At 44.6% G+C, this 115,343-nt stretch carries 106 protein-coding genes, 3 pseudogenes and 2 riboswitches (2 of these 111 running past the window's edge); of the genes and pseudogenes, 28 read left to right on the top strand and 81 right to left on the bottom strand.

Annotated elements, in window-relative coordinates:
- Nucleotides 1–103: the 3' end of a 5-methyltetrahydropteroyltriglutamate--homocysteine S-methyltransferase gene (locus K3G25_RS11420; RefSeq protein ID WP_110124437.1), read on the top strand. It extends 1,034 nt beyond the left edge of the window; the window shows 103 of its 1,137 coding nt (coding positions 1,035–1,137); the start codon falls outside the window, past its left edge; it ends in the stop codon at nucleotides 101–103.
- 34 nt (nucleotides 104–137) lie between these two features.
- On the opposite strand, the gene K3G25_RS11415 is transcribed toward K3G25_RS11420, so the two are convergent.
- Nucleotides 138–1,019 (bottom strand): methyltransferase domain-containing protein, encoded by an 882-nt coding sequence (locus tag K3G25_RS11415; protein WP_154817781.1) that lies wholly within the window; start codon nucleotides 1,017–1,019, stop codon nucleotides 138–140.
- A 362-nt stretch (nucleotides 1,020–1,381) separates the two neighbouring features.
- A riboswitch (purine riboswitch) is annotated at nucleotides 1,382–1,482 on the top strand.
- Between the two features lie 135 nt (nucleotides 1,483–1,617).
- Between K3G25_RS11415 and K3G25_RS11410 the strand changes: the two genes are divergently transcribed.
- Complete coding sequence (locus K3G25_RS11410; RefSeq protein ID WP_014419242.1) at nucleotides 1,618–2,811, top strand: NupC/NupG family nucleoside CNT transporter; 1,194 nt, start codon at nucleotides 1,618–1,620, stop codon at nucleotides 2,809–2,811.
- A 47-nt stretch (nucleotides 2,812–2,858) separates the two neighbouring features.
- On the opposite strand, the gene K3G25_RS11405 is transcribed toward K3G25_RS11410, so the two are convergent.
- From K3G25_RS11405 to K3G25_RS11390, 4 genes are all read right to left on the bottom strand, one after another.
- Nucleotides 2,859–3,533, bottom strand: a complete 675-nt coding sequence (locus tag K3G25_RS11405) for a DUF3298 and DUF4163 domain-containing protein (protein WP_021494710.1) — start codon at nucleotides 3,531–3,533, stop codon at nucleotides 2,859–2,861.
- Between the two features lie 139 nt (nucleotides 3,534–3,672).
- A complete protein-coding gene (locus tag K3G25_RS11400; RefSeq protein WP_053573921.1) occupies nucleotides 3,673–3,966 on the bottom strand; it encodes a hypothetical protein in 294 nt (97 codons plus the stop codon).
- A gap of 43 nt (nucleotides 3,967–4,009) precedes the next feature.
- Nucleotides 4,010–6,046, bottom strand: a complete 2,037-nt coding sequence (locus K3G25_RS11395) for an AAA family ATPase (protein WP_109567311.1) — start codon at nucleotides 6,044–6,046, stop codon at nucleotides 4,010–4,012.
- Nucleotides 6,047–6,160: 114 nt separating this feature from the next.
- A complete protein-coding gene (locus tag K3G25_RS11390; RefSeq protein WP_022553982.1) occupies nucleotides 6,161–8,212 on the bottom strand; it encodes a catalase in 2,052 nt (683 codons plus the stop codon).
- Between the two features lie 200 nt (nucleotides 8,213–8,412).
- Between K3G25_RS11390 and citH the strand changes: the two genes are divergently transcribed.
- Nucleotides 8,413–9,693, top strand: a complete 1,281-nt coding sequence (citH, locus tag K3G25_RS11385; RefSeq protein WP_205161005.1) for a citrate transporter CitH — start codon at nucleotides 8,413–8,415, stop codon at nucleotides 9,691–9,693.
- Nucleotides 9,694–9,734: 41 nt separating this feature from the next.
- Here the strand turns inward: citH and bglS are convergent, their stop codons facing one another.
- The gene (bglS, locus tag K3G25_RS11380) at nucleotides 9,735–10,466 is read right to left on the bottom strand and encodes a beta-glucanase (protein WP_094296191.1); all 732 of its coding nucleotides are present in this window, start codon (nucleotides 10,464–10,466) and stop codon (nucleotides 9,735–9,737) included.
- A 218-nt stretch (nucleotides 10,467–10,684) separates the two neighbouring features.
- A pseudogene (locus K3G25_RS11375) lies at nucleotides 10,685–10,777 on the bottom strand (CAT RNA binding domain-containing protein); the annotation flags it as partial.
- 171 nt (nucleotides 10,778–10,948) lie between these two features.
- Here K3G25_RS11375 and K3G25_RS11370 point away from each other — a divergent pair.
- Nucleotides 10,949–12,199, top strand: a complete 1,251-nt coding sequence (locus tag K3G25_RS11370) for an MFS transporter (protein WP_232489309.1) — start codon at nucleotides 10,949–10,951, stop codon at nucleotides 12,197–12,199.
- Nucleotides 12,200–12,229: 30 nt separating this feature from the next.
- On the opposite strand, the gene K3G25_RS11365 is transcribed toward K3G25_RS11370, so the two are convergent.
- The 20 genes and pseudogenes from K3G25_RS11365 to K3G25_RS11270 form a co-directional block, all read right to left on the bottom strand.
- Entirely contained in the window at nucleotides 12,230–13,669 is a 1,440-nt protein-coding gene (locus tag K3G25_RS11365; protein WP_029972962.1) for a DEAD/DEAH box helicase, read from the bottom strand.
- 54 nt (nucleotides 13,670–13,723) lie between these two features.
- Nucleotides 13,724–14,098, bottom strand: coding sequence for a hypothetical protein (locus K3G25_RS11360; RefSeq protein WP_202729348.1), 375 nt, complete (start codon nucleotides 14,096–14,098; stop codon nucleotides 13,724–13,726).
- Nucleotides 14,079–14,414: a hypothetical protein gene (locus K3G25_RS11355; protein ID WP_025650044.1), complete on the bottom strand. Its 336-nt coding sequence runs from the start codon at nucleotides 14,412–14,414 to the stop codon at nucleotides 14,079–14,081. The genes K3G25_RS11360 and K3G25_RS11355 overlap by 20 nt, the downstream gene beginning before the upstream one ends.
- A complete protein-coding gene (locus tag K3G25_RS11350) occupies nucleotides 14,401–14,766 on the bottom strand; it encodes an SMI1/KNR4 family protein (protein WP_025650043.1) in 366 nt (121 codons plus the stop codon). The genes K3G25_RS11355 and K3G25_RS11350 overlap by 14 nt, the downstream gene beginning before the upstream one ends.
- A gap of 46 nt (nucleotides 14,767–14,812) precedes the next feature.
- A pseudogene (locus tag K3G25_RS11345) lies at nucleotides 14,813–15,286 on the bottom strand (DUF2716 domain-containing protein).
- Nucleotides 15,264–15,554: a DNA-binding protein gene (locus K3G25_RS11340; protein WP_232489308.1), complete on the bottom strand. Its 291-nt coding sequence runs from the start codon at nucleotides 15,552–15,554 to the stop codon at nucleotides 15,264–15,266. The pseudogene K3G25_RS11345 and the gene K3G25_RS11340 overlap by 23 nt, the downstream one beginning before the upstream one ends.
- Before the next feature lie 16 nt (nucleotides 15,555–15,570).
- On the bottom strand, nucleotides 15,571–15,936 hold the full coding sequence (locus tag K3G25_RS11335) for a YxiJ family protein (protein ID WP_072177494.1): 366 nt from the start codon (nucleotides 15,934–15,936) through the stop codon (nucleotides 15,571–15,573).
- A 257-nt stretch (nucleotides 15,937–16,193) separates the two neighbouring features.
- A complete protein-coding gene (locus tag K3G25_RS11330; RefSeq protein ID WP_072177495.1) occupies nucleotides 16,194–17,024 on the bottom strand; it encodes a hypothetical protein in 831 nt (276 codons plus the stop codon).
- Between the two features lie 42 nt (nucleotides 17,025–17,066).
- A complete protein-coding gene (locus K3G25_RS11325; protein ID WP_100262096.1) occupies nucleotides 17,067–17,546 on the bottom strand; it encodes a hypothetical protein in 480 nt (159 codons plus the stop codon).
- Nucleotides 17,547–17,613: 67 nt separating this feature from the next.
- Nucleotides 17,614–18,021, bottom strand: coding sequence for a YxiG family protein (locus tag K3G25_RS11320; RefSeq protein WP_232489307.1), 408 nt, complete (start codon nucleotides 18,019–18,021; stop codon nucleotides 17,614–17,616).
- Nucleotides 18,022–18,032: 11 nt separating this feature from the next.
- Nucleotides 18,033–18,445: pseudogene (locus K3G25_RS11315) on the bottom strand (hypothetical protein).
- A 57-nt stretch (nucleotides 18,446–18,502) separates the two neighbouring features.
- The gene (locus tag K3G25_RS11310; protein WP_017418575.1) at nucleotides 18,503–18,952 is read right to left on the bottom strand and encodes a hypothetical protein; all 450 of its coding nucleotides are present in this window, start codon (nucleotides 18,950–18,952) and stop codon (nucleotides 18,503–18,505) included.
- A 74-nt stretch (nucleotides 18,953–19,026) separates the two neighbouring features.
- Nucleotides 19,027–19,359: a hypothetical protein gene (locus tag K3G25_RS11305; protein WP_017418574.1), complete on the bottom strand. Its 333-nt coding sequence runs from the start codon at nucleotides 19,357–19,359 to the stop codon at nucleotides 19,027–19,029.
- 18 nt (nucleotides 19,360–19,377) lie between these two features.
- Nucleotides 19,378–19,779 carry a hypothetical protein gene (locus K3G25_RS11300; RefSeq protein WP_017418573.1) on the bottom strand — a complete coding sequence of 134 codons (402 nt, stop codon included), beginning with the start codon at nucleotides 19,777–19,779 and terminating at the stop codon, nucleotides 19,378–19,380.
- Between the two features lie 104 nt (nucleotides 19,780–19,883).
- Nucleotides 19,884–20,558 (bottom strand): DUF7003 family protein, encoded by a 675-nt coding sequence (locus K3G25_RS11295; RefSeq protein WP_017418572.1) that lies wholly within the window; start codon nucleotides 20,556–20,558, stop codon nucleotides 19,884–19,886.
- A gap of 103 nt (nucleotides 20,559–20,661) precedes the next feature.
- Nucleotides 20,662–21,363, bottom strand: a complete 702-nt coding sequence (locus K3G25_RS11290) for a DUF7003 family protein (protein WP_232489306.1) — start codon at nucleotides 21,361–21,363, stop codon at nucleotides 20,662–20,664.
- Nucleotides 21,360–28,397, bottom strand: a complete 7,038-nt coding sequence (locus K3G25_RS11285; RefSeq protein ID WP_232489305.1) for a DNRLRE domain-containing protein — start codon at nucleotides 28,395–28,397, stop codon at nucleotides 21,360–21,362. Before K3G25_RS11285 ends, K3G25_RS11290 begins: the two co-directional genes overlap by 4 nt.
- A 161-nt stretch (nucleotides 28,398–28,558) precedes the next feature.
- Entirely contained in the window at nucleotides 28,559–29,623 is a 1,065-nt protein-coding gene (locus K3G25_RS11280; protein WP_014419260.1) for a polysaccharide lyase family 1 protein, read from the bottom strand.
- A 141-nt stretch (nucleotides 29,624–29,764) separates the two neighbouring features.
- Nucleotides 29,765–30,676, bottom strand: coding sequence for a DMT family transporter (locus K3G25_RS11275; protein ID WP_021494691.1), 912 nt, complete (start codon nucleotides 30,674–30,676; stop codon nucleotides 29,765–29,767).
- A gap of 147 nt (nucleotides 30,677–30,823) precedes the next feature.
- The gene (locus K3G25_RS11270; protein ID WP_039253283.1) at nucleotides 30,824–31,270 is read right to left on the bottom strand and encodes a universal stress protein; all 447 of its coding nucleotides are present in this window, start codon (nucleotides 31,268–31,270) and stop codon (nucleotides 30,824–30,826) included.
- A gap of 251 nt (nucleotides 31,271–31,521) precedes the next feature.
- Between K3G25_RS11270 and K3G25_RS11265 the strand changes: the two genes are divergently transcribed.
- Nucleotides 31,522–34,653, top strand: coding sequence for a DUF3427 domain-containing protein (locus K3G25_RS11265; protein WP_173613544.1), 3,132 nt, complete (start codon nucleotides 31,522–31,524; stop codon nucleotides 34,651–34,653).
- Here the strand turns inward: K3G25_RS11265 and K3G25_RS11260 are convergent.
- Nucleotides 34,642–35,031, bottom strand: a complete 390-nt coding sequence (locus tag K3G25_RS11260) for a (deoxy)nucleoside triphosphate pyrophosphohydrolase (protein ID WP_173613525.1) — start codon at nucleotides 35,029–35,031, stop codon at nucleotides 34,642–34,644. The genes K3G25_RS11265 and K3G25_RS11260 overlap by 12 nt on opposite strands.
- A gap of 184 nt (nucleotides 35,032–35,215) precedes the next feature.
- Nucleotides 35,216–36,622 (bottom strand): arabinan endo-1,5-alpha-L-arabinosidase AbnB, encoded by a 1,407-nt coding sequence (locus K3G25_RS11255; protein ID WP_072176815.1) that lies wholly within the window; start codon nucleotides 36,620–36,622, stop codon nucleotides 35,216–35,218.
- A gap of 241 nt (nucleotides 36,623–36,863) precedes the next feature.
- Here K3G25_RS11255 and hutP point away from each other — a divergent pair, with 241 nt between their 5' ends.
- The 6 genes from hutP to K3G25_RS11225 all read left to right on the top strand — a co-directional run bounded on the left by hutP (nucleotide 36,864) and on the right by K3G25_RS11225 (nucleotide 44,314).
- A complete protein-coding gene (gene hutP, locus K3G25_RS11250; RefSeq protein ID WP_004393292.1) occupies nucleotides 36,864–37,310 on the top strand; it encodes a histidine utilization transcription antiterminator HutP in 447 nt (148 codons plus the stop codon).
- Nucleotides 37,311–37,421: 111 nt separating this feature from the next.
- On the top strand, nucleotides 37,422–38,960 hold the full coding sequence (gene hutH, locus K3G25_RS11245) for a histidine ammonia-lyase (RefSeq protein ID WP_072176814.1): 1,539 nt from the start codon (nucleotides 37,422–37,424) through the stop codon (nucleotides 38,958–38,960).
- Nucleotides 38,957–40,621 (top strand): urocanate hydratase, encoded by a 1,665-nt coding sequence (hutU, locus tag K3G25_RS11240; protein ID WP_100262102.1) that lies wholly within the window; start codon nucleotides 38,957–38,959, stop codon nucleotides 40,619–40,621. Before hutH ends, hutU begins: the two co-directional genes overlap by 4 nt.
- A gap of 1 nt (nucleotide 40,622) precedes the next feature.
- The gene (hutI, locus tag K3G25_RS11235; RefSeq protein WP_029972974.1) at nucleotides 40,623–41,888 is read left to right on the top strand and encodes an imidazolonepropionase; all 1,266 of its coding nucleotides are present in this window, start codon (nucleotides 40,623–40,625) and stop codon (nucleotides 41,886–41,888) included.
- On the top strand, nucleotides 41,881–42,831 hold the full coding sequence (gene hutG, locus K3G25_RS11230; RefSeq protein WP_029972975.1) for a formimidoylglutamase: 951 nt from the start codon (nucleotides 41,881–41,883) through the stop codon (nucleotides 42,829–42,831). The genes hutI and hutG overlap by 8 nt, the downstream gene beginning before the upstream one ends.
- A 70-nt stretch (nucleotides 42,832–42,901) precedes the next feature.
- Nucleotides 42,902–44,314, top strand: coding sequence for an amino acid permease (locus tag K3G25_RS11225; protein WP_099721988.1), 1,413 nt, complete (start codon nucleotides 42,902–42,904; stop codon nucleotides 44,312–44,314).
- Between the two features lie 94 nt (nucleotides 44,315–44,408).
- Here K3G25_RS11225 and K3G25_RS11220 read toward each other — a convergent pair whose 3' ends face one another.
- The 16 genes from K3G25_RS11220 to K3G25_RS11155 all read right to left on the bottom strand — a co-directional run bounded on the left by K3G25_RS11220 (nucleotide 44,409) and on the right by K3G25_RS11155 (nucleotide 59,029).
- The gene (locus tag K3G25_RS11220) at nucleotides 44,409–45,665 is read right to left on the bottom strand and encodes an ABC transporter permease (protein WP_099721989.1); all 1,257 of its coding nucleotides are present in this window, start codon (nucleotides 45,663–45,665) and stop codon (nucleotides 44,409–44,411) included.
- Nucleotides 45,658–46,557, bottom strand: coding sequence for an ABC transporter ATP-binding protein (locus K3G25_RS11215; protein WP_099721990.1), 900 nt, complete (start codon nucleotides 46,555–46,557; stop codon nucleotides 45,658–45,660). Before K3G25_RS11215 ends, K3G25_RS11220 begins: the two co-directional genes overlap by 8 nt.
- 14 nt (nucleotides 46,558–46,571) lie before the next feature.
- On the bottom strand, nucleotides 46,572–47,276 hold the full coding sequence (locus K3G25_RS11210; protein ID WP_099721991.1) for an SDR family oxidoreductase: 705 nt from the start codon (nucleotides 47,274–47,276) through the stop codon (nucleotides 46,572–46,574).
- A 1-nt stretch (nucleotide 47,277) separates the two neighbouring features.
- The gene (locus K3G25_RS11205; protein ID WP_099721992.1) at nucleotides 47,278–48,201 is read right to left on the bottom strand and encodes a zinc metalloprotease; all 924 of its coding nucleotides are present in this window, start codon (nucleotides 48,199–48,201) and stop codon (nucleotides 47,278–47,280) included.
- Nucleotides 48,198–49,436, bottom strand: a complete 1,239-nt coding sequence (locus K3G25_RS11200; RefSeq protein WP_099721993.1) for an aminotransferase class III-fold pyridoxal phosphate-dependent enzyme — start codon at nucleotides 49,434–49,436, stop codon at nucleotides 48,198–48,200. The genes K3G25_RS11205 and K3G25_RS11200 overlap by 4 nt, the downstream gene beginning before the upstream one ends.
- A complete protein-coding gene (locus K3G25_RS11195; protein ID WP_099721994.1) occupies nucleotides 49,429–50,169 on the bottom strand; it encodes a class I SAM-dependent methyltransferase in 741 nt (246 codons plus the stop codon). The genes K3G25_RS11200 and K3G25_RS11195 overlap by 8 nt, the downstream gene beginning before the upstream one ends.
- Nucleotides 50,162–51,388: a hypothetical protein gene (locus tag K3G25_RS11190; RefSeq protein ID WP_099721995.1), complete on the bottom strand. Its 1,227-nt coding sequence runs from the start codon at nucleotides 51,386–51,388 to the stop codon at nucleotides 50,162–50,164. Before K3G25_RS11190 ends, K3G25_RS11195 begins: the two co-directional genes overlap by 8 nt.
- 100 nt (nucleotides 51,389–51,488) lie before the next feature.
- Complete coding sequence (locus K3G25_RS20750) at nucleotides 51,489–51,620, bottom strand: hypothetical protein (protein WP_260564674.1); 132 nt, start codon at nucleotides 51,618–51,620, stop codon at nucleotides 51,489–51,491.
- Nucleotides 51,621–51,660: 40 nt separating this feature from the next.
- The gene (locus K3G25_RS20745; protein WP_260564672.1) at nucleotides 51,661–51,783 is read right to left on the bottom strand and encodes a hypothetical protein; all 123 of its coding nucleotides are present in this window, start codon (nucleotides 51,781–51,783) and stop codon (nucleotides 51,661–51,663) included.
- Nucleotides 51,784–52,840: 1,057 nt separating this feature from the next.
- Nucleotides 52,841–54,142 (bottom strand): pyrimidine-nucleoside phosphorylase, encoded by a 1,302-nt coding sequence (locus tag K3G25_RS11185; RefSeq protein WP_007407816.1) that lies wholly within the window; start codon nucleotides 54,140–54,142, stop codon nucleotides 52,841–52,843.
- Nucleotides 54,143–54,169: 27 nt separating this feature from the next.
- A complete protein-coding gene (locus K3G25_RS11180; protein ID WP_004393280.1) occupies nucleotides 54,170–55,351 on the bottom strand; it encodes a NupC/NupG family nucleoside CNT transporter in 1,182 nt (393 codons plus the stop codon).
- A 92-nt stretch (nucleotides 55,352–55,443) separates the two neighbouring features.
- Nucleotides 55,444–56,112, bottom strand: a complete 669-nt coding sequence (deoC, locus tag K3G25_RS11175; protein ID WP_004393277.1) for a deoxyribose-phosphate aldolase — start codon at nucleotides 56,110–56,112, stop codon at nucleotides 55,444–55,446.
- A gap of 90 nt (nucleotides 56,113–56,202) precedes the next feature.
- Entirely contained in the window at nucleotides 56,203–57,144 is a 942-nt protein-coding gene (locus K3G25_RS11170) for a DNA-binding transcriptional repressor DeoR (protein ID WP_014419273.1), read from the bottom strand.
- Nucleotides 57,145–57,214: 70 nt separating this feature from the next.
- The gene (yidA, locus tag K3G25_RS11165) at nucleotides 57,215–58,027 is read right to left on the bottom strand and encodes a sugar-phosphatase (RefSeq protein WP_232489304.1); all 813 of its coding nucleotides are present in this window, start codon (nucleotides 58,025–58,027) and stop codon (nucleotides 57,215–57,217) included.
- 68 nt (nucleotides 58,028–58,095) lie between these two features.
- A complete protein-coding gene (locus K3G25_RS11160; protein ID WP_232489303.1) occupies nucleotides 58,096–58,620 on the bottom strand; it encodes a hypothetical protein in 525 nt (174 codons plus the stop codon).
- Nucleotides 58,610–59,029 (bottom strand): lipocalin family protein, encoded by a 420-nt coding sequence (locus K3G25_RS11155; protein WP_007407821.1) that lies wholly within the window; start codon nucleotides 59,027–59,029, stop codon nucleotides 58,610–58,612. Before K3G25_RS11155 ends, K3G25_RS11160 begins: the two co-directional genes overlap by 11 nt.
- 110 nt (nucleotides 59,030–59,139) lie before the next feature.
- On the opposite strand from K3G25_RS11155, the gene K3G25_RS11150 reads away from it, so the two are divergent.
- Nucleotides 59,140–59,526, top strand: a complete 387-nt coding sequence (locus tag K3G25_RS11150; RefSeq protein ID WP_014419276.1) for a hypothetical protein — start codon at nucleotides 59,140–59,142, stop codon at nucleotides 59,524–59,526.
- 160 nt (nucleotides 59,527–59,686) lie between these two features.
- Nucleotides 59,687–60,049, top strand: a complete 363-nt coding sequence (locus K3G25_RS11145; RefSeq protein WP_007407823.1) for a hypothetical protein — start codon at nucleotides 59,687–59,689, stop codon at nucleotides 60,047–60,049.
- Nucleotides 60,050–60,099: 50 nt separating this feature from the next.
- On the opposite strand, the gene K3G25_RS11140 is transcribed toward K3G25_RS11145, so the two are convergent.
- Nucleotides 60,100–60,492: a hypothetical protein gene (locus K3G25_RS11140; protein WP_007407824.1), complete on the bottom strand. Its 393-nt coding sequence runs from the start codon at nucleotides 60,490–60,492 to the stop codon at nucleotides 60,100–60,102.
- Nucleotides 60,493–60,621: 129 nt separating this feature from the next.
- On the opposite strand from K3G25_RS11140, the gene K3G25_RS11135 reads away from it, so the two are divergent.
- Nucleotides 60,622–61,584, top strand: a complete 963-nt coding sequence (locus K3G25_RS11135; RefSeq protein ID WP_022554000.1) for an iron-hydroxamate ABC transporter substrate-binding protein — start codon at nucleotides 60,622–60,624, stop codon at nucleotides 61,582–61,584.
- Between the two features lie 40 nt (nucleotides 61,585–61,624).
- On the opposite strand, the gene K3G25_RS11130 is transcribed toward K3G25_RS11135, so the two are convergent.
- The 7 genes from K3G25_RS11130 to K3G25_RS11100 form a co-directional block, all read right to left on the bottom strand.
- On the bottom strand, nucleotides 61,625–61,972 hold the full coding sequence (locus K3G25_RS11130; protein WP_004393256.1) for a YxeA family protein: 348 nt from the start codon (nucleotides 61,970–61,972) through the stop codon (nucleotides 61,625–61,627).
- 13 nt (nucleotides 61,973–61,985) lie between these two features.
- Complete coding sequence (yxdM, locus tag K3G25_RS11125) at nucleotides 61,986–63,854, bottom strand: ABC transporter permease YxdM (protein ID WP_022554001.1); 1,869 nt, start codon at nucleotides 63,852–63,854, stop codon at nucleotides 61,986–61,988.
- A complete protein-coding gene (gene yxdL / locus K3G25_RS11120) occupies nucleotides 63,829–64,602 on the bottom strand; it encodes an ABC transporter ATP-binding protein YxdL (RefSeq protein ID WP_007614823.1) in 774 nt (257 codons plus the stop codon). The genes yxdM and yxdL overlap by 26 nt, the downstream gene beginning before the upstream one ends.
- A 143-nt stretch (nucleotides 64,603–64,745) precedes the next feature.
- Nucleotides 64,746–65,723: a two-component system sensor histidine kinase YxdK gene (yxdK, locus tag K3G25_RS11115; RefSeq protein WP_021494678.1), complete on the bottom strand. Its 978-nt coding sequence runs from the start codon at nucleotides 65,721–65,723 to the stop codon at nucleotides 64,746–64,748.
- Nucleotides 65,720–66,409, bottom strand: coding sequence for a two-component system response regulator YxdJ (yxdJ, locus tag K3G25_RS11110; RefSeq protein ID WP_029972978.1), 690 nt, complete (start codon nucleotides 66,407–66,409; stop codon nucleotides 65,720–65,722). The genes yxdK and yxdJ overlap by 4 nt, the downstream gene beginning before the upstream one ends.
- Nucleotides 66,410–66,558: 149 nt before the next feature.
- Nucleotides 66,559–67,998 carry a sensor histidine kinase gene (locus K3G25_RS11105; RefSeq protein WP_021494676.1) on the bottom strand — a complete coding sequence of 480 codons (1,440 nt, stop codon included), beginning with the start codon at nucleotides 67,996–67,998 and terminating at the stop codon, nucleotides 66,559–66,561.
- On the bottom strand, nucleotides 67,995–68,717 hold the full coding sequence (locus tag K3G25_RS11100; protein WP_014419282.1) for a response regulator transcription factor: 723 nt from the start codon (nucleotides 68,715–68,717) through the stop codon (nucleotides 67,995–67,997). The genes K3G25_RS11105 and K3G25_RS11100 overlap by 4 nt, the downstream gene beginning before the upstream one ends.
- 221 nt (nucleotides 68,718–68,938) lie before the next feature.
- Here K3G25_RS11100 and K3G25_RS11095 point away from each other — a divergent pair, with 221 nt between their 5' ends.
- Genes K3G25_RS11095 through K3G25_RS11085 form a run of 3 tightly spaced genes read left to right on the top strand, consistent with a single transcriptional unit; the run spans nucleotide 68,939 to nucleotide 71,356 of the window.
- Nucleotides 68,939–69,850 carry an ABC transporter ATP-binding protein gene (locus K3G25_RS11095; RefSeq protein WP_232489302.1) on the top strand — a complete coding sequence of 304 codons (912 nt, stop codon included), beginning with the start codon at nucleotides 68,939–68,941 and terminating at the stop codon, nucleotides 69,848–69,850.
- Nucleotides 69,847–70,605 (top strand): ABC transporter permease, encoded by a 759-nt coding sequence (locus K3G25_RS11090; protein ID WP_007614844.1) that lies wholly within the window; start codon nucleotides 69,847–69,849, stop codon nucleotides 70,603–70,605. Before K3G25_RS11095 ends, K3G25_RS11090 begins: the two co-directional genes overlap by 4 nt.
- A gap of 16 nt (nucleotides 70,606–70,621) precedes the next feature.
- The gene (locus tag K3G25_RS11085) at nucleotides 70,622–71,356 is read left to right on the top strand and encodes an ABC transporter permease (RefSeq protein ID WP_021494674.1); all 735 of its coding nucleotides are present in this window, start codon (nucleotides 70,622–70,624) and stop codon (nucleotides 71,354–71,356) included.
- A 262-nt stretch (nucleotides 71,357–71,618) separates the two neighbouring features.
- Here K3G25_RS11085 and fba read toward each other — a convergent pair whose 3' ends face one another.
- From fba to iolA, 10 genes are all read right to left on the bottom strand, one after another.
- Nucleotides 71,619–72,491 carry a class II fructose-1,6-bisphosphate aldolase gene (fba, locus tag K3G25_RS11080; RefSeq protein WP_029972982.1) on the bottom strand — a complete coding sequence of 291 codons (873 nt, stop codon included), beginning with the start codon at nucleotides 72,489–72,491 and terminating at the stop codon, nucleotides 71,619–71,621.
- Nucleotides 72,492–72,493: 2 nt separating this feature from the next.
- Nucleotides 72,494–73,336, bottom strand: a complete 843-nt coding sequence (iolI, locus tag K3G25_RS11075; protein WP_007407832.1) for a 2-keto-myo-inositol isomerase — start codon at nucleotides 73,334–73,336, stop codon at nucleotides 72,494–72,496.
- 87 nt (nucleotides 73,337–73,423) lie between these two features.
- The gene (locus K3G25_RS11070) at nucleotides 73,424–74,293 is read right to left on the bottom strand and encodes a sugar phosphate isomerase/epimerase family protein (RefSeq protein ID WP_007407833.1); all 870 of its coding nucleotides are present in this window, start codon (nucleotides 74,291–74,293) and stop codon (nucleotides 73,424–73,426) included.
- Nucleotides 74,294–74,312: 19 nt separating this feature from the next.
- Entirely contained in the window at nucleotides 74,313–75,347 is a 1,035-nt protein-coding gene (locus K3G25_RS11065) for a bifunctional inositol 2-dehydrogenase/D-chiro-inositol 1-dehydrogenase (RefSeq protein ID WP_029972983.1), read from the bottom strand.
- Between the two features lie 22 nt (nucleotides 75,348–75,369).
- Nucleotides 75,370–76,665: an MFS transporter gene (locus tag K3G25_RS11060; protein WP_029972984.1), complete on the bottom strand. Its 1,296-nt coding sequence runs from the start codon at nucleotides 76,663–76,665 to the stop codon at nucleotides 75,370–75,372.
- 12 nt (nucleotides 76,666–76,677) lie between these two features.
- Entirely contained in the window at nucleotides 76,678–77,574 is an 897-nt protein-coding gene (iolE, locus tag K3G25_RS11055; protein WP_022554006.1) for a myo-inosose-2 dehydratase, read from the bottom strand.
- 15 nt (nucleotides 77,575–77,589) lie between these two features.
- Entirely contained in the window at nucleotides 77,590–79,503 is a 1,914-nt protein-coding gene (iolD, locus tag K3G25_RS11050; RefSeq protein ID WP_022554007.1) for a 3D-(3,5/4)-trihydroxycyclohexane-1,2-dione acylhydrolase (decyclizing), read from the bottom strand.
- Nucleotides 79,504–79,527: 24 nt separating this feature from the next.
- Nucleotides 79,528–80,520 (bottom strand): 5-dehydro-2-deoxygluconokinase, encoded by a 993-nt coding sequence (iolC, locus tag K3G25_RS11045; RefSeq protein WP_029972986.1) that lies wholly within the window; start codon nucleotides 80,518–80,520, stop codon nucleotides 79,528–79,530.
- Nucleotides 80,521–80,543: 23 nt separating this feature from the next.
- Complete coding sequence (gene iolB / locus K3G25_RS11040; protein WP_014419294.1) at nucleotides 80,544–81,359, bottom strand: 5-deoxy-glucuronate isomerase; 816 nt, start codon at nucleotides 81,357–81,359, stop codon at nucleotides 80,544–80,546.
- Between the two features lie 73 nt (nucleotides 81,360–81,432).
- Nucleotides 81,433–82,896 carry a methylmalonate-semialdehyde dehydrogenase gene (gene iolA, locus K3G25_RS11035; RefSeq protein WP_029972987.1) on the bottom strand — a complete coding sequence of 488 codons (1,464 nt, stop codon included), beginning with the start codon at nucleotides 82,894–82,896 and terminating at the stop codon, nucleotides 81,433–81,435.
- A gap of 444 nt (nucleotides 82,897–83,340) precedes the next feature.
- On the opposite strand from iolA, the gene K3G25_RS11030 reads away from it, so the two are divergent.
- From K3G25_RS11030 to K3G25_RS11020, 3 genes are all read left to right on the top strand, one after another.
- Nucleotides 83,341–84,096, top strand: coding sequence for a DeoR/GlpR family DNA-binding transcription regulator (locus K3G25_RS11030; protein ID WP_007614879.1), 756 nt, complete (start codon nucleotides 83,341–83,343; stop codon nucleotides 84,094–84,096).
- Nucleotides 84,097–84,173: 77 nt separating this feature from the next.
- Nucleotides 84,174–85,106 (top strand): aldo/keto reductase, encoded by a 933-nt coding sequence (locus K3G25_RS11025; protein ID WP_007407843.1) that lies wholly within the window; start codon nucleotides 84,174–84,176, stop codon nucleotides 85,104–85,106.
- A gap of 120 nt (nucleotides 85,107–85,226) precedes the next feature.
- Entirely contained in the window at nucleotides 85,227–86,615 is a 1,389-nt protein-coding gene (locus tag K3G25_RS11020) for a sugar porter family MFS transporter (protein WP_232489301.1), read from the top strand.
- 42 nt (nucleotides 86,616–86,657) lie between these two features.
- On the opposite strand, the gene htpG is transcribed toward K3G25_RS11020, so the two are convergent.
- Nucleotides 86,658–88,538, bottom strand: a complete 1,881-nt coding sequence (gene htpG / locus K3G25_RS11015) for a molecular chaperone HtpG (protein WP_007614881.1) — start codon at nucleotides 88,536–88,538, stop codon at nucleotides 86,658–86,660.
- Between the two features lie 171 nt (nucleotides 88,539–88,709).
- Complete coding sequence (locus K3G25_RS11010; RefSeq protein ID WP_014306134.1) at nucleotides 88,710–88,958, bottom strand: hypothetical protein; 249 nt, start codon at nucleotides 88,956–88,958, stop codon at nucleotides 88,710–88,712.
- Nucleotides 88,959–89,084: 126 nt separating this feature from the next.
- On the opposite strand from K3G25_RS11010, the gene K3G25_RS11005 reads away from it, so the two are divergent.
- Nucleotides 89,085–89,906 (top strand): SDR family oxidoreductase, encoded by an 822-nt coding sequence (locus K3G25_RS11005; RefSeq protein ID WP_021494664.1) that lies wholly within the window; start codon nucleotides 89,085–89,087, stop codon nucleotides 89,904–89,906.
- A 56-nt stretch (nucleotides 89,907–89,962) separates the two neighbouring features.
- Here K3G25_RS11005 and K3G25_RS11000 read toward each other — a convergent pair whose 3' ends face one another.
- The 4 genes from K3G25_RS11000 to K3G25_RS10985 form a co-directional block, all read right to left on the bottom strand.
- Nucleotides 89,963–90,562 carry a response regulator transcription factor gene (locus tag K3G25_RS11000; protein ID WP_007407848.1) on the bottom strand — a complete coding sequence of 200 codons (600 nt, stop codon included), beginning with the start codon at nucleotides 90,560–90,562 and terminating at the stop codon, nucleotides 89,963–89,965.
- Nucleotides 90,559–91,695: a sensor histidine kinase gene (locus K3G25_RS10995; RefSeq protein WP_021494663.1), complete on the bottom strand. Its 1,137-nt coding sequence runs from the start codon at nucleotides 91,693–91,695 to the stop codon at nucleotides 90,559–90,561. Before K3G25_RS10995 ends, K3G25_RS11000 begins: the two co-directional genes overlap by 4 nt.
- Nucleotides 91,696–91,813: 118 nt before the next feature.
- On the bottom strand, nucleotides 91,814–92,863 hold the full coding sequence (locus tag K3G25_RS10990; RefSeq protein WP_174532735.1) for a Delta(5) desaturase DesA: 1,050 nt from the start codon (nucleotides 92,861–92,863) through the stop codon (nucleotides 91,814–91,816).
- Nucleotides 92,864–93,107: 244 nt separating this feature from the next.
- Nucleotides 93,108–94,265 carry a TetR/AcrR family transcriptional regulator gene (locus K3G25_RS10985; RefSeq protein ID WP_007614892.1) on the bottom strand — a complete coding sequence of 386 codons (1,158 nt, stop codon included), beginning with the start codon at nucleotides 94,263–94,265 and terminating at the stop codon, nucleotides 93,108–93,110.
- 141 nt (nucleotides 94,266–94,406) lie between these two features.
- Between K3G25_RS10985 and K3G25_RS10980 the strand changes: the two genes are divergently transcribed.
- The gene (locus tag K3G25_RS10980) at nucleotides 94,407–95,744 is read left to right on the top strand and encodes an aldehyde dehydrogenase family protein (RefSeq protein WP_094296176.1); all 1,338 of its coding nucleotides are present in this window, start codon (nucleotides 94,407–94,409) and stop codon (nucleotides 95,742–95,744) included.
- Nucleotides 95,745–95,781: 37 nt separating this feature from the next.
- On the opposite strand, the gene K3G25_RS10975 is transcribed toward K3G25_RS10980, so the two are convergent.
- Together K3G25_RS10975 and K3G25_RS10970 are read right to left on the bottom strand one after the other, a co-directional pair.
- Nucleotides 95,782–97,002, bottom strand: coding sequence for an outer membrane protein assembly factor BamB family protein (locus tag K3G25_RS10975; RefSeq protein WP_099722006.1), 1,221 nt, complete (start codon nucleotides 97,000–97,002; stop codon nucleotides 95,782–95,784).
- Nucleotides 97,003–97,132: 130 nt separating this feature from the next.
- Entirely contained in the window at nucleotides 97,133–97,552 is a 420-nt protein-coding gene (locus K3G25_RS10970; protein ID WP_029972995.1) for a DUF5391 family protein, read from the bottom strand.
- Between the two features lie 142 nt (nucleotides 97,553–97,694).
- Between K3G25_RS10970 and K3G25_RS10965 the strand changes: the two genes are divergently transcribed.
- The 3 genes from K3G25_RS10965 (at nucleotide 97,695) to K3G25_RS10955 (ending at nucleotide 99,775) form a co-directional block, all read left to right on the top strand.
- Nucleotides 97,695–98,006: an ArsR/SmtB family transcription factor gene (locus K3G25_RS10965; protein WP_014471266.1), complete on the top strand. Its 312-nt coding sequence runs from the start codon at nucleotides 97,695–97,697 to the stop codon at nucleotides 98,004–98,006.
- 77 nt (nucleotides 98,007–98,083) lie between these two features.
- On the top strand, nucleotides 98,084–99,250 hold the full coding sequence (locus tag K3G25_RS10960) for an MFS transporter (protein WP_029972996.1): 1,167 nt from the start codon (nucleotides 98,084–98,086) through the stop codon (nucleotides 99,248–99,250).
- Nucleotides 99,251–99,319: 69 nt separating this feature from the next.
- A complete protein-coding gene (locus K3G25_RS10955; RefSeq protein ID WP_014419310.1) occupies nucleotides 99,320–99,775 on the top strand; it encodes an RDD family protein in 456 nt (151 codons plus the stop codon).
- A gap of 36 nt (nucleotides 99,776–99,811) precedes the next feature.
- On the opposite strand, the gene K3G25_RS10950 is transcribed toward K3G25_RS10955, so the two are convergent.
- From K3G25_RS10950 to K3G25_RS10940, 3 genes are all read right to left on the bottom strand, one after another.
- Complete coding sequence (locus K3G25_RS10950) at nucleotides 99,812–100,498, bottom strand: VOC family protein (protein WP_014419311.1); 687 nt, start codon at nucleotides 100,496–100,498, stop codon at nucleotides 99,812–99,814.
- Between the two features lie 37 nt (nucleotides 100,499–100,535).
- The gene (locus tag K3G25_RS10945; protein WP_022554016.1) at nucleotides 100,536–101,426 is read right to left on the bottom strand and encodes a M48 family metalloprotease; all 891 of its coding nucleotides are present in this window, start codon (nucleotides 101,424–101,426) and stop codon (nucleotides 100,536–100,538) included.
- 148 nt (nucleotides 101,427–101,574) lie between these two features.
- Entirely contained in the window at nucleotides 101,575–102,486 is a 912-nt protein-coding gene (locus K3G25_RS10940; protein WP_022554017.1) for a restriction endonuclease, read from the bottom strand.
- A gap of 587 nt (nucleotides 102,487–103,073) precedes the next feature.
- On the opposite strand from K3G25_RS10940, the gene ahpC reads away from it, so the two are divergent.
- On the top strand, nucleotides 103,074–103,637 hold the full coding sequence (gene ahpC, locus K3G25_RS10935) for an alkyl hydroperoxide reductase subunit C (protein ID WP_004393188.1): 564 nt from the start codon (nucleotides 103,074–103,076) through the stop codon (nucleotides 103,635–103,637).
- 13 nt (nucleotides 103,638–103,650) lie between these two features.
- On the top strand, nucleotides 103,651–105,180 hold the full coding sequence (gene ahpF, locus K3G25_RS10930) for an alkyl hydroperoxide reductase subunit F (RefSeq protein WP_021494656.1): 1,530 nt from the start codon (nucleotides 103,651–103,653) through the stop codon (nucleotides 105,178–105,180).
- A gap of 42 nt (nucleotides 105,181–105,222) precedes the next feature.
- Here ahpF and K3G25_RS10925 read toward each other — a convergent pair whose 3' ends face one another.
- The gene (locus tag K3G25_RS10925; protein ID WP_014419312.1) at nucleotides 105,223–106,455 is read right to left on the bottom strand and encodes a Fic family protein; all 1,233 of its coding nucleotides are present in this window, start codon (nucleotides 106,453–106,455) and stop codon (nucleotides 105,223–105,225) included.
- Between the two features lie 140 nt (nucleotides 106,456–106,595).
- Complete coding sequence (locus K3G25_RS10920; RefSeq protein ID WP_232489300.1) at nucleotides 106,596–107,942, bottom strand: amino acid permease; 1,347 nt, start codon at nucleotides 107,940–107,942, stop codon at nucleotides 106,596–106,598.
- Nucleotides 107,943–108,087: 145 nt separating this feature from the next.
- A riboswitch (glycine riboswitch) is annotated at nucleotides 108,088–108,168 on the bottom strand.
- Between the two features lie 298 nt (nucleotides 108,169–108,466).
- On the opposite strand from K3G25_RS10920, the gene fbp reads away from it, so the two are divergent.
- A complete protein-coding gene (gene fbp, locus K3G25_RS10915) occupies nucleotides 108,467–110,392 on the top strand; it encodes a fructose-1,6-bisphosphatase (RefSeq protein ID WP_014419314.1) in 1,926 nt (641 codons plus the stop codon).
- A 53-nt stretch (nucleotides 110,393–110,445) separates the two neighbouring features.
- On the opposite strand, the gene K3G25_RS10910 is transcribed toward fbp, so the two are convergent.
- The 5 genes in view from K3G25_RS10910 to K3G25_RS10890 are tightly spaced (at most 5 nt apart) and all read right to left on the bottom strand, a layout consistent with a single transcriptional unit that may run on beyond the window.
- Nucleotides 110,446–110,910, bottom strand: coding sequence for a (2Fe-2S)-binding protein (locus tag K3G25_RS10910; RefSeq protein WP_015240928.1), 465 nt, complete (start codon nucleotides 110,908–110,910; stop codon nucleotides 110,446–110,448).
- Entirely contained in the window at nucleotides 110,903–111,745 is an 843-nt protein-coding gene (locus tag K3G25_RS10905; protein ID WP_154817794.1) for an FAD binding domain-containing protein, read from the bottom strand. The genes K3G25_RS10910 and K3G25_RS10905 overlap by 8 nt, the downstream gene beginning before the upstream one ends.
- Entirely contained in the window at nucleotides 111,732–114,062 is a 2,331-nt protein-coding gene (locus K3G25_RS10900) for a xanthine dehydrogenase family protein molybdopterin-binding subunit (RefSeq protein WP_154817795.1), read from the bottom strand. The genes K3G25_RS10905 and K3G25_RS10900 overlap by 14 nt, the downstream gene beginning before the upstream one ends.
- Before the next feature lie 5 nt (nucleotides 114,063–114,067).
- On the bottom strand, nucleotides 114,068–114,688 hold the full coding sequence (locus K3G25_RS10895) for an NTP transferase domain-containing protein (RefSeq protein ID WP_061861693.1): 621 nt from the start codon (nucleotides 114,686–114,688) through the stop codon (nucleotides 114,068–114,070).
- On the bottom strand, nucleotides 114,685–115,343 hold the 3' portion of the coding sequence (locus K3G25_RS10890; protein WP_232489299.1) for an XdhC family protein. It continues 358 nt past the right edge of the window; only the last 659 of its 1,017 coding nucleotides appear in the window; its start codon lies off the right edge, out of view — the gene reads right to left on this strand; the stop codon is at nucleotides 114,685–114,687. Before K3G25_RS10890 ends, K3G25_RS10895 begins: the two co-directional genes overlap by 4 nt.

The raw sequence follows: 115,343 nt of genomic DNA, 5'->3' as shown, positions 1-115,343 counted from the left end.
ATGCGGATTCGCCTCCACTGAGGAAGGAAACCTGATCACAGAAGAACAGCAATGGGCAAAACTGCGCCATGTCGTCAACATTGCCGGTGAAGTCTGGAAATAAAAAAAAGACACGCGATTAGCGTGTCTTTTCCGTTTTACAGCGGACCGGTTCCGATTAAAATATCGATATCTATCGTAACAGCAGCCTCTTTCCGGCTGATAAACCGCCGGATGCTGCCATCAGTGCATTTCCATGTTAAGGGCGTCATTTTCACAAGCCGCTCGAGGTCAGGCTGCGATAAGGTCTTCGTGTAACACAGCCGTTTGCGCTCAAAGGTTTGAAAGCCCGCTTGGAATCGTCCGGCCGCAGAATCGGCGGTGTCATTCCGCCGAGGACTGTCTCCGAAGAAGAATTCCCTTACTTCCTTCAAATAATCACGCCGCGGCACCGCTTTAATGACTGTGCCGCCCTTTTTTAAAAGCCTGCTGCATTCCTTGTAATTCCAAGGTGATAAAACGGACATTACGACATCAAAACAGCTGTCGGCAAACGGCGCATCCGCCACATCAGCGACGGCAAACACCATATGATTCCCGAAGGCCTTTGCGGCGTGCAGCACACCTTCTTTCGAGAGATCAATGCCGATTCCCGTCACGGAAAAAGCGGGCTGAAGCAATTTGCATACGGCGGCTAAATGAGAGCCTTCTCCGCACCCCGCATCCAATATCGCCGCCGGTTTATGCGGAGATTGCTTACGGCTGATGATGGCGGCGATCTCCTTTTGAACCGGCCAAAAAAACTCCCGGCTGTCAAAAAGCTCGCGTCTCGCTTCGAACAGCTGCCTGTCATAGCGGGTTTTGACCGATTTATTGAGGAAATTCACATATCCTTGTTTTGATATATCAAATGTATGCCCCTGTCCGCAAATCAAGCTTTTGTATTGTGAGACCGCCATGGCCGACCGGCATAGCGGACACCTGAACACGGACTGGCATGATTGCAGTAATTCCGCGCGTTTTCTTTTTATAGACGTCAAAAAAACACCTCATTCATTCGTTATTCCGATGAAATGAAAAAGGCATAGACAAATAAACCTCGCCAAATTGGAAGGTTTAACCTATTTATCTATACCTCTCATTATCTGTAACGAATGAACTGAATGATCACGAAAATGACCCCTTTTCTGCCGTCTTTTGAAGGCTGTGCCCTCAGATCCATTTTATCAGCTGCATCCCGTCTTTACAATGAATCGGAACGGTTTTCAGGGGTTTTTTATTCCTTTATTATCCAATTACTTATGCACATCCTTTATTTTCTTTATTTATAATATAAATTTATTATTTTGAAAATATCTAAAAAGGTTGATTTTCAAAAATTGAAACGATAAAATACTGCTATCTCATGTAATATCGTTATTCTTGTATATGATCAGTAATATGGTCTGATTGTTTCTACCTAGTGCCGTAAAAGACTAGACTACAAGAAAGTTTGCATAAATTTGAACGAGTGAAAAGCATATGACGCTGTCTATTCTTTTCTTTTGGCTCTTATTTATCACACTTTCTGGCTTTCAGGAATTTGTGACGAATAAGAGTTTTTTTTATTTCCATAATACCCTTATAGGAGTTGCTCACATGTACTTTTTATTGAACATTGTCGGTCTCATTGTTGTCATGGCTGTTGTTTTCTTATGCTCTCCCAACAAGAAGAAGATTAAATGGCGTCCGATTGTCATGCTCCTCGTCTTTGAGTTTCTGATTACTTGGTTTATGTTAGGGACAAAAGTCGGCGGCTTTGTCATCGGGAAGATCGGCGCGTTCTTTACATGGCTGATTTCCTGCGCCAGTCAAGGGATTGCGTTCGCTTTTCCGTCTGTCATGGCCAATCCGACGGTTGATTTTTTCTTCAGCGCATTGCTGCCGATTATCTTCGTCGTGACCTTCTTTGATATGCTGTCGTATTTCGGTATTCTGCCGTGGCTCATTGATAAAATTGGCTGGCTGATTTCTAAAATATCCCGTCTGCCGAAGCTGGAGAGCTTTTTCTCCATCCAGATGATGTTTTTAGGAAATACGGAAGCTTTAGCCGTCATCCGCCAGCAGCTTGCCGCCGTCAGCAACAATCGGCTTCTGACATTCGGGCTGATGAGCATGAGCAGCATCAGCGGCTCGATCATCGGATCATACTTGACGATGGTTCCGTCCACTTATGTGTTTACAGCCATCCCGCTGAATTGCTTAAACGCGCTTTTAATCGCCAATATGCTGAATCCCGTGGACGTTTCTAAAGAGGATGATATTATTTACGTTCCTTCAAAAGCGGAGAAAAAAGACTTCTTCTCCACAATCTCTAACAGTATGCTTGTCGGCATGAACATGGTCATTGTCATTTTAGCGATGGTGATCGGATATGTGGCGTTAACGGCCGCGTTAAACGGCGTACTCGGATTGTTCATGCACGGTTTGACCATTCAAAAGATTTTCTCATACATCTTCAGTCCGTTTGCCTTCCTTCTCGGATTAGGCGGACATGACGCGATGTATGTCGCACAGCTGATGGGCATCAAGCTCGCGACAAATGAATTTGTGGCAATGGCCGATCTGAAAGGGCAGCTGAATTCACTTCCGCCGCACACGATTGCCGTGGCTACGACATTCCTGACATCATTCGCAAACTTCAGCACCATCGGCATGATCTACGGATCTTATCAATCTCTGCTTGATGGTGAAAAATCAGCCATCATCGGAAAAAACGTCTGGAAGCTGCTTGTCAGCGGAATTGCCGTTTCCTTATTGAGCGCGGCGATTGTCGGATTGTTTGTCTGGTAATAGAAAAAAAGCGATACCGCTCCGTTTTGGAGTGATATCGCTTTTTTTTATTGATAGACGGATGCAGGTACGAAAACGTCCCGGATTCCTGCCGCGTACGGTCCGAGATCATATTGTCCGAACACAACGGCAATGCCGTTTTTCGTAAAGAAGAAAGGTCTTTCGTTATTCAGGATGATCTCCTGTTTTTTAACGTCCTGGTCAAACAGATCGTCATGTTTCTTGATGTAGCCGTAAAGATAGTCTCTCGTTTTGTTAGCTTTCGTTTTTGTATTCAGCACATTATCGAGTGTGACCCGTTTTTTTGCGGCCAGGTCGTAATTAAAGGTCTGAACGGATGTCAGCCCGTGTGCGCCGCCTGTGTAACTATAGTCTTCCGTCTGAATGCTGAGCTTGCCGTCTTGATTATACTTCACCTTGAAATCTGCCTGGTATTCCGCTTTGTAGCCTTGTTTCTCACCGTCTTTTTTGTTTTTCACATATTCTTTGTACGATTGTTCAATATAACGTTTAAAGTCCTGATTGATTTTCTTTTCAAAAGATGCGTTTCCCGTATTTGTGACCTCGGGGTATGTCAGCTGCTTTACATGCTTATACGTATGGCTTTTGACAACGGGCTTTGCGGTTTGCGCGGCTTCGGCTGAAGGCGCGAAACCTCCGAACGGCGCGGCTGTCAGCACGGTTAAGAGCACAGCCGCCATCATTTTGAATGCCTTTTTCATCACAACTCCTCCTTTTCATTACCGTTCCCTTTTTGAAAACGGATTACACTCTATAGACAGCGCAGATCAGCAAATTGTTTCTGGGCCTTCTTTCACATTTTCTCCATAAAAAAAGAGACATGGAAAATCCACGCCTCTTTTACCGTGAAGGTCTTTGCGCAATGGCTTCATAAACGGCTTCCGCCAAATCGGAGTTGCCGAACATCTCCAAAACGCCGATAACGGTTTGATCAGGAATCGGTTCTGATTCCTCCTTCGGCACGACAAGTTCTTCAGCCGTTTTTCGCAGCTCTTCGTTTAAAGGCTGTCCGGGGTAAGCCTTGCTGTAAATGGCCATCGGGTCAAGGTCATGATTGACGCACCATTGGGCAAACACCAAAATCATCATGTTTTCGTCACGCCGGTAATATTCTTCGAGTTGTTTTTGATTCATATGTTTAGCTCCGCTATTATCTTTTTTTATTACTTAATCATATTTATATTAAGACTTCATTCTTTTTAGTTTTTAAGGTGTTGGATATGCCGAAGTACCCCATAATAGACTCAACTAATGAGTTATTACTAGGCGGAGTGATCTTAATTTTCTCATTATAGAGTTTTGCAACTTTTGTTTTTATTTTTTTGTCCGCTAAAAATTGAATCAATTTTTCCTTGTTACTTCCAGATTCGTAATTTGTCGGAATGAGTAATGAAGCTGTTCCATCAATTCTTGAAAATTTAATGTCTGAATTAAAACTATATAATGCAAATAACTTTTGTATATCTTCATTTGCATTTGAATTTATAATTTCTTTAATAGTTTCATAGAAAATCTTGGGGTCTAAACAATCTTCGATAACTGTTTGTTCATAATACTGACCTTGTTTCCATGGTTCTAAAAGTCTAACTGATTCGATATTATTACTTTTTAATGTTTGTAATCTTCTCAAATCCACTTTTCCATAACTTTCAGTTGCTTTTGAAACATTGGTCTTTACTCGATCAGTATCAATCATACAAAGAATTTTACCACTCATTGCTTGTGCTGTAGTTTTATCGGATAAAGGATAACTCAATAAACCATATAATTTAATCACATTAGAACATCCACCAACAGGTAGAATTTTAAAGTTTCCCGCATCTTTTAATAATTCTTCGAGGTATAATTTATCTGTACTTCCTTCGCATATAATCCAATTAGTATTTTTCATAGATTTGGAGTAACTAATAATGCTAGTTGCTAAATCAAACATACTTTTTAATGCTATATCATCAGGAAATCTTCTTCTTTCATCTAAATAATCAAAAAAACTAAAATCTGAAATCGAAACACTTCCTTCGATTTCTTTACTCACATGAAGTAAATGACCGCTATTTGTGATGGGGAGAGATCCATACCAATGGGTCGTTATCATGACTTGTCTATTAAAGTCTTTCGAAAGTCTTTCTAACCTCTCGAACTGCGGAAAACAATTAACAACATTCATGGACACTTCTGGTTCATCAATAGCCAGAATTAATTCTCTATCCATTTCTTTCACATTTGAAAGAAATGCATATGCAATGTCTATTAATGCCTTTCTCTGCTCACCAGAACTTAGTTTTTGAACTTCTCTATTTTTGTACCTCAATGGTCTTTTTGAAAAGTAAGCTTCAATAACTTTTTCTCTTATATCTGTTACTGTTAAATTTCTCTTACTATTTGCTTCTGGGCTGTAATTATATTGATTATCAATTGCTTTTATAGAATTATTTATGTCCTCCATAAATTTATTAAGATAATCATTTATAAAGTTTAAGAAACTTTTATTTTTCCCTTCTATTTCATACCTACTTGTCAGTACCTTATCAATTTCTAGTAGGATATCTTTGTTCATTAAAGTTTGCATTTGTTTATCTTCAATTTTTAAAATTTCGTTAGCACTTTGTTCCACAGGAATATAAACATAAGCATAGTATTCTTTTATTAATTTCCTTATCCTTTCTATTTTTTTTATGTACTCTTTATTCCCTAAAATTTTTTCAAAGTAGCTCTCGAAAGGAGCAAGTGTTGGCTTCCCATTAAATTTCACACCCGAGGGAAGTATATAGTATTCTTGTTCAGAATAGTTAGTTGTTAAGTAGTCAATAAACTCGTAAAAATTTTCAATGTATTCCCTTCTAGCAGCTCCTTTTAACCAGTCTTGTATACCGCTCCAGAATTTGTCGCTTATAATATTTATATCCTCTAAAGTTCTTTTATTTCCATCTATCTCAGACCTACTGTATCGATTTGAATTAATAATAAAATTTTCAAATTTACCCCTTTCAATAAAAAATACAGGGGTTATATACCGGTCCTCTCTCCTAGATCCTCTTGTCGCATTCCAATCTCGTCCATTAAAGAAAACATCAAGAGATTCCAAGATTCCACTTTTGCCTACACCATTTGCTCCAATATAGACAGCATACTTTTGCTCATTGTTATTTGCTATAGGTGCAAAAATTGATTTTGCATATGACTTATATCCGTTAATAAAAGTTCCCACAATCATAATACTTATCCCACCTAAATTTTTATTATATTCCAGAATATCACACATAAAACAAATATTCCATTCTGATAAACTAAAAAAAAAGCACCCTTAACAGGGTACTTTTGACTATTCTTATATGTTTCTGTCCCAATGCCGATGCTCAGCCACGGCTTTCAGAAATTGTTCGCAGTTTCCGTCCGGAACAAGGCCGGGGCCGTTTTCGGTTCCGGCGGCGAGGGCGAGAAGTTCTTTTCCTTCACCGGAGGCGCCGATCGCTTTGTAATGGCTGAAGGCTTCGTTAACGAAGTCTCTGGCCGATTTTTGGGCTTTGAGGCTGTCTGTGCTTTGTTTTCCGCCCGGAATGAAAACAGCGTCGTACAGGACGGAATCCGCTGTCAGGAAAGTGGCTGACGCTTCGAGCTCCGTGCCGTTTTCTCCCTTCACGGTCCCAAGCGCGGGGCTGATGATATCGGCTCTGACTCCCGCCTGTTTGCATGCATCAAGCACTTGTTTGACTTTCTCATCAGAAAACCCGTGGTCGGTTAAAACCGCAACCTGCCTTGTCGCTGCCGTCTTCACCGTGTTTTCCTGGCTTAAGGCCGGGGAAGTGAACGTTTCATCAGATTCACGATCCTTCGGCGGCGGGTTCACGCCGATTCCTTTCGCAACACGCTCGGCAAGCCCGGCGTCGACGTGACTGAAGACATCAACCACCTGCTGCTGCACATCCTTGCTGTTCACTTTTCCGACTTCAAAACAGAACGCGGAGATGATATGTTCTTTCTCGGCGGGAGACATGCTGTTCCAGAACATCTTGGCCTGAGAAAAATAGTCATTGAAGCTCTCACTGCGCTGGCGGATTTTTCTGCCTTCTACTTTTTCCTGGTAATGAACGTATCCGCCTTCTTCTTCTGAGGCCGGCGACGGATCATTGTTCTGCAGGGAATTTTTATGATAGGCGACAGGGCCCTTATTAATCGTCATCCGGTGGTAGCCGTCGTATTGGTTGTTATGGAACGGGCAGACCGGCCGGTTGATCGGAATCTCGTGAAAATTCGGCCCGCCAAGACGGATGAGCTGTGTATCTGTATAAGAGAAAAGCCGGCCTTGAAGAAGCGGATCATTGGTGAAATCAATGCCCGGCACGACATTTCCCGGGTGAAAGGCGACCTGTTCCGTTTCCGCAAAGACATTGTCCTGATTGCGGTCAAGGGTCATTTTTCCGATCAGCTTGACGGGAACCAACTCCTCCGGCCACAGCTTCGTCGGATCAAGGATATCGAAATCAAACTTAAATTCATCTTCTTCGTCAATCATCTGAACACCGAGCTCATACTCGACTTTGCCGCCGTTTTCAATCGTTTCCCACAGGTCACGGCGGTTGAAATCGGGATCTTTCCCGGCAATTTTCTGCGCTTCATCCCATACGAGGGAATGAACGCCGAGCACGGGTTTCCAGTGGAATTTGACAAAGCGCGCTTTTCCTTTCTCGTTGACGAAACGGAACGTATGCACGCCGAAGCCCTCCATCATCCGATAACTTCGCGGGATGCCGCGGTCAGACATCGTCCACATGACCATGTGCGCGGATTCAGGATTGTTTGCGACAAAATCCCAGAACGTATCATGAGCCGTCGCAGCCTGCGGCATTTCATTGTGCGGTTCCGGTTTTATGGCGTGAACGAGATCCGGGAATTTGATCGCGTCCTGAATGAAGAACACCGGAATATTGTTTCCGACGAGGTCATAGTTCCCTTCTTCAGTATAAAACTTCGTCGCAAACCCCCTGGCGTCACGGACGGTGTCGGCTGACCCCTTGGAGCCCGCCACTGTTGAGAAACGGACGAAAACAGGCGTTTTGACGGACGGGTCCTGCAAAAATTTCGCCCGTGTATATTCCGTCATCGGTTCGTACACCTGAAAATGCCCATGAACGCCGTACCCGCGCGCATGAACGACCCGTTCCGGAATCCGCTCGTGGTCAAAGTGCGTCATTTTTTCACGAAAATGAAAATCCTCCATCAGCGTGGGGCCGCGGACGCCCGCTTTTAAAGAATGCTCATCCTCAGACACGCGAAGCCCCTGATTGGTCGTCATTTTTTTGCCGCTGTTATCAGACCGGTACTGCTCCAGCTGTTCGTCCTTTGAGTGTTCATTTACTCGTTTGTTTTGATCATCACTCATGTCAGTTCCCCCTTTTAAAACGAAACATTCTACAGCACATTTACCCGCGGCGTTCTTCATATAAACTGCTGATCCGTTCATTAGGATTTTAGGTCTGTATTTACATATGCGGTCATACACATTTTGAAATAAGCCATTTTCACAGAAATAAATTGCGAAAGCGCTTACCAATACAGCTGTTGAACAGGGGAGGTCATATCGTGCTTGCCATACTCGGTTTTGTGATGATGATTGTCTTTATGTATCTTATTATGTCTAACCGGCTTTCCGCTCTTATTGTTTTGATTGTCGTTCCTGTTGTGTTTGCCCTGATCAGCGGATTTGGCAAAGATCTCGGCGAGATGATGATTCAAGGCGTTACAGACCTCGCTCCTACCGGGATCATGCTGTTATTCGCCATCCTGTATTTCGGCATTATGATTGACTCAGGTTTGTTTGATCCCCTCATTGCCAAAATCCTATCGCTTGTCAAAGGGGACCCGTTAAAAATCGCCATCGGCACAGCGGTTCTGACGATGACCATTTCGCTGGACGGAGATGGGACAACAACGTATATGATTACGATTGCGGCTATGCTGCCCCTTTACAAACGGCTCGGCATGAACCGTTTGGTGCTGGCGGGTATTGCGATGCTCGGTTCGGGAGTCATGAATATTATTCCGTGGGGCGGGCCGACGGCGAGGGTTTTAGCTTCCTTGAAATTGGACACGTCGGAAGTCTTTACGCCGCTGATTCCCGCTATGATCGCCGGCGTTCTCTGGGTGATCGCCGTTGCTTATCTCCTCGGAAAAAAAGAACGGAAGCGGCTCGGCATCATTTCGATTGAACACGCACCGTCTTCTGATCCGGAGGCAGCGCCGCTGAAGCGTCCGGCTCTCCAATGGTTCAACCTGCTGCTGACTGTCGCCCTGATGGCCGCGCTGATCACCAGCCTGCTGCCAATCCCTGTTCTTTTTATGATCGCGTTCGCCATCGCCTTGATGGTCAACTATCCAAATGTCAAAGAGCAGCAGAAACGGATCTCAGCGCATGCGGGTAATGCGTTAAACGTTGTCTCAATGGTGTTTGCTGCGGGCATATTCACAGGCATTCTCTCCGGCACAAAAATGGTGGATGCGATGGCGCATTCTCTCGTTTCCCTCATCCCTGATGCCATGGGCCCGCATCTGCCGTTGATCACTGCGATTGCCAGCATGCCTTTCACCTTTTTCATGTCGAATGACGCCTTTTACTTCGGTGTCCTTCCCATCATTGCCGAAGCCGCTTCCGCTTACGGAATAGACGCCGCTGAAATCGGAAGAGCCTCCTTGCTGGGCCAGCCGGTGCATCTGCTCAGCCCGCTTGTGCCATCCACCTATCTATTGGTCGGAATGGCGGGCGTCAGCTTTGGCGACCATCAAAAATTCACTATTAAATGGGCCGTGGGAACAACGATTGTGATGACGATTGCGGCGCTTTTGATTGGGATTATTTCGTTTTAATTAAAAAAGGATTTCCGTTTGCGGAAATCCTTTTCTGTACATTATTTTTTTGTATAGCGCACCCAGTCATAATGAGCGTATAGCGGATTTACACCATTGTAGGAACCGAGCCAGTCATCGACACCTATCCCATTCCACAAGTTCATCATGATCTTTCCCGGTGTTGTCGGGATTTGGCTTGTCGCAGTATGTTTTAATTGCCCATCGACATACCATTTAATAGAGTTTGGCTGCCAATCGAACGCATACGTATGATAGGCATTGGCTGCATCAAACCCGAGATCAACAATCTTCTCATGGTTTCCTGCACCATTTGTATAATAGTTAAATTGAACCTTCGTTGTGTCTTTTCCTAAAAATTCGATATCAATCTCATCCCAAGGAGTTCCATCTGTTGGACCTGTGTAAGTGAAGAACGATGAAACGATCCCTGTGTTTTTAGCTGGTTTCATTCTGACTTCATAAAGTCCATAGCCATAGGTTTGAACAGAACGGTTTTCCCCGCAGTCAAACTTGTTATAAGCTGGGCTTGTTAGCGCTAAACGCATTTCACCCAATGACGTCATGGATACGTTATTAGCCCGCCACGTGCAGTTGAACATATTTCCATTCGAATAACCATCTGCTTTTTGCCAAAAACCGGAGTTATAGCCGTTAAAAGGGTCAAAAAACGATCCACCTGTTTGAGCCGAGGCAGTAGAAGTGACTGCAAACAAACTCATAAACAATCCAGTGACAAGAAGCAGCAGCACTCGTTTCATACGATAAAACATGTCGGCATTCCCCTTTCTTTGAAAGCGATTTCTTTATCAATCATACATGATTCTGTTAAAAGGGGACATCGGTCAGAATAATGATAATAATGAATCTTAAAAAAACCTAAATTACCATCAGCACAAACAGAAATGATCAGCGCTCATTGTAATTTAGGTTTTGCCTGCCTTAACCAAGTCATATGTGAATGTAAGACAAAATAAATACAAGGAAACTAAAATGGAATGCCCCGGCCCATGATGACCAATTCCTGATTGCCTTCTTTGAGCACACTGACGACATTATTATTAATGACTTTCGCAATCTTCAATTCTGTCTCCCTCCCGCCTGACCATTTACCTGCTACACCTTGATTGTACATTCTTTTTGAACTAGGTCAATATCTCCATGTCAATCAGAAAACGCCGTTCAGAAATCTTTGTCCAACGATGAGGCAGCGGCGCATATAATGCAGAGAACCGGTTTTTGGGAAGGAGCGTGTGTGATGAAACGGTTTTCGAAAGAAGAAAGCAGCTGGATGCTGTATGATTGGGCCAATTCAGCTTATTCGGTCATTATTATGACGGCGGTGTTCCCCTTGTTTTTTAAAGCCGCGGCAGCGGAAAACGGTGTCAGCGCGGCTGATTCTACCGCTTATTTTGGCTATACGATTGCCGCCGCGACTTTTATTTTGGCGATGCTCGGCCCCGTCTTAGGAACGATTGCCGACTACAAAGGATGCAAGAAACGGTTTTTTGCCTTCTTTCTTCTGATCGGTGTGGCGGGCACAGCCGCGCTGGCTTTGATTCCCGGCGAATCTTGGATGCTGTTATTAATTTGTTATACGATTTCCACGATCGGCTTTGCCGGGTCTAATGTGTTTTATGATGCGTTTCTCGTTGATGTGGCCGCAAAGGAGCGGATGAATATGGTGTCCGCCAGGGGATTTGGACTGGGCTATATCGGCAGCACGATCCCTTTTCTCCTCAGCATTGCCGTCATTCTTTCAGCACAAGCGGAGGTGATTCCGCTGTCCGCCCAGGCTGCCGGCCGCACTGCCTTTTTGATTACGGCGGCATGGTGGGGGCTGTTTTCGATCCCGCTCCTTCTCCGCGTCCGCCAGCGCTATTATATCGAGAGGGAGCCGCGGCTTGTACTCAGCAGTTTTATACGGCTGGCCGGCACGCTGAAGCAGATCAGGAAGCATCGGGCGCTGTTTTTGTTTCTGCTCGCCTATTTCTTCTACATCGACGGGGTCGGCACCATCATTACGATGTCCACGTCATACGGGACTGACCTCGGCATCAGCGCGGCAAATCTGCTGATTGTTTTATTTGTCACACAGGTCGTCGCCGCGCCTTTTTCGATTTTGTACGGACGGCTGGCCGAACGGTTTAAAGGAAAAACGATGCTTTATGCCGGAATCGGCGTGTATATGATTGTCTGCACGTATGCTTATTTTATGGATTCCGCTTTTGATTTCTGGGTCTTGGCTATGCTTGTCGCCACTTCCCAAGGAGGTATTCAGGCGCTGAGCCGCTCTTACTTTGCCAAGCTTGTCCCCAAACAGAACGCCAATGAGTTTTTCGGCTTTTATAATATCTTCGGCAAGTTCGCTTCGATTATCGGCCCGCTTTTGATTGCCGTGACCGCCCAGCTGACCGGAAATTCGTCAGCCGCCGTGTTCAGCCTGATCATTTTGTTTGTAATCGGGATTGGCATCCTTGCGTTCGTCCCCGAGGAGACGGCGTAAAAAAAGCCTGCGCGCGGCAGGCTTTCTTTTTTATTTCTTGGCTTTATGGACTTTCAGTTTTTTGCCTTTGACCGTCGTATTTTTCATGATGTCAAGAACGTGCGGGCCTTTGCCGTTCAGAATTTCGACGTACGATGCGTTGTCCAAAATCGTGATAATCCCGATATCATCGGCTGAAACGCCGTCGATTTTCGCAATCGTTCCGACAAAATCGACCGCTCTGAGTTTTTTCTTTCTCCCGCCGTTAAAGTACAGCTTCATGATGTCTTTGTTTAACTGTTCGCTTTTGTCTGTTTTGACATCGGGGCGGGCGTTCAGTTTTTCCGCAAAAGCCGCTTTCCGTTCCGCTGTTTCTTTCTCAGACGGCGCCTCCCGCTTCTGGATGCGGAAACCGATATATGTCTCAATGTCATTCAGAAACCGCGATTCAGACGGCGTCACAAACGTAACGGCCCGTCCGCGGTGTCCGGCGCGTCCCGTTCTGCCGGTGCGGTGCACATAGCTTTCTTTTTCAAGCGGAATATCATAATTGATGACGAGGCTGATGTTTTCAATATCAATTCCTCTGGCGGCAACATCGGTCGCAATGAGATAGCGGAACTCGCCGCGCTTGAATTCATTCATGACGTCAAAGCGGTCTTCCTGCACCATGCCGCCGTGAATTTTATCGCAAGGGTAGCCCAGCCTGTCCAGTTCATCGGTTAACTGGATGACTCTTTCTTTTGTCCGGCAGAATATGATGCAGCTGTCCGGGTTTTCGGTGATCAGGACATCACGCAGCAAAGATGTTTTGTCCTCTTCTTCTGTTCTGGTGACAAAATGCTCAATGTCTTTTGTCGTCAGGCCTTCCGCTTTTACTTCAATCAATTCAGGGTCTTTCATATATGTGCGGCTCAGCTTCTCGACGTCATCCGGCAGCGTCGCTGAAAACAGCATAGTGACTCTGTTTTTCGGCAGATGCTGAATGATGGCTTCCACCTGTTCAATAAATCCCATATTCAGCATTTCATCCGCTTCGTCAATCACTACATACGCCAGCCGTTCAAGCGGCAGCGTCCCTTTCTCTATATGATCAAGCACACGCCCCGGCGTTCCGGCAACGACGTGGCTTTTTTGCTTCAGTTCGGTTTTCTGTTTATCAAAAGAAGCTTTTCCGAAAACCGCTGTGGCTTTTATCCGTTTGAAACGGCCGATATTCGTGATATCTTCTTTAATCTGCGCCGCAAGCTCGCGGGTCGGCGTTAAAATCAGCGCCTGCGGTTTGTTTTCCTCCCATTCCGCAAGCTCACAGATCGGAATGCCGAAAGCCGCGGTTTTGCCGCTGCCCGTCTGCGATTTGACGACGAGGTCTTTTTTTTGCAGCGCGGCGGGGATGACGCGCCGCTGCACTTCAGTCGGCTCGGTGTATTGCAAGCCATTCAGCGCCCGTCGGATCTCGGGGCTGATCGCATATTCATTAAACTCATTCATGACTAAACTCCTTCTCTGTCCGGCTCCCCTCATTATACGCGAAATGCCGCCGCTTTACCCTGACGTTTTGCCGGGCCATTCGGGGGACTGCTTTTTCTTCATGTCAAGCACGACCCATTTGGCGCAATAAAAGCTTATTCTTCCTTCCCCGTCATCTACATAATAGCGTATCGATTCCCAGCCGCCGTCGACCGGGCTGATATCCAGATGGATGTCGGTGATGCTTTCAAGATCATCCAGCCGGGCAGCCCTCACACCCTCAAAACGCAGCACGGCATCATACTGCCCATCAGTCAGCTTCAGCTCAAACACCGGGATTTTATCATAATACTCGTTATACCCGGTAGAGAACGTAAACTCCGTCAATTCAAAACAACCCGGCGAATCCGGCCGAAGCATAACTGCTTTCTCATGTTTGTGCCACTCCATTTTGTGCCTCCTTCTCCTCTGCTGCTTCATATTGACGGCAGTAAAAGCGGAACGTTTGATCCTCCCACTCCTCTATGAGAAAGTGCCGTCCATCATCGCCGTCAGCAACAGGATCAATTGTTACAATGCCTGAACCAGCCGCATGACTCTCCATTTCTTTTATCCGAACGGAAGAAACGTCTTTGCATGTGAGCTTTACATGAATGAGCTGATGTTCATACTCGGAGGAAAACGCCAACTCAATTACAGAAATCTCCCCTTCCCGGAAGAGGCGGAATTCTAAAATCTCATGAATCAGCCACTTATTCTTTTTCATTTTCTATTAATTCCCCTATAGCAGCGGCATACAATTCAACGCCGGCAGTCTCATGATCCCACAGATAAACGGTCTCCTCCATTACGCCGTCCGCTTTCTTCAAGCACAGCTTATCCCCGGTTCCGTTGTCGGCAATTACAATCATGTCGTCGGGCATGCTTTCTTCTCTGCACACACTGTTTTGCCTGATCACATCATCCCAGGTTTTCTGTAAACGGCCTTGTTCACGGATAGGGAAAAAAATCCACTCCCCGATTTCCGCGGGGTTCTTTTTATGAAGCAGCCGTTTATATGCTTTCGGAAAAGACGCTCTCAAGCTTTTTTCCGCAGCCCTGAACTCTTCTTCTGTCATCGTTATTCCTCCCCCATAAAACATGAGATGCATTCGCAAGCGGCATTCACTTTTGAAATAAGACAGGAGCGTTTCTTTCTATCGCCCTTATTAGCGGTGAGCCAAAAACCGTAATGGTTTGCTGCCGCGGATCCCCTGACAGCCCCCACTGAAAGTCCTAATGAATAAAGAAACAATAGTCTCCGTTTGGGATAACGGGGACCAGCCATTCGCCGAATTCATCTTTATCAATTGGCGCATGAGGATTAAATAGATAACATTCATGCTGCCAGTCCAGCGCATATATAAACTCTTGCTTTAAGGTACAAGATTGAAATGCCTTTAGTATCTGCACCTCTGCATCTTCCAAAAAACTGATATTCCCTTTTTCATCATTGAATCCTTGAGATACATTAAAAACTTGAAACGGCTTCGGAGGTTTTATTGAAGCAAATCTACTGTACGGTTTCCATTTCACTGCGCGATTCACCCTGCGCCACAATTGCTCTGTCTCCTCCTCACTCAAACAATGCCAATTCATATATTTCTGCCTCCCGCGGTTTCAAATGTTTCACCTCTGCCATCCAATCTTTTAATTCTTCAATCGTATGCAGATACGAATCAGGCGAATCTTTCAGATCAAACCCGCTCAAATATACGAGCATCTCCCAAACGGTTTCGTCCTCAACCGCCGGATCATCTGCAGCCACATACTCAGACGCCCAATCCGACACTTCTCCCCTCGTCGATTGACCGTTCAGGATCAGACCAGCCTTTTTCAAACATTCTGCTATTGTTGGTTCTTTCACGTCAAAAGCCTGCCTTTCATTTCTTGTTTAAAATGCTGACTAACAGCCTCCTAACCCGTTCGTGCCGCCCGATTTCCCGGCTGAGCTCCGGATAATCCGTTAAAGCGTTTTTCAGCTGCGCATATTGCGGATAAAGCTCAAAAAAGGATTTATATAAGGCTTTACGCTGCCGCGCAGGCATTTGTTTATTCGCCAACACAAAATCAAAGCTGCCGCAGATAAGTGCGAAGTATTCATAAAAATCCCCATCGCAGGCAACCCCCTCAAAATCTTCTTCGAATCTCTCTGCATCTGAAGGCAGCGGCCCCTCTAATTCTTTTTTGTGTAATTTCAGGTTTTGGATGACGTCATCATTTAAAGAATATCTGTTGGATCTTAACATCTCAGAATCACTCGAATATCACCTGATTCATCGATGATCGTAAACGAAAGCCCGCCATTCTGATGCCGTCCGAGATACAGATGCCCGCAGTTATCAAAATGACAAAAACATCCTTTTACTGATTCTTCGACTATCTTATTCATTTTTATTTTCATGTAATTACCCCTTGAGACTTGAATGGTATTTTATTTATATCAATCGTTCACTCTGTAAAATGATATGCAGATGGCTGAAAAAAACCATCTGCATAGGATTGATCAATACTTTACCAGATATAAATCGTTATCACTAAAGATAAAAATGCGGTCCTGGACGGCTCTGTACGTTGTTTCTTCGGTTCTATCAATACCGTGTATCATGATGTCAGTCTCTGATAAGCCTTTGTGCTCTTCATGATGAAATGCAAATAGGTTATCCTCGTGACTCTGAATTAGAAGCATCCTTTTTTTCGAAACGGATAGCTGATCACAATAGGAGTATTGATCGCCGTCCAGCACATATTCTGCAACAGTACGAATTCTGTCCCGTCCAATCTGATAATGACCGATGACACAGCAATCTTCTCCCTCGAAACAAACATACAAATCGGATTTGATCGATTGTACGGCATAGCATTCATGCATCATTTCTTTAAAATCGTCTTCAAAATAAAACGTTCTGTCTTCTGCATGAAAAGCAAATATCGCTTTCCCTTGAGGGTTTCTTTCATCATACATACCCTCGTCCGTTAATCCGATCCATAACAATCCATCCTCACCCAGATGAAATACATTGGCGCTTAATAGAAAAGAACAAATCGGATTGATTTTATTACTGTTTATGCAGTATGTTGCCAATTGACACGTATGATTTTCCAGGTAAACGATCACGATGGTGTTATCATACGAATCAATCAGATAGAAATGGGCATCTTCAGAAAATCCGCGTAACTCTTTTTTGATTAAAAGAGAGCTGCCTTTCATAACCTCCAATATTACTTTGTGATCATGCACCGACACAATAAATACCTGATCATCCCGACCCGCATTGAAATAAATGATATTTTCCCTTTCATATGACCCAACACGCTCCGCGGTAAGTTCCAACATCAGCAACACTCCGTTGATTAGGAATCTGGAATTTATATTAAATTAATCAATGATATATAAATCTGCCGCATCGTATTCAAACCAAATGATTTTTTCATTATTTTCAGTAGTTACATCAACCTTTTGAGTGTTCAGGTTCATATAGGACTTATTGTTGGCAGGGTTTGCTATTATAACAACAAAATCATTGATCGATGCTAAAAAATATAATTCATCTAATAAGTAATCTGCCATCAATTCTTCTTTGGTTAGGACACATTCAATATGAATGAACTTTTTCGATACAGTATTCATATGTATCATTTTCTTTTCAACCTTCTTCTTCCATTCTTCAATAAAAGAAGGTGTTGCCATAACTTCTATCAGAACGGTCTCGAATTCTAAGTCATTCATTAATTGAGAAAAAGTATCTTTACTCACTAGATCACATGAATATATCGAGTTGTATTTCAGCGGATTAATCACATCCAGATTCCCTATAGCCTTCAATGATTCTTTTTGTATATTTAAAGGGCTGCTCATGTTTACCTCCGCGAACGATTTCGTTATGTAAGAAAAGAGAGGCTGGGAACCTCTCTTATTTGTTTATTTATGATTTCGAATGATACGCATAAAATGATTGATCATCAAAGCGAACTGTTTCAGCTTCTACAGCAATCAGCATTCTGTTCATGTCAATGAGAAAATTAGCATTTGATTGATACTCCGGAATTACAGCATTTGATAGATTTCCGATTCCTTCCGGGTGGTAACTCATCTCAAATACTTGCCAATTGTATTCTTCGGGATCTATTTTTTCTAATCTCATATCGCCAATATCTGCGCTAAAATAAACAGATGCTACATTTTGAAATAATATTTTATGTGTATATTCACTTTCTTTTTCAAAAACCTTAATATCAAGTGAAAGTTCTTTTTTAAACACATTAAAATCAAAATGAAGGACAGCGCACCCCTCATCTATATAATCAACCCAATCAATTATTGTTTTGTACATTGTTTATCTCCCTAAGGACGTTTTGGAGGATTTTTTGTGTCTTTGAGATCTGATTTTAAAGTCTTCACGAAAAATTCTAGCTTTTCTTCATTACAGTTCAATTTATAGAAAGTTGTATTTGAATGATTTTCCACAAATCTAATTATAAATCTGTAATATTCGTTTTCTTTATCAATACTCAAAAAAAAAATGGTTCAATTGTTTCTAAACGTATCCTATCTTGATTCCCTGCTAATAATGCTTCAATCCCTGATATCAGCATTTTATATTCACTTTCTAATAAAGCGGCGGAGTAATCGCGAGCGATTACTTTATTATGTTCTAACAGTTCAAACATTGTTGAGATAAAAGGATCATCCTCCGCCTCTTGATACCTTCTCGGTGTTATGTCAAGTTCCAGACAATCATCTCTAATTTTAGCCATGCTGCCTCCTCGTTTTGGGTGAAAAGAGAGGCTGAGAACCTCTCTTACATTAATAGACTAGGATTCATTTAACATTTCAATCATTTCTGCCGCTTCTAAGTACAATTCATTTATCTTGTTTTGAATTTCTTTTGCGATTTCTTCATCACTTTCTAGATCTGATAAATATCCAGCTTTACCTGAAAACAACTTTTTTTCACAAACCCATATATCTAAGTGGTCTACACAATAGCCGTCTTCATTATCGTGAAAGTCGGTGCCGTCCAAATAAGCTGCAGAAAAAAATATCAATGAATTATAGGTACTCTCAAAACAATCTGAGGGCCGTACTTCTTTTCCTATTTCTTTTTCGTGTCCGACTCTTCCAAAAGCAGCTTCAATTTTCAAACCCATTTTTCTAAACTTTTCTTGATTGTTTCTTATTTTATTTAATGCTATTCGTTCAAATTGTTTTTCTATTTGTAAGATCTCTTTCTGTGTAATAGAATTCAGGTTGATTTTTTTCATATTACACCTCGTTCAGAACTCAAAACATTTACTACTGTCAGTATCTGTACAAGCGAATGTAAGAAATCTGTCTTTTACAATTCATACTTTATGATTTCCTCCATTGTCATCCCTTCAAAATATTTATAGAGAATAGATTCTACAGATGAATGTCCAAATATACCCAATGGGTTAGTGATGTTCTTGCCTGTTTTCTCATCTGCCTCTGCTAATTCATCTTCTGATGCAAATGAATCGCCTTCACTTATGAGATATTTACCGTCTTCATATAAAACAAATTTTAGTTGAGAATTACTGTTTTTCTCTATTATCTCTTGAGGCATCTTGGATATTACTGTCCAATCCCCTTGAAGAAAACCTGTATACCCGGTATTTGCCGCAAATATTTTCTTATTTTCTTCTTTCATTAGACGAATAACTTCTTCTCAGAGTATTTTCAGTAAAAATATTATAGTACTGAATAAGAATGTCATCGTCTTTATTTTTTGATAGATCACCTTCAATAACCCAAGCATAAGTATACTTCCCGATCTTATCCAAAGGTATTTAATAACAGCTCCCGGTACTACTTTAGCTATTGATTTCGCTTTCCTGGTCGTTGCCTTTATTTCTACTATTCGCTTATCAACTAACTCCGTGAAAGAAGAATCTCCATTTGTATTCATAACGGTAACTAAAGTTGCTAAGAATTCTTCTAATATCGGTTCTCTATCCAGATCCCTCTTATATCGTTCACAAAATTTTTCTACCGCATCAAAACATATATCTAAGCCTTCATCACTCAATAACACTTTCTTGTTTTTATATTCTTCTTCCCAATAACCCAATAGAACGGCCTTCTTTCTTTTCTATTTCATACCGCTCATATCCTGAATAATATCGTGTTTGAATTCTGTAAGCGCAGAGGTTAAAAAAGGGTTCCTTCATCAACTCACTCTATATCGTAATCCTCCCACTCCCTCCAGTTGTTATTTACTTCACCTAGATCAACTGAACCTGCGCCTTTTTCAAGATATTGCGCAAATGATTGAAAAGAAATTAATTGGCTTGGATCTGTTAGGTAATCAGGATATTCCCAATCCTCTGTTTCGAACACTCCTTCTGCTTCGCTTTTTAGATCCAGTATATTTAATAGTTTGTTTGGCTTTATCCAAAGCGCCTCTCTAAAAGAAGCATCCTCAAACAAATTCCTGAAATAAGTTTTCCAAGCCCTTTCTTTTGTACTCTTTTGGAATTCATTTCTTTGGTGAATATTTACGCAATAACGAGACTCTTTAATTTCAATTTCCACTACTTCGCTTAATTGTTGAAAATCACTTTCACGATATGTTATTTTCTCACCTGCTTCAGTCTTTAAGGCGAAGTCATCAATTATTATCGATTTGTAGTTGTCTGAAAAACAGTTACTATAGGTATGAATAGCCAGAAAAGGTCCTTTAGAATCTACTTCGAAGCAATGAATTGCCAGTAACCAATTGTCATCATTTAATCTTAATAAGGTACATTTACTCCCAACATAATTAGATTCACGCCATTCAAAAATTGGTCGGTTTAATTCACTAAATTCATCATCTAATAGGCTAAGAATTTCTTTACTTTTAATCAAAATTCATTCTCCTTATTAAATTATTTTTATATTTTATCTTCCACATAATAATTTATTTAATATATAACGGATTATTTCCAATTACTGCATGTCTATAATATCTTCAAAAGTATTGAACAGAATCTGTGTGTGCCCATTTTGGCCACTCTGTGTTACCATCAGCATGTTTTTGAATATATGCTATCTCTTGACGGGAAATTGCTTCGGCAATTGATTGAAAGAAAGGAGACAAACTAGGCAAATCTTTTTCTCCTTCTGGATGCATCCATAATTCTGTTGAATACAATTGTTCATACTCCGAAGAGAGACCCGCTATTTCCAGTTGTTCTTGTTTCGTCAGCCAAAGTGTGTCAAGAAATAATCTATTTTTGGTCATATGCCTCAAACATGTAATCCATTCATTCTTTGGGGAAATCTTATCTTTTATTTCCTGCTCAATAAAAAATTGAAATGTTTTCTCTCTAAGAGACACATTGATTTGTTTACTTGTAAAACCCGATTCTACATCTTCCAATTCCAGAAAATTTCCTTTTTCATCTGCAAATAAAAACGGTTCATCATCTAAAAAACTTACTTCATTATTTGTTAATTGATTACCTACCGAATAAAAATCAATAGCTGGTCCCAATCTCGACAATCCAAACAGCTGAAACGTTAAAAGCCAGTTATCTCTTTCAATAAAAATCGAAAGCTTCCCTTTTGCGAAGTCAAAATTCTCATTATCAAGAAACGGAAACTCTTCCTTATTGAATGAATCGTTAAGCAATGCGAGAATGGCTTCTTTTTTTCCACCCAACAGCCTCACCTCCGTTGATGTCTTTTTCTTAGAATAGCACTAGTATATCCTCCTTGTTTTCGTGAACAAGTTTGACAATGAGGATATAGCCTTTGTCGCTGGCCTTTCTTCCTTAATTTTGATACTGGTTGGTGATCTGCAATCCAATTTCTGCTTTTAGTTCCAGGGTGCCTTCTACCACAAGTATGACAGCCATATTTATTCCCAATTTTGTTTAATACTCTTCTTTCCTTTTTATTTAACCTGCTACTTGTACTTCTTGCAGGAATTGACCTTCTAGCGTATTTACCAGGTTTTAAATACTTCTTGGCGGCCTTCGCAAATCCTAAAGCCTTCTTAGCACTTTTATACACTTTCCCGGGCCCAAAGTTAGAAGCAGCTGCCCAAGCAGCACCTTTCCACCCTTTACCTGATTTATATGCCTTATACCCATCATAGGCTGCAAATCCGGCATTTACCACAAGCCACACCCAATGCCCGTCCGGATCAACATTCATCACTGGGTTATTATTTCCATAAGTATATCCATTCTGATCCAATGAATCCCCATCACTGCCCGGGTCTGGGTCTAGTGATAAGAATACACCGTTTCTTGGTTCGTAGTAGCGGGCCATGAGATAGTACAGGCCGGTTTCTTCGTCGTATTGGTAGCCTGCGTAGCGGTAGCGGTTGTCTTTTACTTCGTCGCTTGCTTCGGTTTTTGTCGGATTTCCCCATGCATCGTACTGATATTTGGCAACGGTTTTTCCGGTGCTGTCTGAGATGGCGATAACGTCGCCGTGTGCGTTGTAGTGATAGAAATATTTCTTGCCGTTCTCTGTATAGGATAACAGCTGGCCGCTCTCACCGTACGTGTATGATTTTGTGACGTTGTTGTCGGCGTCTGTTTCATACAGGACGTTCAGGCTGTCTCCGTCGTAGAAGTAGTTCGTAACTTTTCCGTTGACGGTTTTTTGGATTCTGTTTCCTTTTTCATCGTATTTGTATGTTGCGAACGGCTTGTCTTCGCCTTTTTTCGTGACGGCGGTCAGGTTGTCTTCTGCGTCCCACGTATATGTGTATTTGCCGTCCGATGTGCGGTTGCCGTTTTTATCATAGGACAGGTCTTCGTCATTCACCTTCGTCAGCTGGTTCATGATGTTGAAGGATGCGTTGACTGATTTGCTTGCGCCGTCCTTTGTGGCGGTGACGTTTGTCCGGTTGCCGAAGCCGTCGTACGTATATTGAATGACGGTGCCGTCTTCATGTGTTTCTTTGACGAGCTGGTTGAGCTTGCCGTATTCGTACTGCACCTTTCCGCCCGCTGAGCTGTCGATGACCGTGCGGTTGCCGTTGGCGTCATATTCATAGCTTTCCCGGAAGATGCTGCCGCCGTTTTTCGTTCCGATATGAAGAGAGCTGACGAGATTCCGCTCATCATATGAAAAACTCGTGCCGACTTCATTGCCGCTGATGAATGTCTGGACATTGCCGTTTTCATCATAATCAAATGTATAGGCTGAAGTGCCGTCTTTCATTTCAATCATTTGATCAAGTTTGTTGTACGTAAAGCTGTTTGTTCCTTTTTGGCCGCCGTGGCTCCATGAGAAAGTTTTCAGCTTATCCGAATCAGCCGGATACGTCCAGCTTTGGCTGCCGCCGCGGTCGGTTAATTCGGTCAGGCGGTTTTTGTTGTCAAAGGTGCGTTTTTTCGTTGTATTTTGTTCTTTGTTTGTGACAGACGTTTCATTGCCGTTTTTGTCATAGGTAAAGTTATATTTTTCAGTGCCGTTATACGCTTTTGACTTAACCCGATCGGTGCCGTCATAGGTCAGCGACACTTCATTGCCGTTGGCGGAAACGGTTTTCGTCAAGTTGCTGTTGGCGTCATATTCACTCTTCAGTACATTGCCGAGCGGGTCGGTTGTTTTGACGAGCTTGCCCATGACGTCATATTCATATTGATAGGTCTGATCTGCGTCGGCCCGAATCGTTTTTGTCAGCTCATTTCCTTCCTTGTCATAGCTGTGAAGGATGGATGTGCCGTTTGACAGGGTCAGCTTTGTCAGCTGGTCGCCCTGATCGTATTCGTAGGCGGTTGTTTCGCCTTTCGCGTCGGTTTCAGATGTTTTCTTGCCAGTCTCGTCATATGAAGCAGTGCTTGCATAACCTAGTTCGTCTTCTTCTTTTGTGACGTAGTTTCCTTTTTCGTCATAGGTGTTTTTCGTCAGGATGCTTCCTTCGATTAAACGGATATCATCAAACCACGCCGTTCCTGTGGCGCTTTTTTGGAACAGAATGCTGATTTCGATTTTATTGATCGGCTTTGTTTTCGGAATGACTGCCGCTGCCCGGTTCCATTCTTGGGTCCCCTGCGGGAATTTGGCGGTGTAGACGCCCGTCGTTCCGTCCGCATAAGTCACGCCGGCCTGAAGAGCGTAATCATTGTCGTTCGTTAATTTTACACCGTCAGCCTTGGACATCCCTGTCAGCGTGATATATACCGGCTTATCGTCCGCGCTTTGGTCTAATGTGACGGTTTGTTTTGCGGCCGCATTGGCTTGTGATGCATTTGTGCGGGACGCTTTTAATGAGCTGTCATCATCGAAGCCTTCATCAAGGTCAGCGGCGGCTCCGCTTGTGCTCCAGCCGTCTGCTTTAGCCGTGAAACTGCTGTTTTGCACCGGGTTATAGCTTGAAGAGACTTCGCCTTTTTCCAGCTGAACCTGATCAAACCACGCTTTTCCTTTGCCGTCCTTGTCGTTATGGTCCACTTCCATATAGACGATGGCTTTTCCTGCATTGGCCGGTGTTGTAAAGGTGATCTGCCGTTTCGTCCAGTCATTCTTTCCGGCTAATGCGCCTGATTCATTGTGAATCCATTGAATGCGTTTTTGGTCTTTGTCACGCAGATCAATGTTGAAATACGCTCTTGCCTTTGTCAGATCCGTTTTGATCTGGCCGCTGAGTGTATACGTCGTATTCGGCTCAAGCTGCACTTCCTGCGTTGCGGACGCATGGCCGTGCTCTGTTCCGGCTGAAGCGGATTGTGAGGAGATCTCCAGTGCTTTTTGTCCGGACAGCGCGCCGCTTCTTGCTTTTACAGATGCAATACTTCCGCTGTCTCTCGTAGCGGTGAGATTCCAGCCCAGCTTTGTTCCTTCAAAGCTGCCGTCTTTCAGCAGGCTTGCCGAAGCTGCCAGCTCTTTGCTTGATTGAATGAGATTTCCATACTTGTCATACACGGCGGCGGATGAGGATTTTCCGCTTTGATCCGTCTCAGAAACGGCATCAAGTCCGTCGTACGCAATATCAGTGACGTTCCCCTCGGTGTCCTTCATTTTCGTTACGTCATTGTTTTTGTTGTACTGATACGTTTCGGTGCCGTAGTTGTCTTTTACGGCTGTGACGTTGCCGTCTTTATCATATTGATAGCTTTCTGTCGCTTTGCCCGCATCCGCGTCGTTCGGATCGGTGTCCTGAATGACGTTGTTGCCTTCGTATACAGTGTTGGTCGTGATTTTCAGCCCTTCGGCATCATCGATCATCTGAATCGGGTTGCCCGCCTCATTATAGCCGTACTGCACTTTGCGGCCGTTCGGCTGCGTCATGAGCAGCGTTTTTTTGTCCGCGTCATAGCTGTAGTCGTACGTTTCTTTTTTCGCATTGACGGCTTTGGTCAGGCGGTGGCCGCTATATTGGTATTCAGTGAACAGCGGTTTGTCATCCGTGCTGTTTGCAGAATACTGCTTGACGAGGCGCCCCTCGTCATCGTAGTCATAGCTTGTGACGCTGCCGTCAGTATCCGTCACCTTTTTAAGAAGGTCTTTGTCATATGAATACGAAATCTTTTTGTTTTTCGGCGCTGTAAGAGATGTGACATGGCCGTTTTCATCATAGGTAAATGTCAGCTTGCGCCCTGATGCGTCTGTTATGGCGGTCAGCTGATTGCTGTCGTTATACTCGTATACGGTTGTGTTGTTGTGTCCGTCAACGATTTTTTGGAGCTTTCCGCCTTTTTTGCTGAAATAAGCGTTCGTCTGATCTTTTGTTTTTAATACAAATTGATCGCTTGTTTCCGTCAGTTCGAGATAAACACCCGTCGGCGGCTGATACGTGCCGTCAGATTTTTTCGTGAAGATATGTGTTGTCGCGTCCTCATCAATATAAACGGCTCTGCCGTCTTCAGAAAGAATCGACGTTTCCGCATCGGCATACCAGCCTTGGCCGAACATATGGTCAGAGCTGTCAAGGCTGTTGAAGGTCCGGGAGAGTCCGAGCCCCGGTCCGCGTCCGTCGATTGACATATCTTCTTCATTGACGATGACATTTCCCGTTGCGCCGTTCAGCTGTCCGTCCGGAATGTCAATAATGGACCAGAATTCTTCCGTTCCGAGGAATTCCGCCCCTTCATGGAAAACAGGGTTAAAAGGTGCCGTCGGTATGCTGTCACCGTTTGCGTCATAGGCGGTCAGCGTAAAGGAATAGTTCTTCTTCCCTTTGTAATTGCCGTTTGCGTTTTCGTAAACAGGTGAAGGGTCAAGCGCCAGTTCGCCGCCCTTTCCGTCCGTGTGAAGCTGGAATCTTCCCGCTTTCACTTCATCGGCTGAAGGCCAGATGTGTTTGTTTTGGGTCGTCCAATGATCGGTATCACCGACATCGAATGATTGATAGTCTTTTCCGTTGTAGATGTTGATTTTGTAGCCTTTCGCGTTTTTCACCTTATCCCATATGAGATTGACATAACCCGTTTGGCTGGATTTCGTGTTCGTATAGACGTAGCCTGTCAGGTTTTTCGGCTTTGCGATATCAGGCAGCGCCGGACTCGCTTCCGGTGAGGCGATCGCTTCTCCGTCTTTGTTATAGGCAATGACTTTAAATCCGTAGGTTTTCCGGTTCGCATCTCCGCCGGCGTTTTTATAAACAGAGCCCGGGTTGATCGGCAATTCCGCGCCTTTTTTGTCTTTCAGGTGAAGCGCATATTTTCCGGCGCTGATTTCCGCCTTTGTCGGCCAGATATTTTGATCTTTTGTGGACCAGGATGTTTTATTTCCGAGGTCAAGCGTTTCAAAGCTTTTGCCGTTAAAGACTTGCATTTTATACCCGGCTGCGCCTGACACGGCTTTCCAGGAAAGATCAAACCAGCCTGTGGCGTTGTTGTTATTAAAGCCTTTCGTACTTGGTTTCTGAACTCTGCCAATATTCGGAATGACGGGCTTGGCGGCCGCAGACATGGCGCCTTCTCCCTGGTCAAACACCGCGCTGACCGCGACCCAGTAATTTTTACTTGCCGGATAGCTGCCGCCGGCGTTTTTATAGACCGGCGAAGGATTAAGCGCTAATTCACTTCCGCCTTTTCCGTCTGCATGCAGCTTATATTTGCCGGAGTCGATTTCCGCTTTTGTCGGCCAAATCTTTTTCCCTCTTGTGCTCCAAGAGGTTGCATTGCCGACCGGAATGGCTTGATATTCTTTCCCGTTATAAAGCCACACTTTATAGCTTTTGGCGCCTTCAGCTTTTTTCCAGCTGATATTGAAAAATCCTGTCGAATCTCCGTTATGATACGCTTTGACAGACGGCGTGTCCGCCTTCGGAATCGTGTATGTCACTTCAATGTATGGTTTTTTAGCAGAGTTTGCTGATGACATCAGCTTCTTCCAATATTCTTTTCCGTTGCCGTTTGCGTGAAGCTTAAAGCCGTAATTGGCGCCGCCGCTATTCCACGACTTGACTGCGGAGGTGACATCGAAGCTTGCCCATTGGCCTTTATAGACCTCGGCTTTGCCGATGTTTTTGGAGCCCGGCTTGTTCTTCCACGTAATCTTGGCATTGTCGTAATTGCTGTTAACGGTGTCGAGCCAAAGCCCCGTCGCTTTTGACCCGTAATAGGAGTGGGCTGTGTACGCTGTAAGCGTCGCTTTCGTCACCGTCATGTTTTTGATCGGCTTTAGATTATCAAACTTCATAAAAGCGTAGTTCGTTCCGGTTGTGCCGTCATAATATCCAGTTTTCAGCACGTACGCTTTCAATCCGGCATCCCATTTCTGCGATGCGGCAGAGTAGTTTGTCGTCGGGTACGCGCTCATGACAAAGGTATCGGATGACACAGATACTGATGTTGAAGGGTCAATAGATACCGGATAAACCCGCTTGGGATCTTTCAGCCATTTTTCATCGGCCGTTACATGGAGCAAGTAGCCTTCGCTGTTTTTTTCAAGTTTGAAGCTGACATCTTCTGACCTGCTGACCTCACCTGACTTTTCGTCGAGATCTGAGTCGGTCATAAAGGGCTTCGGCACGGTGTAGACGACATTGTCTTTATCATCAGAAAACGCGATCGAGCCGTCTTCCTGTTCTTTAGCCTGCAGGTCGGTTTTGATTTGAAAGGTGAAGGAATTGTAGCCTTCATATTTGTGAAGCACAAGGTCTTCTTTTATGTTTTCGTTAAATGTGTAGGTTTGTAAATCAATTGCAGGAAACACTTGCTGATACGTAAGCTCGTTGCTGTCTTCCCTTACTTTTGCTGAGGCATCTGTCGGAGTAATTGCAGCCTGATCGGGGCCTTTTGCGCCGGTTAATGAGTATGTGAGCTTATGATCATCGTGTTCAAATGTAGCGTATAATCCGTTTTTCATTTGCTTCAGAAAATCGGAGTTCAGCACTGTATTTTCCGTTCCGACTTCCTTTGAGCCGGTTTTCAATTCAGGAGAAACGTCTTCCCAGTCCGCATTGGCGGTTTCTTTCGTATGAATGGGGTCTGTGTAGATTTCCTGTTTGTACACACCCTCGCCTTCATAGTAAAGCTTTGAATTCTCAGTTCTTTCAGACGTGATCTCACCGTCTTGATTGATATCTTTTTGATCAAAAGGCATCTGCTCAGATGCTTTTTCCGACGGAAGATCTTTTTCCGGGTCTGCTGCCGGAATGTCGGCGGTTTTCGCTTGATCTTGTTTATCACGCGTTTCTACCGCAAATACATCGGCAGGCGCAATGGAAATCATAAGCGTTGCCGCAAGAGTGCCGGCCAGCCATTTTTTCCACTTGTTCTTTTTTCCTATTTTCATAGGTTCTCCTCCTTCTTTTGTAATATAGGCTTAACAATAGTAATATTATTGAAATTGTTTATCAATATTTTCCTAGGTATTTAAGGTTATTTTAAGGATTATAGGTATTTTGAACCTTTTATTCATATAAAAAAACCGCCGGCTGCCGGCGGTTTTTCGTATTATGGATAGCGGAGATTTGTATTTTGCGCTCCCGCGTAGGATTGGGCGAAGTTTTTGGCGTCCTGGGCTGAAAGGGTGCCATAGCTGTAATTTGATCTCGGATTCCAGCCGGTGCGCGGTGATTTCGGGGCTTTGAGCGACGGGAATGAACCGGTGTCAGTGAATTGGGCGGTCCCGTAGTCGTCTATCATTCCGCCTTTTTCATTTCCGTTACCGAAATAGTTGGCTTCTGAGAAGACAGTCGCGTTTGTATGAATGGTGAATCCTAAATTGAAATTGGTCACATAGTTGTTTTTCGCATGAAAATAGCCGTATCTCATCAGGCCCGGTGAACGCACATAGACGTTATTAAAATAGTTGTTGGTGATCGTCATATGTGGATAGCCGATATAATTGCGCCCTTCGTTATCATCATTCGGATAACCGAGAATCAGGCCGTACAGATGGTCTGTGAATTTAGAGTTAGACAGCGTCACAAAATCCGCTTTGGCGCCGACATACAGAAGCTTTCCCAAATCGCTGTGGCTGTTCGGATTGTAGCTGTGTCCTTCAAACCACACGTGGTCAATCCAGTAATTCTGTCCGTTCGCTATGTACATCGGAATGTCGTTGTTGCCCGTAATGGCGGCACTATGGCTGATAATGAGATTTTTGAAAATCACATTGTTTGAGCCGGAGCCGGTGGTCAGATAGATGTTGGTCAGCCTGTGGCTGGTATAAGAGCCGACGATGGTTTTATTGGCGCCGACTGTCACAACGGCTTTACCCGGGGAAGAAATATCACTTGTGATGACGATGGTTTTGCGATCCGTTCCGCCCGCATTGTTTTTCAAATCATTGAGATTGCTGACGTAGACGACGGGGCCGCCCTGGCCTCCCGATACGGCGGATTTTGCTTTTCCGTTATGATCCTTCGCATTTCCCGCGAACCCGGTAAGTCCCTGCATCACATCCGGATAAGCCGCTGCCGCTTCTGCCTGCTTTGATACGGAACATACGATGGCCAGACAAAGCGCAAAGCCGAGCGCAGCCAAGAAAGCGAGATGACGCGTCTTGTTTATCATGCCCTTCACTCCTTTAATCTCTTAAATTGTAAACACAAGAAGTATTATACAATCACTATCCTCTTTTTCCATGATCTGTTTGTCTGCTTTTTCGTTATGGCTAAATAGCCCCAAAATAAAAAAAGCAGTCGGTACGGCCGCCTATATACGGGTGCTGTCTGCCTGAGTTTCCGCCGGCACGGCTTTTTGCTTTCGAATCAGGGACAGCGCCATTCCCGCAAAAATCAATACAATCCCCAAAGATTGATAAAGGTCGGGGCGAAATCCCGTAAATACGGTGTCAAGCACAATCGCCACCGCCGGATCAAGAAATACGATGATTGAAATAAACCGGGTGGATAAAAACCGCAAGCTGTCAAAAAAGAGCAAATACACAATTCCCGTATGAATGATGCCGGTCGACACAATCATGATCCAGTTCACATGCGACAAATCAGAAAAAGCGCCGAAACGGACGAACGGAAGAAGAATGATGACGCCCAATCCGGTCTGCAAACAGGTGACGGCGTATGGGCTGAGGCTGTTGATGCCTTTCCCGGCCAGTGTCGTAAAAGCATAAAAAAGGGCGGCCAGCACGGCCCAAATAATACCCGATCCCATCAGCTGAGAAAATGATGTACTTCCGTTGATGCCGGAAATCAGGGCGGTGCCCAGAAAACAAATCACGATGGAAGTGACGGACACAATATGCAGTTTCTCCCGGTATATAAGGCTCCCTAGAAGAAGGACGAGAACCGGAGCCAGATGATAAACGGAAATCGCTATCGTCACTGATGTCTCCTCAAATGATTTAAATAAAAACACCCAGTTCAGCACGAGAAAAAATCCGCAGGCCAGTGTCTGCAGCACCTCACGCCGGTTCCATTGTTCGGTGCGGTACCGTCCGGAACCAAACCAGCAAACGCCCAGAAACAATGAGGCGCACAGACATCTCACAAAGACCAGTTCAATTGAAGGCACATTCGTATGTTCCGAGAAAAAGCCGATTGATCCGAAAATGACCATGGAAATGACCATTTTGATGACGGCATTTGATGTTTGTTCAGCTTGCATTGATTTGCTTCCCCCATATCATTGACTGTTTATTCAGACAAATACTAACAGCCATTTTACTTGATTCAGAGGAAGATTTCATCCTATTTTTCGAAAGACGGCGGTCTTTTCTCATTAAAAAAACCCCGCATCAGCAGGGTCTTCCGTTTAATGAACGATCAGTACAGGACAAGGAGACAATTGTGAGACCTTATGGCTCACGCTTCCGAGCATCATTTCTTTAAATCCGCTGATTCCGCGGCTTCCGACGACAATCAGATTGAAATGCTGTTCTTTCGCTATGTTTAAAATTTGATGCGCAGGTTCGCCTTGGACGTACAGGCTTTCCGCGTTTACCCCGCTTTCAGCCGCTTTCTGCTTGGCCTCTTCCAGAATGGCCGCTCCTTTTTGCTCGACTTCATGTTTGATGTCTTCAATGAAGTTTTCCGGAACATAGACAATCCCTGTTAAGGCTGATGTGGAGACAACGGCTTCACGTCCCGCATAGAGAATGGTGAGTTCAGCCTGCTGTTCTTTCGCCAGATGGATCGCTGCGTCCAAAGCTTTGCTGCTCATGTCTGAACCGTCTACTGCTGCAAGAATTTTTTTAAACATATGAATCCCGCCTTTCTGCTTTTATTGTCCTCCTCTCTTTGCTGAATGTCAATTTTGCCGGCTTGCTCCGGAACATTGCGCTTACAGACTTTCTCCGTTTGTGGCGATGACGTCTTTATATCAAACCAAACTACCTCAGCATTATTTTTTTAGCGCTTAATAAATAGGGCTTTATTCTCTTCTTTTTTAGTATTACCTATTGGTAAGAGTAGTGATAAAATGGAATTATTGATATAAAAAAGGAGATTATGATGAGAAATCATAGAGGCTTCCATGAGGAAATTCAGCAACAACAAAAACTTTATCCAACATCACATCGCATTCAACCGGTCAGCCCAAAAGAATATGCAGAGGTTTTGACTTTACATACGGCAAAACAACTGAGCGAGACATTTCAAACACTTGTGGATCAAGATCAATATGAACAAGCGATTCAGCTGAGCGAGAAGGTTGCCTCTCAGCTTGGACAACATACGAATTTTTCATTACCACTTTCCACAGTGCTTTATAGTTTAAACGAAATGGAACTTCCTATTTCAGAGGAATTTTCTCTACATCGTCTGAAACTGCTAGGAAATCATCAAACTCATGATAACTTTTTCAAAGCATTAAAACACGAGATGTTAACGGCGGATCGGGTAGACTTTATGGTTAGTTTTACAAGGTGGTCTGGTGTTCAACTTTTGATCCCTCCGCTTCAGGAGCTTGCGAAAAGACATGTCCCTGTACGCATCATTACATCTACTTATATGGGTATTACAGAACCGAAGGCGTTAAGACATCTTCTTCAATTTGAAAATGTTGAGTTGAGAATTGTAAATGAATATAAAAAATCTTTCCATACGAAAGCATACTTATTTGAACGCTGTTCTGGACAGCATAGTGTCATTGTAGGATCTTCAAATCTATCACAAGCTGCACTTACGACCGGGTATGAGTTAAATGTTAGACTACCCGAAACCAGATATCTCCCCGTTTATCAACAAACAAAAGATTTGTTTGACACTGTTTGGAATGAAAAGACACAGCCTGTTGACGAACAATTTTTACAAGCCTATGAGGAATTCCAAGCAGGAAGCCAAAAGGTAAGTGCTTCCTTTGCCGCTCAAAACTCTCTTTACAAAACGAAAATGTCCCCGAATGCCATGCAAAAGGAAGCGTTACGAAACCTTAAAAAAACAAGAAACGAAGGGGAGACAAAAGCAGTCATCATCGCCGCCACTGGAACCGGAAAAACATTTTTAGCAGCATTTGATTTTGAACAATTTAAACCAAATAAATATCTTTTTCTTGCCCACCGGGAAGAGTTACTTACAAAAGCAATCGAAACATTCCAGAAAGTCACCAATAATCATGAAGATTTTGGTTTATTGACTGGAACCAAAAAAGAAAGAGATAAACGTTTTCTATTTAGCACAGTACAAACGTTACATAAAAAAGAAACATTGGAATCCTTTTCAACAGATGAATTTGACTACATTGTGATTGATGAATTCCATCATGCAGAAGCATCTACTTATCAAGCTATATTAAACTACTTTACACCAAAGTTTTTATTAGGGTTAACTGCAACACCAGAGCGCCTTGACGGTAAAGACGTCCTTCAGATTTGTGATCATAATGTTGTTTATGAAATCAGACTCCGCGATGCACTAAAGGCAGAGCTACTTGCGCCATTTCACTATTTTGGAATTTCAGATCATACTGTAGATTACGAAAAAGTAAAAGTGAAAAATGGGCTGTACGAAGAGAAATCGCTAGTAGATCATTTAAAAACTCATAAACGAGTAGAATACATCATCAAAATGATCAACATGTATGGATTCCACGGCGAGAAAATGGTTGGCTTAGGTTTCTGTACAAACGTCGAACACGCAATATACATGAGTGATGAATTTAACAAATTGGGATTTTATACAACCTACTTAACAGGAAATGATTCTCCTGCAAAAAGACAAGAGGTCATTCGTCAATTGGAGGATCCGCACCACAGTTTAGAACTTATATTTACAGTAGATATTTTCAACGAAGGAATAGATATTCCAAAGCTCAATCTACTATTGTTCCTTAGACCAACAGAATCGCCAACGATTTTCATTCAGCAATTAGGACGGGGACTTAGAAAAACTGACGACAAAGAGTTTGTAACGATACTGGATTTTATCGGAAACTATCAAAAGTCATTTGTTATTCCACTCGCACTATCTGGACAAACAAGTCAAAAATCGTTTGATAAAGATTCCCTCCGAGTGGCTGTGACGCATGAGTTTTCAGATTTACCTGGAGGATCCTATGTTGACCTTTCCGCCGTAACGAAGAAAGAAATTTTAAATAAGATCGATCATATTAAACTAAATTCAGATGCCATGCTGAAAACGTTATACAAGCAATTTAAACAAGAGCTAGGACGCTCTCCAGAATTAATTGATTTTCTATACTCTGAACAGGCACCTGGGCTTACCTTTTTTATAAAGAAATACAAATCGTGGGTACAGACCAAAAAGAAAATGGACGATTTGAATGTTACAGATGAAGGGATTCTCAATAACCCCTTGGTTGTAGGGATAGTAGCAAAATTAGAACAGCAATTACCTATTAAATGGCCTTATGAATGGTTAATTTTACAGAGCGGTTTTCACAAAAATATCATCACAATAGAAGATGTAAAAGAATCGTTAGAAAAACAGTTTCATATTCAAATCACAACAGATACACATGATGACCTCATTCAGCGAGCAATGGAGCGTTTAACGAAATCAGATCAAAAACAGAATTGGCGCTTTGGTACATTACAAGGTGATACATTCAATTTAGATACAGAAGTGAGCGACATATTAAACGATCCATTATTCGGACCGTATATTAAGGAGCGCGTCCACTATGGACTGATTGAATTTAGACGTATGAACAATATAGAAGCCCTTGCTTCAAGAGAGATTAAGCTTACAATGTATCAAACCTACACAAGAAATGAGCTCATTTATCTTTTTCAGTCAACTGACCAGGAAGGGACTTGGCGAGAGGGCTTAAAAAGAGTCAAAAATCAGTATTTAATTTTTGTCACTCTTAATAAATCAGAGGATGTTGAAGACCATCTACTTTACAAGGATTATTTTATTGATCCTAGTCACTTTCATTGGCAAAGTCCTAACCATACCTCTCATGAAACTAAGGGTGGTCAAAGTATAACTCATCATAAACAAAAAGATTATTGTTATCATTTGTTTGTAAGGAAATGCAAGAAAATGCATAAAATCACCTTGCCATTTACTTATTTAGGAGAGGTAGACTATGTGTCAAGCCACGGAGACAAGCCAATGAATGTCAAATGGAAGCTCCACCAGCCTGTCCCAGAAAACTTGTATGTGGATTTAACGAATTAAAGCAGATACGGTCGGAAGATCAGCGGGTGCCCACTCTAGTGATTCTAGCTCACGAATAGGCACCCATCTGAATTCCGCATGCTCTTTCGCTACCGGCTCTCCTGATACAATCTTCGCTTTTATTGAAATTAAATTGACGATGACCTTCTCATATTCATGATGAATATCGGCTATCACATCGTCCGCAACAATTTTACAATCAAGTTCCTCTTCAATTTCTCTTACAAGTGCTTCCCGAGCATTCTCTCCTTCTTCAAGCTTTCCACCAGGAAACTCCCACAGATTAGGAAGAGACATTGTTGGTGAACGTAGAGCACATAGAATTTCATTGTTTACATTTTGTATGACTGCGGCGGCTACTTTTATTGTTTTTTTCAAAATTAAACTTCCTTTCGTTTTTTCGTAGGTATGTATTCAAATTTTTGTTTTCAATTTTATACTATTCACTACAAATGATAGAGGTTGAGTCCATCATAATTCAATTAGTTTATTAAAAGCAATAGAAGGTCATTCTCCTAATTAGCAAGAAAAAAGCACCCTCCAAACTGGAGTAGGTGCTTTTTCACTTCACTCCCCAAACAGCCTCCCCATCACCGCTCAGCACACTAAACGTCACAACTTCTTTCTCTCTCGCTGAGTCCCATTCTTTCAGGAAGACGCCGTCATAATTTGTGCCGTTCAGGTTGATTCGGGCTTTGCTGCTGTCCGTTATTGTCCAGGTTCCGGTCATTTCCCCGGAAATGGTGCCGTCGTTGTTAAGCCGGATGTTTTTTGGTGTTTTGATCGTAGCTGTGATGTCTTTTCCGTGCTGGATGAGTTTGTAGGTTCCGGATGCAGCGGCCGCCGATATGTGTGAATCCGGTTCTCCCGCATAGCGGTATGGCGCTGCAACGGGCCATCCGTCTTTGTTCATGTACAGCCGATGCACTCTGACTTCATGCTCTTCTCCTCTGTTCGGGAAACGGGTGTGGAAAATGAGGTATGATCGTTTCGTTTTCCCGTCGTAAAACACGGAGTTGTGTCCCGGCGATACGTAGCCCGTGCCTTTTTCAGATTGGAAGGCGAAGCTGTAGCCGCCCATGAGTTTGACCCCGTACGGTTCAATTGCTTTGTCGTCGAAGAAACTGCCGTCTTTTCCTTTAGCATCAAGCATGTTATGACCTGCGGCGTCATAGTACGGACCGTCCGGGTTTTTAGAGCGCGCCACACGCATATTGTAACCGCCGGCTGTGTCAAGTCCGCCGAATGACAGATACAGATAGTAATATTTCGTTTCCGGATTGTAGCTGATGTACGGGCCTTCGATTCTGCTGTGATTTCCGCCGAGCAGTTTTTTTCCGTATCCTTGGTTCGGGAGCGGGAAACCGGTTTTCGGATTCATTTCCAGTATGAAAATTCCGCCGGAGTAAGAGCCGTACACCATCCAGAGCTTGCCTTTATGGTCAAAAAACGTTTGCGGATCTACGACGTTCGGGTGAACGTTTGCATGATACGTCGTGCCGTCTTCGCTTTTTCCTTCCATGCCCGATTTCAAAAAGATGCCTTTGTTTTTGTAGGGTCCTTCGATTTTGTCACTCACCGCGACACCGAGAGCGGATCGCGGCGAGTCTCCTTTACAGGCGTTATAGTACATGTAATATTTCCCGTCAGACAGCTGGGCGACGTCCGGCGCCCACAGCGTATCAGACTGGGCCCAGTCGAATGTCTCTTTTAATTCGGTGTAGACGTTCGGGATCAGGGGATTATTGGGATTGACGCTTGAAGATATCTGCTGCCACTGCATCAGGTTTTTCGACTTGGCGGAAGCCAAATGCGAGCCGAATACATAATATGTATCGCCTGTTTTGATGACGGACGGATCATGCACGCTGACCTCTGAAAAAACCGGATGCTGGGCTTTTGCCTGCGGCAGAGTGAACCCGATGACCGCTGCCGAGACCAGGCACACACGAAAGAAACTGGTTTTCATTTTCTGAAATCTCCTCGCTCTCTTCTTTTCTTAAAACGCTTTCAAGACAACGCTCCATTTTATGACGCGGATGGCGGAAATATGTGATCAACAGCGCCGGCTTCACGATGTACCGCTTTACTTCGATAGCAATCTGATTTGTGAAAGACTGGAAAAAAAGTTTTGACTTCTGATTCGCAAACACTTAATATAAAAAACAGTTACTAGTTATCAGAATATTTAAGAATTGAGTGAAGCATATATGACCTTACACAAAGACCGCCGCATCGGGCGACTGTCCGTCCTTCTTCTGCTTCATGAGACTGAAGAAAACCAGCAGATCAGCCGGCTGGAACGGGACGGCTGGAAAGTCTGTCTCGGCAGGGTGGGTTCAATGGATGCGCATAAGGTGGTAGCTGCAATTGAAACCGCTTCCAAAAAGAGCGGCGTCATTCAATCTGAGGGTTATCGCGAATCACATGCGCTGTATCATGCCACAATGGAAGCTTTGCACGGAGTGACGCGGGGCGAAATGCTGCTTGGCTCGCTGCTTCGTACTGTGGGCCTGAAGTTTGCCGTCTTGCGGGGAAATCCGTATGAAAGCGAGGCGGAAGGCGATTGGATCGCCGTTTCACTTTACGGCACGATCGGAGCTCCGATTAAGGGGCTAGAGCACGAAACATTCGGAGTCGGAATTAATCACATATGAATCAGCCCATAGATTCAGATGATAGGGGGCTATGCGTGAAACATCATTTTCATGGCATAGCTCCTTTTTGTATGGGCGCTTTACCAAAGTAAAGGAAAAGGGGTTGAAATGATGGTGACGTTAGACGGTTCCTCACTGACAACCGCAGATGCCCAGCGTGTGCTGTTTGATTTTGAGAAGGTTCAAGCATCTGCCGAAAGCATGGAACGTGTGAAAAAAAGCAGAGCGGCGGTTGAACGGATCGTTCAGGAAGAGAAGACCATTTACGGGATTACAACGGGGTTCGGCAAGTTCAGCGATGTGCTGATTCAAAAAGAAGACGCCGCGGATCTGCAGCTTAATCTGATTCTTTCTCACGCGTGCGGCGTCGGTGATCCGTTTCCGGAATCTGTATCGCGGGCCATGCTGCTTTTGCGAGCCAATGCCTTGCTGAAAGGCTTTTCCGGCGTGCGGACTGAGCTGATTGATCAACTGCTCGCGTATCTCAATCATCGCATTCACCCGGTCATCCCGCAGCAAGGGTCACTGGGGGCGAGCGGAGATTTGGCGCCGCTTTCTCATCTCGCACTGGCGCTTATCGGGCAAGGCGAAGTCTTTTACGAAGGGGCCCGGATGCCGACAGCTCATGCTTTAGAAAAGACAAACCTTCAGCCGGCCGTCCTGACCTCTAAGGAAGGGCTCGCGCTGATCAACGGAACGCAGGCCATGACCGCGATGGGGCTGATCGCTTACCTCGAAGCCGAAAAACTGGCCTATCAATCGGAACGGATCGCGAGCTTAACGATCGAAGGCCTTCAGGGCATTATCGATGCGTTCGACGAGGACATTCATGCCGCCCGCGGTTATCAGGAACAGATGGATGTCGCAGAGCGAATCCGCTATTACTTGTCAGACAGCAAGCTGACGACCGTCCAAGGGGAGCTGCGTGTCCAGGACGCCTATTCGATCCGCTGTATTCCTCAAGTCCACGGCGCGTCATGGCAGACATTAGCGTATGTAAAAGAAAAATTAGAAATTGAGATGAATGCCGCGACAGATAACCCGCTCATTTTCGAAGACGGCGCCAAAATCATCTCAGGCGGAAACTTTCACGGACAGCCGATCGCCTTTGCCATGGATTTTCTCAAAGTAGCGGCGGCCGAACTTGCGAATATTTCTGAACGCCGTATCGAACGGCTTGTGAATCCGCAGCTGAATGACCTGCCGCCCTTTCTGAGCCCTCAGCCCGGCTTACAATCCGGAGCGATGATCATGCAATATGCGGCGGCCTCCCTCGTGTCAGAAAATAAAACCCTGGCCCATCCCGCCAGTGTCGATTCCATTCCTTCATCGGCAAACCAGGAGGATCACGTCAGCATGGGAACCATCGCCTCAAGGCACGCCTACCAGATCATTGCGAATACGAGGCGGGTGCTTGCCGTTGAAGCCATTTGCGCGCTGCAGGCCGTGGAATACCGGGGTGCGGAACATTGCGCTTCGTACACAAAACAGCTCTATCTTGAAATGAGAAACATCGTGCCGTCCATACAAGAAGACCGCGTGTTTTCTTATGACATCGAGCATCTGAGTGACTGGCTGAAGAAGGAGTCTTTTCTGCCGAATGAGCATCACCAAAAACTGATGACCAATGAAGGGGGACTGACAAGATGACTGATGTAAAGAAATCAATCCGCGCCGGCCGCGGCACCGAACTTGAATGCTTAGGATGGGAGCAGGAAGCCGTGCTCCGCATGCTCCGAAACAACCTTGACCCGGAGGTTGCCGAAAAGCCGGAGGATTTGATCGTATACGGCGGCATAGGCAAGGCCGCGCGAAACTGGGATGCTTTTCACGCGATTGAGCGCTCCCTCAAAACGTTAAAAGATGATGAAACACTGCTGATCCAATCCGGAAAACCGGTCGGACTGTTCCGCACGCACAGCCGCGCGCCCCGCGTCCTGCTGGCTAATTCGGTTCTCGTGCCGAAATGGGCGGATTGGGGGCATTTCCATGACCTTGAGAAAAAAGGGCTGATGATGTACGGGCAGATGACGGCCGGCAGCTGGATTTATATCGGCTCACAAGGTATTTTGCAAGGCACCTATGAAACCTTTGCGGAGCTTGCGAGACAGCATTTCGGCGGCAGTCTGAAAGGAACCCTTACGCTGACGGCCGGTCTTGGCGGAATGGGAGGCGCCCAACCGCTGTCCGTCACGATGAATGATGGCGTGGTCATCGCCGTTGAAGCGGATGAAACACGGATTGATAAACGGATGGAAACAAACTATTGCGACCGTAAAACCGCATCAATTGACGAAGCGCTGCGCTGGGCCGAAGCAGCCAGACAAGCCGGAGAACCTTTATCGATCGGCCTTCTCGGCAATGCGGCTGAGGTGCATCATGAGCTTTTGAACCGCGGCGTCCATATTGACATCGTGACCGATCAGACTTCCGCTCACGACCCGCTGATCGGCTATATTCCGGCAGGATACTCACTTGAAGAGGCCGGGCGTCTGCGCCGGGATCAGCCCGATTTATACGTAAGGCTATCCAAGCAAAGTATGAAAAAGCACGTGGAAGCCATGCTTGCCTTCAAGAAAAAAGGGGCTATCGTCTTCGATTACGGCAACAATATCCGTCAAGTTGCCAAAGATGAGGGTCTCGCCGATGCTTTTGATTTTCCGGGATTCGTTCCCGCCTACATCCGGCCGTTATTTTGTGAAGGAAAAGGGCCGTTCCGCTGGGCTGCGCTGTCGGGAGACCCTGAAGATATATACCGCACGGACGCTTTATTAAAAGAGCTGTTTCCAGAAAATCAAGCCCTTCACCGCTGGATTGACATGGCACAGAAAAAAGTCACATTCCAAGGCCTGCCGTCCCGTATTTGCTGGCTCGGCTACGGTGAACGGGAAAAGATGGGGCTCGCCATCAATGAATTGGTCAGAAACGGCGAGCTGAAAGCCCCGATCGTCATCGGAAGAGACCATTTAGACTGCGGATCTGTCGCCTCTCCGAATCGGGAAACAGAAGCGATGAAAGACGGAAGCGATGCGGTCGGCGATTGGGCGGTGCTGAACGCGCTGATCAACACGGCCTCAGGCGCAAGCTGGGTTTCTTTTCACCACGGCGGGGGCGTCGGCATGGGGTATTCCCTTCACGCGGGAATGGTCGCGGTCGCTGACGGCAGCATCCTTGCGGAACAACGGCTTTCCCGCGTTCTGACAAGCGATCCGGGAATGGGCATCATCCGCCATGCGGACGCAGGTTATGAAAAAGCGGCTCAAGTCGCCGAGGAACAAGACATTATGATACCGATGAAAAAGGAGCGGTAACATGCCGAAACAAATAGATACCATACTCACCAACATCGGCCAGCTGCTGACGATGGAATCCGGCGGCCCCCGATCAGGCGGAAGCATGCAGGATCTTCATGTCACGGAAGATGCCGTCATCGGCATTCACGACGGGCGCATTGTTTTTGCCGGACATCAAGGAGCGGAGGAAGGATACGAGGCACGAGACATCATCGACTGCGGGGGACGGCTCGTCACCCCCGGCCTCGTCGATCCCCATACCCATCTTGTATTCGGAGGGTCCCGGGAAAAAGAACTGAATTTAAAAATTCAGGGCATGTCCTATTTGGATATTCTGGCGCAAGGCGGCGGTATTTTGTCAACGGTCAAAGACACGAAAGCCGCCTCCGAAGAAGAACTGATTGAAAAAGGGCTTTTTCACCTCGGACGCATGCTGTCATACGGCATCACGACCGCGGAAGTAAAAAGCGGGTACGGACTCGACAAAGACACGGAGCTGAAACAGCTGACCGCAGCGAAAAAACTGGGCGGGCGCCAGCCGGTCGACCTTGTCACGACCTTTATGGGGGCACACGCCATTCCGCCTGAGTACCGGAACAGCCCTGACGAATTTCTGAATCGCATGCTGCAGCTTTTGCCTGAAATAAAAGAAAAAGGCCTCGCGCAATTTGCCGATATTTTCACAGAAACAGGCGTCTTTACCGTCAGCCAGTCGAGGGACTACCTGAAAAAGGCGTCTGAAGCTGGTTTCGGCCTGAAAATCCATGCTGATGAGATTGACCCGCTCGGCGGCGCGGAATTGGCGGCAGAACTGCATGCTGTTTCTGCCGATCATTTGGTGGGGGCATCTGATGCAGGCATCGAAAAGCTGGCGGAGTCCGGAACGATCGCCGTCCTGCTGCCGGGCACGACTTTCTATCTCGGAAAACACACTTATGCGAGAGCCCGGGAGATGATTGATGCGGGCGTACGGGTCAGTTTGGCGACTGACTTCAACCCGGGCAGCTCACCGACGGAAAATCTCCAGCTCATTATGTCGATTGCCGCGCTTCATTTAAAAATGACCGCAGAAGAAATCTGGCACGCTGTCACCGTTAACGCTGCGTATGCGATCGGAAAAGGCGAAGAGGCCGGACAAATTAAAGCCGGACGGGCGGCTGACATTGTCATTTGGGAAGCGCCGAATTACATGTATATCCCGTATCATTACGGCGTCAATCATGTCCGCCGTGTCATCAAGAACGGAAAGACGGTCGTTTCAAGGGAGGGAGCCGCTCTTGGATAAGTATCCGTTTCTGCAAAAAGCCGGCTCCCTCTTCAACGACCGCCATGTGACAAGGATCGGCGATGTGACGGAAGCATGGGCGGGACAAACGATCAAAGGGCCGGCTTTGATCGGCGTTCCGCTTTCTAAGTCGTCAATCAGCCATTCCGGCGCCTGCTTTGCCCCCGGTGCGATCCGCCGGGCGCTCGGCGGCATTTCCGCATATTCCGCGGAGCTGCGGGAGCATGTCATTGACCATCTGTACGATATCGGCGATATTCAGATTCACGTCACGGATGTCGTCAAATCTCATGAACACATTTATCGGACCATTTATGATATTCTGACGGACCAGCCTGACTGGGTGCCCGTCATTCTCGGCGGCGACAACTCCATCAGTTATTCCACCATTAAAGCCATTGCGGAAACGAAAGGAACAACGGCCGTCTTTCAATTCGACGCCCACCACGACGTCCGCAACACAGAAGACGGAGGGCCGACAAACGGCACGCCATTCCGCCGTCTGTTAGATGAAAATATCATAAGCGGACAAAACCTGATTCAGCTTGGAATCAGGGAGTTCAGCAACAGCTTGGCATATGAACAATATGTAAAAGAGCGGCAGGCAGACGTGCATACAATGGAGATGATCCGGGAGAAAGGGCTCCTCCGAACGATACAAGAGGTCTTGCCGGCCGTTCAAAAAAGAGCCGACGCCATTTTTATTTCGGTTGATATGGATGTGCTGGATCAAGCTCATGCGCCCGGCTGTCCTGCGATCGGCCCCGGAGGTCTGTATACCGAAGAACTGCTTCAGGCGGTCAGGTTTTTAGCCCAAGAGGCTGACATCTCGGGTATTGAGATCGTTGAGGTTGATCCGACACTTGATTTTCGCGATATGACAAGCCGGGCAGCCGCACATGTCATTTTACATGCATTAAAGGGATTTAAATTGTCACGTTAAAGTCAAATCCGGCACGCGTGCTCTCGGCTGCCGGAAGATTCTCACGCCACGCAAAAAGGGGGAGATCACGATGGATGTTGATCAAGGCGGCAATCAACTAAAGCGCACGATGAAAAGCAGGCACTTATTTATGATTTCATTGGGAGGGGTCATCGGCACGGGGCTGTTTTTGAGCACAGGGTATACATTGAGCCAGGCCGGGCCGGGCGGGACGATCGCCGCCTACTTAATCGGCGGCTTGATGATGTATCTTGTCATGCAGTGTCTCGGAGAATTGTCAGTAGCCATGCCTGTGACCGGTTCATTTCAAACGTATGCGACAACGTTTATCGGGCCGTCCACGGGTTTTATGGTCGGTATCATGTATTGGGTGAATTGGGTGGTGACGGTGGGATCGGAGTTTACAGCTTCCGGTATCCTCATGCAGCGCTGGTTTCCCCACAGCAGCGTCTGGATGTGGAGCGCGATTTTCGCGGCTCTCCTTTTTGCCGCCAATGCATTCTCCGTTAAATTGTTTGCAGAAACGGAGTTTTGGTTTTCCAGCGTCAAAATCGTTACCATCCTTTTATTTATCATCTTAGGCGGCGCCGCGATGTTCGGTTTGATTTCATTGCACGGTTCGGGTGAAGCTCCGATGCTGTCGAATTTCACCTCACACGGCGGGCTGTTTCCGAACGGCTTTCTTGCGGTTTTCATCGCAATGATTTCCGTAAGTTTCGCCTTTTCAGGGACGGAGCTGATCGGAATTACCGCGGGTGAAACCGCCAATCCGGCAAAAGATATTCCGCGTTCGATCCGAAATGTCGCCTGGAGAACGGTCATCTTTTTTATCGGCGCCATTTTTGTGCTGTCCGGACTGATCTCCTGGAGGGAAGCCGGTGTGATTGAAAGTCCGTTTGTCGCGGTCTTTTCCCAAATCGGTATCCCATACGCCGCAGATATCATGAACTTCGTGATTCTAACGGCTTTGCTTTCGGTCGCCAACTCCGGACTGTATGCTTCCACCCGGATGCTGTGGTCTCTTGCGAATGAAAACATGATCAGCGCCCGGTTCAAAAAAGTCACGCCGAAAGGCATTCCGCTGAATGCCCTGCTCGCCAGCATGGCCGTTTCCTGCATATCCTTGATCTCAAGCATCGCCGCCCCGGGCACGGTCTACGTGGTGCTTGTGGCAATAGCCGGATTTGCCGGCGTCGTGGTATGGATGAGCATCGCCCTGTCTCAGCTGTTATTTCGAAAACATTATGTGAAAAACGGCGGACGCGTCTCGGATCTGACCTTCCGCACACCGTTATACCCTCTCGTTCCGATCGCCGCTGTGATCTTATGTTTCGCTTCATGCGTAGGCCTTGCATTTGATCCCAATCAAAGAATCGCCCTCTTCTGCGGAATTCCTTGTATGATCCTGTGCTATCTCATTCGTTTTTTGAGAAAGAAACAGCCGAAACAATCCTTACAGATTCAAGCAGATAAGTCCCTTTAAAATAAATAACAGCACATACTCGGTTTTTAGTATGTGCTGTCTTCACTGTACACCATTATAAATCTTTCAGTACCGATGTTCCTTATTTCATCCTTTATTTACTCTCACTTTTTGAGAGTTCCAAACTACGCTTTAATAACTTCGTTAATTTTCCACTTTCATAAACAAAAACCGCACCACGATAAAGCTTTGCGCAAATAAAAGAAAGAAGGATTATAAAAATTATATTTATAAAAAGAGAAATTAAAATGTCTGATATGTTAGCCGCCCCTACTCCATATCTTGCAAACATTATAACCGGAGAGAAAAACGGAACAAATGAAATCACTTTTATCCAATTCGCTACCTGATCTGATAAGGTGACATAAATACTTATAAAAAAGCTGAAAAAAAGTAAAAGCATAATGGGGAGGTATAACTGTTGTACTTCCTGAATTGTAGAGACTATAGAACCTACTACAGCTGCGATAAGTGAGTAAATTAAATAGCCAACTAGGAAACTAACTATGGCGAAAGTCAATAGCTTTATATCTATGCCACTATCAATAAAGGATTGAAGAAAATTCTCTTTATTAATCAAAGAAAAAACTTCTACAGTTAATAAAAAGGTAACTATCTGAGTAATTCCCACAAGACCGATCCCTGTAATCTTTCCGTACATATGGAAAATAGGCTTTGTAGATGACATGATAATTTCCATTACCCGAGAAGATTTTTCAGATGCAATATCCTGTGCGATCATATTTGAGAAAATCATCACTGAACCATACAAAAGAAATACTAATCCGTAAACAACATAAATTAGAAATAAGGAGTTATCTTTTTCTTCTGCGTCTTCATTAATTAACTTCTCTTGAACAATGTGGTTTTGAGAGATATACTGAATATCACTTGCATTAAGCTTCAAATTTTGTGCTTTTTTTTGCATATTGTATGTAGCTAGGGTTTCATTTAGCTGGTTTAAAGTTGCTTTATTAATATGTTCCTTCTCATAAATCGAGCCCGTTAGCTGTAGATCTTTTTCGCTCGACAGAACAAGAACTCCAGTGAATTCGTTATTTTCAACTTTCAATTTCCCTTTTTTTAAACTGGATATTTTTTCGAAAACAGTTTTGTAACCCAATTTTTCACTGATTTTGATGAACTCCTCATAATTCTGATCTTTCCCATTATCACTGTTTATTATAATAGCTATTTTACCTTCATCTGCTCCCTCGAAAAACCTTTGCAGCTTATTATAATTAGCAGCCAAGCCTCCGGCTAAGATTATTAATAACATCATGATAAGAAAAGATTTTGTCTTTATTTTTTGCAGATAAGTATCCCATAAAATCACCCGAAAATTATTCATAAGTAAGACCTACCTTTTTTACGAAGATATCATTTAATGAAGGCTCTTTAATGAGAAATTTTCGCACATAGCCTCTTTTAAATAACCATTGTTGAACAATGTTTGCTTCTTTTTCGCCCTTCACCCTTATAATACTTTCAACGGCAGTTCTCTGATAATCTATTACTTCAGGTAATTCTTTAATTTCGTCAATTTTGAAGTCAGCCTGTATTTGTAATATGAGTTCACCCTGAGCTTTTTTTATAGAACTTAAATTCCCTTGAATAATCATATTTCCTTTATTAAGTAATGCTATATTCTCGCATAGTTCTTCTACATGTTCCATACGATGAGAACTAAATATGATTGTCGAACCTTCATCACGCAAATTGATAACGGCTTTTTTTAATTGCTCAACATTTACAGGATCTAGTCCGGAGAAGGGTTCATCCAAAATAAGCAGTTCTGGCTGGTGCATTACAGAAGATATGAATTGAATTTTTTGTTGGTTACCTTTTGATAACTGACCAACCTTTTTATTCAATAAATCAGTAACTTTGAATTCCTCAAGCCATCTTTCACTTGCCGTTTTTATCTGCTTTGATGAGAGCCCCCTTAATTTCCCAAAAAAAGAAAGTTGTTGTTTTACTGAAATTTTGGGGTATAAACCTCTTTCTTCAGGTAAGTAACCTATCCTTTTATTATCTATTTTTTGTATGTCTTTATTATCCCAATATATTTCTCCTGATGTTCTATTAAAGATACCCAAAATCATTCTAAAACTAGTGGTTTTTCCCGCACCATTGGCGCCCAGAAAACCATATATACTATTTTTAGGAACATCAAAAGTAATATTATTTACCGCAACAAACTTATCGTAGACTTTTGTGAGCCCTTTGACTTCTAGCCCCATACTGATCCTCCATTTTAAACAATTGTGTATCCGTAATCTATTATTATGTTCTGACCTCTAATAGCTTCACTTTTATCAGAGAGTAAAAATTCTATAGCATTACAAACATCATTTATACCAACTAGCTTGTTATAAGGGATTTTTTTAATTAATTTTTTCCCTTGTACTGTATCAAAAAATGCTTCATTGCTATCGTTGATTACATACGAAGGTGAAACACTGTTAATTTTAATATCCTTAGACTTATCTTTTAGAAAATCTATACTTAAATTTTTAACAAGTTGGATAAGTGCTGCTTTAGATGGACCATAAGCTATCCTATCTTCATGGGCAACTACTCCATTTTGAGAGGCAACAGTTACAATGCTCATTTTCTCAGAGAAAATTGGATATAAGATTTTTAACATAAAATGAAACGCTTTTACGTTTACATCAAATGTAGTATCCCACTGCTTTTCTTGAATATCATAAAAGTTACTCATTGTATTGACGCCTGCTGCATGAACAATACCGTCTAATTGAAATCCTGCACTTAATAAATAATCATACAAATAATTGACATCATTCTCTTTTGTCATATCTAAACATTGAGCATTAACATAGTTGGGTATATTAATTGTATTCTTATCAATGCCAATTATATTGTATGTTTCATTTAACATATTTACAAGCCCTTTTCCAATGTATCCATTTGCACCTGTAATTAAGAGATTTTTCATTCTAAAGACTCCTTAAATATCTCATAATAACAAATATGCCATTTAAGACTACTAACATAATTAGAATAATGTTAATAGCACCAAATATACATTCAATTGGTCTAATCTTTCTTCTTTTAGTAATGAACAATTTAAAGCTTTGCATATAATCCTCAGAATTTATAATAATATTGAATAACCAATAACCATCCAATCTTAAGAAAGGAACAATGTTTACAAGCATAATAAATATATTGATTATATATATATAATAAAGTTCCTGCGCTGGATAAAAAAGAAGGAATGCGCCTATTATGCCACCAATTATTGCTTGTACCATTATTCCTGCAATAACGATTTTAAGTTTTGATTTCCGAGGTAAATTTCTTAAATAGTTAACATTTGTATAAAAAGCTAGCATAAAAAAGTACCTTAACATTATTCCGAAGCGCATTGTAGAGGTATTCACATATTTTTTATACACTACAAAATGTCCCAGTTCATGTAGAGCAATAATAATCAGCTGTGCAATGTATATAAAAATCAAGTCATACCATTTAAAAGATTCCTCAATATTCGTCAAATTAGAAAAACCTTCCTTGAAAATAAAAGGTTGAGTTAAAAAAAAGGTTATAATACATAGCCAAAACAATGTTTGGACATACTTATTGCCGCTCAATCGAAATAAAATATTATTATCTTTAATATGTATTTTGAGATTCAAAAATTTAAAACTGTTAAAACTATTCCTTCTTTTCCCACGCAAAAAGTTTTCAATCTCTTTCACTTTTTCTGTGGTTTCTGAATATGTTTGTAAATATTGAAGTGTTGCTTCATTAGCCTGTAACATACGTTCATTTTTCGGGTTAAAAATATAATAATTTTCATTATCTACACAGTACTCTAGTTCATGCTTTCCTGCAAAGAATCGTTTTGGAGTAATCAATATAAAGCAACCTTCCTTGCAATAATATTCAAAGATTTCATAAACAGCTGTTTATCTACTAAAAGAGAAGGAAGCAACGTCAAGCCATTGTCGCTTTCATGATTGCAGTAGTAGTAAACTAAAAGTCCAGAATTTCTTAAATTCAGCGTGATAGATCTGGTCTTATGCCAGTTGTTTATTGGTATAGATAGCATTAGCCCTTGACCTCTTATATTCATTTTATACTCTTGGGCATATTGTTTATAATCTGATTCTATTTCCTTTATATTACTTCTAATTTCTTTTTCCTTCTCTTTTATATAATTTAATGTACAAAATGCAGAGGTTATGCCTAATAAGTTTCCGTTTTGGGTAGAAAAATGCTCAACGTGACTATGTAACAATTTATCGCATACCTCACCATTAAGAATTACTGCCCCAAATGGTAGTGTGCCATTATTTATCCCTTTACTTAGAATCACAATATCTGGTTTCATCTCTAGTGTACTTAGAAAGAATCGGTGCCCTGTTCTAAGGAAGCCTGTTGCTACTTCGTCAAAGACAACTAAGATTTCGTGAAATTTTAACACACTTATTAATTTTTTTATGAAGTCTTCGCTAAATACTACTGTTCCCGCGGAACCAAGAATAGGCTCTAAGAAGAAAGCGCTAAACTCTTTATGATTCTTTTCAATATACTCTATTATCTTCTCTTCCTGTTCCATATTTTCTGGAACATCCACGTACTGTATATTATAAAGTAAAGGTGAATAAACTTTTGTTAAATCTTGATCTAATCCACTAACAGACATTCCCCCAAAAAAAGTTCCATGATATCCTTTGTTAAAAGCCAGGACCTTTTTATGTTGATTTGAAATCTGCCGCACTATCTTAAGAGCGGCTTCTGTCCCTTCAGAGCCGCTGTTTGTATATATTACTTTTTTGTAGTCATCATTATCTTCATTCACAAAATCAAGCAGTTCTGATGAGTACTGTTCATAAAGAGGATGTGTATAAGAATGGATATCTAAGTAAGGTATTCCTAGCTCTAATAATTCACTCATCTTTTCGGTAATATTTTTATTTAGTTTTTTATTGTAACCTAATGAAACATTCCACAACCCACTTCTAAGGTCTATGTAACGTTTATTATTAATATCATATAAATAGGAATCCTCAGCTCTTTTAACTTCTATATTATATAAAGTATCTTGTGATATATTCCCCATTGGAACAGCATAGCTTCTATTATTCATCTAAAATCATCTCCACAAATAAACAACCAGATTTTTCAGCTAAAACTCTTACATCATAACCGAACATTTTTCCGCAGGATTCAAGCATTTCAAGAGAATAAACATTTTTTATGCTATAACCTAACTTTTCTATATTCCCTTTTTTAAAATATATATTTAAAATGAAATGGTCACCGTGCAACATATTTCCGTAAAAATATGTTGCACCATTTAATTTGTACATGTTTACTTTTTTGTTTTGTTCTACAAGATGGTTAGGGGAAACGAAGTCAAATATAATTCTCCCTTTTGAAGCCAATAACTTTTTAGCATCTGATAAAAAATCCATAAAAATTTCTTTCTTAAATAAAGACACAGTGGTAGCCGGTATCATTATGACAGAAAATAATTGCGGCCAATTTACTTGAGAAATTTCTTCAATCCCGACAGTTTTTACTTTTTGTTGATATACAGAAGGGATGTACTTGATCATTTCTTCTTCAGGTTCAATTCCATAAATGTCAAAACCACGTGTGGCCAAAGGGGTGAAAACTCGGCCATCCCCTGTTCCAATTTCTAAAATTTTATCATTTTTATTGAAATGCTCTTGATAGAACTCAATATCAGTAGCGTTCCCCATAGACATATGATAAAATTCAGCGAAATCTTTATCTGCATATATATTTGAAATTATTTCGCAACTGGTTTTTTTTCTTTTATTCTCAAAAGATCCAAAAAAATAGGAATTAACCATTATTGGTTACCTCCTTATACTCTCTTAGTACGGCTTCACTATCACCCTCAAATTCTGCGATAAAGTTGTCCAGCAAGCCTTTATAATCAGCGTCAAGTATTTTCAAAAATAACATGTTTGTCTCAAACAACCTGTTTGATTTAAGACTATATGCAAAAGCTTTATCTTCAATATAAAAACCTATCCAATTTATATTTACTGAATCTTGTACTACATTATAAAAGCTCTTATTATAAGGAGTTACAAAGTTAATTTCAGAGCCAGAATTTAAAGCATATAAGTTAAGTATTACAGGATAAATTCTTTTTATGTTTTTTAATTTTAAATCCTCAAATAATTGTGATTTTTCTATTTTATTTATATTCAATACGATTGTAAAGAAAGATACATTTAAGTCATTTGATATTTTCTTTCTTTTAAGAAAATCTTGATAAATTCCGTCCTTATAATAAAATAATCGATTATTTTTCTCTAAGCCCACTATAGAAGCATAATCGAAAACGCCCTTAATATCTTCCTCAAAATAACATTTCCCTGAGTTCAAAAAATCAACTTGCAATTTATATAGTTTCTTTTCATCAAATTCAGTAAAATTATTCAGGATAGATTTATCATGATATTGGTTTGGTATTATAATAAGCGGAATTGATTTTTCAAACTTATTAAATTGGTTATTTTTAATATAAATACCGCAATTCAAAGCACAGTTAAGAATAACATCTTGTTCTATATTATAAAGCAACTCTTCTGATTCAATAAAGATATGCTTAATTAAATTATTACGTATATTATCTGGATATAAACCAGTAAATAGTGCCATTAAACCATTTCTCATTGCTAATTCAGTTTCTTGTTTATATAACTGACAATTCTCAACTAATGATTTTATTGTTATTGATTGACCATTAATTGTTTCCGGGCCATATATATGCCCAACATTTTTGTCTATTACGTGGAAAGTTATATCTGGTAAAAACTCTTTAATGAACTCTATAATTTGAATAATCCGGGGACTTTTATTAGCAGTTACAAAAACAAAAGATGAATATTCTTGAAATTCAAGATAATCAACGTAGTCTTGGAAGGAATTTTCGTGGAAATTAAAATCGTCCAATATGATTTCCTCGCTGTAAATATCCTCAATTAAATCACTAACTGATGCATTAGTGACATTATAAATTATACCTTTTTCCTCACAAATGTATGCTAATCCAATCAATGATCTAGCGCCTCTCTTATATATGTTTTGACTCAGTGTTTTATTGTTAATTTATAATTAATAAATCATTTTCCTCTAATTCACGTACTAAAATTAAGTATTAAGTAAGGATTGCTGCTACTCCGGCTGCAGCACCAACGAATCCAGCACCAATTCCTACACCAGTCCAGAAGTCAGTTCCACCAGAATTAAGTTCGTCAAGATTTACCTCTTTAAAAACCAAGTTTTTCATAAAATACACCTCCAGTTATTTAAAATATGTTTTATAAAAATCAAGTGATTACTATGCCTGCTCCAACAGCAGCAGTTACCACCGCTGCACTCCATAATACTCCACCAGGGGACCAAGCATTTGAGTTCAGTTCTTCTAGTTTAATTTCTTTAAATTGCATCAAAATTAACGTCCCCTTTCTTTATTGTGTCGAAAAACGATACTCACTAAATATCCTGCTACAAGAACCATACAAATAGCTAGGGAAGCAGTAATTATTAATGAGTTCGTCTTCAATATAGACAAGATTCCAAAAACTATTAGCCCTAATAAAGCTGCAAATATAGGTAATTTTTCTGCAGTTATCATGTTAATACTATTATTCCTGCTCCTGTAACAAGAGTACCTACAGCTACTCCCGTCCAGAACCCAGAATTCAACTGCTCATGCTGTATTTCTTTAAATTTAATCATATATTTGACACTCCTTTTATTAAAATTTTATGTAAGTGCCGCACCCAGTAATAGAGCACCACCAGCCCCTACAACAAAACCAGCAGCCATATGCCAGCCATTATTCAATTCTAAAGAATCAATTTCTTTAAAATTCAAGTGTTTCATTTAAATCCTCCTCTCAATAATAGCAATAAAACACTGAGTCTGGTAATCATGGAAAATGATCACAAGCGATATTATACCTACAATTATTACATCGGTCAATGATATATGGGTAAAAAGTTCTTTCTTAGGTCGTAATTAAGTATAGTATATGGATAAATCAGCGTTATTTATATAGTATATTCATAGTTTTGCTATTAGCCTTTTATTTCTTCTTAACATCTAAAATTGACCATCTAATCAATTACCACAAGAGGGTTATGATAATCTTGTTCCGGTTGCGATATTCTTCTATTACTTTTATTTCTACTGACTAAGTCCATAGTTTAGTTCCCGTATTTTTTCAACTTGAGTTTTGTTGCTATCAAATATAATTACATTGCTTTAAAGCATAGCTTCATTCTTTCAAGAAACTAAAGTGAAGTGTTATTAAGAAAATAAGGGACGGACACTTCTGCTTCTATAGTATTCAAAGGCACGATTCTTGCGAAGCCACTTATAAACTTGATTAAATTGGTATGACTTGAATACATAAAAATTATTCTTCTATTTTTTCATCGCAAAAAATAGGGCTGCTATGGTTGATATTATTACCTTAGCAGCCCTTAGGTTTATATTTTTAATTTATTCCGTAATCAGCGTATGAATCAGTTTCGGCGCTTCCGCTTTTTCTGAGATGCGGATGTTGTCATAGACTTTGGCGGTCACGTCTTCAACGTTTTCGCGGTTGGCGTAAAGGGTGACGAGCGGCTCGCCTTTTTCGACGTTGTCACCGACTTTTTTGCGGAGCATAATGCCGACGGCAAGATCGATTTCGTCCTCTTTTGTCGCACGTCCCGCGCCCAACAGCATCGCTGCGACGCCGATTTCGTCAGCGACGATTTCTGAAACGACACCCGCTTCTTTCGCCGGAACGTCAATTTTGTACGCCGCCTGCGGAAGTTTGGACGGATCGTCAACAACAGAAGCGTCTCCTCCCTGATTGCTCAGGAACTCTTTGAACTTTTCAAGCGCTTTGCCGTTTTTCATGACTTCCTGAAGCTTCGTTCTCGCTTCTTCCAATGTCTCAGCTTTTTTCGCCAATACGACCATTTGGCTGCCGAGCGTGAGGACGAGTTCGTTTAAGTCTTCAGGCCCTTCCCCTCTTAACGTATCAATGGCTTCTTGTACTTCCAGGGCATTCCCGATCGCAAAACCGAGCGGCTGCGACATGTCAGAAATCACGGCCATCGTCTGGCGGCCGACGTTGTTTCCGATGCGGACCATTGCTTTGGCGAGGTTCACGGCGTCTTCATCCGTTTTCATAAACGCGCCGGCTCCCGTTTTGACGTCAAGCACGATGGCATCTGCTCCGGCGGCGATTTTTTTACTCATAATTGAGCTTGCGATCAGCGGGATGGAGTTCACCGTACCCGTTACATCACGCAGCGCATACAGCTTTTTATCGGCAGGCGTCAAATTGCCGCTTTGTCCGATGACCGCTACCTTGTCGCGGTTCACAAGCTTGATGAATTCATCTTTTGACAATTCCACATGGAAGCCTTCGATCGCTTCCAGCTTATCAATGGTACCCCCCGTATGGCCAAGACCGCGGCCGGACATTTTAGCGACGGGAACGCCGAGCGCCGCGACGAGCGGTGCGAGTACGAGAGTTGTCGTGTCGCCGACCCCGCCCGTAGAGTGCTTGTCGACCTTAATGCCTTCAATGGCGGAGAGATCAATCGTTTCCCCTGAATTCACCATCGCCATTGTCAGATCGGCGCGCTCCTGATCTGTCATATCCTGAAAGTAAATCGCCATAGCCAGTGCGCTTGCCTGATAATCAGGGATGCTTCCGTCCGTGTATCCTTTTACGAAAAATTGAATTTCTTCTGTTGTCAGTTCTTTTCCATTTTGTTTTTTTACAATAAGATCTACCATTCTCATGATCTATCACCTGTCCTTCATTTATGTTCAGTGAATCAATCCGACGATCGCCGCTGTCAAGAAGCTGACGAGTGTTGCGCCGTACAGCAGCTTCAGCCCGAACCGCGCGACGACGTTTCCTTGTTTTTCATGCAGCCCTTTCACCGCACCGGTAATGATTCCGATAGAGGAGAAATTCGCGAATGAGACAAGGAATACAGATACCACTGCCTGTGTATGCGCACTGAAATGGAAATCGCCGGATGAGAGTGTCTGCATCGCCACAAATTCATTCGATACCATTTTCGTCGCCATAATGCTTCCGGCGCTCACCGCTTCATTCCACGGAATACCGGTTAAAAACGCAAACGGCGCGAATACATATCCGAGCAGCGCCTGGAATGTAATGCCGAAGACCGCGTTAAAAACGCCGTTGACCAGGGCAATGAGTGCGACAAATCCGATCAGCATCGCCGCTACGACGACGGCGACTCTGAATCCATCCATTATATACTCACCGAGCACTTCAAAAAAGGATTGCTTTTCTTCTTCAGGAACGACGATCAAATCCTCTTCTTTGCTGACGGTGTACGGGTTGATGATAGAAGCGATGATAAATCCGCCGAATAAGTTCAGCACAAGCGCTGTCACGACGTATTCAGGCTTCAACATCATCATGTAAGAACCGACGATCGACATTGAGACCGTCGACATTGCGGACGCGCAAAGCGTATATAAGCGCTGTTCAGTAAGATAACCGAGCTGTTTTTTCAAACTGATAAAGACTTCTGATTGCCCTAAAATCGCGGATGCAACAGCGTTGTAAGATTCGATTTTCCCCATTCCGTTCACCTTGCTTAACGCAAGACCGATATACTTCGTGATGAAGGGAAGGACCTTCCAATGCTGCAGAATTCCGATTAAAGCGGATATAAAGACGATCGGCAGAAGCACGCTCATGAAGAACGTCGTCTGTTTCGCATTCACAAGCCCGCCGAATACAAAGTTAATCCCTTCTGATGCATATTCCAGCAAGTAGTTAAATCCTTTTGCAAAACCGCCGACAAGAAAATTCCCGATACCGGTGTTGAGGAGAATATAACCGAGAATCAGCTGCAGCACGAGCATGACGGCGATCGGCCGGATTCTGATTCTTTTTTTGCCGTTGCTGGCAAGCCAGGCAAGACCTAAAAACACAATGATTCCGATAATTCCGATGAGATACTTCATATGTGTTCTCCTTTTATTTGTATTCGCTTACAATTTTTTATGCATCAACAAAGAAAGAGGATGGCGGAAGCTTTCAGCTTCCGCACTGCTGATTAATAGTCGCTGCTGCCGCTGTCTCCGCCGCTCACAATAGAGACGCCCGCACTTGCGCCGATCCGGCTCGCGCCCGCAGCGATCATGCTGTCAACATCAGCTTTTGTTCTGATGCCGCCTGATGCTTTGACCCCGATGTCCGGTCCGACTGTTTTTCTCATAAGAGCGATATCTTCAGCCGTTGCCCCGCCTGTAGAAAAACCGGTAGACGTTTTGACGAAATCGGCGCCTGCTGATACCGCTAAGCGGCACGCGCGCTCTTTTTCTTCATCTGTCAAAAGGCATGTTTCGATGATCACTTTGACGAGCGCTTTTTTATCAGCTGCTTCAACTACTGCGCGGATATCAGCTTCAACCGCTTCATCATCGCCGTCTTTTAATGCGCCGATATTGATGACCATGTCAACCTCAGTGGCTCCTTTTGAGATGGCATCCTTCGTTTCAAATGCTTTTGTTTCCGATGTCGTTGCGCCGAGAGGAAATCCGATAACGGTACAAACGTCAACTCCCGTGCCCTTCAGTTCCTCCGCTGCGAGTTTGACCCAAGTCGGGTTTACACAAACGGAAGCGAATTTATATTCTTTTGCTTCTTTTATCAGTTGTAAAATATCTGCTTTTTGTGTATGCGGTTTCAAAGCAGTATGGTCTATTTGACTTGCAATTGACATTGTATGCACTTCCTTTTTCCTAGGATACGTTTAGAATAACCGAATTTTGAACATATGTAAATTGGTAATTGAAATTATGTTCATGAATTGTCACAATTCTTGAATGAGTTTTTTGGCCGTATGCTGATCGGTAATCAAAACGTTGGCGTACTTTCCTTTGAGGGCACCGTGAATGGCCTTGCATTTTCTGCTGCCGCCCGCCACCAGAATCGAACGCTCTTTCATTTTCAAGTCGCTGAGCTCGACTCCGATCGTCCGGCCGTTAATGCTGCTGCTGCAAATCCTGCCTTCCGCGTCAAAAAAGCGCGAACAAATATCCCCGACCCCGTGCGCTTTCAGCAATTGTTTCTCTTCTTCCCGGAAATAGCCGAGTCTGAAAAGCAGCGCCTCATCCCGGACGGTTCCGACCGTAAACAGGGCGATATTGGCTTGTCTGCCCATTTCAATGATCCGCTTAATATGTCTGTCCCGCTCGACCATCTGTTTCACATCGGCGCTGTCAAATATAACCGGCAGCGGCAAATACCTCGGCATCGTCTGAAATGCTTCGGCGAACAGCTGAATCGTTTCTGACGAATACGTATTGACATTGGAATGACTGATGCCGCCTTTCAGCTGCACAACTTCAACGCTCTTTACCTGCTTCGGCTCCATGCGGCTTGCGATCTGGTACATCGTCGTCCCCCAGCTTACGCCGAGTATATCGCCGTCCTTTACGGTTTTATGCATATAGTCTGCGCCATAGCGGCTTAAGTAATGTGTAATGGCCTGGTAATCGTCGCTTGGAGAAAAGACGACGTGCGCCTCAAGCAGCCCGTATTTTTCTTCCAGCTTCGCGCCGAGTTCGTCCAGATCCTCAAATGGGTCCATGACGCGAATTTGCACATACCCTTTTTCCTTTGCGTACTGAAGCAGCCTTGAAACGGTGGGGCGTGACAGATTAAGCCGTTCGGCGATCTGCTGCTGGCTGTAATCTGATTGATAATATAGTTTTGCCGCTTCTATGCTGAGCTGCTGTTTTTCACGATCCATGTCGCGCCTCCCCTCTCCGCTTATCATATCACCAAAATACGCGGTAAAAAAGCACCCTCTGATGGGGTGCCTATTTTTTCAGCACAAGCTCCTGAATCGCATGCGCCACGCCGTGTTCGTTATTTGATTTCGTTTCAAAATCGGCAATCTCCCTTACTTCCGGGATGGCATTGGCCATTGCCACACCGCAGCCGGCCCACTGAATCATGGACATGTCGTTGCCGTTATCGCCGATTGCCATGACGTCTTTCTGTTCAATGCCGAGTTTTTCGGCCAGCAGCTTAACCGCGTTTCCTTTACTGACTTTCGGGTGAAGAATCTCATGGAAGAATGGCGCACTTTTGACCATTGTGTATGTTTCTTTGAATGATTCCGGAATGGAAGCGATCGCTTTCTCCAGCTTGTCCGGATCGTCAATGAACATGACTTTCGGAATCAGAATATCCTTCGGCACTTCATCGATCGTGCGGAAATGAAGCGGCACTTTCGTAATGTATGATTCGTATACCGTGTATTCACTGATATCCCGGTTCGGCGTGTACAGATTGGCTGTGTCAAAGTAATGCATCGGAGTATCCAGCTGTAAGCTCAGCTCGTAAAGCGACTTCAAATCCTCATAACCTAATGACTGCTCGGCCATGACACCGTTTGTATACGTATTTTGGACGAGTGCGCCGTTATAGGCAATCACAAAGTCGCCTTCTTCCTGTAAGTTCAGCTCTTCCAAATACCGACGCACGCCGCCGATCGGCCGGCCCGTGCACAGGACGATATTGACCCCTTCCGCTTTGGCGGCATCAAGCGCCCCGCGGACTTCAGCCGTCACTTCATGATGATCGTTTAGTAGTGTTCCGTCCATATCTATTGCGATTAACTTGTACATCCTGCATCTCCTTTGTATCCTTTTCTTCTTATGCTTTCATCATATCGTTTTTTCGTTTCAATGAAAAATCAAACGGACAAGTTTCTCCGCCTTCTCTTCGTATACCGGGCCTGCCTCCGGATGCGGGGCCGTCTTTTCCCCTTGTCAGCTTGTTCGCCGCCGTCGTCTGTTTTCTGCTTCAAGAGCATCAGCCCCGCCGCAAAGAAAGGGACGGCCGCTATGTCCAGAAGGGCAAGCTTTATTCCCATCGCTGCGGGAAAGTATGCCCATAATGAACGGCTGTTCCGCCTGATCATGATATAAGAAACGATTTCCAGCAGGATAAACAGAGCGTTCACCCACAAGTAAATGAGCATTGCCGCAAACAGAAACAGCAGAAGCGTATTCCGCAGCGTGCCGGAAAACAGAAGAGCGCGCACCATATCAAAGAATGAAAAAGACTGCATGCTGCTGTTGACGACATTGGGATTGTAAATGGTAAAACGCCCGAACTGATCAAAAAGCATAAAAAATAACCATAACAGTGAAAACCATTGAATGATATGTACGATGACACCCGTCAAAACGAGTCTGTCGGCAGCCTTATTTCTCATGTGCATCCTCCCCGCCGGTTTTTATTCTTGTCATTGTTTTTGTTTCTCCGTATATCTTCCAAATGAGCGTACCGTTTTTTCCTCTTTTCAACGTGCTTTTGACGGGGTGCGGATGTCCGAGGTATTCAATCTCGATCGTCCCGTCCGTGTTTTGTGAGATCACCTTGTACACATCTGAGGGCATGGCAACCTCGCCGCGGCCTTGAATGACCTGCTTTGTCAGCACGCTGTCTTTCGTAAACGTGACGGTTTCAGATCTGACCCCGTCCATCGGGCCCGGTTTCAGCCCTGCATCCCATGTCCCGTAATAAAAAGGGGTATCGTCTGCTTTCTTTTGCGAGCAGCCTGTTATCATGACGCATCCGAAAACAAGAACCGTCATGATGAAAATCCGTATGTTCCGCAACATGATCACCTTCCTTTGAAGCTTTTTTACGCCTGTAACTTAGGCAGATGCCGTGGCACTGTGCAATTGACTACATAGTGTATAAAGACTTCACTAGATAAGGAGAATGATGAATGAACCCATATCAGTACTACACCCCGCCTGCCTATTTCCCTCAGCAGCAGGAATACGAAGTGAACCGCGTTGAGTATGAGCCGTATCAGCAGCAGGAAAGCTATTATTATGCGCCCCCTCAGTCTGAAGAGCGGCAGCCGACGGCTTTAGAACGGAGAGTCGCCCAGCTTGAAAGACAAAACGCCCAGCAAACGAGAGAGCTCACCCGCCTCTCACAAGAAGACCAGCGCCAAAACCGGGAAATCACGCGTATGAATGAGCAGATCAGACGGCTGAGCCAGTCCATTGAAATCCATACCCGCCGCTTAAACCGTTTGAATCAGCGCCTGCGCGCAGTCGAAAACAGACTCAATATTCCTTTTCACGCTACAGAAGGCGGCTTCTGAGAAAAAGGGCCGGAATACAAAGCTCGACAGGCCATCCCGAGCCTTGTATTCCGCTCTGTACATAACAGGTAAATATTTGAATCCTTTTCTTGCATGAATGCCTCTCCTATTCTTTCACATGATAAATGTGTAAAATCAATCACTCCAGGAGGTCTTCATGATGTATCAAAACCAATACAGCGGAAATCAGCTGCAGCAATGCCGCCAAACAGCACAGCAGCTTATTCAGCAGACACAGCAAAGCAGTCAGCAGTACAAGCAAATGCTCCAGCAGGAACAGCAAAACATTCAAATGCTTCAGCAGATGCTTAACCATGAACAGCATGCCGTTCATACCATTCAGCAAGCGCTGCAGGGGCATGAAGCGGCCATTCAGAAATGCCAGCAAATCGTGAATGTGTGCAATCAGCTTCAGCAGGAAGTAAGCGGACACATGCCTGCACCGATGGCAAACGCTAATGTTTCTTCATTCCCGCAAACACAGCATCACACACCGTTTCAGCAGCACTCATACCAGCAATAGGCCGGTCATGCAAATGACAAAGCGCGAGATACCGGCTTTGTCATTTGTTTTTATCTCTGTTTTGTCAGATCAATGCGATGAGCGGGTTTTCCGCCGAATTTTGCTTCCGCCTCATGCCTTACCGCTTCAAACGCTCTTGCTTCGACGTTTTGTTTAAACACATCAAGCTGTATCAAATAAGCCGCCCGCACTTTCAGCCCGTGGATGATGGAGATGACCCATAAAGGCAGCACGATATACACGCCCGGCGTGCTCGGCAGCACAAAAGCAATTGCTAAAATAATAAAATAGATAAGTCCGTATTTCAGCCATTTTTTGTTCTTGGCCCGGTAGCCGATATAGAAAAAGGCCAAGAAAGCGGTCAGCGCAAACGGCGCAAAAGTCAGCAGCAGCCACCAGCTGTGCAGCACTTCCCACCAAGTCCCTCTTTTCGTAATCAACATTCATTCCTCCTCCTTTACTACTATAACATGGATAATCAAGGAAGGTTTTCTATAAAAAACATAGACGGAATGACGTCTTCCTGCTATATTAATAATGATAATCATTATCACCGAAATAGGGGGATCATTATGAAGAAACAATCATGGCTGATCGGCCTGGCACTTCTGCTTGTTTTCGCATTAAGCGCTTGCAGCGGCGCGAAGGAAAACAACGGATCGGCATCAGGCAAAGGAAAGACAGACATGCGTACATATGAATCAACAAAAGGAAATATTGACATACCCGCACATCCGAAACGGATCGTCACTGACTTTTATGCAGGTGAGCTGCTGTCCGTTGACGCAAATGTCGTCGGGGCGGGCTCATGGGCTTTCAAAAATCCGTTTATCAAAAAACAGCTGAAAAACACCACGGACATCGGCAATCCCGTCAATGTGGAGAAAGTGATGCAGCTGAAGCCTGATTTAATCGTGCTGATGAAGGATGACCAATACGAAAAACTATCGAAAATCGCACCGACGATTGTCATTCCTTTTAACACCGCAAAGAATACGAAAGATACGGTCAGCCTATTCGGCGACATTGCCGGGGCGAAGGATAAAGCCAAAAGCTTTATGGCAGACTTCAACAAAAAAGCCGAAGCGAATCAAAAGCGCCTCAAAAACGTGATCGGCAAAGACGAGACAGTCGGCCTTTATGAAACGACGGATAAAGGCGAAATCTGGATTTTCAATGACAATTCCGGCCGCGGCGGCCAAGCCGTTTATAACGCGCTCGGATTGAAAGCGCCGGCCAAAATCGAAAAAGACATCATGAAAACGGGCGCCATGAAACAGGTTTCCCAAGAGGTCATCCCTCAATATGCGGCTGATTATATGTTCATTACCGATTACAATCCGAATGGAGAAAGCAAAACATTTGAGCGTCTGAAAGAGTCATCCGTTTGGAAAAATCTCGATGCCGTAAAGAACAACCGTGTCTTTATCAACGATTTCAACACCTTCTATCCGTATGACCCGATTGCCGTCAGCAAACAGATGGATATCATCACCGACATGCTGATCAAACGGGCTGAAGAAAATAAAAAATAAAAAAAGCGGCACAGTCATGACACTGTGCCGCTTTTCATGTTCACTTTAATTTTGACTGTACGGAGCCCGGCATATCTTCAAATCTGACTTCTTCCCAGGTCTCGACATACTTTCCTTTCGCCTTCACCTTCAAATACGCGTTCTTCCGAAGGTCTTTCCCGGCGAAAAAGGTCACTTCTTCTTTTTTCCCGGATGCGTTATATCCGTCTAATGTATACTCAGTACCGCCCGGGCTAAGATGTTTGCCATCTCGATCAATCTGTACATAAACATCTTGCTGGTGAATAAACGGATTAAATCTGTCTGTAACATCATTATGAAAAAAGAGAAGTCCGTATATGACGGCAGCGGCCGCCAAGACGGCCAGGATTGCCAATGCTTTTTTCATCTTTGCACTCCCCTTACTTGTTCATTTTTTTCAAATAGCTTGTCCGCACCGCGAGGAAGAACAGAAGCTGAAAGATGAAAAACCCTCCGATGGTCAGACTGAGCGGCCCCGCTACATCGGAATAGCCTTCCACAGCCAATGTTCTCAAGGCAAACAGCGTATGCATGACGGCAATGACAAATGGAAAGAAGAAAAGAATTGCCAATTGTATCGTCACGCTTTGTGCCATTTCACGCTCACTCAGGCCGATTTTGGCCAGTGAACGGTAGCGCTCCCGGTCCTCATCTAAATCGGTGAACAGCCTGAAATATAAGAAACTTGCTGCCGCGACAAAGAAGACGATGGCGATAAACAGGCCGATGAATAAACTCAGGCTCGGCAGCTGCACCGTATCATAGTACGTCCCGGCTTTTGACATAAAATCAGAATGCACGTCGATATAGTTGCCGTAGATTTCATCTTTCAGAGATTGGCTGAACCCAAGACTGTCTTTCCAATGATCGTAGCTGTAGCCGTATAATGACGCTTTATCACCGAGTGATTTGAGCTGATCAAAGGTTTGATCGTTCACCGCGATGATAGCATTCAATGAGATCAGCGGTTTTTTGACTTCTTTTACCGTCAGTTTTTGGTCAGACGGCTTGCCTTTTTGGTTCAGCAGCTTCAGCTGATCCGGCGCTTCGTTTTTGAAATTGCGGTCATACGTGCCCGGGAAATAGACAGCCTCATCATGTTTCAGGCCGCTCAGCTTGACATGGAAGTATTTTGATACATCCGATTTGCTGATCATGTAAATAGGCGGAACAGTATCTCCTTCCTGATAGCGGACATAGGAAACATTTATTTTGTCTTTCTTATACGTAAAGCCGTGTGTTTTCAGTTCATGGTCAATATCTTTCAAATGAGTCTTTTCTTTTGAATTATTGCTGAAAGATACATACTCCATCTCATAGGCGGACTCTTCCGCCCCGACGGTCGATTTGTACATTGCGAGCACGCCTGTCGCAGTAAACGCAACCGCGGAAATAATGCTGACGATAAAGAACAGGCGGGCGTTGTCTTTTAAACGATAAACAAGGTCAGAAACCCAAATGACATTTTTCCCGCGCAGATAAAAGGTTTTCCACTTCTTCAGCGCGCGCAGAATCCAGATGCTGCTTTGGCTGAAAAAGAAATACGTGCCGATGACGGTAAGCAGTAAAATGATGAACGGTTGAGTCCCGTGGACATTGCCTTTCAGAACCATGCCGTACCCGCCGCAAAGACAGGCGATGCCGAATAAGGACAGAAGCACGGACGGCTTCGGCTCCGGCTTGATCTTGTCAGTGCCCTTTATTAATTTGATCACCGTATTTGATCTGACAAAAAGGATCGTGAACTGCGATAAAAGGAAAAATAAGAGCAGAAATCCGCCGGCCGTAATGCCGAGCGCTTTCCAAGGCATGTACAGAGGCAGCGCGTCCATTTCTAAAATATAAGCGCCGACCGTAAAGAACGTTTTCGAAAAAATGAATCCTCCGATAATCCCGGCTGCGATCGACATGACGCCGATGATCATGTTTTCCGCCGTAATGAGCTTTCTCAGCTGCCCCGGCGTAATACCCTGCATCAGCAGGATACCGAATTCTTTATTTCTCGATTTCAAAAATGCGTTAACCGAATACAGAACAAATAAGAAAGAAAAAACAAAGATCATCCATTCCGCGGCGGTTAAGCCTTTTCTGGCGATGTTATTCAGGTAGCCTTCCTTTAGTGCCGGATGAAACAGGAACATCGCAAAGGTAAAGAAAATCAAAACGGAAAAAGCGCTGCTTAAAAAGAAAGCAAGATAGGCCCTTTTGTTTCTCGTGACGTTTTTATAAGCGAACTGAAGAAAGGTCATTTGCGTTTCCCCCCAGCATAGACAGCACATCAAGAATCTGTTCATAAAATACTTGGCGGTTTTCCCCGCGGTAAATCTCATTAAACAGTTCGCCGTCTTTTATAAAGATGACGCGGCGGCAGTAGCTTGCCGCAACCGGATCATGGGTCACCATCAAAGCCGTGATATGATCATCCTGATTCAGGCTCTGCATCGTTTCCATGACGTCTTTTGACGCTTTGGAATCAAGGTTTCCCGTCGGTTCATCGGCCAGAATGAGTGACGGCTTATGAATGACCGCTCTTGCGATGGCGGCCCGCTGGCGCTGTCCGCCGGATACTTCAAACGTCCGTTTGTTGAGCAGGTCTTCGATTCCGAGCTTTGCCGCGATGCCGTGCAGTTTTTCTTCCATGACAGACGGCGCTTCTTTTTCAAGCGTTAACGGAAGCATGATATTTTCACCGATTGTCAGTGTGTCCAGAAGGTTGAAATCCTGAAACACAAATCCGAGCTGCTTGCGGCGGAAATGAGCGAGCTTTGTCCGCTTCAGGCGGTGCGGGTTTTCTCCGTGAATCAGGATATCGCCTGAATCCGGCCGGTCGATCGTTGAAATGATATTCAAAAGCGTTGTTTTTCCGGAGCCGGACGGTCCCATCACCGCCGTGAACCCGCCTTCTTCTATTGAAAACGAAATTTGTTTTAAAGCTTGATAGGACACTTGTCCTTTATAGGTTTTATTTATATGTTTGACTTCAAGCATATTCGCCATGAAAATCCTCCTTATGGTTTTATTCTTGTTGGTCTGGGCTGCTTTCATGTAGTGCCGGGGCATTTAACATAAAAATCCCCTTGACGTAAATCCATGTTATCAAGGGGAAACAAAACGAGCTATGTTGTTTTCTTAACGCAGCCTTACATTTTTGTAAGAAATGAAAATCGGACCGATGTCCCTTCACCGGGGGACGAGCTGATGTCCACCGTATGATTGAGCTTGCCCGTAATTTCTTTGACGAGATGGAGGCCGATCCCCGTAGATTCTTGGAAACGCCGCCCGTTTTCGCCGGTGTAATAAGGGTCAAACACCCGCTTGATATCTTGCGAGGGAATGCCAACACCGTAATCTTTGACTTCAAGCACCGTCCTGTCTTCATCGCGGAAGACATTCAGCTCAAGTCTGTCACTCTTGCCTGCCGAATATTTGACCGCATTTGTGACCACTTGGCCGATCGCAAATTTGAGCCATTTCGCATCGGTGTAAATCTGATGATCATCGCGAATGTCCATTTTCGGATAAACGCGGTATTGAATAAAAAATCGTTTATAACTTTGAATAACCGATTGGAGAAGCTCTGATAAGGAAACCGCTTCGACTTTAAAATCCCGCTCAAACAGGTCGAGCCTTGATGAATAAAGAAGCGTCTCCAGCCCGAATTCAATCTGCCGAACCTCTTTTTTGATTTGTTCAAAGACGGGCTCATCTTCTTCCTGAATGATTAAATTAATGACCGACAGCGGCGTCTTTACTTGGTGCACCCATTGGTTCATATACGTCACCCGCGCGTCAAGCTTGGCTTCGGTCTCATGGAGCTTCTGGTGCTGCAGCCGGATCAGCTCCATCTGCTTTTCATACAGCTCTGAACAGAACACCGAAGAACCGAGATACGGGATGTCCGTCCCTTCCTGCTCCGAGCTGAGCCAATGATACACGCCGCGGTCTTTGTACCAGCGATAGGCAAGATAACCCGCCAAAATAAGAAGCTGCACGCCCAATATGTAAAACAGGTGGGAAAAAGAATGAAGACCCGCAAACCAGTAATAAAAGAAGACAAACAGCCCTTGAAGGAGAAAAAGCAGAATCAGCACGGCATGAGACCGGAGAAACAGCTTCATGACAGCGCCCTCAGCTGGTAGCCTTCGCCCCGCACCGATTCAATGGAAACAGGCGCATTCAGCTCCCGCAGTTTTTTTCTGAGCCGCGTGATATACACGTTAAGCGTATTATCATCGACGAAAACGTCGGTGTCCCACGTCTTTTCCATGAGACGGTCCCGACTCGTCACCTTTTCTCCCCGCTCCAGCAGCACTTCCAAAAGCTTGCTTTCTTTCTTAGAAAGCTCGCTTTTTTCGTCCTGAAAGCGCAGTTCAAACCGTTCCACAAATAGCTGCACACCGGCATATTCAACCACTTTCTCTCCCTGCTTGGCGGCGTACTCTCCGTATGCCCTGCGGATCTGGCTTTTGATTTTCGCCAGCACAATATCATAAGAAAACGGTTTTTCGATATAATCATCTCCGCCGTTTTCAATCGCCATCACCTGATCCATTTCGCCGCTTCTGGCAGAGATGAAAATGATCGGGCTTGTAGAATGCTGGCGGATCTGGCGGCACCAATAATAGCCGTCATAAGACGGCAGATTGATATCAAGCAGCACCACATCAGGCTTTTCCCGCAAAAAAACATCAAGAACAGCCGTGAAATCCACGGCGGCCACTGTTTGATATCCGTATTTTTCAAGGTAATTCTGCAATAGTCCGCGAATGTCTTCACTATCTTCCACAATCATGATTTTATTCATGCAACCATCCTCCAAAAGGATACGGCTTTTCGGAGCCCTCATTATTTGATGCCCCCATCATAATGCTTTCATCGGTTCTCTGCAACATGAGAAAGCGGGCCTTTATAAAAGACCCGCTTCTCCCTTTCTCAATGTAAGATCGATTATTTCTAATTGACATTGTTATACTTAGATGGCGGACTCGGAAAGGTAATTTTAAATCTTGTGCCAACTCCCGGCTGACTATATATATCAATATTTCCCCCATGTGCCTTGATAATTTGTTGAGCAATAGCCATTCCTAATCCAGTCCCTGAGTTATTTGACGAAGCGCTTATCCCTCTGAAATACCGATCAAATAAACATTCAACCGTCTCTTCGTCCATTCCTATCCCATCGTCTTCTATTATAATTTGTATTTCATTGTCATGTAACACGTCATGATATAATATGACCTTTATTTTAGTGCCCGGAGGATTATGTTTAATACAATTAGCAATCAAGTTTTCAACTGCGCGCTTTAGGTACCTTTCATCCATATTAAAAAGTATCTTATTGTGACTGGATTCTAAAGCGAATCTCTTATTTTCTGACTCCGGTAGCAGCTTCATTTTTTCTAAAGTGTCATGAATTACTTTCACTACGTTTTTTTCTTCAAGATGGATTGGAAGCGACTCATTTTTCAATTGAAAAGTTAAGTTGAAATCTTCAATCAGCTTTTCCATATATTCGACACGTTCTTCCATTATTAAGGAAAAATCACGCACTTGCTGATTTTCCCACTCATATTCATTTGAAGATAAAAGAACCGTATATCCCTTAATAACCGAAAGAGGGGTTTTTAAATCATGTGAGACACCGGCCATCCACTCTTCTCGTGTCTTTTCCAATAATTCTCGCTCAGCCTTATTCCTTTGAAGCGTTGAGGTAAGTTCAGACAGAGCCTGCATTAATTCTTGATAGGTCTTATATCCAGATTTATTATGTCTATATTTGCTTGAATGAAACTTCCAATCATAAGGTTCTTCATATTTTTCTTTAGACAAATTCTCAATCCAAGATACAATAAACAGCAGGGGAGCACCTAGTTTTTTTCCGTAAAATATTGCAATGACAATCCCTGCCATAATAATAGAAACAATCCACAAGTTATTCACCCAATAGAAAAAAGGGTTATTTTTTTCCATCGGCTTTCCCAATACCCATGTTAAATCCTGATTGTTTTTCGTTTCGTACCACGTAGATAATTGATAACCTTTTTTGGCAGGATACATGTAATCTGATATTAACTCTCCAAGAATATAATGCTTAGGTATATTTTGAGGTTTATTAAAAGAAAAAACCTCATCTCCTTGTTCATCTAAAATTTGAATCCACATCCGGTTCTCTAATAAATCTTCTTTTGCTTTCGTATTTATTGAAAATTGTTTATCTGCAACAACTGTTTGGTCAACAATTTTTTTTAAGGATAAGTGCGGCGTTTCCATTTTATTCTGACCTAAGACGAGGCTGAAAAATATGATACTGCCCACAATGAGCACACCCCAAATAAACATGAGTAAAAAAAGTCTCGATACGAAGTAAAATGCTATCCTATTTCTCAGCTTCAAAATAAATCCTCATCTATAGGCTCTGCTTCAAATATATAGCCCTGTCCTCGAACCGTTTTAATCCATCTAGGTCTGCTCGGGTCTTCCTCTAATTTTTCACGTAATCGTCTTACATGTACCATTACAGTACTATCTCCGCCATAAAACTCCCCCCACACATCTTTATAAATTTGGTGTTTACTTAAAATTTGATTGGGATGTTCACAGAAATAAATCAGAAGTTTCATTTCCTGAGCAGGGCAATCTATTCTTGTCCCGTTAACAACAAGTCTTCCGGTATTGGGATCTATTTTAAAATATTCATAATCGTATACCTGTTTTAGAGGGTAAGAAGAAGAGAGTTGAGTCGTTCTCTTTAATTGGGCTTTTACACGAGCTACAATTTCTAGTGGATTAAATGGTTTAGTAATATAGTCATCTCCCCCAAAACTAAACCCTTGCAATTTATCTAAATCTGTTGTTTTTGCCGTTAAGAAGAGTATCGGCACATTTGTATGCGAGCGTATTTTGCTGCATAAGGTGAAGCCATCAGTGTCCGGAAGCATGACATCTAATAAAATAATATTTGGAAGTTCCTGATCGATTTTCAGAAGGGTTTCGCTCCCTGTCATAGCTGTGGAAATATTGCTGAAACCTTCCTTTTCAAAGCAAGTTATTAATAAGTTTAAGATATGTTCGTCATCATCCACCATGAGGATTTTGTTCTCTTCTAACGTCATAAGTTACCCTCCTTTTTTTCTCATTTTAAATGAAATCGAATACATAAGAGTTGGAAAAGGAAAGAATTTAGCTTTTGTTTAGATTTCAGAATATTCTTATCAAATAATCAATTTTACTATATGCAGTCAATAAACCATGGATGTCGTTAAGTGAATGTTTAGGAAGAGTTTCGTTTGTGTTTAAAGAACATCGCTTATGATAAAAGTGAGGTGAGAGACAAATGAATGATCAAATAGTGGTAACACACGATCTGACTAAAAAGTATAAAAAGCATACTTCTGTTGATGGATTAAACTTAAGGATTAGGCGTGGCGAAATTTATGGTTTTCTTGGACCGAATGGTGCTGGTAAAACAACAACCATCCGAATGTTATTAGGTTTAATTAAACCAACAAAAGGAAACATCGAAATCTTTGGCCAAAACCTAAACGAGAATCGTTTGCAGATATTGCAAAGAATCGGGTCACTGGTAGAATCTCCAACTTATTATGGTAATTTAACAGGTTACGAAAACTTAGAAGCTGTTAGGAGGTTACGAGGACTTCCGGAACAACGGGTCAATGAAGTATTGGAAACTGTAAGGTTATCTAAAGTAGCAAATCGACTGACTAAGGAGTATTCCCTTGGAATGAAACAACGTTTGGGAATTGCAGTTGCCCTGTTAAGCAGTCCTGATTTATTAATTCTGGATGAACCGACAAACGGTTTAGATCCATCCGGTATCCAAGAAATAAGAGAGCTAATTAAAGAATTGCCTAAATCGGGAATGAGTGTTATTGTATCCAGCCACTTATTGAGTGAAATAGACCAAATGGCTACTCAAGTGGGAATTATCAACAATGGAAGGATGATTTTTCAGGACTCGATTGCAAGTTTACATCAAAAACGAAAACCACTATTAAAAGTCGGTGTTAGTGACGTAATCGAAGCAAAAACAATACTAAACAGGAAAGGATTAAAGGTTGATTTACAAAAAAATTATTTGTGGCTGTCTCAAACAGAACCGGAATTTGTTTCAGAAATCAATTCCATACTTCTTCATTCAGGGCTGTCTGTATTTCGACTTGAAGAAAAGACACGATCACTTGAGGATATTTTTTTAGAATTAACCGGTACAGAGGGAAGTCTATGAAAAAGTTATTATGGGCAGATCAATTAAAACTGAAACGTTCGTCGTTATTGATTGTAGTCTTATTGGTTCCCTTACTCATTATAGCATATGAGTTGGTAAATCTTACTTATCGATCTGAATACGTGGAAAAACAAGCTGAAATGTTCCATGCTGGATCAATGTGGATGTATTTACTGTATGATAACAGTTTGTTATTTGGTCTGGGTTTTCCATTAGCCGCCACACTTTCTGCGTCAATAATAGCAAATATAGAGCATCAAGCAAACGGATGGAAGCAAACCCTTTCTTTTCCTGTATCTAGAATGCGAATTTATGTAAGTAAATTTATTTGCTTAGTAGTCAGTTTATTTATTTCGTCAACAATCTTCTTGCTCGGCATGGTACTGCTGGGCAAACTGGTAGGATTCGAAGGTAGTGTACCTTGGGGACTTTTGTTTGGAGATAGTTACAGCATGTTAGTTACAGTACTGCCTATAATGGCATTCCAGATATGGTTATCTATGGTGTTTAGCAACCAAGCATTCTCAATTCTTGTAGGATCAGTATCATCTATAATGGGTTTGTTTTTGGCAGCTGCTCAATCAACGAGATGGTTTCCGCTGGCTTATCCTAGTCAATCTTCGACAGTCATTCTGCAGTATGAAGGTATAGGATATAACCCAGATCTTTCATCTTACCTTTGCATTAGCCTTTTCTTAGGGATAATTATATTATTTCTAGGCTCTATTCATTTTGCTAAACGGGATGCTTTGTAAAAAGGAGGCGAAATACTTGAAAAACATTTTATTTGTAGAACGTTTAAAGCTTAAGCGATCAAAGTTATGGATCATCTACTTATTAGGGCCTTTGTTAGGTGTATCCCTGGCATACACTAACTTTATTAAAAACTATAACCTTTTTATGAATCCCGGAGACAATCCCTGGGTAGAGGCTTGGACACAAGTTGCCTTATTTATGGGCCCTTTTGTATTGCCTATCGTAGTGGGAATTTTCGCCGCCCTTGTTTGCAGGGGGGAACATGCAGGAGGCGGTTGGAAACAGCTTCTAGCCTTACCAGTCAAACACTCAGATATCTTTCTGGGAAAGTTTCTGACAGTGGTCCGCATGATATTCATTAGTATGTCCATTTTAATCCTCTTATTTATTGGATTCGGTTATATGTTAGGCATAAGCGGGAGTCTTCCTTTACTTACAATTCTAGGTTATGGAATTAGAGGGATCTTAGCTTGTTTACCATTAATTTTATTGCAGCTTATTGTTTCAATCAGGTCTAAAACATTTGGCATACCACTCGCTGTTAGCATTGTTTTTACATTACCGGCCATTATTATTGCCAGTACACCATTAGGTCAAGTATATCCATGGACACAGCCTATGTTAGCAATGTCACCCGAAGATGAATCACCGATTCAATCAAATTTCCTGTTTTACTCAATTATGGTAATAACGTGTCTCGGTCTCCTGGTTTACGGAATAAGAAGTTTTACTAAACGAGACCTTACGTAGGGTATATGCGGTATAAACTTATGACTTATAGATTATTTCAACAAAAAAGAAAGTTACCGACATCATCGATAAAGAAAAGGATAATAACGAATTCTAGTTTTCATAACTATAGTAAACGAGGGGGCAAGCTGTATACAATTCGCTTGGATTGAAAGGGCCTGTAAAGGTTGAACAGGTTGATTTGATTGTGATACTTTGGTGAAACGCAAGAAGGAAATAAACGGAAAGACGAAAGCACTCACGATGTTGTGAGTGCTTTTCATCAGCCGACCTGCTGTTTTACGGCTTTACCGGCTGATCCGAACTCTCTCATTTTGCTTCGCACTGTCTCTTCCACGGCTTCAATGCCGGGTGTCATGTAGCCGCGCGGTTCGTACAGATCTCCGTTTTCCTGAAACATGCGGCGTGTTTCGTCTGTCCAGGCTACCATACATTCCGTGTTGATATTGATTTTCGCGTGGCCGAGCGTGATGGCTTTTTTGACCTGATCCTGCGGAATCCCGGATGCTCCGTGAAGAACGAGAGGAATATCAGTCATGCGGGAGATTTCCTCCATTTCCTTAAATCCGAGATTCGGCTCGCCCTGATATTTGCCGTGGACGGAGCCGAGGGCGGCGGCTAGCGCGTCGATATTGGTTTCTTTGACGATCCGCTCACATTCGGCGACATCGGCATAGCGGACTCCGCCGACCAGCCCGTCTTCCATGCCGCCGACCGTGCCGACTTCTGCTTCTACTGACACGCCGTGCTTAGCGGCATAATCGGCGACTTCTTTTGTCATCGCGATGTTCTCATCAATCGGATGATGGGAGCCGTCAATCATCACTGAGCTGAATCCGGCGTCAATGGCCTGTCTGCAGCGTTCCGCACTGCTTCCGTGATCAAGATGGAGCACGACGGGAACGGTAATCGCCATTTCTTCCATTAACGCGCCGACCATGGCGGAAATCGTTTTAAATCCGCCTAAATAGTCGACCAGACGATCGGAAGCCGCGGCGATGACCGGCGATTGCTCCTTTTGCGCGGCTTGCAGAATCGCCTTCGTCCATTGGAGGCCGTTGATATTAAATTGGCCGACTGCATAATGCTCCCGTTTCGCTTCTGCAAGAAGATGTTTCATGGTGACAAAAGCCATGTTCACGCCTCCTTCATGAAGTATTTTGATACGACGGCTTCCGTTGTTTCCTTTGCCGTTTTGATCGTTTCCTCCGCAGTCAGCTTATAATATTCAGGTCTGAACAGCTCTACGGAGACAACATCATTGAATCCGATTTCTTTTAACGCTGACAGATGGGCGTCTAAGTCAATCGCACCCTGTCCAGGCCAGACGCGGTCTTCATCCGTTAAAAAGCCGATCGGGAAGTCCTCTGTATCGTCGATATGATAGATGAAAATTTTCTTTCCGTCCGCCTGCTTCAAACTCTCAATATTGGAGCCCATCGCGTGGAAATGGAAGCTGTCAAACACCAGTCCGACATTATCGCGGCCGACAGCGTTCACGATGTCATACGCCTGTTCAAATGTATTGACCGTACATTGCGGGTGGCCGACAAATTCAAGGGCAATGTTTACGCCGTACGGCTCCGCGATGTCCGAAAGCTCAGTCAGCACCTCTATGCTGCTCTTTTTGATCTCTTCTTTCAAGATTTTCCGCTCTGTCACAAGCGGCACGGCCACCACATATTTCACGCCGAGCGTTCTGCAGGTTTCCATCATGCTTTTGAATTCCGAAATGATCTCCCTATAGCCCTTCTCATCACGGTTGTTGAAGAAAACCAGTGCGTTCAGGGCAAGCGGTTTAATGTGATGGGTTCGAAAATATTCCGCCAGATCGGCCAGTGAATGGTCTTTTAAGTATTCCGGCAGCTTATCCATTGTGCGGATTTCAATATAATCATAGCCGTGCTTTTCGCACAGTTCTAAATCCTGTTTCAGGTTTGAATTCTCCAGCGTAGTCGCTTCATTAAAGCAAAGTTTCATGTCAGCCTCTCCCATCCGCGTTTTCGATATGAAGGGAGTCCGGCTGGAGGGCTTTTTTGCCCCGCTCCGCCGAACTCCGTACTCAGCTTATGCCATACCCAGTTCTTCCTTTAATTTCTTAAGCGTGGTCCGGCTTGATTCATCCGCTCTTTCGCCGACCCAAGCAAAAACGGCGTTCGTCGCAATTCCGTCGAATTTCATCTCTCTCATCTTTCTGAAAATCGTCTCAAAATCAACCTCGCCTTGACCGATGTCCAAATGCTGGTGAACCGTTACTTTCGCATCAGGCGGGTTGACGATGTAACGCAGGCCGTGCGCCGCTTTATGATTAAAAGTATCTGCAAATAAAACATGTGTAAGGCGGTCGCCGGCTTCATCAAACATGGTCGCAATATCGCCTTTTCCGTCATCATAGAAGAACGTATGCGCAGTCGAGTAGACAAGATTGATCCAATCCTTGTCAAGCGCGCGGATCATATCCATCGCGCCTTTGTGCGTTTCGATAAAATCGTATGGGTGAGCCTGAAGATTGAGTTTAACGCCTTCTTTTTCAAAAACGGGCAGCAGTTCATCCATGGATTTGATAAATTTTTCTTCACTTGTCAAAGGATCATATTTTGAACCGCTGAATTCACTGTTCATCAAATCCACTTCAAGTTCAACCGCAATTTCGATCGCCCGTTTCCAGTTGCGCACGGCGGCCTGTCGGCGGTCTTCATCAGGACCCGCCCAGTGGTAAAGCGGAAGAAGAGAGGACAGCTTCACACCTGTATCCTTTAAAAGGCGCTTCAATTGTTTGATTTTTGCTGAATCGACTTTCGGATATTTGTAGAAAGGACAAAAATCCTCGCGCGGGGACAATTCGATATATTCATATCCGAGCTCCGCCGTTTTATAGACCATTTCCTCTAACGTTAAATCATCACGGTACATGGATGGATCTAAGGCCAGTTTCATTTCTTTCACTCCCGATCTATTATTTGTTCACAGTCGTAAATGATTGGTAGAATGCCGGTTTCTCTTGCAGCGCCACAGGCTCTTTCTGCCCGGATTCCTGAGCTTTTACGCACGCGTCAGTTGTCACCGCGGCAATATAACCGTCCCATGCCGTCGGACCGCTGACTTCGCCTTTTTTCCGGATCGAATCAATGAAGTCTTGAATTTCCACATCATACGCAGCCACAAATCGGCGCTGCCAATCCATCAGGATATCGGTGCTGAATGTCCCTTCTTTTCTCAAGCTGATGCTTGACGGTTCCGGAAGCTTGATGACGCCAACTTCCCCGACGATCTCACATTGAATGTCATAGCCGTATTTACAGTTCACGTAGATTTCGGCATTGATGACGATGCCGCCTTTTGTTTCAATGATGACCATCTGCGGATCTTTCAGATGCGGCAGCGCATTTTTTGATTTCTTCGGATAGATGACCTGTACGGATTCATAGTCGTCATTGACGAGCCAGTGGAGGACATCAATTTCATGAACGAGCGTATCGACGACGGCCATGTCCGTTGAATAATTCGATGCGACTGTCGGGTTGCGGTGCGCACAGTGAATCATCAGCGGCTCGCCGACCACGCGGTTGTCGATCGCTTCTTTCAGCTGAACGTAACCGCTGTCATATCTGCGCATAAAACCTACCTGCACCAATCGTTTTCCCGTCTTCATTTCTTCCTCGACAATGCGCATACAGCCTTCTGCCGTTGTCGCAAGCGGCTTTTCACAAAACACGTGCTTGCCGTGCTGAATCGCTTTCAAAACGCTGGACTCGTGAGCCGGGCCCCAGCTTGTCACTAAGACGGCATCCACATTTTCAGCAGCGAGGAGGCTGTCGTCATCAGGATAAACGGAGGCGTTCAAATTGAAATCCTGAACGGTCTGCTGCGCGGCCTCCTGATTCACATCTGTGACAGCGGTAATTTCCGCTCCGGACAGCTTATTTGTGATGCGGTTGATGTGCTCTTTTCCGATAGCACCGGTTCCGATAACACCTATACGTAAATTCATTGATCGCCACTCCTTCTGATAATCAAATAATGGTTCTCGTCTTTCTTTTCCCGCTGCCGTCCTGAGGAGCGCCGTACAGTTCCTCCTGTATCTGTTCAAGCGACTTGCCGGACGTATTCGGCGCGAAGACAAGCCCGATGATCATACTGGCCGTCACACATATGAGCAGAATACCGGCCATAAAACCGATGCCGAATTGTGACATGATGACCGGCACAAATAAACTCCAAATGCCGATTGAAATACGGACGAGAAAGAACATGAGCCCTTGTGCTGACGCTCTGTATTCTGTCGGGAACAGCTCGCTTGCCCACAGCTGGTAGTTCGCCTGCTGGCCGGCTCCGTTATTGATGCCGATCGCTAAAACAAACAAAAGCAGCATCGGGAGCCCCTGAAACGGCAGTAAAAACAGCAACCAGCCGACAACGGCCATAAATGCGCAGATTCCGAACACCGTTTTCCGATATTGATCTGCAAAAGGCATGAAGATACAGGCGACGCCGAGCCCGGTAAAGATAAACAGGGCCATCTGCAGAATGTTGGCCGTATTTGCGGATACGCCGCCGACCTGCTGGTAGATGTACGGCATGAAGAACCCCATGACGCCCGCTGCGAGATTCCATACGAGAAACACACCCATTAAAAACAAAATGTTCTTGAAAAATTTCGGCTGAAGCAGGTCAAAATAAGATGTTTTTTTCACGGCGGCAGGCCGCTCTTCACTGTTTTTCCAGGCATCCGACTCAGGTAAACGCTTTCTTATCACATATGTGATCAGGGCGATCACCAATAGATGCGCAAAGACAATTTTATTTCCTAAAAGCCCGAGGTCACCGACCAAAACGGATAACAGCAGAACCACAACGGCTCCTGCGGCCCACGCCACCTGCGCCACTCCGCAATGCCTCGCCCGGTTTTTCTCGGGGGCGTTTTCCGCGATAATGGTCCATGAAGCCGTAATATCCGCGCCTACAGAAATCCCGATAATCATGTATCCGCATAACAGCATGGGAAAGTTGAATCCAAACAAAACCAAACAAATTCCTAAGGCGTAGACGAGCATACTGTTTGTGTATACAGCTTTTCGGCCGACTTTATCAGCCAAATACCCGCCGAGCAGCGCTCCGACGGCCGCTGATATCGCGTTTGCACTGAAGGCGCCGAGCAATCCGATCTGACTGTCGGACAGCTTTAAATAGCTGACCCACATAGATAAACCCGCTGATCCTGCCACGATGGAACCTGCATCAATGTAATTTGCTAATGCTGCGGCGATGGTCCTTTTGCTGAAAGCTGATTCCGCCTTGGCACTATTCATATAAGTCCCCCTCTAATTTGCAGGATCAAGCAGTTCACTGTCGATGTACTTTCTCGCAATCAGCGCGTACTCAAGCGGATTGGCGACTGCCGGGTCTTGTTCGGCTTCGATGACGATCCAGCCTGAATAATCATGACGGACGAGCGTTCGGTACACTTCGGTAAAATCGATGCATCCGTCTCCGGGAACCGTAAAAATGCCCTGTAAAAACGACTGCCTAAATGACTTGCCTTCCTGTCTGCACCGCTCCATAATGTCAAACCGCGCGTCCTTGAAATGAACGTGTCTGATCCGATCCATATGCTTGTTGAGAATTGTCATATAGTCTCCGTCCGAGATATAGGCATGCCCGGTATCATAAAGTAAATGGACATACTGCGGGTCCGTTCCATCCATCAGCCGGTCAACTTCTTCCGCCGTCTGGACGCCTGTGCCGAGATGATGATGAAAAACCATGTCCAGCCCGTATTCGTCAGCGATTTTCCCGAGACGGTTCAAGCCCTGGCACAGCGTATCCCATTCTTCATCTGTGAAGTGCGGTTTTTTCTTAAATACATCAATGTCCAAGCCTTGAACACTGTACGTCTGTTCAGAAACGGTGGCGACATCCGCTCCGACTTTCTGCAAATAATCACAGTGTTCTGTAAATTGTTCAGCCGTTTTTTCAATACCGTCTTGAATGATAAAGCTGCTGAACCATTTCCCCGCAATCCGTAAGTTCCGGAGAGCCAGCTCCTTATTCAGGACGGAGGGTTCAGGGAAAAACCCTCCCACTTCCGTACCTTGAAAGCCGGCGACAACAATATCGCTTAACAAATGCTGCAGCGTATTCCCGGCTCCGATTTCCGGCATATCGTCATTGCGCCACCCAATGGGAGCGATGCCCCACAGAATATCTTGTTTGCCCATCGTGATGCCTCCCCTCTAGTACTGCTTCGCAGACTTCAGCTTCATCTCTTTCGCTTCGTATGCCCGCTGAACGCTTTCCTGCTCAGACACTTCCGCCACGCCGACATGCCACCAGCTGTCATAGCCGTCCGTCATCGTTTTCGGCAGAACCTTCATTTCAATTAAAGTGGATACGTCTTGCGTTTTCGCATCTTCAAGCGCCGCTTTCAGTTCTTCAACCGTATTGGCTCTGTATGTTTTAGCGCCGTAGCCCTCTGCCACCTTCGCGTAATCAACGTTTAAAATCTGATTGTCCTCTGTGCGGAACTCGCAGAAATAACTGCCGCTCCCGTGATCCATCTGCAGGTTGTTGATACAGCCGAATCCCGAGTTGTCAAAAAGCAGGACATTGATTTTTTTGTTATATTGAAGCGCGGTAATCAGCTCTGAGTGCAGCATCAGAAAGCTTCCGTCGCCGACGAGTGAATAGACTTCTTTGTCGGGATGGGCCAGCTTGAGGCCGAGCGTGCCCGATACCTCATACCCCATGCAGGAATAGCCGTACTCGAGGTGGTACGTATTCGGGACGTTGGAATGCCACAGCCGCTGCAAATCTCCCGGAAGAGATCCCGCCGAACTGATGACGACGCTGTCTTCAGGAATCGTGTCATTGATGGTCAACAGCGCCGTTGTTTGCGGCAGCTCAGTCTCGAGCGCATCGGCATACTCGTTTAACACATCCTGTGAGAAATGGTTTTTAATTTCCGGTTCGAACGCATCACGTGTAAAAGTGACCTTGCCGAGCCGGTCCCGTTCAGCCAGCCATTCATCTTTCCAATCTTTAATCGCCGTGCCGAATGCACTTTTATATCCGTCTAATAAGCCATGCAGTCTGCCGAGCGTCACTTTCGCATCGGCTACGACCTGAAACGCGTCAAGCTTGTAAGCCTGCATGCGGCTGACGTTGATATTCAAAAATTTTGCTTTGTCAAAATCAAACGCCGTTTTCGAGGATGTCGCAAAGTCCGTATACCGTGTGCCGACACCGATGATCAGATCAGCCTGGCGGGCGGCTTTGTTTGCGGCGAGTGTGCCCGTGATGCCCATGCCGCCCAGATTGTTGGCGAAATCGGCTTCAACCGTTGACTTGCCGGCCTGCGTTTCGACAAGCGGAATGCCGTATGTTTCAGAAAGCGCGATTAATTCCTCACGCGCGCCGGAGTACTTCGCGCCTCCGCCCACTAAAATGACGGGACGGCTGCTCTCCTTAATTTTTTCCGCGGCGCCTTTCAGCTCACGCTCGCTTGGCTGCATCCGGTCAATGTAATGAACGCGTTTTTCAAAGAAGCTTTCATCAAAATCAAATGCTTCTCCCTCTACATCCTGAGATATGCAGATGGTCGCCGGGCCCGCTTTTGCCGGATCTGTCATCACTTCAAACGCCCGGATTAAGCTGCTCATCAGCTGCTCGGGGCGGGTAATGCGGTCCCAATAGCGGGACACAGGCTTTAACGCATCGTTTGTCGTGACGGCGGCACTGTATTCCTGCTCCACCTGCTGAAGCACCGGGTCAGGCTGCCTCGTCGCAAAGGTATCGGCCGGAAGCAGCAGCACCGGGATATTATTGGCCAGCGCCGTACCCGCGGCAGCCGTCAAGTTAGCGGCACCCGGACCGACCGATGTCGATACCGCGTAAATTTTTCTTCTCAGCATCTGCTTGCTGTATGCCATCGCGGCATGCGCCATGCCTTGTTCGTTTTTGCCTTGATAGACTTTCAGGTGCCCGGCGTCCTGCTCAAGCGCCTGCCCGATCCCCAACACATTTCCGTGGCCGAAAATCGTGAAGATGCCCTCAACGAACGGCTCTTCTTTTCCGTCAACATGAATGTACTGCCGGTTCAAGAATTTAATCAGCGCTTGTGCTGTCGTTAAGCGAATTGTCTTACCCACAAACGATCCCACCTTTTATACGTTCTATTTACCGTTAAGACTGTGCTGCGCTTCAATCAGTTCGATGATTTCACCGGCAGCCGGCATTGCTTCTGAGGAGCTGTGTTTGCTGACGACGATGGAAGCGGAAGCGCTCCCGTATTTTAAAGCCGTTTCAATATCCCGGCCGCTGACAAGTCCGTAGATGAAGGCTGACGCATAGGAATCACCCGCACCGAAGGTCTTCAGCACCTTTGTTTTATAGGCGTGCGCCCGGAAAACTTCTCCCGATCTGCTGTATGCGTATGATCCGTCAACGCCGTGCTTAATGACGACAAGGTCAGCAGAGTGCGCAAACAAATGGCGGACGGTTTCATCGTTATCTCCGCCGCTGCGGTTTTCCATTACGTCAAATTCATCACGCGTACCGATGACGATATCAGATTGTTCCGCCGCCAGCGTGTAGTACACGGCTGTTTCTTCTGCCGATTGCCATGTATACGGACGGTAGTCGAGCTCAAACACGACTTTTACGTCATGTTTTTTTGCGATATGCACCGCTTTTAAGACGGCTTCGCGCGACGGGCTTTTCGCAAGCGCCGTGCCTGACACCAGCAGCATTTTCGCGTTTGCGATGTAACCTTCATTGACTTCGGACGGCTCAAGATACAAATCCGCCACGTCATCCCGGTACATCAGAATGCTGCACTCTTCGGGACTGAGAATTTCCGTAAAAGCGAGCCCGGCTTTGCGCCCTTCTCTGTCAACGGTCATTTGTGACGTATCAACGCCCTTTCCCTGCATATAAGAAACGATGAATCTGCCGTGCTGATCATCCGGGATTTTGCCGATAAAACCGGCTTTTAATCCGAGCTTGGCGCTGCCGATCGCAATATTTGCCGGGGAGCCTCCGACATATTTAGAAAACGTCATCGTTTCTTCCATCGGCCGGTTGTATTCCGCCGCGTTCAAATCAATACACGCGCGCCCGATCGCGACAATATCAAACTCTTTTTCTTCATTAAATGTATATTTCATCGTTATCTGCCACTCCTCACTTGTTAGCGTTCCAGGATCCATTCATGGGCCGGATCATTATGAAACTTCCATTTTCGTGTCGGTCCCGCCATTACATTCAGGTAGTAAGAGGTATACCCGTCCGGAACACCAACCGGGTGATAGCCCGCCGGCACGATGACAACGTTTTCATTTTCTGCGGTCATCGTCTCGTCAATCGAGCGGTCGTCCGTGTACACACGCTGGAAGACAAACCCCTGCGGCGGGTCCGTTTCATGGTAATAGGTTTCTTCTAAAAAGGATTCAGCCGGCAGATTGTCTTGGTCATGTTTATGAGGCGGGTAGCTCGACCAGTTGCCGCTGTCCGTGTAAACTTCAACAACGAGAAGGCTGTTTGCCGATGGATCTGAATCGGGGAGAATATTATGAACGGTTCGTTTGTTTGCCAGCTTGCCGCGATGTTCCACACCGTTGTCTTCCGCTTTAATCAGCTTTGTCGGAAGCTGGTGTTCGGACGGAGAATAGCACAGCGCGACCCTCGCCCCGCTGACGGCTGTGATTCCAAAAGAGCGGTCATTGGACACATAAACGCTGTCCGTCGGTTTTCTTTCAAATACGCTTTCACGGGTGCCGATGCTTTCAAATGTCTGATCATAATCAGTGACGGTGATTTTTCCCGTTACCGCAACGATGCAGCACTCCGTCTTTTTCAAATCTTCTGTATATGCGGAACCGGGAGTGAGGTCAACGACTTTAAATCCGACGTATTTGAGATCTGAATTGGCTGAAGTGACGTCATGTATGATGTTCACACCTTGAGAAATCTCATCGGCCTGCGGTTTGCGCAGCAAATGACTCATGTTTATTCCTCCTTAATTGATGGTAAAAGAAAACCCGGACGGAATCACAAAGCCGTCCGGGCCGGCTGTCAGATCAATTGAAGTCAGGAGACGGGTATCGTGCCGTCACGACTTTTTTACGTGTATAGAAGTCGACGCTGTCTTTTCCGTTTGCGTGCAATGTGCCGAAGAAAGAAGACTTCCAGCCAGAGAACGGGAAGAATGCCATCGGCGCCGGCACGCCAAGGTTGATGCCGAGCATCCCCGCGTCAATATTCTCACGGAAGTAGCGGATCGCGTGCGCATTTGAAGTGAACAGACACGCGCCGTTCGCAAATTCAGACTGGTTGGCGATGTCCACCGCTTCTTTTAAGTTTTTCACGCGGATGACCGACAGAACGGGCGCAAAGATTTCATCTTTCCAAATCGTCATATCCGTCGTCACGTTGTCAAAAATCGTCGGTCCGACGAAATAGCCGTCTTCCGTTGCGTTTTCACGCCCGTCACAAAGAAGTCTCGCTCCTTCTTCGATGCCTTTTTCAATATAGCTGTGCGTGCGTTTTTTGTTGTCCTCGCGGATGACCGGGCCTAAGAACACGCCGTCATCCAGTCCGTTTCCGATCTTGATGTCCGCTGCTTTTTCCTGTAATTTCGCCATAAACTCATCAGCGATTCCCTCTTCAACCGTCACAACCGCGCATGCCATGCACCGCTCTCCTGCCGAACCGAATGCCGCACCGATAATGTTTGTCACCGTATCTTCAAGGTGGGCGTCATTTAACACGATCGTATGGTTTTTCGCGCCCGTTAACGCCTGCACGCGTTTCAAATGTTCGCTGCCTTTTTTGAAAACATACTCGCCGACAGGTTTTGAACCGACGAATGAGATGGCTTTAATCTCCGGATGTTCAAGAACACCGTTTACGACGTCATGCGCGCCGTGCACGACATTGAAGACGCCCTTCGGCAGACCGGCCTGTTCAAACAGCTCTGCCAGTTTTTCCGTTAACAGCGGCGTGCGCTCAGACGGCTTCAGAATGAACGTGTTTCCTAATGAAATCGCCATCGGGAACATCCAGCACGGAACCATCATCGGGAAGTTGAACGGTGCGATACCGCCGACCACCCCGATCGGATAGCGGTAATTCGCCGCCTCTACATCCGTCGCAATAGAGGCGAGTGAATCGCCCATCATGAGTGACGGCGCGCCCGCTGCGAATTCGACGTTTTCAATTCCGCGTCCCACTTCACCGAGTGCTTCCGTCGTGTTTTTACCGTTTTCCAAAGTGATCAGACGGGCAAGCTCTTCTTTGTTCTGCTGGAGAAGCTGCTGATAGTTAAATAGAATTCTCGCACGGCGCGGCACTGCCGTCTTTGACCATGTTTGAAAAGCCTCTGACGCTGAGCGGACGGCGTATTCCACATCCTCCCGCGTAGAAATCGGAACCTGGCACATCACTTCTTTTGTAGCCGGATTGACAACGTCTTCATATTGATCTGTCTTACTTTCAACCCATTCACCATTGATGTAGTTTTTCAGTTTTCTGATCTCTGCCATTCTCATTGCCTCCTTAAATAGTAAACATCCTGTTCAGCTGGGTAATAACGGATGAATATATTCATCTTTTACATATAAAAGACATGAATTAAACGCTTACAAATGCTAAAATGATGGTGACTCCCAATCTTCCCATGTAAAAGTTGGTCATGTACCGGAAAAAGCAAACGGTTACATCTTTCACTTTTGATTTTACAGGTTATATTTTGGTCATTTCTTGGTTACATTGTAAGCCCAACACATCTTCAAGTCAATCTAAAAAATCAAAATTTTTTCATTATTTTTATCATACTTTTTTTGATCGGGAAAACAGGAACTTGGAGAACCGTGTCGAATCGTACGGTGTGAACCCTCTTTTTTATCATTTGTTAAGTAACTATTGATTAACTTCTGGTGTTTATTATATATTTTAATTACTTTAAGAATTCTAGAAGGAGTTTTTTTATGAAACTGATGCGGATTCAGGAGATGGAAGAATACATTCTCAAACACGGAGCCACTTCGCTGGATGAGCTGTGCGAGGTATTCAATGTCTCTAAAAACACGGTCAGACGCGATATTAATAAGCTTGCGGAAAAAGGGGTTATCAAAAAGGTGTACGGCGGCGTGACATCAGCCGAAAAATCTGTGCTCGTCCCTTTTGAGAACCGCACCATTCAACATCAGGATGAAAAAATCAAAATCGCCCGCTATGCGTCACGGTTTATCGAGGATCACGATCTTGTATTTATTGATTCCGGCACGACGACCAAATCGATGCTGGAGACGCTTGATCCCGATAAGAATGTAACGGTTTTGACGAACAGCCTTGATATTATTAACGCGGCTTCATCCATGAAAAATATCGACCTGATCATCATCGGCAATAACTACAAACGGAAGACAAGGTCGTTTGTCGGCATTGATGATCCGAGCACACTCAATAAATACAACATTAACAAGGCGTTCATGTCCGCTACCGGGACAACGATCACCCACGGCCTGACGAATTCCGACTTACTGGAATACGAGGTGAAAAAGAGAATTTCCGAAAAGGCGAACGAAGTGTATCTGCTCGCGGATCATTCCAAATTCGGCAAATCCACGCTTTTGACATACGCGCCTTTCGACCGGCTTCACAGCATCGTCACTTCTCAGCAGCTGGATGAGGAATATACGAAGTATTGCCAAGAGCATCAAATCGACATTCACTTGGCATAGCGTTATAGTTAATAGAGAACGCTGCCGTATTTTTCCGGCAGTCGCTATGATATCCAATTTTTTCAGGGGGCGAAAACATGAGCAAAGTAACAATCGGCAAAACTGACCTAAAGGTATTTCCGATCGGTTTGGGAACAAATGCGGTCGGCGGACACAATCTCTATCCGAATCTGAATGAAGAAACGGGAAAAGAATTGGTCCGGGAAGCGATTAAAAGCGGCGTTACCATGTTAGATACCGCCTATATTTACGGTGTGGGCCGTTCTGAAGAATTAATCGGCGAGGTGCTGAAAGAATGCAACCGCGAGGATGTCTTCATCGCCACAAAAGCCGCTCACAGAAAAGAAGGCGATGACTTTGTTTTCGACAACTCACCGGCCTTTTTGAAACAATCGGTCGAAGACAGCCTGAAACGCCTGCAGACTGATTACATCGATTTATTCTACATCCATTTCCCGGATGAGCACACGCCGAAGGACGAAGCCGTTCAAGCATTGAATGAGCTGAAAAAAGAAGGAAAAATCCGTTCCATCGGCGTATCCAATTTCTCTTTGGAACAGCTGAAAGAAGCCAATAAAGACGGCTTAGTCGACGTGATTCAAGGAGAATACAACCTGCTGAACCGTGAGGCGGAAAAGACTTTCTTCCCTTATACGACAGAACACGGCATCTCATTCATTCCGTACTTCCCGCTCGTATCCGGACTGCTGGCCGGCAAATACGACGAGAACACAACCTTCCCTGAAGGCGACCTGCGCAATGATCAGGCGCATTTCCAAGGGGAGCAGTTTAAAGAAAACATCAAAAAAGTCAACCAGCTCAAACCGATTGCCGAAAAGCACAATGCCGATACGGCGCATATCGTGCTTGCCTGGTACTTGGCGAGACCTGAAATCGATATCCTGATTCCGGGCGCCAAACGCGCGGATCAATTAAAAGACAACATGAAAGCAGCCTCCATTACGCTATCTGCTGAAGAAATCGCGTTTATCGACAAGCTGTTTTCCTAAGAAAAAAAACACGCCTTTTAAAGGGGCGTGTTTTTTTTATGTTTATATTTTTCTCTTCGGGGAATGAAATAGTTATCTAAATAAACTATTATGCGTTCCAAAAGATGAGGAGGATCATCTGTGAAGAAAAACACCAAAAAATACCTGATTTACTTTTTCGGAGCATTAGGCGGGCTGCTTTACGGCTATGATACCGGTGTGATTTCAGGGGCTTTGTTATTTATTAACAATGATATTCCTTTAAACACGCTGACCGAGGGATTGGTCGTCAGCATGCTGCTGCTCGGTGCGATTTTCGGGTCCGCCTTAAGCGGGACATGCTCTGACCGATGGGGCCGGAGAAAAGTGGTTTTCGTCCTTTCACTCATTTTTATTATCGGCGCGCTTGCGTGTGCGGCTTCGCAAACCGTCACCATGCTGATTATCTCCCGTGTCATTCTCGGGTTAGCCGTCGGCGGCTCAACGGCACTGGTTCCCGTTTATCTATCTGAGATGGCGCCGACAAAAATACGCGGAACGCTCGGCACATTGAATAACTTAATGATTGTAACCGGAATTTTACTCGCATATATTGTGAATTACATATTCACCCCGTTTGAAGCTTGGCGCTGGATGGTCGGTCTCGCGGCAGTACCGGCGGCGCTTTTATTAATCGGAATCGCGTTTATGCCGGAATCTCCGAGATGGCTCGTCAAACGCGGCCGTGAGCAGGAAGCCAGACAAGTCATGGAAATGACGCACGACAAAAAGGATATCGCCGTTGAATTGGCGGAAATGAAACAAGGAGAAGCCGAGAAAAAAGAATCTACGCTCGGCTTGCTGAAAGCAAAATGGATCCGCCCTATGCTGCTGATCGGGATCGGCCTCGCCATCTTCCAGCAGGCGGTCGGTATCAACACGGTGATTTACTATGCGCCGACCATCTTTACAAAGGCAGGACTCGGCACTTCGGCGTCCGTTCTCGGCACGATGGGCATCGGTGTCTTAAACGTCATCATGTGTATCACCGCCATGATCTTAATTGACCGGATCGGCCGGAAAAAACTGCTGATGTGGGGAAGTGTCGGCATTACCTTGAGCCTGGCGTCACTATCAGCCATTCTCCTTCTGGCCGGCCTGTCAGCTTCAACGGCATGGCTGACCGTGCTGTTTCTCGGCATCTATATCGTTTTCTACCAGGCGACATGGGGTCCCGTCGTATGGGTTCTGATGCCGGAGCTGTTCCCATCAAACGCACGCGGAGCCGCAACCGGATTTACGACATTGATTCTGTCGGCAACCAACCTGATCGTTTCACTGGTATTCCCGCTTATGCTGAGCGCCATGGGCATCGGCTGGGTATTCGGAATATTCTCAGTCATTTGCCTCTCATCCTTCTTCTTCGCCGCTTACATCGTTCCCGAAACGAAGGGCAGAAGTTTAGAAGAAATCGAAACGCACTTGAAAAAACGGTTCTCCTTAAAGAAGCGCAGCAAACAAAATCAAATTCTTAAACAGCGCACACTGTAATAAAAAAAGGAATCGCCCCCGCCGGGCGATTCCTTTTTAGCGTCATACCATGACTTTGCAGATGTCATTCGTAAACTCGACCGGATCATGGATCGGCAGCCCTTCAATCAGAAGCGCCTGATTGTACAGCAGGTTTGTGTATAATGCCAGCTTTTCCCGATCTTGTCCGTGCGCGTTCTTTAACGTCTCAAACACTTCGTGGTTCGGGTTGATTTCCAGCACTTTTTCCGCTTTGACCTGCTGGCTGTCAGGCATGGCATTCAACACTTTTTCCATTTCGATCGTCACTTCGCCGTCTGTCGCAAAGCAGACCGGATGGGATTTTAAACGTTTCGATGCTCTGACGTTCTTTACTTTATCTGCAAGAATCTCTTTCATGCTTTCGAACAGGTCTTTATATTCGTTTTCTTCGGCTTCAGTCTGCTTTTCATCTTCGTCACTGTCGATGCCTAAATCGGCGCTGGATACGGATTTGAACTCTTTTTCCTCATAGCTTGTCAGCATTTTGATCGCGAATTCATCAATATCTTCCGTGAAATATAAAATCTCGTAGCCTTTGTCCGCCACCATTTCAGTTTGCGGCAGCTTTTCAATCCGCTCATATGAATCACCGGACGCGTAATAGATATATTTTTGATCCTCAGGCATTCTGGACACATATTCGTCCAGAGTGACGAGCTTTTTCTCCTTAGATGAATAGAAGAGAAGCAGATCTTTTAATACGTCTTTATTCGCGCCGAAATCATTATAGACGCCGAATTTCAGCTGTCTGCCGAAAGATTCATAGAAAGATTCGTATTTTTCCCTTTTGTTCTTCAGCAGGCTCTTCAGCTCTGCTTTGATTTTTTTATTGATGTTTTTCGCAATCAGCTTCAGCTGGCGGTCGTGCTGCAGCATCTCTCTGGAAATGTTCAGCGACAGATCCTCAGAATCCACCATGCCTTTTACAAAGCTGAAATGGTCCGGCAGCAGGTCGGCGCATTTGTTCATGATCAGCACGCCGTTGGAATACAGCTCCAATCCTTTTTCGAATTCCTTCGTATAATAGTCAAACGGCATGTTTTCCGGAATAAACAAAATCGAATTGTAGCGCACCGCTCCATCGACGCTGATATGCACGTGGGTCAGCGGTTTATCAAAGCCGTAATGCTTCTCGGCGTAAAAAGCCTCGTAATCCTCATCCGTCAGCTCGCTTTTGTTTTTTCTCCAGATCGGCACCATGCTGTTGACCGTCTGTTCTTCCTGAACTTCTTCAAATTCGTTCTCGCTGCCCTCTTTCGGCTTGTTGACCGTCTCTTCCATTTTGATCGGGTAGCGGATAAAATCAGAGTACTTTTTCACGATCGCTTTGATGCGGTAGTTTTCTAAAAACTCATCATAGCTTTCATCTTCTGTGTTTTCTTTTATTTTCAAGGTGATTTCCGTACCGACGGTTTCCTTGTCACACGGCGCGATCGTGTAGCCGGCAGCCCCTTCCGACTCCCACACATACGCCTCGTCACTGCCGAGCGCTTTACTTTTCACCGTGACTTTATCAGCCACCATAAACGCCGCATAAAATCCGACGCCGAACTGGCCGATAATGTCATGGCCGTCTTTCGAGTCATTTTCTTGCTTGAAAGCGAGTGAACCGCTTTTCGCAATCGTGCCGAGATGCTGTTCAAGCTCGTCTTTTGTCATCCCGATACCGGTGTCTGTGACGGTGAGCGTTCTCGCTTCTTTGTCCGCCGTCACTTTTATGTAGTAATTGTCTTGATCAAACGTTAATGAATCATCGGTTAACGCCTTGTAATAGATTTTGTCAATCGCATCGCTCGCGTTGGAAATTAACTCGCGGAGAAAAATTTCCTTCTGCGTGTAAATGGAGTTAATCATCATGTCCAGCAATCGCTTGGATTCTGCTTTAAACTTTTTTTTCCGCACTTCAGATCTCTCCTTTAATTATGCTTTGATGTTATGTAAAATCTTTTCAGCATCTATTTATCATATACAGTGACAATTGTCAACTAGCATTAGCAGATGCATATATTGTAAATTTAACATGTTAATGGATTCATTTCACCCATTTTATCAATAAAAAAGAGAGAATGTTGATCATCCTCTCCTCTCTGCTTCTTTCCGGCGGCCGAATTCCTTCTTCATCCATATGTATGACGGGTAGAAAAACAAACTAAATAAGATAAGAGATCCCAAGTTTCGCAAAGACTCATGCAGAACATTTCTTACAGTGAGAGGAAATGTGATGTCCTGAAATAGAATAGAGATAACGGTGTAAATCACAAATCCCATAGGAACAATGGCATAACAATAAAACGCTATCTCCTTCTTATGCTGTATCTTCAAAATATGCAAACCTCCAATGATGTATATACATAATATTAACATATTTAATAGGTATTTAGAAACAGACCTCCGTATGTTTATCCCCCTATTCAGCGGGAACAGATATAAAAAAGGAGGAATCGCAATATGGGAAGATTAACAGACAAAACCGCAATCATCACAGGGGCCGCGACAGGCATCGGACAAGCGACGGCACGGATTTTCGCCGATGAAGGCGCCCGCGTGATCTGCGGTGACATCAATGAAAGCGAACTGAATGAAACCGTCAGCGCCATCAGAAAAAACGGTGGAGAAGCAGAAGCCTTTCACCTTGATGTATCAGACGAAGAAAACGTAAAGTCTTTTGCAGACGGCATTCAACGAAAGTACGGAACAATTGATATTCTGTTTAACAATGCCGGTGTTGACCAAGAGGGCGGAAAAGTCCATGAATACCCGGTCGACCTGTTTGACCGGATCATCGCCGTCGATCTGCGCGGCACATTTCTGTGCAGCAAATACCTGATTCCGCTCATGCTCGAAAAAGGAGGCTCCATCATCAACACCTCCTCCATGTCCGGCCGGGCCGCAGACCTTGACCGCTCAGGCTATAACGCCGCAAAAGGCGGAATCACGAACCTGACGAGAGCGATGGCCATTGATTACGCCAGAAGCGGAATCCGCGTCAATTCCTTATCGCCGGGGACGATTGAAACGCCGCTCATTGATAAATTGGCAGGCACGACAGAAGACGAAATGGGCGAAGCGTTCCGTGAAGCCAACAAATGGATCACGCCGCTCGGCCGGCTCGGAAAACCGGAAGAAATGGCAGCCGTCGCGCTCTTCCTCGCTTCAGACGACAGCTCTTACGTAACGGGAGAAGACATCACCGCAGACGGCGGCATCATGGCATACACTTGGCCGGGAAAAATGCTGATTGATAAGAAGTGGAAGGAAGAGACGGAGTGACGGTGAAAAAGAAACAAGCCAGTGCAAAAACACTGGCTGAACAAGCTGAGGGCGGGTTACTTAAACCAGCCCTTTTCCTTTGATCGGGTAATGGCTTCAATTCGATTTTTCACTTCTAGTTTATCCAGGATCATCGAAACGTAATTGCGGACTGTGCCGCTTTTGATGCTGAGGGCGTTGGCGATTTCTTTCGTGTTTTTTCCGTCTGCGACAAGCTCGAGCACCTCTTTTTCCCGTTCGGTCAGCGGGTTTTCTTCACTATAGATGTCCTCCATTAATTCAGGTGCGTAGACGCGTCTTCCTTTCATGACGCTGCGGATGGCGCTGACGAGCTCATCGCTCGGGCTGTCCTTGAGCATGTACCCGCTGACGCCTGCTTTTAGCGCCCGCTGAAAATAGCCGGAGCGGGCAAAGGTCGTCAAAATGATGATTTTCACACCGCTGTCCTTGAGTTCTTCTGCCGCTTCAAGACCTGATTTCCCGGGCATTTCGATATCCATCAGACAGATGTCGGGCGCATGTTTTTCCACGAAATCGATGGCATCCTGGCCGCTTGTGCCTTTGCCGACAACCGTCATATCCTCTTCTAAATTCAACAGCGAACCGAGTGCACCGAGCAGCATTTGCTGATCCTCGGCAATGAAGATGTTGATCATCTGCTACCATCCTTTTCTTTTGATTTTGAATCATTCGGGATTCTCATGGTCAGCTTTGTTCCGGCGGCTGTATCGATGGCTAAACTGCCGTTTGCGAATTCAAGACGTTCCCTCATTCCAAGCAGGCCGTGCCCCTTTGAAAAAAAGCGGTCTTCTTTGCATTGAAAGCTGCCGTCATCTTCTACCGTAATGACAACCTCTTTCCAAAGCTGCTGAATGGTGATGCGGCATACTTTGGCGCCGCTGTGTTTCACGACATTGGTGACGGCTTCTTTTATGCACATGCTGACGATGTTTTCGTTCAGCAAAGAGATATGTTTGGGCGCTTCTTTTTCTTCATACACAAATTCAATTCCTGCCGCTTCAAGAATTTGCCGAACATTGCTGAGCTCATCCTTCAATCGGATGCCTTTCATCGACGAGACGATTTGTCTGACCTCATTTAAGGAGGTGCGGGCCGTCTGCTGCACGCTTTTCAGCTCAGTGCGGGCCTGTTCAGGGTCCTTATATATCAGCTTTCGGGCGAGGTCGCTTTTCAGTCCGATTAAGGAGAGCTTTTGTCCAAGTGTATCGTGAAGGTCCCGGGCGATGCGCTGCCTTTCTTCCAGCTTCACAAGATCGGCGATTCGTTCATTTGCATATTCTAATTTCTCCTCAAGGCGCTCTCTTGCCTTTCTGCTTCGAATGGTGAGCGGGAGCAGGATGGCACTGATCAGTGTAATGACGATAAACGGAATTTGTGTCAAAAACCACCCTTTTTTCAGAACAAGACTGAAGTTGACGGCAACCGCCGCACTGATGATATGAATGTAATATAAGATGTAAAAAGGAACTTTGTCTCGGATATGGCCGATGAAGTAGGCGATAAAGAAGGCGAAATAAATATAGCTGAACAGCATAACTGAGCCGGTCGAAATGCCGATCAGAAGAAGTGCCCATAAGTAAAGTGGCCAGCCTTTTGCAACAAATGCAAAGCGGTATGCGCCAAAGAAAACAAGTGTGAAAATGATGCCGGCCACGATGACAAAGGTAGAAGAGCTTTTAAAAATAAAATAAAAAGGCAAGATGAAAAAAATCGTCCATATATAAGGAGAAATCCCATTCAGTTTTTGAAATTTAAAATACTTCTTCATCTTTGTTCCACCTTCTACTGCTTGTGTCTACCATCACTTTATCAAAACACCGCCTTCATTGCATCCTCACGCATGAAGAGAAGGCCCTTTCTGATAAGAGAAAGAGCCGCGCGCCATATCAGGCATTTTTCTTTAAAGGTTCTTTCGGTACCGGATGGGGTGCCGGTTTTTTCCGCGCCTCCCGAAAGGTGACAAATTGCTTTTCGTCCTCATCCCACAGACGGAATTTCATGGATTCAAGACTTGTTTTAAGCGTAATGGTCGGTACGTTTTTTAAAGGCTCGTGCCCCTCATGAGCGGCTTCCAGCTTGTAGTTCGGCACTTTCGGGCTTAAGTGGTGGACATGATGGTAGCCGATGTTGCCTGTCAGCCATTGCAAAAGCTTCGGAAGCTTGTAAAAGGAGCTTCCTTCTACCGCGGCCTGCACATAATCCCAATGCTCATCGGCTTCAAAATAAGAATCCTCAAACGTGTGCTGAACATAAAAGAGCCAGACGCCGATTGACCCCGAAATAAGGAAAATCGGACCCTGAACAAGCAAAAAGTTTTCCCAGCCGACAAGCAGGCACGTCGCAGCAGCCAATAAGACAATCGCCGCGTTCGTGAAATAGGTGTTCCAGCGCTCCTTGCGGCGGGCGCCTTTTACATTGAAACGGTTTTTAATCAGAAATACGTAAATCGGGCCGAGAATAAACATAATAAACGGATTGCGATAAAGTCTGTAGCGTATTTTTGTCCAAGCTGACGCTTCGTTGTATTCCTTGACGGTCATCATCCAAATATCGCCGGTGCCCCGTTTATCTAAGTTGCTGCTCGTCGCATGATGGATGGAGTGGCTGCGCTGCCATTGAAGGAACGGAAACAGTGTCAGCACACCTGAAATAAACCCGAACAGCCGGTTCAGCTTCTTTTGTTTGAAAAAGGATTGATGGCAGCAGTCGTGGAAAATAATAAAGATTCTTGTCAAAAATCCCGCTGCTATAACAGTAAAGGCGAGGGTCAGAAGATAGGAGACATTGAGGCTGAAGTAAGCAAGAAACCAAAGGGCAAAAAACGGCACAAACGTGTTGAAAAGCTGAATGACACTATGCTTTGTATCGGCGCCGGAAAATGCGGCAACCTGCTTTTTTAAAGACGCTTGTTTTTGAGTTGCGGCGTGATTGATCATGAATGTCATGTCCCTTCTTTTTCATTATGATCCCAAGTATAACGGGGCGCCAGACGCTTTTGTAGTAGCAGCCATCATGCCTCGAATATGACATTTGTCATGTTTGGCGGCAGAATGCTGATCAGGCATCATATGGAAGGTATCTTTTTTATAAGAGATAAAGCCGGACACTTCATATCGGCACTTCTCAAAGAAAACAGCAAAAAAGAACCCCGCCTGTTTTCGGAGTTCTTTTTCATCATCCTCACAGCAAAATCACCCGATACTTCTTCACATCCAAAAACTGCAGAAACTCCCGGGCCAGCATGTCCGGCGCGTGGTCTTTTCCTTCATGAAGACGATATTGAATCAAGCCGACGAGCATGGACGCGACATAGTATGCATAGAGCTTTTTCCCCGCCTGAATGTGCAGAGGCTGATGAAGATAAAACGATTGCAGCGCTCTGAACATTTCCGGGATGACGTCAGGCACTCCCGAACCCTCTCTCAGAAAATGAACGAGCGGCAGGCCATCCGACAGTGCGGAAAAGAGACGGACGAGCGCGGCTTCCGCTTCTTCCATGGAGCAATCGGCAGGCTCTCCTTTTACCGTCAATAATCCGATCAGATCCCGGCATGATTGATGGATGATCGTTTTCAGCAATGCTTCTTTGTTGGCGTAATGGTCATAAAAAGTGGCACGGCGGAGGTTGCTTTGACGGGCAATATCGGAAATCGTAATCGCCGCGTACTCTTTTTTTTCCGCCATTAAGCCGATCATGGCTTCTTGCAAGGCCTGCCTCGTCCGGGTCACCCGGCGGTCGGCGGGCTTTTTTTCTTCTTGTTCCGGCACCCGGCGGCCGAACAGCCAGTAAAACCGTTTTTGAGAAATCAAATCCCACACCTGTCCGCTGATCGCTTCCGGGGATGCCCCGGGCTCCTCATTCAGCCAGTACAACACAATGGCATACGTGTATAAAGCGCGGTAATGAATGTACATATCCTGTTCAGTCGGTGAGAAATCCGCATTGACCGGTGACAGCAGCACATCATGCCGGAACACATCTTTTAAAAAAGCATGAAAGTGAAAATACGGCATTTTATGACGGTCCATCATCGTTTGAAAAAACTCCCGGTGCCGGTCAACAAAAGACAGGGTCGGATGCACTTTTTGCCATCCGCCATGTAAATGAAGCACATCTTTATTCTTCAGCGAATCATACAGCGCTTCGCTCAGCCCGTCTTTCATTTCTTCCTCTATATCCTCTAAAATCGCATATTTATCTTCGTAATAAAGGTACAGTGTCCCCCGGCTCACATGCGCCCGTTCGGCGATGTCCTTCATGGTCACACGGCGGATATCCCGCTCTCCAAGCATGGCCAAAAGCGCTTGTTTGATGTCAGTTGTCACAGAATCCGGCATAAGAGACACTCCCTTCATTAGACAGATCACCGCAATTTGTACGGTAACGTATAGATGTGTTTACGCTGTCTTTGCCGCAAAAACACATCACATTATAATAGGCCCTGAAGAAACAAAAAAGCAACCAGAGGAGGAAGACCGATGGATCAGCATATAAAAGCAGACATCAAACGCGTCTTTGAGCTTCAGAAAAAAAATCAAAAAACGCTGCGTGCTTTAACAGCCGGGCAGCGCAGAGAAAAGCTTCAGCGCTTTTTAGATGCCGTCACCGCACATGAAGAAGAAATCATCGAGGCGATCAGACGGGACGTCCGCAAGCCTTATCATGAGGTGAAAAGAGCGGAAACGCAGGGAACGATCAAGGCGATTAAAGATAATATGAACAATCTCGACACCTGGATGGCGCCGAAACGCGTCGGCTCATCCGTCAGCCCCGACGCTGACGGCGTATTAATGTACGAGCCAAAAGGCCTTACCTTAATTCTCGGCCCATGGAATTATCCGTTTATGCTGACGATGGCTCCGCTTGCGGCTGCCATTGCGGCCGGCAACAGCGCGATTGTGAAGCTGTCCGATTTTACGATGGAGACGAGCCATATCGCCGCGACAGTTATTCGCGAGGCATTTCACGAAGAAGAAGTCGCCATTTTTGAAGGTGAGGTCGATGTCGCCACAGAACTGCTCGACCAGCCGTTTGACCACATTTTCTTCACCGGAAGCACGAATGTCGGTAAAATCGTCATGACGGCAGCGGCGAAGCACTTGTCGTCCGTCACGCTTGAGCTTGGCGGAAAAAGCCCGACGATCATCGACAGCGGCTATGATTTGATGGACGCGGCAAAAAAAATCGCCGTCGGCAAATTTGTCAATGCGGGGCAAACATGTATCGCACCTGACTATCTCCTTATGAAGAAAGAAGTGCAGAGCACCTTTACAGATCTCCTGCAAACCATTGTCAATGCAGGTTTTATGGAGGATGATCATACGGTTGACCGCAATAAATTCACGCAAATTGTCAACGACCGCAACTTTAACCGTGTCAAAGCCCTGTATGATGATGCCATTGAAAAAGGAGCGAAAACGGCGTTCGGCGGCGTATTCGATGCGCATGACCGCACGATTTCTCCGACCGTGCTGACAAACGTCACGCCTGATATGAAGATCATGCAAGAAGAAATCTTCGCACCGATTCTGCCGATTATGAATTACGAAGATATCAGTGAAGCCGTTGATTACATCACTGAACGGGACAAGCCGCTTGCCTTGTATGTATTCAGCCATAATCAGGAGCTGATCGATTATGTTCTGCAGCATACGACGTCCGGCAATGCTTCTGTCAATGATGTCGTCGTTCATTTCACTGACGTCAACCTTCCGTTCGGCGGTGTCAATACGAGCGGGATCGGTTCATATCACGGTGTGTACGGCTTTAAAGAATTCTCTCATGAAAAAGGCGTATTTATTCAAGCCTCTAAATAAAAAAAGAATCCGCGCAGATGACGCGGATTCTTTTTTATTATTTTTTTGCTCCGAATGCGAGCAGTTTCGTATAAGTGCCGACATAGAGCGTGCCGTCTTCAGCCAGAACCGGGGAGGAAATGACATTGCTGTCTGTTTGATAGCGCCATTTTTCATTACCGTCAGCGTCAACCGCATAGACGTTTTTATCGTCAGAACCGAAGTACACATTGCCGTCCGCATCAATCAGCGGCGCCGTTCTCACAGGCCCGTCCGTATAGAAAGACCAGTTCATATTGCCGGTTTTGCTGATGGAAAACAGCTCGCCGCTTCCGGAACCGATATACACATTGCCGTTATGGTCGATCGCTAATGAAGAGCTGGAGAAACCGTTTAACGGGAACGTCCACTTTACAGCACCTGTTGATGTATAGGCGTATAAGTTGCCGTCCTGGTTTCCGGCGTAAACGGTGCCGTCTCTATCAATAACCGGATAGCCTTTAAACCCGTTGGACGTCGTTTTTGACCATTTCACTTGGCCCGTTCCGGAATTGATCGCGTAAAAGATATTATTGTACGTTGCCGTATACAGCGTGCCGTTTGACGCTAACACGGGAGCGGAGCCGACCACGCCGTTTGTTTTAAACTTCCACTTTTGCGTCCATGTCGAAGGCGACGTCGGTTTAATCGCATAGATATAGTTATCCAGCGTCGATACATACAGCGTGCCGTCAGAGCCGATAGCCGCATCGGAACTAGGCGCTCCGCTCAGCGGAACCGATGTTAAAATGTTTCCGGTTTCTTTGTCGATGAAATATAGTTTTTTATCGTGAGAAGGAAGATAAATGACACCGTTTGTTCCGAGCACCGGAGTCAGCGTATAGGTCGTCCCGATGTTTTCCGTCACCCATTTCACAGTACCGTCCGGATGATACGCCGTCAGCTTCCCGTCTTTTGATTGAATAAATACGGTGCCGTCCCCGTCAACCGCGGCTCCCGCACCGTTTTGAGGGGTGGCCGGAACATTCTTTTCCCATTTTAATGCGCCATCGGCAGTGCTTGTAAACCGGCTTTCTCTTGACCAGTTGAACATCGTCGGAGACATCGCCTGCGCGTCATACCGTCCCGCCAAGAAACCGGATGCCGCATGATTTTGTTTAAATACCGTTTCCGCAGCTTGAACAGCCGCCGGATGCAGCCATTTTGCCCCCGGCAGATCAGAAACCGCTCCCACAGATAAAGCCGCAGCAACCGCAGCGCCGGCCGCCAATGTTTTCATTCGCAATGAAGCTGTCTTTTTTTTCAATGTCAGTTCCTCCCGTTTCTATTAAAAGCTGCTATATCACTTTGATCATACCATAATTAACCTATGAAATATTTGTATTTTCAGTAGATTTATAGAACAAATGTCACATAGCCTGCTGATGCTTCGGGGATGATCGAAACGCGGCAATATACCACACCACATTGACGATGAAAGCCGCGCCTGACCAAACGAGAAGGCCGTAATAAAGAGACAGCTCCTGCCCTAAGGAAATTGCGGTCAATAACGTCACCAACAAGACAGCCGCGCAAATGATAAACCCGATTCCGCAAAAAACGGCCATGATGATTTTCATGACACGAATACCGAGAATATACATAATGAGCGGGACCGCATATATAACAAGGATCTGGCCGACGGCGGCCCACATGCCCGCGGAATTAAAACGATTCGCGTTCGGCCCCGTTTCCGCAAGCGGAGAAAGCGAGACGAGGACCGGCAATAAACAAAACAGCAGAGCGGAAAGCAAGGTCACCGCAACCGTACCTTTTTTCTTTTGATTCATGTGAATATCCTCCTGACAATAACCCGGCTTTTTTACCGGTAATCTGATAATATGTTATATTTTAGCACGATTTTTACTTAATTTGAGAATGTTTTGTCAAAAACGAATTTACAAATCCAGAAAAATAGATATAATAAACGTTATGGAACCGATATTGATTCATAAAGCGTTATCTAACAAAACACGAAGTGATATTATGACGTGGCTTAAACACCCGGAGGACCATTTTGATGAAAAACCTTACCTTGAGCAGGGACTCAGTTTCCGCACCGGAATTTGCGTCGGTGATATTCAGGCAAAGTCGGGGCTTGCGCAGTCCGTCATCTCCAGCTACCTGCTGACCATGCAAAAAGCCGGCCTGCTGGAATCCGAACGAATCGGAAAATGGACCTATTACAGAAGGAATGAAAAACAAATTAAAGCCTTTGCTGACTATGTTCAGCACCAGCTATAACCATGAAAGGAGGTTTTTTTTGTTCTGACATATCTATTTTTCTGTATATGTAGTTATAAAAGGAGGCATACATAACAATGAAAAAAAGCAGCTCCATCTTCATTCTGTTTTTGGCATTAGGGGTTTTCGGAATTATCACGACTGAAATGGGCATTATCGGCGTTCTTCCACAAGTGGCGGACAGATTTCATATTTCTGCTTCAAAAGCGGGGTGGCTTGTCAGCATTTTCGCGTTCATCGTTGCTGTGTCGGGACCGTTTTTAACCTTGCTTGCTTCAGGTATAAACCGGAAATACATTCTGCTTTTGGCGGTGCTGATGTTTGCCGTTTCAAATGCGGTCTACGCGTATACGGCGCATTTCAGTGTCATGCTGGCGTTTCGGATCATTCCGGCTTTATGCCACCCGGTGTTCTTTTCTGTAGCGCTTGCGGCCGCGGCCCGGCTTGTCCCCGCCGGCCAATCCGGAAAAGCCGTAACGAAAGTCTTTTCAGGCATCACCGCCGGCTTTGCGTTCGGCGTGCCTTTCACGTCTTATCTGGCGGATCGTCTCTCCCTTGAATCAGCATTCCTATTCGGCGCTATCATCAGTCTTATCGCATTCACAGGTATTCTTCTCTTTTTGCCATCCATGCCGGTCACAGAAAACATGTCTTTCAGAAGCCAGCTCGGCATCCTTCGCAAGCCGGTCTTGTGGCTTAATATCGCTGCCGTCACCTGTCTCTTTGCGGCCATGTTTTCTGTCTACAGCTATTTTGCGGAGTACCTCGGACGGGTGTCCCATATGAACGGCACATGGGTCAGCTTCATGCTGATGAGCTTCGGAGTGATTATGATAGCCGGGAATTTCGTCTTCGGCGCTTTGTTATATAAAAATATGAAAAAGACCGTCATCCTGTTTCCGCTTCTTTATACAGCCGCCTACTTGCTCATATACGGGTTTGGGACGTCTTTCGCGCCGATGGCCGTCCTCGTCTTCGTATGGGGCGCCGTTCATTCCGGCGGGCTCATTGTCAGCCAGACATGGCTTACTGCGGAAGCAAAGGAGGCCCCCGAATTCGGCAACAGCCTGTTTGTCTCTTTTTCCAACCTCGGCATCACCATCGGAACGGCGGCGGGCGGCTGGTTTATTTCCCATTTGGGAATCCATCAGCTGATGTGGTGCGGCATCATGTTTGCCCTTCTGGCTTTCGGGCTGATCATGGGACGCTTGGCATGGGGAAAGAGGCTGCTCGCAGAAGCTTAAGCTCCGTTGCAAAATCCGGAATGATTACGTATAATATTCCAGATTAAAGCAAGGGAGAGAAAAAGATACATGGAAAGACCGGCAGGATTTTGGATTCGGTTTCTGGCTTACGTCATTGATCAAATCATCATAGGAATTCCGATTTTTATCATTCAATTTATGGTCTCTTTTTTATTTGCGGCAGGCGTTGCGGCGGCTGACCCCTTCATGACCGAAAATCAGTTTAACATCTCTTTTCTGGTGTTCGGCGTCATCCCGATTCTTGCGAGCTCTTTTGTGATCAGTATCTTATATTTCAGCCTGCTCACGGCCTCAAAGATGCAGGGGACACTGGGAAAAGCATTGCTAGGCCTTAAGGTCGTCAATGAAGATGGCGGACGCATTTCCATCGGCCAGGCCTTCGGACGCGCTTTCGCATATATCATATCTAAGCTCATTCTTTATATCGGATTCATCATGGGCGCCTTCGGAGAGAAAAAAACGCTGCACGACATCATGTGCAGCACCCGTGTTGTCTATAAATAATGACCTCAAGTCCGGGCCTTTTGAGCCCGGGCTTTTTTATGACGGCTGTGCCCGCCTGATGTCAATGCCGCCCTTTCCGTCAGCCTCAATGCGGATCGTCCCGTTCACAATAACAGACAGCGGATGGAACTCCGCATGCTGATCAGAAAAAATCCAGCGGCGGCCGCTCGGCCCTAAAAGCAAAAACGCCCCATCATTGTAATCACCCATAAAATGAAACCCGTTTTCACTAAGAGGCGCATGCTTTCTCACCGGAATGCCGAAACGCTGCAGCTCCCTCCCGGTTGATACGACCTCGGCAGCCGTCAGATTCACCTCACCGATATTCAGAATGGACTCAATCGAAAAACGTTCCGCGCTTGGCGGCGATGTGTCTCTCGCGATGAATTCCGCCAGATTGTTGGACGGATCTTTGAAATAAAAGGAACGCGCCTGAATATGAGAGAAATACACCTCATCCTCCCCATCTTCCGTTTGAAAAACGACTTTATCCTTTATCCACGCCTTCGCCTCATCAAAACGATTATTCGGAATGTTAAACGCAAAATGATACGTCGGTTGAGAGTGAGAATCGGCGCGCCTAAATTCCAACTCACTTTCTCCCGCCTTGATGGTAAACGAATCACCGGACTCATCAATTAAAGGAAAACCTAACACCCGTTCATAGAAGTGTTTCGTCTCCTCCAACGCACAACTGTACAAAGTAATGTTATTTATTTGCATGATCATACCCCCTTTGGTTATAAAGACAATGAATATATCAATATTCTTGTCTGACACCGTTTAAAAATGATTCAATATTCTCAATTCGGTAAGCAGTATATGGGTGTGTTGAAGCTAATAAAGCGATAAAACCTTTTCGAACGTCAATATGTTCACGTTCAATCCGATAGAAAAATTCTAACAGCTCATCTCCGAAACCCGCTTTCGCAGCTACTTCATCTGCCCGATATTCAAAATCTCTGCTTCCGATATTCACAAAATAAAATCCCAAACGGCAGTACGTTATGTAACACCATCCGACCAGCCTGAAGAATATATTTAATAACCCCCCAGACACAGAAGGATTTGATCCGCCGTTCAGAAGCCCTTCAATACACCCCAGAATAAAACATATAAAGAATCCCATCACATACAGCGGCAACAGTGCGATACTCAAAATAGTAAAACTGGAATTAAACATCACAAGGTGTAATGTGTCTTTAAAAGCAAGATGCGCATACTCATGGGCCAGTACCGCTTTTAGCTCACCATCACTTAAATTTCTCATAGCCGCCGAAGTCAATCCTATCGTTTTAAACCCCAGTGCAAATGCATTAATACCCTCATCATCTATTAAAAAAAGATCCGCTTTTTTCACATGAGGATAATGTCTTTGTACGCTTATAAAAACTTCATCGTTTAACCTTTCAAGGTACTCCTTTTCTCCAATGGTTGCCGGGCGCCTTAACCCGGCCCTTATTCTATTTCTCCAGTCCCCAAAAAGTCCGTAATTCATAAAGAATAACAATCCGTAAACGGATAAAAAAAGAAGAACCGTTGGAAAAAGCGCCAAAGGAAATAATGTTCTGAAGATCATAATTGAAATCAAAACTGTCAGCCCAGACCAAACAATGTATAAATAATTGAACTTTGTTTTTCTAACTTCCATTTTTGATCACCCTTTTTTTATTATGTTTGAATGATTTACCACTACTTAAGCTGTCTTTTTATTATCGGTTTCGAAAATAGCATTGTAAAGATGATCATCCATTTTTTTCCGAAAAAGAGGTGCTGTTTTTAACAGCACCTCTTTTTAATCACTCTTCAAAATAATCCAGGTCTACTCTCTTGATAACAAAAGTATTCTCTAAACTAACGCCGACATTATAGTTGAACATTAAATCCGTTAGCCTCTCCCCATCAATTAATATAATTTTTTTATCGATCACTTTAACATATTCTTTTGCGCCATCAGTAAATACAGATGTAGTAATAAACACACCCTTTTTCGCTTTTTTCCCATCCAGGCTGCCCGCAAATTTTTGTATTTCCGGCCTTGAAACAGAATCTTTCCACCTCTTGGCTTGAAGATAAATCATATCCAGCCCTAAAATGTCTTCTTTGATAACTCCATCTATGCCGCCATCTCCAGATCTCCCTATAGCCGTGCCTGCATCTGTTAATGAACCGCCGTATCCAAGAGCAACAAGCAATTCTACGACTAGTTTTTCAAAAAAGGCAGGAGAACATTTGTATATTTGGTTCAGTAACTCTTCTTTAATCTCATTTTTAACAGCATTATAATTATGTTCAATGATTTCATTGGGAGTTCTGGGTTCTGAAGTAATCGACGGCTCACTTTCCTGTTGATTGCTGTCTTTACCCGTCTGTTTGAATCTCTGAAAGCTCTTATACTTCATTAGAAATCTATTATCTATACTGGCGACACTCGGGTCATTAATTATTTCTAAGCCTTCGCTGGTGATCTGAAAAACACCCCGTCTGACAATGTCGATTAAACCGGCTTTACTTAAATATGTTCTTACCCAACCGATTCGATTATGAAGTACTTTTTGGTTTCCGCTGGGTAATAATTTTTCTGCATCTTCCTCTGACAGGTTTAACTCTTTTGCTAATTTCACGTATAAGTCTTGTAATCTGTGCTCCTTTTTATCTGAAAGAATCTTTAAAAAAGGGTACATAAATTCTTGATATCCTGGTATGGTCAACTTCTACACTCCTATTTAATGTCTTTGTTAAAACCGGCTTGATATTTATATTATTTTTGCGTTCCTAACACCCCTGCGTAAAACCATCTTCATTTCACACTTAAATCTCTTTCAAAATCACTCATGATGATATATGAGGTATAGCTAATATGAGAACATCCGCTATCCATAATTGAATAAGTTCAAAACAAATATATATCTTTAAATTCCAGTCACCGGACTCATCATTTTTTTTAAAACCTAACACCCATTCACAAAAGTGTTCCTGAACAAAGTTACTTTATTTGCATGACCGTCCCCTCTTTGGTTTATACTACCATATAGAGGGTGGATTCTTGATATTATTCTGCACCAATTGAGAATCCCCCTTTCGCCCGGCGCTAAACATGACAAACAGCGCCAAACCGCTTATACCAGGCGTTTTTTAACGTCTGAAGCAAAAAAAGCAGAAAATAATACCCCATATAGCTTGACAAAAAATAAATGTTATTTAATAATCTATATATAATTAGAATTATTATTGAAAGATAAAGTGAATGCTTTGTCTTTTTAATATATTTCAAATCACATTTCAGGAGGAAGATATTATGTCTTTAATCGGAAAAGAAGTACTGCCATTCGAAGCAAAAGCTTTCAAAAACGGTGAATTCATCGATGTAACAAACGAAGATTTGAAAGGTCAATGGAGCGTTTTCTGCTTCTACCCAGCGGATTTCTCTTTCGTTTGCCCGACTGAACTTGAAGATCTTCAAGGACAATACGCTGCACTGAAAGAATTAGGTGTTGAAGTATACTCTGTTTCTACAGATACTCACTTCGTACACAAAGGCTGGCATGACAGCTCTGAAAAAATCGGCAAAATCACTTACGCAATGATCGGTGACCCATCTCAAACGATCTCCCGCAACTTCGACGTTCTTGACGAAGAAACTGGTCTTGCTGACCGCGGAACATTCATCATCGATCCTGATGGCGTGATCCAAACAGTTGAAATCAATGCAGGCGGTATCGGCCGTGACGCAAGCAACCTTGTAAACAAAGTCAAAGCAGCTCAATACGTTCGTCAAAACCCAGGTGAAGTCTGCCCGGCTAAATGGGAAGAAGGCGGCGAAACACTTACACCTAGCCTTGATTTGGTAGGTAAAATCTAAGGAGTGCATTCCATTGGTACTTGATGCAAATATCAAAGCACAATTAAATCAATACATGCAGCTAATTGAGAACGACATTGTTCTCAAAGTAAGCGCCGGTGACGATGACACTTCTAAGGACATGCTGGCTCTCGTTGACGAGCTGGCTTCCATGTCATCTAAAATTTCAGTTGAAAAAACTGAATTAAACAGAACACCGAGCTTCAGCGTTAATCGTACCGGAGAAGACACAGGCGTTACATTCGCCGGTGTTCCTCTCGGCCACGAATTTACATCTTTAGTGCTGGCATTGCTTCAAGTCAGCGGCAGAGCGCCTAAGGCTGATCAAAAGGTCATTGACCAGATTAAGAACATCAGCGGAGAATACCGCTTTGAGTCTTATATCAGCCTGACGTGCCACAACTGCCCTGATGTCGTCCAAGCATTAAACATGATGAGCGTGCTCAACCCGAATATCACACATACAATGATTGACGGCGCGGCATTCAAAGAAGAAGTAGAAAGCAAAAACATTATGGCTGTTCCGACTGTTTTCTTAAACGGTGAATCTTTCGGAAGCGGCCGTATGACCATCGAAGAGATTCTCGCGAAAATGGGCAGCGGCGCAGATGCGTCTGAGTTTGCCGACAAAGACCCGTTTGACGTTCTTGTTGTCGGCGGCGGACCTGCCGGCGCAAGCGCGGCGATCTACACGGCGCGTAAAGGCATCCGCACCGGTGTCGTCGCTGAACGCTTCGGCGGCCAGGTACTCGACACCATGAGCATCGAGAACTTCATCAGCGTCAAAGCGACTGAAGGACCGAAGCTCGCCGCAAGCCTTGAAGAGCACGTGAAAGATTATGATATTGACGTCATGAACCTTCAGCGTGCGAAACGCCTTGAGAAAAAAGACCTCTTCGAACTTGAACTTGAAAACGGCGCTGTACTGAAAAGTAAAACAGTGATCCTTTCAACAGGTGCCCGCTGGCGCAATGTCAACGTACCTGGTGAGCAAGAGTTCAAAAACAAAGGTGTTGCATACTGCCCGCACTGTGACGGACCATTGTTTGAAGGCAAAGACGTAGCGGTTATCGGCGGCGGAAACTCCGGAATCGAAGCGGCGATTGACCTTGCAGGTATCGTCAATCACGTGACTGTGCTGGAATTCGCGCCTGAACTGAAAGCAGACGAAGTCCTGCAAAAACGTCTTTACAGCCTGCCAAACGTCACTGTGCACAAAAATGCACAAACGAAAGAAATCACTGGCGATCAAAACGTAAACGGCATTACGTTCGTTGACCGTGAAACAGGCGAAGAAAAACACGTTGAACTTCAAGGTGTATTCGTCCAAATCGGTCTCGTGCCTAATACAGAATGGTTAGACGAAACTGTCGAACGCAACCGCATCGGCGAAATCATCGTCGATAAGAGCGGCGCGACAAGCGTTCCCGGCCTATTTGCCGCAGGGGACTGCACAGACGGCCCGTACAACCAAATCATTATCTCCATGGGATCAGGTGCAACTGCCGCTTTAGGCGCATTTGATTATTTGATCCGGAATTAATGTGAAAGCCGCCATTCATATGGCGGCTTTTTTAAATATGAATTAAGAAGGCAGTATCTCCTCTAAACAATCCTCGCTGATTTTATAAGATTTTGGCCTTCTGCTTACCAGCTCAACAAATCCTTGCTGTTCTAAATAATCCATTACTCTGTTAATTTTATGTCTCGATTTATTTGAGAGCTCCATTAAATCTTGCACCGACAGCGTAACCTGATCATTTACAAATACATTAATCGTGATAATGATATTAAAAATATCACGTTCATCCTTATAATCAGCCCATTGATCACTATCAATATAGTTCCTAATTCGTTTCAGTTTCATTAAATTAAATTCAAGATCCTCAATAATCCCTTTTTGTCCTGACAGAAGCAATTCCAGCATATCCATTAAATAAAAAGTCAGCTCTCCCCGGTTTAAAGGTGCGGGAATTTCCTCTAATGCCTTATAATACTTATCTTTGTTCTTATTAACTGCGTAAGAAAAAGTGATGGCTGAATATTTTTCTAAGTATCGGGACAAATAACTCCCAACGATAAGGCGTCCTGTTCTTCCATTGCCGTCATAAAAAGGATGAATGTATTCATAGTAGTAATGAGCTGTCATGTAACGATACAGCTGGGGATGTGTTTCATCATGAAGATAAGCAATTAAAGCCTCAAGCGCTTCTGTTATCTTCTGTTCAGAATTAACGCCGATATGGGTGGTCATGTTCCCATCGTTCACTTCAACATAGCCTTTTCTGAATAGCTCACCATCCGGCGCATCTTCTGCTCCGATTTCATCTGCGACCAGCTCGTCATATAATTCCCTAAAGTCATGAATGCTTGTAAACGACGGAATTCGGTCTATAAATTGATATGTTTTCATCAATCCGACAAACCGCTTATGTGAGGGCTCGGATTGTTCTAACGCTTTAAGAGCCTCTTTCAATTCTTTTTTTGTACTGCGGATTCCTTCAATTTCATTATTACTCTGTGCTTCATTAATAATTAATTTATCAAAATAAGGTTTGACGGCAAATTCGGGGAGCTGACTGATAAGGGATGAAATTTTGGAACTGTTTAACAACACTTCATTATTCAGCTTCATGAGTTTATGTGTATTCACATAAAATAGCTCAAATGAATCGCCCGTGGGTCGGCCTTTTCGGAACCCCCGTATGTTTAATGATGTTGAATAACTGCCATAGCTGCTTGTTCTCTTTTTACATTCTTTCTCATATGAATCAGCATCCATTTTATAAAAAAGCTTAGATAACTTCTCATACTTCATATTACCACCTCGCTTAATTTAAAATTATACACTTTTTTAAAATTATACAATCATTATAGCCTGATTTCTAACAAATATTCCCGCTTTCCAATCAAAACAAAAAACGGCGTACTGCATGGCAGTACACCGTCTGAAGCAATTCAATCTGTCTTTCTCCCTCTCGCCCGATAGATAAGAAATAATCCAATAAACCACAGCGGCGTTAGCAGCAAAGCCGGGCGCGTTGCATCCGCAAACAGCATAATCACCAGAATGACGGCAAACAGCGCCAACACGGCGTAATTGATAAACGGCGCAAACGGCGCCTTGAAAGACGAGCTTGCATGTAAGTCCGGACGGGTTTTTCTGTATCTGATATGACAGACAAGAATCACGCCCCACACCCAAATGAAACAAATCGCGCTGATGGTTGTCACGATGCCAAAGGCCGCTTCCGGTATCAATTTGCTTAAAAGAGCGCCGGCTGACAGCACAATAACCGATATCCATAATGCGCGGCTCGGCACATGATTTTTATTCAGCTTCGCAAAACTTGCAGGCGCTTGTTTCGTTTTGCTTAAGTTATACAAAATCCGGCTTGTTGAAAACATCCCGCTGTTACAAGCAGAAGCAGCAGACGTTAATACGACAAAATTAATGATTCCCGCGGCTAACGGGATGCCGACCAGACTGAAGGTCTTCACAAAAGGACTTTCCGCCGCATTCAGCTGCATCCACGGGTTAATACATAAAAGAATGAGCAATGCCCCGACGTAGAAAAATAAAATCCGTAAAGGAATTTTATTGATAGCGGACGGAATATTTTTTTTCGGATTTGACGTTTCCGCCGCCGACACACCCACTAATTCCACACCGACATAGGCGAAGATCACCATCTGGAACGAAAGCAAAAAACCTGAAAGTCCGTTCGGAAACAAGCCGCCGTGCTCCCACAGATTCGCCGCTGAAACCGTTCCGGTATGCGTTTTGAACCCAATCACCAGCAGAACCACACCGATGACAATTAACGCGAGAATCGTGACTACCTTAATTAAGGCGAACCAAAACTCCAATTCTCCAAAAATCTTAACCGTTAACAGATTAAGCCCTAATAAAATGAGCAAACAGATAAGTGCCGGAATCCACCGCGGAATATCAAACCAATATTTCACATACACACCGACGGCGATCACATCCGCCATAGCCGTCATAATCCAGCAAAACCAGTAGGTCCAGCCGGTGACAAACGCTGCACGCGGCCCTAAATACGCCTCGGCAATATCCGTTAATGATTGGTAGCCCGCTTTAGATAACAGCAGTTCTCCCAGCGCCCGCATGACGAAAAAAAGCGCAATACCTACAATAAAATACGCAAAGATGATAGAAGGACCCGCCAGCTGAATCGCCTTACCGGACCCTAAAAACAATCCGGTGCCGATCGTGCCGCCAATGGCGATCAGCTGCACGTGCCGATTCGATAAGTCCCTCTTTAGCTCTCGCTGCTCCACATCTGACTCCTCCTTACCTCTCTAGTGAACGACGAGCAAAAAAAGCCAATAAAAAAAGAGATTGGATGCCCTCCAATCTCATGGTCATAAGAATATCAAATTATATCTGCGCCGCTGACAATCAACAGCATGACAAATACATATTCGGTACTCTTCTGTCCTTTTGCCTGAGATTGTGAACCCTTCGGCGCCGCGGAAAACCCGCGGTCTCTCCAGAAGCCGCTCCTGCTGTAGTGCGACCCACAGCAATCATAGCCTGCTACGTATTGAGTTTCTGATAGGAATACCTATCAGCTAACTTTTTATTTTAATGGAAGTTGAATTCATTGTCAATAGGGGGATGAGCTCACGGCGTTATCCCGGTCCAATTTCCGATGCCTGAAGCGCCGTATTTTCCGTTTTCATTGTCTCAAAAAGGCGTTATGCGGTACTATCATATAAGGTCTAATAATGTAAACATTATGTCATACTTTAAATTCACCTTATCATACAATTGCTCGTAAATAAAAAGGGGATGGACGAGATTGGAAACGAAATATTTAGATCTGCTCGCACAAAAATACGATTGTGAAGAAAAAGTGGTCACGGAAATCATTAATCTGAAAGCGATACTGAACCTGCCGAAAGGAACCGAGCATTTCGTCAGTGATCTGCACGGGGAGTATCAGGCATTCCAGCACGTGCTGCGGAACGGTTCAGGAAGGGTAAAAGAGAAGATCCGCGATATTTTCAGCGGTGTCATTTACGATAGAGAAATTGATGAGCTGGCGGCTTTGGTCTATTATCCTGAGGACAAACTGAAACTGATCAAACATGACTTTGATACGAAAGAGGCATTAAACGAGTGGTATAAAGAAACGATTCATCGGATGATTAAGCTCGTTTCTTATTGTTCTTCCAAGTACACCCGCTCCAAATTGCGCAAAGCGCTGCCCGCCCAATTTGCTTATATTTCCGAAGAGCTTCTGTACAAAACAGAACAAGCCGCCAACAAGGAACAATACTATTCCGAAATCATAGAACAGATCATTGCGCTCGGCCAGGCCGATAAGCTGATCACCGGCCTTGCCTACAGCACGCAGCGATTGGTGGTCGACCATCTGCATGTTGTCGGCGATATTTACGACCGCGGACCGCAGCCGGATAAAATCATGGAAGAGCTGATCAACTATCATTCAGTGGATATTCAATGGGGGAATCACGATGTTCTCTGGATAGGCGCTTATTCCGGCTCAAAAGTATGCCTGGCAAACATTATCCGCATCTGTGCCCGCTATGACAATCTGGATATTATTGAAGACGTTTACGGCATCAATCTGAGACCGCTATTGAACCTTGCCGAAAAATATTACGATGATAACCCGTCTTTCCGCCCGAAAGCGGACGAAAACAGACCGGAAGATGAGATTAAACAAATCACAAAAATTCATCAGGCGATCGCGATGATCCAATTCAAGCTTGAGAGCCCGATTATTAAGAGACGGCCGAACTTTAATATGGAGGAACGGCTGTTACTGGAAAAGATCGATTATGACCGCAATGAAATCACGCTGAACGGAAAAACATATCAGCTGGAAAACACCTGCTTTGCGACGGTGAATCCTAAACAGCCTGACGAGCTGTTAGAAGAAGAAGCGGAAGTCATGGACAAGCTGCTGTTCTCTGTTCAGAACTCCGAAAAGCTGGGCCGCCATATGAATTTTATGATGAAAAAAGGCAGCCTTTATTTAAAATATAACGGCAACCTGCTGATTCACGGCTGTATTCCCGTCGATGAAAACGGCAGCATGGAAACGATGATGATAGAGGATAAAGCTTATGCGGGCCGTGAGCTGCTCGATGTATTTGAACGGTTCTTACGAGAAGCCTTCGCCCATCCGGAAGAAACCGATGATCTGGCGACAGATATGACGTGGTACTTATGGACAGGCGAATACTCTTCCCTCTTCGGAAAACGCGCCATGACAACCTTTGAGCGATACTTCATTAAAGAGAAGGAAACGCATAAAGAAAAGAAAAATCCGTATTACTATTTGCGTGAAGACGAAGCAGCCTGCCGAAACATCCTGAAGGAATTCGGCCTCAACCCGGATCACGGCCATATCATCAACGGCCATACACCGGTAAAAGAAATCGAAGGCGAAGATCCGATCAAGGCAAACGGAAAAATGATCGTCATCGACGGCGGCTTCTCCAAAGCCTACCAATCCACAACAGGCATCGCCGGCTACACACTCTTATACAACTCTTACGGCATGCAGCTCGTCGCCCATAAACACTTTAACTCCAAGGCCGAAGTGCTGAGCACCGGAACCGACGTCTTAACAGTGAAACGATTAGTCGACAAAGAGCTGGAGCGGAAGAAAGTAAAAGAAACAAACGTCGGTGAAGAATTGATGAAAGAAGTGGCGATTTTGGAGAAGCTGCGGGAGTATCGGTATATGAAGTGAAGAATATGGAGTTCAGAGATGATTCTCTGGGCTCTTTTTTTTACGGTTACGGACTAATGAGTCCCTTTCCCTGTATGTAAAACGGATTTAACCGCTTCTTCAATCTCCCTATAACCGGTACATCTGCAAATATTGGACTCCAGCCAATTTTTAATCGTGTCATCACTTGCATTCGGCTCAGTATTCACTAAAGCATGACAATTCATGAGAAAACCCGGTGTGCAATAACCGCATTGAAACGCGAATTTTTCAATAAAGGCCTTTTGAATCGGCGTATTGATCAGTCCTTCAATTGTCGTAATATCCTTTCCTTCCCCTTCTGCCGCAAGCATTAAGCAAGATTTCATCGGCACCCCGTCCGTTAATACCGTACAGGCGCCGCAATCCCCATTTAAGCAGCCCGGCTTTGCACCAGTTAATCCGAGACGAAGACGAAGAGCAAATAACAAAGTATCAGCCGGTCTGACCGTAATCTGTCTTTCCTCGCCATTTACTTTCAACGTAATAGGATCAGACATTTGGACCTCCTTCTAATTCCCGTAAGGCATCTAAAATTGTATGTTGCAAGACAAATATTCGGTATTCACTTGAGCCTTCTGCATCATCAAGAACAGGTTTGGGTACATATTGTAAAGACCTGCGTACTCTTTCTTCTGCTGATCGGCTTTTATCGTTAAGCACAGCCTCCATTTCAGCAGAACGAAAAGGAAATGGACATACGCCGCTGAAGGCCATTCTGATCTCATCATCTTTTTTCAGCGCACAGACTGTCACCAATGGATACCCGACATTCCACTGCTGTCTTCTTTTGATACTGACAAATGGCAGGTCAACGTACGCTCGATCGACAACGACATGAAATAAAAAATCTCCTTTTTGCAATTGTATTTCCTTGTTAAATACTTTATTTATGGGACGGTAATGAATCCCCGCTCTCCCTGCAATCCCCATCAAACTATCAGAAATCAGCAACGGCAGCACGGCCTCACGGTAATAGATGCCCCCGCAAATGTTTCCGCCCAGGCTGATCTTATTTCGAGTCGTCCGATCGGCTATTTCACTGACTGTTTTACTTAATAGCGGAAATGGATTTTCTTCCTCCAGTTTCGTTAATGACACGCCCGCTCCGATCACCAGATCATGTTCATAAAAGCGGATGGTTTGAAATCCCGGAAGCGCGTTCATATCTATCACCGCATCCGTATAGATGATATTCAGCCTTCCTAACGTGATAATTTCCGTGCCGCCGGAATAATACATTGGTGTTTTCTTTTCGGCCGCAAGCGAGTGAAACAGGCGGGTTGTTTCTTGAATGGTCTTCGGTTTAAAATAGTCAAAATCAAACGGTATCATCTTTCCACCCCTCTTGCGTCCTCCATAATTGTTCGGGAATGAGAGGAAGTTGATTCAATTGGACACCTAAAGCGGCGGACAGGCAATTTCCCAATGCTGCCGGCATCCCCAACAGTCCGTGTTCCCCGCCGCCGCGCGCCCCATAAGGCGCAATCACATGCGGGGTTTCAACAAATTCAATGATATATTCAGGCTGCTCTCCATAGTGAAGGGGGCGGTATGTTCTAAGCTGAGGATTTAATACTCTTCCATATGAATCAAAGACAAAGGTCTCTCTTCCTCCAAATGCAATTCCCATACTCATCGCCCCCATCACTTGGCCCCTTGCCGCTTTTTCATTCAGTACAGTTCCCATATCCACAACAGAATAGGCTTTAGTAATTCTGTACGTATAATCCCGTTTATCCAACTCAACTTCAATTCCCTGAGCACCGACAGCCCACTCGGGTCCCGGCTTTCCTCTTCCCGTTTCCCGGTCTAAATTCGTCATCCGGGTTAATGTGTAATTGCCGCTCGCAATGATTTGGCCGCCAATGGTATTTCCATTTGGAAACGTATATCCGTAAGCAATGTCTTTTATTTCAACATGTACAGAAGGATGATCTATAAAATAAACCTTTCCGTCGGCCACTTCCAATTCCTCGACAGGAACCCGCAACACACATGATGCCGTGTCCTTAAGCTTTCGAATGGCTTCCTCCGCTGCATTCAGTACGGCATTTCCGGCCATTAACGTCCCTCTGCTCCCCACGGTTTTCCAATGCTCGGGTGTTGTTTGTGTATCTATAAGCATTTTTACATGAATTTTGCTTATATCCATTTTCATTCGTTCCGCCAGGATTTGGGCTAGCACTGTTTTTGTCCCTGTTCCAATTTCTACTACCCCTGACATCAAATTAATGCTTCCATCGGGATTAAAGGTTAAAAGAACCCCGGACGTTGCATTTGTATCAAATGTTGAAGTTTTCCAAATGCAGCTGATTCCCTTCGCCCGTATCTTCCGGCCGTCGATTTCAATTCGCTGTCCCTCGTCCCAATTCATTAATTCCTTCAATCTTTCAATGCATTTCGGCACATTTCCGACCGTGCTTGAATTGAGAAGAACTTGAGTAGGTGTAGTGTCACCGGGACGAATGGCATTTTTATAGCGGAGTTCTAACGGGTCCATGTTCAGCTTTTCCGCCAATACATCCATCGTCCGCTCAAAGGCAAATAACACTTCAGCATGGCTGTAGCCCCTGAATGCACTTGGATATGGATGATTCGTATACATACAATATGAATCACACGATATATGATCGATAGCGTACGGACCCGTACAATCAACCACTGCAGCCCGGCTGATGTCCACTCCTTTATCAGAATACGCTCCGCCATCAAATAAAAACTGAATGTCTGCCGCCTTTAAGATTCCATCCTTTGCAGCCCCTAATTTGACAATGGCATCCAACCCTATATGAACGGGAGATGTGATCATATCCTCTTCTCTCGTATTAAATAATTTGACGGGCCGGCCTCCGACTGCTTTTGATGCCAAATAGGCAATCACCTCTAACTGAACGGCTGCTTTTCCCCCGTACGCTCCTCCTACTAAAGGCGTTTTGACGATAACCTTTCCGGGTTCGATTCCAAAATACCACTGCATTAATTTTTTAATGGCAAAAGGAGCTTGAGAAGATGTGGTAATGATAATCTCCTCATCCGCGCGAATTTCAGCAATCGAGCATCTTGTCTCCATCGCAGCGTGATCAGAAGGGTTAAAGGAAATCTGGAATTCTGCTGTCACATCACTTTCCCTAAACCCGTCTTCAATATTTCCTTTTCTAACCTTATCCAGGTTTGCGATATTTGTCTTCGGAACCGGGAATACACCTTTTGTCTTCTCATAGCGGTCCGCATGTTCATGGACGAGTGGCGCATCCTTTTGAAAGGCCTCACGGGGGGAATTGACGACGGGAAGAGGTTTATAAGATACTTTGATGGCATCCGCTGCCTTTTTAGCTGTAATTGGATTTTCCGCAACAACAACAGCAACCGGCTCACCATGGTATCTGACCCTTTTATAAGCAATCGGCGATCTGTCTTTAATTTCCTCACCTGCAAGCGGAAAAGGTTCATCCCCCAATATCGCTCTCACGCCGGGAATCTTCCAAGCTTCTGAAAAGTCCATAGACACAATATCAGCATGCGCATATGGACTGGTCAGCATTTTTGCGTGTAACGTCCCTGTTTCTTGAAAATCATCCGTATATTTCGCTTTACCCGTCACTTTTTCAAGGGCCTCTTTCCGAATGACACTCTTCCCGATATACTCCAACTCATTCACTCCCCGAATTTATTCAGCAGCAGCGTATAATCTTCAGCTGTATCGACGTCATAAAAAAGCAAAGGGTCTTGAAAGCTGATCATTTTTCCCGTATTGATCATACTTTCACGGATCACATGCCGGGCGCCCTGGTCTCCCTTTAACTGATGCAATACCGGAAAACATTGATTGGAGAATAAAATGGGGGGCATAGGAAGATGTTGATTTTCAGCGGCGATAAATGAATAACGGCGCTCCTTTTGATAGGAATCAATTAACGTATTGATAATATCTGTGGTGACAAACGGCTGATCTGCAAGGAGAATGATAACGGCGTCAGCCTCATACTCTGCCGCTTTTTTTACACCGCATTTTATAGAATGGCTTTGGCCCTTACCCGCTTGCTCACATTCTGCCTGGCTCCACTTGCTTGATATGGGGTCTAAAAAGAAAAAATCCGAAAGCCAATGCAGTGAATCTCCCTTTCTCGTAATAACAAAAATATGATCTACTTCAGATAACAAGGCATTTTTAAGAGCCATACTTCCGAGGGAGACGCCATTGAGAAATAAACTTCGCTTATCCGTTCCCATGCGTCTGCTTGTACCGGCTGCCAGGTAAATGGCTGCTGTTTTCATAAGCGAGACCTTTGCTTTCGCATTTTTTTAATCATCTCGCCGACAATACTTACAGCAATCTCCTCAGGGCCTTGTGCCCCGATGGGAAGTCCGACAGGGGAATGAATATCTGCCGGAATCTCAGCCCCGCCTAATAGCCGCTCCGTGCGCCTTCTGGGGCCTAATACGCCTTTATAAAACACATTCTCGTTTTTTAATGTATGTAAAATGATCTGATCTTTTTGAAAGCTGTGCGTCATAATGACAACAAAATCCCTTTTTGTCATGCTCAGCCCTTCCATGACTTCTTCCGGTGCTCCCGTAATCAAACGGCCGGCTTCAGGAAAATGCCCGTGATGACATAAAGCGGGACGCCAGTCAATCACCGTCACATGAAAACCCGTACCGGCTGCCAACGAAACTAACGGCCTCGCATCTTCCCCTGCTCCGAAGACATATAAACAAGGTTTTGGCACCATCTGATGGATAAAAAATAAATCAGATGTATGTTCATCCCTTTTGATTCCCTTTTCTATCTGTCTCAGTTTTTGAATACGGCTTTGTTCCATAACATCCCCGGTTCCAAACACGCTGCCGTCTTCAGCTATATACAGATCTTCCTTCGGCTCTAACGTTTTAGTGAATCGTTTCATTCGGGTCACAGACTTTTTTTCAT

The organism is Bacillus sp. FCW2, from assembly GCF_021228595.1.
Taxonomy (GTDB): Bacteria; Bacillota; Bacilli; order Bacillales; family Bacillaceae; genus Bacillus; species Bacillus velezensis.
The sequence above is the reverse complement of the archived record's forward strand: the minus strand, read 5'-3'. Positions and strand labels throughout refer to the sequence as shown.

Excerpts from the sequence above, each read along its gene's own strand:
- K3G25_RS11285 (WP_232489305.1), bottom strand. The coding sequence starts at position 28,397 with ATGAAAATAGGAAAAAAGAACAAGTGGAAAAAATGGCTGGCCGGCACT.
- K3G25_RS11355 (WP_025650044.1), bottom strand. The coding sequence starts at position 14,414 with ATGAAAAAGAATAAGTGGCTGATTCATGAGATTTTAGAATTCCGCCTC.
- hutP (WP_004393292.1), top strand. The coding sequence starts at position 36,864 with ATGACCTTACACAAAGACCGCCGCATCGGGCGACTGTCCGTCCTTCTT.
- K3G25_RS11030 (WP_007614879.1), top strand. The coding sequence starts at position 83,341 with ATGAAACTGATGCGGATTCAGGAGATGGAAGAATACATTCTCAAACAC.
- K3G25_RS11400 (WP_053573921.1), bottom strand. The coding sequence starts at position 3,966 with ATGAATCAAAAACAACTCGAAGAATATTACCGGCGTGACGAAAACATG.
- K3G25_RS11215 (WP_099721990.1), bottom strand. The coding sequence starts at position 46,557 with ATGGGGCTAGAAGTCAAAGGGCTCACAAAAGTCTACGATAAGTTTGTT.
- iolC (WP_029972986.1), bottom strand. The coding sequence starts at position 80,520 with ATGAAATATACATTTAATGAAGAAAAAGAGTTTGATATTGTCGCGATC.
- yidA (WP_232489304.1), bottom strand. The coding sequence starts at position 58,027 with ATGTACAAGTTAATCGCAATAGATATGGACGGAACACTACTAAACGAT.
- K3G25_RS11065 (WP_029972983.1), bottom strand. The coding sequence starts at position 75,347 with ATGAATTTACGTATAGGTGTTATCGGAACCGGTGCTATCGGAAAAGAG.
- K3G25_RS11090 (WP_007614844.1), top strand. The coding sequence starts at position 69,847 with ATGAAAAAGTTATTATGGGCAGATCAATTAAAACTGAAACGTTCGTCG.
- K3G25_RS11275 (WP_021494691.1), bottom strand. The coding sequence starts at position 30,676 with ATGCAAGCTGAACAAACATCAAATGCCGTCATCAAAATGGTCATTTCC.
- iolE (WP_022554006.1), bottom strand. The coding sequence starts at position 77,574 with ATGGGCAAACAAGATATTCTGTGGGGCATCGCTCCCATTGGGTGGCGC.
- K3G25_RS11280 (WP_014419260.1), bottom strand. The coding sequence starts at position 29,623 with ATGATAAACAAGACGCGTCATCTCGCTTTCTTGGCTGCGCTCGGCTTT.
- K3G25_RS10965 (WP_014471266.1), top strand. The coding sequence starts at position 97,695 with ATGGAACCGATATTGATTCATAAAGCGTTATCTAACAAAACACGAAGT.
- K3G25_RS11160 (WP_232489303.1), bottom strand. The coding sequence starts at position 58,620 with ATGAGAAATAAGGCTGCCGACAGACTCGTTTTGACGGGTGTCATCGTA.
- K3G25_RS11025 (WP_007407843.1), top strand. The coding sequence starts at position 84,174 with ATGAGCAAAGTAACAATCGGCAAAACTGACCTAAAGGTATTTCCGATC.
- K3G25_RS11310 (WP_017418575.1), bottom strand. The coding sequence starts at position 18,952 with ATGAAAAAAATCAACCTGAATTCTATTACACAGAAAGAGATCTTACAA.
- hutI (WP_029972974.1), top strand. The coding sequence starts at position 40,623 with ATGCCGAAACAAATAGATACCATACTCACCAACATCGGCCAGCTGCTG.
- bglS (WP_094296191.1), bottom strand. The coding sequence starts at position 10,466 with ATGTTTTATCGTATGAAACGAGTGCTGCTGCTTCTTGTCACTGGATTG.
- K3G25_RS11360 (WP_202729348.1), bottom strand. The coding sequence starts at position 14,098 with ATGGAGTGGCACAAACATGAGAAAGCAGTTATGCTTCGGCCGGATTCG.
- K3G25_RS11200 (WP_099721993.1), bottom strand. The coding sequence starts at position 49,436 with ATGAATAATAGAAGCTATGCTGTTCCAATGGGGAATATATCACAAGAT.
- K3G25_RS11325 (WP_100262096.1), bottom strand. The coding sequence starts at position 17,546 with ATGAGCAGCCCTTTAAATATACAAAAAGAATCATTGAAGGCTATAGGG.
- iolI (WP_007407832.1), bottom strand. The coding sequence starts at position 73,336 with ATGAAACTTTGCTTTAATGAAGCGACTACGCTGGAGAATTCAAACCTG.
- K3G25_RS10990 (WP_174532735.1), bottom strand. The coding sequence starts at position 92,863 with ATGATCAATCACGCCGCAACTCAAAAACAAGCGTCTTTAAAAAAGCAG.
- K3G25_RS10905 (WP_154817794.1), bottom strand. The coding sequence starts at position 111,745 with ATGATACCGTTTGATTTTGACTATTTTAAACCGAAGACCATTCAAGAA.
- fba (WP_029972982.1), bottom strand. The coding sequence starts at position 72,491 with ATGGCTTTTGTCACCATGAAACATCTTCTTGCAGAAGCGAAACGGGAG.
- K3G25_RS11060 (WP_029972984.1), bottom strand. The coding sequence starts at position 76,665 with ATGAATAGTGCCAAGGCGGAATCAGCTTTCAGCAAAAGGACCATCGCC.
- K3G25_RS11145 (WP_007407823.1), top strand. The coding sequence starts at position 59,687 with ATGTATCAAAACCAATACAGCGGAAATCAGCTGCAGCAATGCCGCCAA.
- K3G25_RS11395 (WP_109567311.1), bottom strand. The coding sequence starts at position 6,046 with ATGATTGTGGGAACTTTTATTAACGGATATAAGTCATATGCAAAATCA.
- iolB (WP_014419294.1), bottom strand. The coding sequence starts at position 81,359 with ATGAGTCATTTGCTGCGCAAACCGCAGGCCGATGAGATTTCTCAAGGT.
- K3G25_RS11270 (WP_039253283.1), bottom strand. The coding sequence starts at position 31,270 with ATGTTTAAAAAAATTCTTGCAGCAGTAGACGGTTCAGACATGAGCAGC.
- K3G25_RS10970 (WP_029972995.1), bottom strand. The coding sequence starts at position 97,552 with ATGAATCAAAAGAAAAAAGGTACGGTTGCGGTGACCTTGCTTTCCGCT.
- K3G25_RS11255 (WP_072176815.1), bottom strand. The coding sequence starts at position 36,622 with ATGAAAACCAGTTTCTTTCGTGTGTGCCTGGTCTCGGCAGCGGTCATC.
- K3G25_RS10950 (WP_014419311.1), bottom strand. The coding sequence starts at position 100,498 with ATGCAAATAAATAACATTACTTTGTACAGTTGTGCGTTGGAGGAGACG.
- K3G25_RS11155 (WP_007407821.1), bottom strand. The coding sequence starts at position 59,029 with ATGTTGCGGAACATACGGATTTTCATCATGACGGTTCTTGTTTTCGGA.
- K3G25_RS11180 (WP_004393280.1), bottom strand. The coding sequence starts at position 55,351 with ATGAAGTATCTCATCGGAATTATCGGAATCATTGTGTTTTTAGGTCTT.
- hutU (WP_100262102.1), top strand. The coding sequence starts at position 38,957 with ATGACTGATGTAAAGAAATCAATCCGCGCCGGCCGCGGCACCGAACTT.
- K3G25_RS11365 (WP_029972962.1), bottom strand. The coding sequence starts at position 13,669 with ATGAATGAGTTTAATGAATATGCGATCAGCCCCGAGATCCGACGGGCG.
- yxdL (WP_007614823.1), bottom strand. The coding sequence starts at position 64,602 with ATGGCGAATATGCTTGAAGTCAAACATATAAATAAAACCTATAAAGGA.
- K3G25_RS11350 (WP_025650043.1), bottom strand. The coding sequence starts at position 14,766 with ATGACAGAAGAAGAGTTCAGGGCTGCGGAAAAAAGCTTGAGAGCGTCT.
- K3G25_RS10945 (WP_022554016.1), bottom strand. The coding sequence starts at position 101,426 with ATGGAAGTTAGAAAAACAAAGTTCAATTATTTATACATTGTTTGGTCT.
- K3G25_RS10910 (WP_015240928.1), bottom strand. The coding sequence starts at position 110,910 with ATGTCTGATCCTATTACGTTGAAAGTAAATGGCGAGGAAAGACAGATT.
- K3G25_RS10975 (WP_099722006.1), bottom strand. The coding sequence starts at position 97,002 with ATGAAAACATTGGCGGCCGGCGCTGCGGTTGCTGCGGCTTTATCTGTG.
- K3G25_RS10960 (WP_029972996.1), top strand. The coding sequence starts at position 98,084 with ATGAAAAAAAGCAGCTCCATCTTCATTCTGTTTTTGGCATTAGGGGTT.
- K3G25_RS11225 (WP_099721988.1), top strand. The coding sequence starts at position 42,902 with ATGGATGTTGATCAAGGCGGCAATCAACTAAAGCGCACGATGAAAAGC.
- K3G25_RS11330 (WP_072177495.1), bottom strand. The coding sequence starts at position 17,024 with ATGTTGGAACTTACCGCGGAGCGTGTTGGGTCATATGAAAGGGAAAAT.
- K3G25_RS11210 (WP_099721991.1), bottom strand. The coding sequence starts at position 47,276 with ATGAAAAATCTCTTAATTACAGGTGCAAATGGATACATTGGAAAAGGG.
- K3G25_RS10995 (WP_021494663.1), bottom strand. The coding sequence starts at position 91,695 with ATGAAGAAGTATTTTAAATTTCAAAAACTGAATGGGATTTCTCCTTAT.
- iolA (WP_029972987.1), bottom strand. The coding sequence starts at position 82,896 with ATGGCAGAGATCAGAAAACTGAAAAACTACATCAATGGTGAATGGGTT.
- K3G25_RS10955 (WP_014419310.1), top strand. The coding sequence starts at position 99,320 with ATGGAAAGACCGGCAGGATTTTGGATTCGGTTTCTGGCTTACGTCATT.
- K3G25_RS20750 (WP_260564674.1), bottom strand. The coding sequence starts at position 51,620 with ATGAAAAACTTGGTTTTTAAAGAGGTAAATCTTGACGAACTTAATTCT.
- yxdJ (WP_029972978.1), bottom strand. The coding sequence starts at position 66,409 with ATGAATAAAATCATGATTGTGGAAGATAGTGAAGACATTCGCGGACTA.
- K3G25_RS11335 (WP_072177494.1), bottom strand. The coding sequence starts at position 15,936 with ATGTTAAGATCCAACAGATATTCTTTAAATGATGACGTCATCCAAAAC.
- K3G25_RS11070 (WP_007407833.1), bottom strand. The coding sequence starts at position 74,293 with ATGAAACTGGCCTTAGATCCATCCATGTACCGTGATGATTTAACGTTA.
- deoC (WP_004393277.1), bottom strand. The coding sequence starts at position 56,112 with ATGTCAATTGCAAGTCAAATAGACCATACTGCTTTGAAACCGCATACA.
- K3G25_RS11405 (WP_021494710.1), bottom strand. The coding sequence starts at position 3,533 with ATGAAAAAGGCATTCAAAATGATGGCGGCTGTGCTCTTAACCGTGCTG.
- K3G25_RS11320 (WP_232489307.1), bottom strand. The coding sequence starts at position 18,021 with ATGTACAAAACAATAATTGATTGGGTTGATTATATAGATGAGGGGTGC.
- K3G25_RS11135 (WP_022554000.1), top strand. The coding sequence starts at position 60,622 with ATGAAGAAACAATCATGGCTGATCGGCCTGGCACTTCTGCTTGTTTTC.
- K3G25_RS11195 (WP_099721994.1), bottom strand. The coding sequence starts at position 50,169 with ATGGTTAATTCCTATTTTTTTGGATCTTTTGAGAATAAAAGAAAAAAA.
- K3G25_RS11410 (WP_014419242.1), top strand. The coding sequence starts at position 1,618 with ATGTACTTTTTATTGAACATTGTCGGTCTCATTGTTGTCATGGCTGTT.
- yxdM (WP_022554001.1), bottom strand. The coding sequence starts at position 63,854 with ATGACCTTTCTTCAGTTCGCTTATAAAAACGTCACGAGAAACAAAAGG.
- K3G25_RS11005 (WP_021494664.1), top strand. The coding sequence starts at position 89,085 with ATGGGAAGATTAACAGACAAAACCGCAATCATCACAGGGGCCGCGACA.
- K3G25_RS11100 (WP_014419282.1), bottom strand. The coding sequence starts at position 68,717 with ATGACGTTAGAAGAGAACAAAATCCTCATGGTGGATGATGACGAACAT.
- hutH (WP_072176814.1), top strand. The coding sequence starts at position 37,422 with ATGGTGACGTTAGACGGTTCCTCACTGACAACCGCAGATGCCCAGCGT.
- K3G25_RS10985 (WP_007614892.1), bottom strand. The coding sequence starts at position 94,265 with ATGCCGGATTCTGTGACAACTGACATCAAACAAGCGCTTTTGGCCATG.
- K3G25_RS11095 (WP_232489302.1), top strand. The coding sequence starts at position 68,939 with ATGAATGATCAAATAGTGGTAACACACGATCTGACTAAAAAGTATAAA.
- K3G25_RS11305 (WP_017418574.1), bottom strand. The coding sequence starts at position 19,359 with ATGAAAGAAGAAAATAAGAAAATATTTGCGGCAAATACCGGGTATACA.
- K3G25_RS11170 (WP_014419273.1), bottom strand. The coding sequence starts at position 57,144 with ATGGATCGTGAAAAACAGCAGCTCAGCATAGAAGCGGCAAAACTATAT.
- K3G25_RS11130 (WP_004393256.1), bottom strand. The coding sequence starts at position 61,972 with ATGAAAAAAGCATTGGCAATCCTGGCCGTCTTGGCGGCCGCTGCCGTC.
- K3G25_RS10980 (WP_094296176.1), top strand. The coding sequence starts at position 94,407 with ATGGATCAGCATATAAAAGCAGACATCAAACGCGTCTTTGAGCTTCAG.
- K3G25_RS10925 (WP_014419312.1), bottom strand. The coding sequence starts at position 106,455 with ATGAAGTATGAGAAGTTATCTAAGCTTTTTTATAAAATGGATGCTGAT.
- K3G25_RS11390 (WP_022553982.1), bottom strand. The coding sequence starts at position 8,212 with ATGAGTGATGATCAAAACAAACGAGTAAATGAACACTCAAAGGACGAA.
- K3G25_RS10895 (WP_061861693.1), bottom strand. The coding sequence starts at position 114,688 with ATGAAAACAGCAGCCATTTACCTGGCAGCCGGTACAAGCAGACGCATG.
- K3G25_RS11265 (WP_173613544.1), top strand. The coding sequence starts at position 31,522 with ATGAGAAATCATAGAGGCTTCCATGAGGAAATTCAGCAACAACAAAAA.
- K3G25_RS11150 (WP_014419276.1), top strand. The coding sequence starts at position 59,140 with ATGAACCCATATCAGTACTACACCCCGCCTGCCTATTTCCCTCAGCAG.
- ahpC (WP_004393188.1), top strand. The coding sequence starts at position 103,074 with ATGTCTTTAATCGGAAAAGAAGTACTGCCATTCGAAGCAAAAGCTTTC.
- K3G25_RS11140 (WP_007407824.1), bottom strand. The coding sequence starts at position 60,492 with ATGTTGATTACGAAAAGAGGGACTTGGTGGGAAGTGCTGCACAGCTGG.
- K3G25_RS11000 (WP_007407848.1), bottom strand. The coding sequence starts at position 90,562 with ATGATCAACATCTTCATTGCCGAGGATCAGCAAATGCTGCTCGGTGCA.
- K3G25_RS11220 (WP_099721989.1), bottom strand. The coding sequence starts at position 45,665 with ATGAATAATTTTCGGGTGATTTTATGGGATACTTATCTGCAAAAAATA.
- K3G25_RS11185 (WP_007407816.1), bottom strand. The coding sequence starts at position 54,142 with ATGAGAATGGTAGATCTTATTGTAAAAAAACAAAATGGAAAAGAACTG.
- yxdK (WP_021494678.1), bottom strand. The coding sequence starts at position 65,723 with ATGAAGCTGTTTCTCCGGTCTCATGCCGTGCTGATTCTGCTTTTTCTC.